At 36.3% G+C, this 113,415-nt stretch carries 130 protein-coding genes, 4 pseudogenes, 1 riboswitch and 1 other annotated feature (1 of these 136 only partly in view); of the genes and pseudogenes, 44 read left to right on the forward strand and 90 right to left on the reverse strand.

The annotated features are described in order from the left end of the window. Positions 1–254: 254 nt before the first annotated feature. Positions 255–935 (forward strand): MgtC/SapB family protein, encoded by a 681-nt coding sequence (locus ACYVEC_RS00005; protein ID WP_000386685.1) that lies wholly within the window; start codon positions 255–257, stop codon positions 933–935. A 95-nt stretch (positions 936–1,030) separates the two neighbouring features. Next, on the forward strand, positions 1,031–2,026 hold the full coding sequence (locus ACYVEC_RS00010) for a potassium channel family protein (RefSeq protein WP_063222080.1): 996 nt from the start codon (positions 1,031–1,033) through the stop codon (positions 2,024–2,026). On the opposite strand, the gene ACYVEC_RS00015 is transcribed toward ACYVEC_RS00010, so the two are convergent. Both ACYVEC_RS00015 and ACYVEC_RS00020 read right to left on the reverse strand, forming a co-directional pair. Further along, entirely contained in the window at positions 2,013–2,426 is a 414-nt protein-coding gene (locus tag ACYVEC_RS00015; RefSeq protein ID WP_063222081.1) for a YugN-like family protein, read from the reverse strand. The genes ACYVEC_RS00010 and ACYVEC_RS00015 overlap by 14 nt on opposite strands. Positions 2,427–2,533: 107 nt before the next feature. Further along, positions 2,534–3,886 (reverse strand): glucose-6-phosphate isomerase, encoded by a 1,353-nt coding sequence (locus ACYVEC_RS00020; RefSeq protein WP_063222082.1) that lies wholly within the window; start codon positions 3,884–3,886, stop codon positions 2,534–2,536. Between the two features lie 275 nt (positions 3,887–4,161). On the opposite strand from ACYVEC_RS00020, the gene ACYVEC_RS00025 reads away from it, so the two are divergent. Beyond that, complete coding sequence (locus tag ACYVEC_RS00025) at positions 4,162–4,395, forward strand: DUF378 domain-containing protein (RefSeq protein ID WP_063222083.1); 234 nt, start codon at positions 4,162–4,164, stop codon at positions 4,393–4,395. 112 nt (positions 4,396–4,507) lie between these two features. Here the strand turns inward: ACYVEC_RS00025 and yugI are convergent, their stop codons facing one another. The 3 genes from yugI to ACYVEC_RS00040 form a co-directional block, all read right to left on the reverse strand. Further along, positions 4,508–4,852, reverse strand: coding sequence for a S1 domain-containing post-transcriptional regulator GSP13 (gene yugI / locus ACYVEC_RS00030; protein ID WP_000003765.1), 345 nt, complete (start codon positions 4,850–4,852; stop codon positions 4,508–4,510). Positions 4,853–5,105: 253 nt separating this feature from the next. Then, positions 5,106–6,296: an aminotransferase gene (locus ACYVEC_RS00035; protein WP_063222084.1), complete on the reverse strand. Its 1,191-nt coding sequence runs from the start codon at positions 6,294–6,296 to the stop codon at positions 5,106–5,108. Next, complete coding sequence (locus ACYVEC_RS00040; RefSeq protein WP_060632717.1) at positions 6,293–6,790, reverse strand: Lrp/AsnC family transcriptional regulator; 498 nt, start codon at positions 6,788–6,790, stop codon at positions 6,293–6,295. The genes ACYVEC_RS00035 and ACYVEC_RS00040 overlap by 4 nt, the downstream gene beginning before the upstream one ends. 266 nt (positions 6,791–7,056) lie before the next feature. Here ACYVEC_RS00040 and ACYVEC_RS00045 point away from each other — a divergent pair, with 266 nt between their 5' ends. Both ACYVEC_RS00045 and ACYVEC_RS00050 read left to right on the forward strand, forming a co-directional pair. After that, positions 7,057–8,049, forward strand: a complete 993-nt coding sequence (locus tag ACYVEC_RS00045; protein WP_063222086.1) for a 2-hydroxyacid dehydrogenase — start codon at positions 7,057–7,059, stop codon at positions 8,047–8,049. 109 nt (positions 8,050–8,158) lie between these two features. Then, positions 8,159–8,998 (forward strand): alpha/beta fold hydrolase, encoded by an 840-nt coding sequence (locus ACYVEC_RS00050; protein WP_063222087.1) that lies wholly within the window; start codon positions 8,159–8,161, stop codon positions 8,996–8,998. A gap of 31 nt (positions 8,999–9,029) precedes the next feature. On the opposite strand, the gene ACYVEC_RS00055 is transcribed toward ACYVEC_RS00050, so the two are convergent. Beyond that, entirely contained in the window at positions 9,030–9,281 is a 252-nt protein-coding gene (locus ACYVEC_RS00055; RefSeq protein ID WP_242256530.1) for a YugE family protein, read from the reverse strand. Positions 9,282–9,398: 117 nt separating this feature from the next. Between ACYVEC_RS00055 and ACYVEC_RS00060 the strand changes: the two genes are divergently transcribed. Then, a complete protein-coding gene (locus ACYVEC_RS00060; RefSeq protein ID WP_275719416.1) occupies positions 9,399–10,550 on the forward strand; it encodes a MalY/PatB family protein in 1,152 nt (383 codons plus the stop codon). Positions 10,551–10,756: 206 nt separating this feature from the next. Here the strand turns inward: ACYVEC_RS00060 and sodC are convergent, their stop codons facing one another. Together sodC and ACYVEC_RS00070 are read right to left on the reverse strand one after the other, a co-directional pair. After that, positions 10,757–11,296 (reverse strand): superoxide dismutase [Cu-Zn], encoded by a 540-nt coding sequence (gene sodC / locus ACYVEC_RS00065; RefSeq protein WP_088027852.1) that lies wholly within the window; start codon positions 11,294–11,296, stop codon positions 10,757–10,759. Between the two features lie 68 nt (positions 11,297–11,364). Further along, the gene (locus tag ACYVEC_RS00070) at positions 11,365–11,541 is read right to left on the reverse strand and encodes a hypothetical protein (protein WP_000982762.1); all 177 of its coding nucleotides are present in this window, start codon (positions 11,539–11,541) and stop codon (positions 11,365–11,367) included. A gap of 164 nt (positions 11,542–11,705) precedes the next feature. On the opposite strand from ACYVEC_RS00070, the gene kapB reads away from it, so the two are divergent. Next, positions 11,706–12,089 carry a kinase-associated lipoprotein KapB gene (kapB, locus tag ACYVEC_RS00075; protein WP_001209341.1) on the forward strand — a complete coding sequence of 128 codons (384 nt, stop codon included), beginning with the start codon at positions 11,706–11,708 and terminating at the stop codon, positions 12,087–12,089. A gap of 41 nt (positions 12,090–12,130) precedes the next feature. On the opposite strand, the gene kapD is transcribed toward kapB, so the two are convergent. After that, positions 12,131–12,754, reverse strand: coding sequence for a 3'-5' exonuclease KapD (gene kapD, locus ACYVEC_RS00080; RefSeq protein WP_048553468.1), 624 nt, complete (start codon positions 12,752–12,754; stop codon positions 12,131–12,133). A 289-nt stretch (positions 12,755–13,043) separates the two neighbouring features. On the opposite strand from kapD, the gene ACYVEC_RS00085 reads away from it, so the two are divergent. Next, positions 13,044–14,369, forward strand: a complete 1,326-nt coding sequence (locus ACYVEC_RS00085; protein ID WP_063222090.1) for an ArsB/NhaD family transporter — start codon at positions 13,044–13,046, stop codon at positions 14,367–14,369. A gap of 84 nt (positions 14,370–14,453) precedes the next feature. Here the strand turns inward: ACYVEC_RS00085 and ACYVEC_RS00090 are convergent, their stop codons facing one another. Beyond that, complete coding sequence (locus ACYVEC_RS00090; protein WP_063222091.1) at positions 14,454–14,921, reverse strand: hypothetical protein; 468 nt, start codon at positions 14,919–14,921, stop codon at positions 14,454–14,456. 117 nt (positions 14,922–15,038) lie between these two features. Here ACYVEC_RS00090 and ACYVEC_RS00095 point away from each other — a divergent pair, with 117 nt between their 5' ends. Together ACYVEC_RS00095 and ACYVEC_RS00100 are read left to right on the forward strand one after the other, a co-directional pair. After that, positions 15,039–15,752, forward strand: a complete 714-nt coding sequence (locus ACYVEC_RS00095; RefSeq protein WP_275719415.1) for a DNA alkylation repair protein — start codon at positions 15,039–15,041, stop codon at positions 15,750–15,752. Positions 15,753–16,099: 347 nt separating this feature from the next. Then, positions 16,100–17,476 (forward strand): glycine--tRNA ligase, encoded by a 1,377-nt coding sequence (locus ACYVEC_RS00100; RefSeq protein WP_000287155.1) that lies wholly within the window; start codon positions 16,100–16,102, stop codon positions 17,474–17,476. 39 nt (positions 17,477–17,515) lie between these two features. On the opposite strand, the gene ACYVEC_RS00105 is transcribed toward ACYVEC_RS00100, so the two are convergent. Next, positions 17,516–17,899: a hotdog fold thioesterase gene (locus ACYVEC_RS00105; RefSeq protein WP_001140606.1), complete on the reverse strand. Its 384-nt coding sequence runs from the start codon at positions 17,897–17,899 to the stop codon at positions 17,516–17,518. A 95-nt stretch (positions 17,900–17,994) separates the two neighbouring features. Here ACYVEC_RS00105 and ACYVEC_RS00110 point away from each other — a divergent pair, with 95 nt between their 5' ends. Further along, a complete protein-coding gene (locus ACYVEC_RS00110; RefSeq protein ID WP_063222093.1) occupies positions 17,995–18,738 on the forward strand; it encodes a DUF3298 and DUF4163 domain-containing protein in 744 nt (247 codons plus the stop codon). A gap of 50 nt (positions 18,739–18,788) precedes the next feature. After that, positions 18,789–19,382, forward strand: a complete 594-nt coding sequence (locus ACYVEC_RS00115) for a biotin transporter BioY (RefSeq protein ID WP_063222094.1) — start codon at positions 18,789–18,791, stop codon at positions 19,380–19,382. A gap of 42 nt (positions 19,383–19,424) precedes the next feature. Here the strand turns inward: ACYVEC_RS00115 and galU are convergent, their stop codons facing one another. Together galU and ACYVEC_RS00125 are read right to left on the reverse strand one after the other, a co-directional pair. Next, on the reverse strand, positions 19,425–20,312 hold the full coding sequence (galU, locus tag ACYVEC_RS00120; RefSeq protein WP_063222095.1) for a UTP--glucose-1-phosphate uridylyltransferase GalU: 888 nt from the start codon (positions 20,310–20,312) through the stop codon (positions 19,425–19,427). Positions 20,313–20,420: 108 nt separating this feature from the next. Continuing rightward, on the reverse strand, positions 20,421–22,145 hold the full coding sequence (locus ACYVEC_RS00125; RefSeq protein WP_063222096.1) for a phospho-sugar mutase: 1,725 nt from the start codon (positions 22,143–22,145) through the stop codon (positions 20,421–20,423). Between the two features lie 143 nt (positions 22,146–22,288). Here ACYVEC_RS00125 and cdaS point away from each other — a divergent pair, with 143 nt between their 5' ends. After that, the gene (cdaS, locus tag ACYVEC_RS00130) at positions 22,289–22,894 is read left to right on the forward strand and encodes a sporulation-specific diadenylate cyclase CdaS (RefSeq protein WP_001158741.1); all 606 of its coding nucleotides are present in this window, start codon (positions 22,289–22,291) and stop codon (positions 22,892–22,894) included. 104 nt (positions 22,895–22,998) lie between these two features. Here cdaS and pepA read toward each other — a convergent pair whose 3' ends face one another. The 5 genes from pepA to ACYVEC_RS00155 form a co-directional block, all read right to left on the reverse strand. Continuing rightward, entirely contained in the window at positions 22,999–24,483 is a 1,485-nt protein-coding gene (gene pepA / locus ACYVEC_RS00135) for a cytosol aminopeptidase (RefSeq protein ID WP_063222097.1), read from the reverse strand. A gap of 145 nt (positions 24,484–24,628) precedes the next feature. Beyond that, the gene (locus ACYVEC_RS00140) at positions 24,629–25,255 is read right to left on the reverse strand and encodes a 3D domain-containing protein (RefSeq protein ID WP_063222098.1); all 627 of its coding nucleotides are present in this window, start codon (positions 25,253–25,255) and stop codon (positions 24,629–24,631) included. A gap of 86 nt (positions 25,256–25,341) precedes the next feature. After that, a complete protein-coding gene (locus ACYVEC_RS00145) occupies positions 25,342–25,659 on the reverse strand; it encodes a YuiB family protein (protein ID WP_000027007.1) in 318 nt (105 codons plus the stop codon). Continuing rightward, on the reverse strand, positions 25,656–26,162 hold the full coding sequence (locus tag ACYVEC_RS00150; RefSeq protein WP_063222099.1) for an NUDIX hydrolase: 507 nt from the start codon (positions 26,160–26,162) through the stop codon (positions 25,656–25,658). The genes ACYVEC_RS00145 and ACYVEC_RS00150 overlap by 4 nt, the downstream gene beginning before the upstream one ends. Positions 26,163–26,289: 127 nt before the next feature. Then, positions 26,290–27,498: an NAD(P)/FAD-dependent oxidoreductase gene (locus ACYVEC_RS00155; RefSeq protein WP_063222100.1), complete on the reverse strand. Its 1,209-nt coding sequence runs from the start codon at positions 27,496–27,498 to the stop codon at positions 26,290–26,292. Between the two features lie 462 nt (positions 27,499–27,960). Between ACYVEC_RS00155 and ACYVEC_RS00160 the strand changes: the two genes are divergently transcribed. The 3 genes from ACYVEC_RS00160 (at position 27,961) to ACYVEC_RS00170 (ending at position 30,975) form a co-directional block, all read left to right on the forward strand. After that, on the forward strand, positions 27,961–28,950 hold the full coding sequence (locus ACYVEC_RS00160) for an NAD(P)/FAD-dependent oxidoreductase (protein ID WP_460505288.1): 990 nt from the start codon (positions 27,961–27,963) through the stop codon (positions 28,948–28,950). 125 nt (positions 28,951–29,075) lie between these two features. Beyond that, on the forward strand, positions 29,076–29,552 hold the full coding sequence (locus ACYVEC_RS00165; RefSeq protein ID WP_063222102.1) for a GyrI-like domain-containing protein: 477 nt from the start codon (positions 29,076–29,078) through the stop codon (positions 29,550–29,552). Between the two features lie 175 nt (positions 29,553–29,727). Then, positions 29,728–30,975, forward strand: coding sequence for an MFS transporter (locus tag ACYVEC_RS00170; RefSeq protein ID WP_063222103.1), 1,248 nt, complete (start codon positions 29,728–29,730; stop codon positions 30,973–30,975). A gap of 585 nt (positions 30,976–31,560) precedes the next feature. On the opposite strand, the gene ACYVEC_RS00175 is transcribed toward ACYVEC_RS00170, so the two are convergent. Next, the gene (locus ACYVEC_RS00175) at positions 31,561–32,430 is read right to left on the reverse strand and encodes a LysR family transcriptional regulator (RefSeq protein WP_000158035.1); all 870 of its coding nucleotides are present in this window, start codon (positions 32,428–32,430) and stop codon (positions 31,561–31,563) included. Between the two features lie 91 nt (positions 32,431–32,521). On the opposite strand from ACYVEC_RS00175, the gene ACYVEC_RS00180 reads away from it, so the two are divergent. Continuing rightward, the gene (locus ACYVEC_RS00180; protein WP_003193623.1) at positions 32,522–33,709 is read left to right on the forward strand and encodes an MFS transporter; all 1,188 of its coding nucleotides are present in this window, start codon (positions 32,522–32,524) and stop codon (positions 33,707–33,709) included. Positions 33,710–34,143: 434 nt separating this feature from the next. On the opposite strand, the gene ACYVEC_RS00185 is transcribed toward ACYVEC_RS00180, so the two are convergent. Continuing rightward, entirely contained in the window at positions 34,144–35,025 is an 882-nt protein-coding gene (locus ACYVEC_RS00185) for a helix-turn-helix domain-containing protein (RefSeq protein WP_063222105.1), read from the reverse strand. A 79-nt stretch (positions 35,026–35,104) separates the two neighbouring features. Here ACYVEC_RS00185 and ACYVEC_RS00190 point away from each other — a divergent pair, with 79 nt between their 5' ends. Then, positions 35,105–35,566: a 2-thiouracil desulfurase family protein gene (locus ACYVEC_RS00190; RefSeq protein ID WP_063222106.1), complete on the forward strand. Its 462-nt coding sequence runs from the start codon at positions 35,105–35,107 to the stop codon at positions 35,564–35,566. Between the two features lie 29 nt (positions 35,567–35,595). Here the strand turns inward: ACYVEC_RS00190 and ACYVEC_RS00195 are convergent, their stop codons facing one another. Together ACYVEC_RS00195 and ACYVEC_RS00200 are read right to left on the reverse strand one after the other, a co-directional pair. Further along, positions 35,596–35,955, reverse strand: coding sequence for a YxeA family protein (locus ACYVEC_RS00195; protein WP_063222107.1), 360 nt, complete (start codon positions 35,953–35,955; stop codon positions 35,596–35,598). A gap of 105 nt (positions 35,956–36,060) precedes the next feature. Further along, on the reverse strand, positions 36,061–36,165 hold the full coding sequence (locus tag ACYVEC_RS00200) for a hypothetical protein (RefSeq protein ID WP_063222108.1): 105 nt from the start codon (positions 36,163–36,165) through the stop codon (positions 36,061–36,063). 207 nt (positions 36,166–36,372) lie between these two features. Here ACYVEC_RS00200 and ACYVEC_RS00205 point away from each other — a divergent pair, with 207 nt between their 5' ends. Further along, on the forward strand, positions 36,373–36,936 hold the full coding sequence (locus tag ACYVEC_RS00205; protein WP_063222109.1) for a GNAT family N-acetyltransferase: 564 nt from the start codon (positions 36,373–36,375) through the stop codon (positions 36,934–36,936). A gap of 106 nt (positions 36,937–37,042) precedes the next feature. Here ACYVEC_RS00205 and ACYVEC_RS00210 read toward each other — a convergent pair whose 3' ends face one another. From ACYVEC_RS00210 to ACYVEC_RS00220, 3 genes are all read right to left on the reverse strand, one after another. Next, a complete protein-coding gene (locus tag ACYVEC_RS00210) occupies positions 37,043–37,396 on the reverse strand; it encodes a HesB/IscA family protein (protein WP_000573823.1) in 354 nt (117 codons plus the stop codon). 41 nt (positions 37,397–37,437) lie between these two features. After that, a complete protein-coding gene (gene dapF / locus ACYVEC_RS00215; protein WP_063222110.1) occupies positions 37,438–38,304 on the reverse strand; it encodes a diaminopimelate epimerase in 867 nt (288 codons plus the stop codon). Positions 38,305–38,548: 244 nt separating this feature from the next. Next, positions 38,549–38,788, reverse strand: a complete 240-nt coding sequence (locus tag ACYVEC_RS00220) for a YuzB family protein (protein ID WP_000595026.1) — start codon at positions 38,786–38,788, stop codon at positions 38,549–38,551. 352 nt (positions 38,789–39,140) lie between these two features. Between ACYVEC_RS00220 and ACYVEC_RS00225 the strand changes: the two genes are divergently transcribed. The 4 genes from ACYVEC_RS00225 to ACYVEC_RS00240 all read left to right on the forward strand — a co-directional run bounded on the left by ACYVEC_RS00225 (position 39,141) and on the right by ACYVEC_RS00240 (position 42,111). Next, positions 39,141–40,211 (forward strand): NAD(P)/FAD-dependent oxidoreductase, encoded by a 1,071-nt coding sequence (locus ACYVEC_RS00225; RefSeq protein WP_000682065.1) that lies wholly within the window; start codon positions 39,141–39,143, stop codon positions 40,209–40,211. 231 nt (positions 40,212–40,442) lie between these two features. Continuing rightward, complete coding sequence (locus ACYVEC_RS00230) at positions 40,443–40,616, forward strand: aspartyl-phosphate phosphatase Spo0E family protein (RefSeq protein WP_063222111.1); 174 nt, start codon at positions 40,443–40,445, stop codon at positions 40,614–40,616. Positions 40,617–40,670: 54 nt separating this feature from the next. Beyond that, positions 40,671–41,330 (forward strand): ABC transporter ATP-binding protein, encoded by a 660-nt coding sequence (locus tag ACYVEC_RS00235; RefSeq protein ID WP_063222112.1) that lies wholly within the window; start codon positions 40,671–40,673, stop codon positions 41,328–41,330. Further along, positions 41,314–42,111 (forward strand): ABC transporter permease, encoded by a 798-nt coding sequence (locus ACYVEC_RS00240; RefSeq protein WP_063222113.1) that lies wholly within the window; start codon positions 41,314–41,316, stop codon positions 42,109–42,111. Before ACYVEC_RS00235 ends, ACYVEC_RS00240 begins: the two co-directional genes overlap by 17 nt. 196 nt (positions 42,112–42,307) lie before the next feature. Here ACYVEC_RS00240 and phnA read toward each other — a convergent pair whose 3' ends face one another. The 5 genes and pseudogenes from phnA to ACYVEC_RS00265 all read right to left on the reverse strand — a co-directional run bounded on the left by phnA (position 42,308) and on the right by ACYVEC_RS00265 (position 45,371). Next, positions 42,308–42,649, reverse strand: coding sequence for an alkylphosphonate utilization operon protein PhnA (gene phnA / locus ACYVEC_RS00245; protein ID WP_000212737.1), 342 nt, complete (start codon positions 42,647–42,649; stop codon positions 42,308–42,310). Between the two features lie 235 nt (positions 42,650–42,884). Beyond that, positions 42,885–43,678 (reverse strand): annotated as a pseudogene (locus tag ACYVEC_RS00250) (DUF2628 domain-containing protein). Positions 43,679–44,010: 332 nt separating this feature from the next. Then, positions 44,011–44,103, reverse strand: a pseudogene (locus ACYVEC_RS00255) (CPBP family intramembrane glutamate endopeptidase); the annotation flags it as partial. A gap of 112 nt (positions 44,104–44,215) precedes the next feature. Further along, positions 44,216–45,094, reverse strand: a complete 879-nt coding sequence (locus ACYVEC_RS00260) for a nucleotidyltransferase domain-containing protein (protein ID WP_080468384.1) — start codon at positions 45,092–45,094, stop codon at positions 44,216–44,218. Continuing rightward, on the reverse strand, positions 45,063–45,371 hold the full coding sequence (locus tag ACYVEC_RS00265) for a YuzD family protein (RefSeq protein WP_044740522.1): 309 nt from the start codon (positions 45,369–45,371) through the stop codon (positions 45,063–45,065). The genes ACYVEC_RS00260 and ACYVEC_RS00265 overlap by 32 nt, the downstream gene beginning before the upstream one ends. A gap of 206 nt (positions 45,372–45,577) precedes the next feature. On the opposite strand from ACYVEC_RS00265, the gene ACYVEC_RS00270 reads away from it, so the two are divergent. The 3 genes from ACYVEC_RS00270 (at position 45,578) to ACYVEC_RS00280 (ending at position 46,461) form a co-directional block, all read left to right on the forward strand. Beyond that, entirely contained in the window at positions 45,578–45,814 is a 237-nt protein-coding gene (locus ACYVEC_RS00270; protein ID WP_000431159.1) for a NifU family protein, read from the forward strand. A gap of 130 nt (positions 45,815–45,944) precedes the next feature. Then, entirely contained in the window at positions 45,945–46,142 is a 198-nt protein-coding gene (locus ACYVEC_RS00275; protein ID WP_063222114.1) for a hypothetical protein, read from the forward strand. Between the two features lie 103 nt (positions 46,143–46,245). Beyond that, entirely contained in the window at positions 46,246–46,461 is a 216-nt protein-coding gene (locus ACYVEC_RS00280; protein ID WP_016136920.1) for a hypothetical protein, read from the forward strand. A gap of 57 nt (positions 46,462–46,518) precedes the next feature. Here the strand turns inward: ACYVEC_RS00280 and yutH are convergent, their stop codons facing one another. Next, complete coding sequence (yutH, locus tag ACYVEC_RS00285; RefSeq protein WP_063222115.1) at positions 46,519–47,520, reverse strand: spore coat putative kinase YutH; 1,002 nt, start codon at positions 47,518–47,520, stop codon at positions 46,519–46,521. 120 nt (positions 47,521–47,640) lie between these two features. On the opposite strand from yutH, the gene ACYVEC_RS00290 reads away from it, so the two are divergent. Then, positions 47,641–48,132 (forward strand): phosphatidylglycerophosphatase A family protein, encoded by a 492-nt coding sequence (locus ACYVEC_RS00290; protein ID WP_000665104.1) that lies wholly within the window; start codon positions 47,641–47,643, stop codon positions 48,130–48,132. A gap of 20 nt (positions 48,133–48,152) precedes the next feature. Here the strand turns inward: ACYVEC_RS00290 and ACYVEC_RS00295 are convergent, their stop codons facing one another. The 3 genes from ACYVEC_RS00295 to ACYVEC_RS00305 form a co-directional block, all read right to left on the reverse strand. Continuing rightward, positions 48,153–48,632, reverse strand: a complete 480-nt coding sequence (locus ACYVEC_RS00295; protein ID WP_063222116.1) for a GNAT family N-acetyltransferase — start codon at positions 48,630–48,632, stop codon at positions 48,153–48,155. A gap of 502 nt (positions 48,633–49,134) precedes the next feature. Continuing rightward, complete coding sequence (locus ACYVEC_RS00300; RefSeq protein ID WP_460505299.1) at positions 49,135–51,708, reverse strand: FtsX-like permease family protein; 2,574 nt, start codon at positions 51,706–51,708, stop codon at positions 49,135–49,137. Further along, complete coding sequence (locus tag ACYVEC_RS00305; protein WP_063222118.1) at positions 51,692–52,480, reverse strand: ABC transporter ATP-binding protein; 789 nt, start codon at positions 52,478–52,480, stop codon at positions 51,692–51,694. The genes ACYVEC_RS00300 and ACYVEC_RS00305 overlap by 17 nt, the downstream gene beginning before the upstream one ends. A 197-nt stretch (positions 52,481–52,677) precedes the next feature. On the opposite strand from ACYVEC_RS00305, the gene ACYVEC_RS00310 reads away from it, so the two are divergent. After that, complete coding sequence (locus ACYVEC_RS00310; RefSeq protein ID WP_063222119.1) at positions 52,678–53,259, forward strand: NAD(P)H-dependent oxidoreductase; 582 nt, start codon at positions 52,678–52,680, stop codon at positions 53,257–53,259. Between the two features lie 33 nt (positions 53,260–53,292). On the opposite strand, the gene ACYVEC_RS00315 is transcribed toward ACYVEC_RS00310, so the two are convergent. The 4 genes from ACYVEC_RS00315 to ACYVEC_RS00330 all read right to left on the reverse strand — a co-directional run bounded on the left by ACYVEC_RS00315 (position 53,293) and on the right by ACYVEC_RS00330 (position 55,967). Beyond that, complete coding sequence (locus ACYVEC_RS00315; RefSeq protein WP_063222120.1) at positions 53,293–53,823, reverse strand: hypothetical protein; 531 nt, start codon at positions 53,821–53,823, stop codon at positions 53,293–53,295. Positions 53,824–53,940: 117 nt separating this feature from the next. Continuing rightward, a complete protein-coding gene (locus tag ACYVEC_RS00320) occupies positions 53,941–54,705 on the reverse strand; it encodes a TIGR01457 family HAD-type hydrolase (RefSeq protein WP_000276467.1) in 765 nt (254 codons plus the stop codon). A gap of 109 nt (positions 54,706–54,814) precedes the next feature. Further along, a complete protein-coding gene (locus ACYVEC_RS00325; protein ID WP_063222121.1) occupies positions 54,815–55,447 on the reverse strand; it encodes a helix-turn-helix transcriptional regulator in 633 nt (210 codons plus the stop codon). 79 nt (positions 55,448–55,526) lie between these two features. Then, the gene (locus ACYVEC_RS00330) at positions 55,527–55,967 is read right to left on the reverse strand and encodes a DUF86 domain-containing protein (protein ID WP_063222122.1); all 441 of its coding nucleotides are present in this window, start codon (positions 55,965–55,967) and stop codon (positions 55,527–55,529) included. A gap of 147 nt (positions 55,968–56,114) precedes the next feature. On the opposite strand from ACYVEC_RS00330, the gene glpX reads away from it, so the two are divergent. From glpX to ACYVEC_RS00345, 3 genes are all read left to right on the forward strand, one after another. Further along, on the forward strand, positions 56,115–57,086 hold the full coding sequence (gene glpX / locus ACYVEC_RS00335) for a class II fructose-bisphosphatase (protein WP_000439090.1): 972 nt from the start codon (positions 56,115–56,117) through the stop codon (positions 57,084–57,086). 16 nt (positions 57,087–57,102) lie between these two features. Continuing rightward, complete coding sequence (locus tag ACYVEC_RS00340) at positions 57,103–57,369, forward strand: DUF3055 domain-containing protein (protein WP_000392613.1); 267 nt, start codon at positions 57,103–57,105, stop codon at positions 57,367–57,369. A 369-nt stretch (positions 57,370–57,738) separates the two neighbouring features. After that, positions 57,739–58,236 (forward strand): cytoplasmic protein, encoded by a 498-nt coding sequence (locus tag ACYVEC_RS00345; RefSeq protein ID WP_460505303.1) that lies wholly within the window; start codon positions 57,739–57,741, stop codon positions 58,234–58,236. Between the two features lie 45 nt (positions 58,237–58,281). Here ACYVEC_RS00345 and ACYVEC_RS00350 read toward each other — a convergent pair whose 3' ends face one another. Continuing rightward, entirely contained in the window at positions 58,282–58,593 is a 312-nt protein-coding gene (locus tag ACYVEC_RS00350; protein WP_002003766.1) for a YutD family protein, read from the reverse strand. 115 nt (positions 58,594–58,708) lie between these two features. Here ACYVEC_RS00350 and ACYVEC_RS00355 point away from each other — a divergent pair, with 115 nt between their 5' ends. After that, a complete protein-coding gene (locus tag ACYVEC_RS00355; protein ID WP_063222124.1) occupies positions 58,709–59,284 on the forward strand; it encodes a YhcN/YlaJ family sporulation lipoprotein in 576 nt (191 codons plus the stop codon). A 38-nt stretch (positions 59,285–59,322) separates the two neighbouring features. On the opposite strand, the gene ACYVEC_RS00360 is transcribed toward ACYVEC_RS00355, so the two are convergent. After that, a complete protein-coding gene (locus tag ACYVEC_RS00360; RefSeq protein ID WP_063222125.1) occupies positions 59,323–60,054 on the reverse strand; it encodes a MerR family transcriptional regulator in 732 nt (243 codons plus the stop codon). An 85-nt stretch (positions 60,055–60,139) separates the two neighbouring features. On the opposite strand from ACYVEC_RS00360, the gene ACYVEC_RS00365 reads away from it, so the two are divergent. Next, the gene (locus tag ACYVEC_RS00365) at positions 60,140–60,955 is read left to right on the forward strand and encodes a YhfC family intramembrane metalloprotease (protein WP_063222126.1); all 816 of its coding nucleotides are present in this window, start codon (positions 60,140–60,142) and stop codon (positions 60,953–60,955) included. 22 nt (positions 60,956–60,977) lie between these two features. Here ACYVEC_RS00365 and ACYVEC_RS00370 read toward each other — a convergent pair whose 3' ends face one another. Then, positions 60,978–61,424, reverse strand: a complete 447-nt coding sequence (locus ACYVEC_RS00370) for a hypothetical protein (protein ID WP_307828234.1) — start codon at positions 61,422–61,424, stop codon at positions 60,978–60,980. Between the two features lie 129 nt (positions 61,425–61,553). Between ACYVEC_RS00370 and ACYVEC_RS00375 the strand changes: the two genes are divergently transcribed. Both ACYVEC_RS00375 and ACYVEC_RS00380 read left to right on the forward strand, forming a co-directional pair. Further along, a complete protein-coding gene (locus ACYVEC_RS00375) occupies positions 61,554–62,108 on the forward strand; it encodes a histidine phosphatase family protein (RefSeq protein WP_199677989.1) in 555 nt (184 codons plus the stop codon). 74 nt (positions 62,109–62,182) lie between these two features. After that, entirely contained in the window at positions 62,183–62,662 is a 480-nt protein-coding gene (locus ACYVEC_RS00380) for a YbaK/EbsC family protein (protein WP_063222129.1), read from the forward strand. Between the two features lie 20 nt (positions 62,663–62,682). Here the strand turns inward: ACYVEC_RS00380 and lipA are convergent, their stop codons facing one another. Then, the gene (lipA, locus tag ACYVEC_RS00385; RefSeq protein ID WP_000166375.1) at positions 62,683–63,579 is read right to left on the reverse strand and encodes a lipoyl synthase; all 897 of its coding nucleotides are present in this window, start codon (positions 63,577–63,579) and stop codon (positions 62,683–62,685) included. Between the two features lie 189 nt (positions 63,580–63,768). On the opposite strand from lipA, the gene ACYVEC_RS00390 reads away from it, so the two are divergent. Further along, positions 63,769–64,752 (forward strand): M23 family metallopeptidase, encoded by a 984-nt coding sequence (locus tag ACYVEC_RS00390; protein WP_063222130.1) that lies wholly within the window; start codon positions 63,769–63,771, stop codon positions 64,750–64,752. 42 nt (positions 64,753–64,794) lie between these two features. Here the strand turns inward: ACYVEC_RS00390 and yunB are convergent, their stop codons facing one another. The 3 genes from yunB to ACYVEC_RS00405 form a co-directional block, all read right to left on the reverse strand. Next, entirely contained in the window at positions 64,795–65,526 is a 732-nt protein-coding gene (gene yunB, locus ACYVEC_RS00395; protein WP_063222131.1) for a sporulation protein YunB, read from the reverse strand. A gap of 54 nt (positions 65,527–65,580) precedes the next feature. Continuing rightward, positions 65,581–65,883, reverse strand: coding sequence for a YunC family protein (locus ACYVEC_RS00400; protein WP_088098274.1), 303 nt, complete (start codon positions 65,881–65,883; stop codon positions 65,581–65,583). A gap of 65 nt (positions 65,884–65,948) precedes the next feature. Further along, positions 65,949–67,364: a bifunctional metallophosphatase/5'-nucleotidase gene (locus ACYVEC_RS00405; protein ID WP_206772726.1), complete on the reverse strand. Its 1,416-nt coding sequence runs from the start codon at positions 67,362–67,364 to the stop codon at positions 65,949–65,951. Positions 67,365–67,997: 633 nt separating this feature from the next. Between ACYVEC_RS00405 and ACYVEC_RS00410 the strand changes: the two genes are divergently transcribed. Together ACYVEC_RS00410 and ACYVEC_RS00415 are read left to right on the forward strand one after the other, a co-directional pair. Then, the gene (locus ACYVEC_RS00410) at positions 67,998–68,327 is read left to right on the forward strand and encodes a PadR family transcriptional regulator (protein ID WP_063222134.1); all 330 of its coding nucleotides are present in this window, start codon (positions 67,998–68,000) and stop codon (positions 68,325–68,327) included. Then, positions 68,327–69,073: a VanZ family protein gene (locus tag ACYVEC_RS00415; protein ID WP_063222135.1), complete on the forward strand. Its 747-nt coding sequence runs from the start codon at positions 68,327–68,329 to the stop codon at positions 69,071–69,073. The genes ACYVEC_RS00410 and ACYVEC_RS00415 overlap by 1 nt, the downstream gene beginning before the upstream one ends. A gap of 225 nt (positions 69,074–69,298) precedes the next feature. On the opposite strand, the gene sufB is transcribed toward ACYVEC_RS00415, so the two are convergent. From sufB to ACYVEC_RS00525, 22 genes and pseudogenes are all read right to left on the reverse strand, one after another. Further along, on the reverse strand, positions 69,299–70,696 hold the full coding sequence (gene sufB / locus ACYVEC_RS00420) for a Fe-S cluster assembly protein SufB (protein ID WP_001118824.1): 1,398 nt from the start codon (positions 70,694–70,696) through the stop codon (positions 69,299–69,301). 48 nt (positions 70,697–70,744) lie between these two features. Next, positions 70,745–71,176 carry a Fe-S cluster assembly sulfur transfer protein SufU gene (gene sufU, locus ACYVEC_RS00425; RefSeq protein ID WP_000009523.1) on the reverse strand — a complete coding sequence of 144 codons (432 nt, stop codon included), beginning with the start codon at positions 71,174–71,176 and terminating at the stop codon, positions 70,745–70,747. Beyond that, positions 71,166–72,386, reverse strand: a complete 1,221-nt coding sequence (gene sufS / locus ACYVEC_RS00430) for a cysteine desulfurase SufS (RefSeq protein WP_199677987.1) — start codon at positions 72,384–72,386, stop codon at positions 71,166–71,168. Before sufS ends, sufU begins: the two co-directional genes overlap by 11 nt. Beyond that, positions 72,386–73,678: a Fe-S cluster assembly protein SufD gene (sufD, locus tag ACYVEC_RS00435; protein ID WP_000152177.1), complete on the reverse strand. Its 1,293-nt coding sequence runs from the start codon at positions 73,676–73,678 to the stop codon at positions 72,386–72,388. The genes sufS and sufD overlap by 1 nt, the downstream gene beginning before the upstream one ends. Before the next feature lie 15 nt (positions 73,679–73,693). Further along, positions 73,694–74,479, reverse strand: a complete 786-nt coding sequence (gene sufC, locus ACYVEC_RS00440) for a Fe-S cluster assembly ATPase SufC (RefSeq protein WP_000929163.1) — start codon at positions 74,477–74,479, stop codon at positions 73,694–73,696. Positions 74,480–74,718: 239 nt separating this feature from the next. Then, positions 74,719–75,525, reverse strand: a complete 807-nt coding sequence (gene metQ, locus ACYVEC_RS00445; RefSeq protein WP_199677986.1) for a methionine ABC transporter substrate-binding lipoprotein MetQ — start codon at positions 75,523–75,525, stop codon at positions 74,719–74,721. Between the two features lie 72 nt (positions 75,526–75,597). Then, positions 75,598–76,410: a methionine ABC transporter substrate-binding lipoprotein MetQ gene (gene metQ / locus ACYVEC_RS00450; RefSeq protein WP_063222139.1), complete on the reverse strand. Its 813-nt coding sequence runs from the start codon at positions 76,408–76,410 to the stop codon at positions 75,598–75,600. 23 nt (positions 76,411–76,433) lie between these two features. Then, positions 76,434–77,099 carry a methionine ABC transporter permease gene (locus tag ACYVEC_RS00455; protein ID WP_000359556.1) on the reverse strand — a complete coding sequence of 222 codons (666 nt, stop codon included), beginning with the start codon at positions 77,097–77,099 and terminating at the stop codon, positions 76,434–76,436. After that, positions 77,092–78,117: a methionine ABC transporter ATP-binding protein gene (locus ACYVEC_RS00460; protein ID WP_199677985.1), complete on the reverse strand. Its 1,026-nt coding sequence runs from the start codon at positions 78,115–78,117 to the stop codon at positions 77,092–77,094. The genes ACYVEC_RS00455 and ACYVEC_RS00460 overlap by 8 nt, the downstream gene beginning before the upstream one ends. A gap of 177 nt (positions 78,118–78,294) precedes the next feature. Next, positions 78,295–78,402: riboswitch (SAM riboswitch) on the reverse strand. Positions 78,403–78,527: 125 nt separating this feature from the next. Then, a complete protein-coding gene (locus ACYVEC_RS00465) occupies positions 78,528–78,872 on the reverse strand; it encodes a hypothetical protein (protein WP_060632769.1) in 345 nt (114 codons plus the stop codon). A gap of 154 nt (positions 78,873–79,026) precedes the next feature. Continuing rightward, positions 79,027–79,335, reverse strand: coding sequence for a thioredoxin family protein (locus tag ACYVEC_RS00470; RefSeq protein WP_002008881.1), 309 nt, complete (start codon positions 79,333–79,335; stop codon positions 79,027–79,029). A 3-nt stretch (positions 79,336–79,338) separates the two neighbouring features. Further along, entirely contained in the window at positions 79,339–79,683 is a 345-nt protein-coding gene (locus tag ACYVEC_RS00475) for a toprim domain-containing protein (protein ID WP_000640869.1), read from the reverse strand. 361 nt (positions 79,684–80,044) lie between these two features. Next, entirely contained in the window at positions 80,045–80,428 is a 384-nt protein-coding gene (gcvH, locus tag ACYVEC_RS00480; RefSeq protein WP_000026896.1) for a glycine cleavage system protein GcvH, read from the reverse strand. A gap of 41 nt (positions 80,429–80,469) precedes the next feature. Then, positions 80,470–80,835, reverse strand: a complete 366-nt coding sequence (locus ACYVEC_RS00485) for an arsenate reductase family protein (RefSeq protein WP_000218969.1) — start codon at positions 80,833–80,835, stop codon at positions 80,470–80,472. 745 nt (positions 80,836–81,580) lie between these two features. Then, entirely contained in the window at positions 81,581–81,952 is a 372-nt protein-coding gene (locus tag ACYVEC_RS00490) for a hypothetical protein (RefSeq protein WP_080468389.1), read from the reverse strand. Between the two features lie 118 nt (positions 81,953–82,070). Next, positions 82,071–82,310, reverse strand: coding sequence for a DUF3937 family protein (locus ACYVEC_RS00495; RefSeq protein ID WP_063222142.1), 240 nt, complete (start codon positions 82,308–82,310; stop codon positions 82,071–82,073). Between the two features lie 120 nt (positions 82,311–82,430). Then, positions 82,431–82,640 (reverse strand): annotated as a pseudogene (locus ACYVEC_RS00500) (hypothetical protein); the annotation flags it as partial. 221 nt (positions 82,641–82,861) lie between these two features. Next, positions 82,862–83,263 carry a hypothetical protein gene (locus tag ACYVEC_RS00505; RefSeq protein WP_063222143.1) on the reverse strand — a complete coding sequence of 134 codons (402 nt, stop codon included), beginning with the start codon at positions 83,261–83,263 and terminating at the stop codon, positions 82,862–82,864. 81 nt (positions 83,264–83,344) lie between these two features. Then, positions 83,345–83,573, reverse strand: a pseudogene (locus tag ACYVEC_RS00510) (DUF4176 domain-containing protein). Positions 83,574–83,587: 14 nt separating this feature from the next. After that, the gene (locus ACYVEC_RS00515; protein WP_000171581.1) at positions 83,588–83,779 is read right to left on the reverse strand and encodes a hypothetical protein; all 192 of its coding nucleotides are present in this window, start codon (positions 83,777–83,779) and stop codon (positions 83,588–83,590) included. Between the two features lie 104 nt (positions 83,780–83,883). Beyond that, the gene (locus tag ACYVEC_RS00520) at positions 83,884–84,033 is read right to left on the reverse strand and encodes a hypothetical protein (protein WP_231428549.1); all 150 of its coding nucleotides are present in this window, start codon (positions 84,031–84,033) and stop codon (positions 83,884–83,886) included. A 55-nt stretch (positions 84,034–84,088) separates the two neighbouring features. Next, positions 84,089–84,616, reverse strand: a complete 528-nt coding sequence (locus tag ACYVEC_RS00525; RefSeq protein WP_460505320.1) for a hypothetical protein — start codon at positions 84,614–84,616, stop codon at positions 84,089–84,091. A gap of 143 nt (positions 84,617–84,759) precedes the next feature. Here ACYVEC_RS00525 and ACYVEC_RS00530 point away from each other — a divergent pair, with 143 nt between their 5' ends. After that, a complete protein-coding gene (locus tag ACYVEC_RS00530) occupies positions 84,760–85,407 on the forward strand; it encodes a phosphatase PAP2 family protein (RefSeq protein WP_063222145.1) in 648 nt (215 codons plus the stop codon). A 56-nt stretch (positions 85,408–85,463) separates the two neighbouring features. Here the strand turns inward: ACYVEC_RS00530 and ACYVEC_RS00535 are convergent, their stop codons facing one another. The 10 genes from ACYVEC_RS00535 to ACYVEC_RS00580 form a co-directional block, all read right to left on the reverse strand. Further along, positions 85,464–86,477, reverse strand: a complete 1,014-nt coding sequence (locus ACYVEC_RS00535) for a PTS transporter subunit IIC (protein WP_063222146.1) — start codon at positions 86,475–86,477, stop codon at positions 85,464–85,466. A gap of 22 nt (positions 86,478–86,499) precedes the next feature. Then, positions 86,500–87,450 (reverse strand): L-lactate dehydrogenase, encoded by a 951-nt coding sequence (locus ACYVEC_RS00540; protein WP_063222147.1) that lies wholly within the window; start codon positions 87,448–87,450, stop codon positions 86,500–86,502. Positions 87,451–87,696: 246 nt separating this feature from the next. Beyond that, positions 87,697–87,945 carry a spore coat protein gene (locus ACYVEC_RS00545; protein ID WP_001002981.1) on the reverse strand — a complete coding sequence of 83 codons (249 nt, stop codon included), beginning with the start codon at positions 87,943–87,945 and terminating at the stop codon, positions 87,697–87,699. Between the two features lie 13 nt (positions 87,946–87,958). Beyond that, positions 87,959–88,144: a hypothetical protein gene (locus ACYVEC_RS00550; RefSeq protein ID WP_001180555.1), complete on the reverse strand. Its 186-nt coding sequence runs from the start codon at positions 88,142–88,144 to the stop codon at positions 87,959–87,961. 146 nt (positions 88,145–88,290) lie between these two features. Beyond that, positions 88,291–89,004 (reverse strand): CPBP family intramembrane glutamic endopeptidase, encoded by a 714-nt coding sequence (locus tag ACYVEC_RS00555; protein ID WP_063222148.1) that lies wholly within the window; start codon positions 89,002–89,004, stop codon positions 88,291–88,293. Between the two features lie 466 nt (positions 89,005–89,470). Then, a complete protein-coding gene (locus ACYVEC_RS00560) occupies positions 89,471–90,028 on the reverse strand; it encodes a TetR/AcrR family transcriptional regulator (protein ID WP_063222149.1) in 558 nt (185 codons plus the stop codon). A 3-nt stretch (positions 90,029–90,031) separates the two neighbouring features. Beyond that, positions 90,032–90,754, reverse strand: coding sequence for an MBL fold metallo-hydrolase (locus ACYVEC_RS00565; protein ID WP_063222150.1), 723 nt, complete (start codon positions 90,752–90,754; stop codon positions 90,032–90,034). Between the two features lie 142 nt (positions 90,755–90,896). Next, on the reverse strand, positions 90,897–92,681 hold the full coding sequence (locus ACYVEC_RS00570; RefSeq protein WP_063222151.1) for an acyl-CoA dehydrogenase family protein: 1,785 nt from the start codon (positions 92,679–92,681) through the stop codon (positions 90,897–90,899). A gap of 264 nt (positions 92,682–92,945) precedes the next feature. Further along, positions 92,946–94,118: an acetyl-CoA C-acetyltransferase gene (locus ACYVEC_RS00575; RefSeq protein ID WP_063222152.1), complete on the reverse strand. Its 1,173-nt coding sequence runs from the start codon at positions 94,116–94,118 to the stop codon at positions 92,946–92,948. Between the two features lie 21 nt (positions 94,119–94,139). Continuing rightward, entirely contained in the window at positions 94,140–96,521 is a 2,382-nt protein-coding gene (locus ACYVEC_RS00580) for a 3-hydroxyacyl-CoA dehydrogenase/enoyl-CoA hydratase family protein (RefSeq protein WP_460505325.1), read from the reverse strand. Positions 96,522–96,756: 235 nt separating this feature from the next. On the opposite strand from ACYVEC_RS00580, the gene ACYVEC_RS00585 reads away from it, so the two are divergent. Further along, positions 96,757–96,903 (forward strand): YuzL family protein, encoded by a 147-nt coding sequence (locus tag ACYVEC_RS00585; RefSeq protein ID WP_460505327.1) that lies wholly within the window; start codon positions 96,757–96,759, stop codon positions 96,901–96,903. Between the two features lie 87 nt (positions 96,904–96,990). After that, positions 96,991–97,830, forward strand: a complete 840-nt coding sequence (locus ACYVEC_RS00590) for a D-alanyl-D-alanine carboxypeptidase family protein (RefSeq protein WP_063222155.1) — start codon at positions 96,991–96,993, stop codon at positions 97,828–97,830. 22 nt (positions 97,831–97,852) lie between these two features. Here the strand turns inward: ACYVEC_RS00590 and ACYVEC_RS00595 are convergent, their stop codons facing one another. The 3 genes from ACYVEC_RS00595 to ACYVEC_RS00605 all read right to left on the reverse strand — a co-directional run bounded on the left by ACYVEC_RS00595 (position 97,853) and on the right by ACYVEC_RS00605 (position 100,608). Continuing rightward, positions 97,853–98,770, reverse strand: a complete 918-nt coding sequence (locus ACYVEC_RS00595) for a proline dehydrogenase family protein (RefSeq protein ID WP_098555391.1) — start codon at positions 98,768–98,770, stop codon at positions 97,853–97,855. Positions 98,771–99,210: 440 nt separating this feature from the next. Further along, the gene (locus tag ACYVEC_RS00600) at positions 99,211–99,510 is read right to left on the reverse strand and encodes a hypothetical protein (RefSeq protein WP_098555392.1); all 300 of its coding nucleotides are present in this window, start codon (positions 99,508–99,510) and stop codon (positions 99,211–99,213) included. 15 nt (positions 99,511–99,525) lie between these two features. Continuing rightward, a complete protein-coding gene (locus tag ACYVEC_RS00605; protein ID WP_098555393.1) occupies positions 99,526–100,608 on the reverse strand; it encodes a cytoplasmic protein in 1,083 nt (360 codons plus the stop codon). A gap of 58 nt (positions 100,609–100,666) precedes the next feature. On the opposite strand from ACYVEC_RS00605, the gene ACYVEC_RS00610 reads away from it, so the two are divergent. Next, positions 100,667–101,038, forward strand: a complete 372-nt coding sequence (locus tag ACYVEC_RS00610; RefSeq protein ID WP_098555394.1) for a DUF1433 domain-containing protein — start codon at positions 100,667–100,669, stop codon at positions 101,036–101,038. Between the two features lie 152 nt (positions 101,039–101,190). Here the strand turns inward: ACYVEC_RS00610 and ACYVEC_RS00615 are convergent, their stop codons facing one another. The 3 genes from ACYVEC_RS00615 to ACYVEC_RS00625 all read right to left on the reverse strand — a co-directional run bounded on the left by ACYVEC_RS00615 (position 101,191) and on the right by ACYVEC_RS00625 (position 103,865). After that, positions 101,191–101,436, reverse strand: coding sequence for a YusU family protein (locus ACYVEC_RS00615; protein WP_001290593.1), 246 nt, complete (start codon positions 101,434–101,436; stop codon positions 101,191–101,193). A 48-nt stretch (positions 101,437–101,484) separates the two neighbouring features. After that, positions 101,485–101,787: an MTH1187 family thiamine-binding protein gene (locus tag ACYVEC_RS00620; RefSeq protein ID WP_001018860.1), complete on the reverse strand. Its 303-nt coding sequence runs from the start codon at positions 101,785–101,787 to the stop codon at positions 101,485–101,487. Between the two features lie 77 nt (positions 101,788–101,864). Beyond that, positions 101,865–103,865: a methyl-accepting chemotaxis protein gene (locus ACYVEC_RS00625; RefSeq protein WP_098555411.1), complete on the reverse strand. Its 2,001-nt coding sequence runs from the start codon at positions 103,863–103,865 to the stop codon at positions 101,865–101,867. Between the two features lie 188 nt (positions 103,866–104,053). Here ACYVEC_RS00625 and ACYVEC_RS00630 point away from each other — a divergent pair, with 188 nt between their 5' ends. Beyond that, on the forward strand, positions 104,054–104,812 hold the full coding sequence (locus ACYVEC_RS00630; RefSeq protein WP_460505332.1) for a TrmB family transcriptional regulator: 759 nt from the start codon (positions 104,054–104,056) through the stop codon (positions 104,810–104,812). 30 nt (positions 104,813–104,842) lie between these two features. Here the strand turns inward: ACYVEC_RS00630 and ACYVEC_RS00635 are convergent, their stop codons facing one another. From ACYVEC_RS00635 to ACYVEC_RS00665, 7 genes are all read right to left on the reverse strand, one after another. Continuing rightward, positions 104,843–106,999: a SpaA isopeptide-forming pilin-related protein gene (locus ACYVEC_RS00635; RefSeq protein WP_460505334.1), complete on the reverse strand. Its 2,157-nt coding sequence runs from the start codon at positions 106,997–106,999 to the stop codon at positions 104,843–104,845. A 254-nt stretch (positions 107,000–107,253) separates the two neighbouring features. Next, positions 107,254–107,439 (reverse strand): hypothetical protein, encoded by a 186-nt coding sequence (locus ACYVEC_RS00640; RefSeq protein ID WP_275718895.1) that lies wholly within the window; start codon positions 107,437–107,439, stop codon positions 107,254–107,256. Between the two features lie 77 nt (positions 107,440–107,516). Next, positions 107,517–108,701: an MFS transporter gene (locus ACYVEC_RS00645; RefSeq protein ID WP_142332706.1), complete on the reverse strand. Its 1,185-nt coding sequence runs from the start codon at positions 108,699–108,701 to the stop codon at positions 107,517–107,519. A gap of 107 nt (positions 108,702–108,808) precedes the next feature. After that, a complete protein-coding gene (locus ACYVEC_RS00650) occupies positions 108,809–110,125 on the reverse strand; it encodes an APC family permease (RefSeq protein ID WP_063222162.1) in 1,317 nt (438 codons plus the stop codon). A gap of 65 nt (positions 110,126–110,190) precedes the next feature. Next, positions 110,191–110,427: a binding site (T-box leader), on the reverse strand. Positions 110,428–110,717: 290 nt separating this feature from the next. After that, the gene (locus tag ACYVEC_RS00655; RefSeq protein WP_063222163.1) at positions 110,718–111,533 is read right to left on the reverse strand and encodes a hypothetical protein; all 816 of its coding nucleotides are present in this window, start codon (positions 111,531–111,533) and stop codon (positions 110,718–110,720) included. 129 nt (positions 111,534–111,662) lie between these two features. Beyond that, positions 111,663–112,445: a membrane protein insertase YidC gene (gene yidC / locus ACYVEC_RS00660; protein ID WP_063222164.1), complete on the reverse strand. Its 783-nt coding sequence runs from the start codon at positions 112,443–112,445 to the stop codon at positions 111,663–111,665. Between the two features lie 28 nt (positions 112,446–112,473). Next, positions 112,474–112,758 (reverse strand): hypothetical protein, encoded by a 285-nt coding sequence (locus ACYVEC_RS00665; protein WP_000394930.1) that lies wholly within the window; start codon positions 112,756–112,758, stop codon positions 112,474–112,476. 277 nt (positions 112,759–113,035) lie between these two features. Between ACYVEC_RS00665 and ACYVEC_RS00670 the strand changes: the two genes are divergently transcribed. Continuing rightward, positions 113,036–113,415: the 5' portion of a YitT family protein gene (locus tag ACYVEC_RS00670; protein ID WP_000530035.1), read on the forward strand. Its footprint extends 514 nt past the window's final position; the window shows 380 of its 894 coding nt (coding positions 1–380); its start codon is at positions 113,036–113,038; its stop codon lies off the right edge, out of view.

A 113,415-nucleotide genomic window follows, 5' to 3' on the forward strand; every position in this document is an offset into this window, starting at 1 on the left:
TTTTGTCGTTTTCTGCGTTTCCGCATCAGCGACGGTTATTAATATATCATGCAGAAAAATGAAATGCAACACCTTTTGAAAACTTTTTTAAATTAACTACATTTCTTTTTTAATATCATATACTTAAACGAAATATCTCTTTCATGTATGAGCAATTCCTACATATATTCTATATAAAGTTACTCTATCAAAAAGCGTTTCTTTCTATAATAAACGTTTTATTCATATACCATATCATACAAGGAGGAATACATATGGACTATACCGATTTATTAATCAAACTAGGTCTCTCGGCAATTTTAGGATTTGCCATCGGTTTAGAGCGCGAATTAAAACGGAAACCACTTGGTTTAAAAACTTGTTTAGTTATTTCTATTATTAGTTGCCTCCTGACGATTGTTTCTATTAAAGCAGCTTACAATTTACCACATACCGACCATATGAATATGGATCCTCTTCGACTTGCCGCTCAAATTGTATCTGGAATTGGTTTTTTAGGTGCCGGTGTTATTTTACGTAGAGGAAACGATAGTATTGCAGGATTAACAACTGCTGCTATGATTTGGGGTGCTTCCGGTATCGGTATTGCCGTTGGGGCCGGATTCTATATCGAAGCCATTTTCGGGATGTGTTTCCTTATGATTAGTGTAGAACTTATACCATTAACAATGAAATTTGTAGGACCTAGATCATTTCGCCAACGTGATATCGTAGTGAAACTTGTTGTGCGAAATATGGACAATATCCCGGTTGTAATTGAAGAAATAAAAGAAATGGATATAAAAGTGAAGAATATGAAGCTTAAAACGTTAGAAAATGGCTCTCACTATTTACATCTTAAATTATGTATCGATCAAAAAAGACATACTGCCGATGTTTACTACGCTCTCCAACATCTTGAAAGTGTCCAACAAACTGAAGTGGAAAGTATGTAACAGAAAACAAACTCTCTTTATAAATTAGAGAGTTTTTCTTTTTTCTATAATGGTAACAATGAATGTAGTCCTGCAAAGTAAGGAGGAATGGGCAATTGAAATCCCGTCCAAATTTAGTAGATACATTTCGTGATTCCATTATTTTTCGTTTAATTTGCTTTATTGTTGTACTTACTGCTTTTTCCGGCTTTCTTATACATAGATTAGAACCATCGCACTTCACCACATGGTTTGATGGAATTTGGTGGTCAATCGTTACAATTTTCACTGTTGGCTATGGTGACTTTGCCCCACATACACTAATAGGCAAACTTATCGGTATGGGTATTATTTTATTTGGAACCGGTTTTTGTTCTTATTATATGGTTCTATTCGCCACTGATATGATTAATAAACAATATATGAAAGTTAAAGGAGAAGAAGCTGCGACTTCTAACGGTCATATGATTATTGTCGGCTGGAACGAACGGGCAAAACATGTTGTAAAACAAATGCACATCTTACAACCGAACCTTGATATCGTTTTAATTGATGAAACACTTTCTTTACTTCCAAAACCATTTCATCATTTAGAATTTATAAAGGGATGCGCCCATCACGATCAAACGTTATTAAAAGCTAATATTACAACGGCTCACACTATATTAATAACAGCTGATAAAGAAAAAAACGAAAGCTTAGCTGATACACAGTCCATTTTAAATATTTTAACTGCAAAAGGTCTCAATCCAAACATTCACTGCATCGCAGAACTTCTTACTTCTGAACAAATACAAAATGCAACGAGAGCTGGTGTATCAGAAATTATAGAAGGAAATAAATTAACGAGCTATGTTTTTACCGCTTCTCTTTTATTCCCTTCTATTTCAGGTGTACTATTTTCACTTTACGATGAAATCTCTGATAACAAATTACAACTGATGGAGCTTCCCCCATCCTGCACCGGACAAACTTTTGCAAATTGCAGCTATACTCTTTTAAAGCAAAACATTCTCTTATTAGGTATAAAGCGCGACGAACAATATATGATTAATCCAGTCCATTCCTTTGTTCTCATTGAAAGCGACATACTCATTGTTATTCACCATTAATAAAATGACGCTCTAGTTCTTGTACAAGCACTTTCCCAATATTGATATATTTTCTTTTCACATCTCCATCTGGATCTTTCGGCTCAGCAAATTGATCCATCCCACTCGTTCCAGCTGTTAAAGTATTCACATGCTCATCTAGTTCGTCTTGATATACGTGCGAAAGAATATACGGCGTTTCAAGGCGGACTACTACACCAGGTACATCTAATTCTCCATCAATGGCTGTAAATGGCACTCGCAGAAATTGATAGCCATCTTCTTCATCGATTTTATAATCAAAGCATCCTTTATCATAATCCCAATTGCCACCAATGCTATATCCAAGTGGCTTCATTATTTCTTCTAACTTATATAACGCATATGTACGTCCTTCTAAATTTGATTGAATCGGAATCAAGCCCATCCCTCCTAGACTTTTTCTTTAGCATACCCACTCTAGTTTGAATATATTGATGGACTTTTCGATGAAATAATAAAAAGCGGCCGGATTCCGGCCGCTTTTTATTATTTTAAACGCTCTTCTAATTCTGCTTTTAATTCTTCAAATCCTGGTTTACCAAGTAAAGCAAACATGTTTTTCTTGTATGCTTCTACTCCTGGTTGGTCAAATGGATTTACGCCTAATAAGTAGCCGCTCATCGCACACGCTTTTTCGAAGAAGTATACAAGGTAACCGAATGTGTACTCATTTAATTCAGGAATATTTACGATTAAGTTTGGTACTCCGCCATCGCTATGTGCAAGTAATGTACCTTCGTATGCTTTTGTGTTTACGAAGTCTACAGTTTCACCAGCAAGGTAGTTTAATCCATCTAAATCGTTTTCTTCTGCTTCAATTGTCAGTTCATGTGTAGATTTACCTACTTTAAGAACTGTTTCAAATAAGTCACGACGACCTTCTTGAACGTATTGACCTAATGAGTGTAAGTCAGTTGAGAAGTTTGCTGAAGATGGGAAAATACCTTTTTGATCTTTTCCTTCACTTTCACCAAATAACTGTTTCCACCACTCAGCGAAGTATTGAAGTGCTGGCTCATAGTTAACAAGCATTTCAATTGTTTTTCCTTTATTGTATAGAGCGTTACGAACTACCGCGTATTGGTAAGCTGGGTTTTCTTCTAGTTCTGATGTTCCGAAGTCATCATGACCAGCAGCTGCACCTTTCATCATCTCTTCAATATTTAAGCCGCTTACTGCGATTGGTAATAAACCAACTGGCGTTAATACAGAGAAACGTCCTCCAACATCATCCGGAATAACAAATGTTTCGTAACCTTCGTTATCAGCTAATGTTTTTAATGCACCACGCGCTTTATCTGTAGTTGCATAAATACGTTTGCGAGCTTCTTCTTTTCCATACTTTTCTTCTAATAACTTACGGAAAATACGGAATGCTAGTGCTGGCTCTGTTGTTGTACCTGATTTGGAAATAACGTTAATAGAGAAGTCTTTACCTTCTAATACGTCCATTAAATCTTTCATGTAAGTGGAGCTAATGTTTTGTCCAACAAATAGCACTTGTGGAGTTTTACGTTGTTCTTTAGAAAGCGTGTTGTAGAAAGAATGGTTTAACATTTCGATTGCTGCACGTGCTCCTAGGTAAGAACCACCGATACCGACAACAAGTAAAATGTCAGAGTCATTTTTAATTTTTTCTGCGCATTTTTGAATGCGAGTAAATTCTTCTTTGTCATATTGAAGCGGAAGGTCTACCCACCCAAGGAAATCGTTCCCAGCTCCAGTTTTTTCGTGGATTGCGTGATGTGTTACTTTCACTGCATCACGTAAATAAGTGATTTCATGTTCACCGATGAAGGATAACGCTTTAGAATAGTCGAACGTTACATGTGTACTCATCTTTTTCCCTCCAATTATGGATATGTATTTCTGTATTCACTTTAGCGAAACTGAAGTTGTAAATCAAGCGATTCACCCATTGTAAACGTAACCAATATATATTTTTTAGAAAAAGTTCATTTTTTGCATAAAAATTCGCATTTTTCGGTATAGATGTATATACATCCTATTTCAAACATTTTTTATGTATAAAAACAACATAACTACCCCATTCTATAAAAGAGTTAATTAACTCATCGCTTGCTCATGCTTCACAACTAAGGGGGGGCTTTTTCATGAGTACTCTGCAACGTATCGCATTAGTTTTCACTGTAATTGGCGCTGTGAACTGGGGACTAATCGGGTTCTTCCAGTTTGACTTAGTGGCAGCCATTTTCGGTGGACAAAACTCAGCTCTTTCACGTATTATTTACGGCATCGTTGGTCTTTCTGGGCTTATCAATCTTGGTTTACTCTTTAAACCATCAGAAAATCTTGGCACTCACCCAGAAACGAACGAAATTCGCTAGTCAGTATGTCTTTACTTCACCTCCGACATACGAATATGATTGCATGCAATCATATTTGCAAATATATATCATAAGATAAAGTAAAAGAGGAACGCTCATATGCGCTCCTCTTTTACTTTGTTAACTCGGACTCTTCAATCCATTCTGTTAGCTTTTCTCGCAGCGTATTAAATCCGTTCTCAGATGGATTCGGTATAAGAATCCGTCCTTGTTTTCTTTTCGCCGCTTTTAACGATAAACTCATTTTTCTGTGTTCTTCATCAATTGAAAGTACTTTTACTTCTACTGTATCGCCGACTTTTAAAAAGTCATGAATATCCTTTACATATCCATTTGTAATTTCAGATATATGCACAAGTCCTTGCGTTTCTGCATCTAACGCTACAAATGCACCGTAATCTTGAATCCCAGTCACTTTCCCTGTTACAACCACTCCTGTTGTATATTGTTCTGACATATGAAACACTCCCATACGTTTACCATTTTCTCTACAATTGTAGATAGCAAAGCAGATGATTTATTGTTAAATATCCGATTAGTTAGTACGTACCCTAAGTAAAGCTACTCAGGATACGTATACCTTATATTAGTAAATTATACCACTATGACAGAACGCATTCAAAATTCATGAAAAAATTTCCTTAAGTAAGTATAATTCTCCAATATTAGGATAGAATACTAACACATGGCTTTCTAGTATTCCCCCCCTTTTATGGACAAAACGTATTGTGTTTTGTCCTTTTTTTATTCTCTACGAACCGTTCCATTCTCTTCATTGCTTCCATTAGTTGTTCAAGCGATGTTGCATACGAGCAACGAATAAATCCTTCACCACTTTCGCCAAATACACTTCCAGGTACAACAGCCACTTTTTCTTCTAATAATAACTGTTCTGCAAATTCCGCCGAAGATAGTCCAGTTGAAGAAATAGAAGGAAAGACATAAAATGCTCCGCCAGGCACATGACATGTTAATCCCATTTCATTGAAAGATGTCGTCATAAAATTACGGCGTTTCTTATAACTATCTCTCATCCGAATTACTTCATCATTCCCCGCGCGTAACGCTTCAAGTGCTGCGAACTGAGACATCGTCGGTGCACACATCATGGAATATTGGTGAATTTTGAGCATTAATTCTGAAAAATGAACAGGAGCTGCAATCATACCAAGGCGCCATCCTGTCATCGCAAATCCTTTTGAAAATCCTGAAATTAAAATCGTATGGTCACGCATATTTTTAATACTCGCGAAACTTGTATATACTTCGTCGTATACGAGCTCTGCGTAAATTTCATCAGATAATACGATTAAATTGTACTTCTCAACAATCACTGCTATTTCTTCAAGCTCGGACTTATTTAACATTGCACCTGTTGGGTTATTTGGTGAACAAAGTAAAATTGCTTTTGTTTTCGCTGTAATAGCTGCTTCGATCTGCTGTGGTTGTACTTTAAACTCATTTTCTAAAGTAGTCGCCACAGGAACCGGAACTCCTCCAGCTAATGTCACAAGCGGGGCATAAGAAACGAAACTTGGTTCAATAATGAGTACTTCATCATCAGGATTTATAATCGTGCGCATCGCTACATCTAACGCCTGACTCGCTCCAACTGTAACAATGATTTCATCGTTTGGATCATAAGATACTTCAAATTGTTTTTTTAGATACTTTGCTATTTCTTGACGGAGCTCCAATAATCCTGCATTTGCTGTATATGATGTATATCCTTGTTCTAAAGAACGAATACATGCTTGCCTTACATTCCACGGCGTAACGAAATCTGGTTCTCCTACTCCAAGTGAAATAACACCTTTCATATTTGCTGCTAAATCGAAAAACTTCCGAATACCAGATGGTTGTAAAGATTCTGCTGCTCTAGATAGTTCAAATTGCTTCATGGCGTCACCACAATTCGCTTATCATCATCGTTTTTATCATAAATAATTCCCTCATGTTTATACTTCTTCAAAATGAAATGCGTTGTTGTAGAAACGACAGATTCAATTGTTGCTAATTTCTCAGAAACAAACATCGCTACTTCTCCCATTGTCTTTCCTTCTAATGTAATAGACAGATCATATGTCCCAGACATTAAATACACAGATTTCACTTCTGAATAACGATAAATTTGTTCAGCAACCGCATCGAATCCAACGCCGTGCTTTGGCGTAACTTTCACATCGATCATTGCCGTTAAACCTGTATGTTCTTTCACCTTCGTCCAATCGATATGTGTTACATAATCCACAATAATCTTTTCTGCTTCTAATTTCTCAACCATTTTCTTTACTTCTTCTACTTCTATATTTAACAGCTTTGCTAATGTATCTACAGATAATCGACTACTTTTTTCAAGACAAGCTAATAATTCTAATTCTTTTTCTGTCACCATATAAATCATCCTTCCTTTTCGTTTGTGTCTAAATTATACAAATACACTTTCCAGTTTGAAAAGAAGATTTTTTTAGTGAATTATGTCAAAATAAAGTGAAACTTTAATCCATGGAAAGGTTCACTCCATGGATTATTAGCCCACACCAATCGGGCTTTTACGAGCAGTTAATCTCCCACCTCACTTCTTTGCCTCAACCGTCTTTTTAGGTGGGAGTCTTACTGCTCGTTAAAGCGGGGTAAAGTGAAACTTTAATCAGTGGAAAAATGCGTGATAAAGCGAAAGGGGATGGAACCGTGAAACCAAAAGTTTATATTGCTGAACCAGTTCCAACATTTGTAGAAAACTATTTATCAGAACACTGTGATTATGAAAAATGGGAGCAAAATGAGAAGGTACCTCGTGATGTTCTATTGGAGAAAATACAAGATAAAGATGGTTTATTAAATTTTGGATCTGCTATTAATGAAGAATTATTGGAGGCGGCTCCTAACTTAAAAGTAGTGAGCAACATTTCTGTCGGTTACGATAATTTTGATTTACAAGCGATGGCAAATCGAAATGTAATCGGAACAAATACACCATACGTACTAGATGATACAGTAGCTGACCTCGTTTTCGCTCTTATGCTATCTGCTGGTCGCCGTGTTTGTGAACTCGACTCTTACGTAAAAAATGGTGAATGGAATGCCGAAATTGGAAAAGAGCACTTCGGACTGGATGTACACCATAGTACGATCGGTATTATCGGTATGGGCCGAATTGGAGAAGCCGTTGCAAAACGAGCGAGATTCGGATTTGATATGAATGTTCTTTATTACAACCGTCGCCGTAAAGAAGAAGCTGAACAAAAATTCGATGCTACCTATTGTGATTTACAGACGATACTAAAACAGTCTGACTTTATCGTTCTTCTTACTCCATTAACAGATGAAACGTATCATCTTATCGGAGAAAAGGAATTTTCATTAATGAAAGAAACAGCTATCTTCATTAATGCTTCTCGCGGGAAAACAGTAGATGAAGAAGCATTAATCCATGCATTAGCAGAAAAGAAAATCTTTACAGCAGGCATCGATACTTTTACACAAGAGCCAATTCAAAAAGATAATCCGCTCTTATCATTACAAAATGTTGTGACTTTACCGCACATCGGATCTGCAACGTTAAAAACTAGGCAGCAAATGGCTATGACAGCCGCTGAAAATTTAGTTGCAGGCTTACAAGGAAAAACACCGCCTAATGTTGTTCGCGGGTAATGATAAATAAACGAAAGGCAAGATGACATCGTCATCTTGCCTTTTTTTGTTAACATATTTTCTTTTCTCTTGGAGATGATATGAACAAAAATCAATGGAGTGACAAAAAATGAATCACGAATATACTTGTCCTTATTTCACTTTTTCCACTCGCGGCACTACTATTCATTACGAATTGTATGAACATGATAATAAAACGGAACGTCCTACTTTTGTGCTCGTTCACGGATTTTTATCTTCCTCATTCAGTTACCGCCGTCTCATTCCTTTACTATCGAAAGAAGGAACAGTCATTGCTCTTGATTTACCACCGTTCGGAAAAAGTGATAAGTCTCATCTGTTTAAGTATTCTTATCACAATTTAGCAACGATTATTATTGATTTAATCGAACACTTATCTCTCTCAAACATTGTGTTAGTTGGGCATTCTATGGGTGGGCAAATTTCTCTTTATGTAAACCGTATACGTCCTGAATTAATTTCAAAGACGATTTTATTATGCAGCTCGAGTTATTTAGCACGCGCAAACTTACCTTTAATGTATTCTTCTTATTTGCCGTTCTTTCATTTATACGTAAAGAACTGGATTATACGCCGCGGCATTGTTCATAACTTAATGAATGTCGTTCATGATCATTCATTAATTGACGATGAAATGAAGGAAGGTTACTCCGCTCCTTTTTATGACAACCGTATATTCCCCGCTTTAACTCGTATGATACGAGATCGTGAAGGTGACTTATCTTCAATTGAATTAAAAAAAATCGAAACACCTATACTGCTCATTTGGGGTGAAAAAGATCGCGTCGTCCCTGTACATGTAGGTCATCGTCTACACAAAGATTTACCGAATTCGAAATTTATTTCTTACGAAAATACAGGGCATTTACTACCTGAGGAAAAACCTGAACATGTTTATGAAGAAATTATCGCGTTTTCCGCGCAATAATATAAAAAAGGCTGTCGGAATTTCCGACAGCCTACAATGAACAACTTCCGCCTTCTTTTATTACAAGTAATTCCACAGCTAACTTCTCACATTTTTCAAGCGCAGGTACTTCCTCAAAAGACATAAAGTATATATGTTGAATCTTCTTTGCGATGTATTTTGGATCATCAAACACACTTGCGACGTTCACAGCATCGCTCGCTTCTGTTTCATAAAACTCCGGTCCCATTTGAAACGGATCCCAATTCTTCACAACCTCTATCATCTTTTCATATGTACCCATTCGCTTCCCGCCTTTTCACTTTTTAATACTTTTCTTTATCCTATCACATCAGCTATTCTATAAGAAGAGAGAGAACTTTCATAACTTAACGGTTTTACAGAAGAAGGGGGCAAACTTATGCAACTATTTCATAAAACAGTCAATCGACGTGGAACTCATAGTATAAAATGGGATACATATAAAAACGAAGAACTTATCCACGCTTGGATTGCTGATATGGATTTTGAAGTACCACAACCAATTCAAACTGCTTTAAAGAAACGTATCGAGCATCCTATTTTCGGCTATACACTTCCTCCCGAAAATATTGGCGATATTATTTGTAACTGGACAAAAAAACAGTACAACTGGGATATTCAAAAAGAATGGATTGTCTTTAGCGCTGGGATTGTTCCAGCTCTTAGTACGAGCATACAGGCCTTCACAAAAGAATACGAATCCGTTCTCGTACAACCACCTATTTATCCCCCATTTTTCGAAATGGTCACAACAAACAACAGACAATTATGCGTAAGTCCATTACAGAAACAAAATGATACATATACGATAGACTTCGAGCATTTAGAAAAACAATTTCAACAAGGCGTCAAACTCATGCTTCTTTGTAGTCCTCACAATCCGATCGGACGTGTTTGGTCAAAAGAGGAACTTACACAACTTGGCGCGTTATGTACAAAATATAATGTAATCGTTGTAGCAGACGAAATTCATTCTGATATTATTTATGCAGATCATACACATACACCGTTCGCTTCCTTATCCGAAGAATTAGCAGCGCGCACGATTACTTGTATGGCTCCGAGTAAAACATTTAATATTGCTGGATTACAATCATCGATTATTATCATTCCAAATGAAAAACTCCGTCAAGCCTTTACATCTATCCAATATAGACAAGGCTTCCACGGATTAAATATATTCGCCTATACAGCGATGCAAAGTGCCTATACAGAATGTAACGATTGGCTAAATGAAATTCGATTATATATAGAAGATAACGCTCAATTCGCTTGTAAATATATTAAAGATCACATACCTACTCTTTCCGTAACGAAGCCAGAAGGTAGCTTTTTATTATGGATTGATTGCTCCCGCCTACAACTTTCTCAAAGTGAGCGCACCACATTGCTTGAGGAAAAAGGGAAAATTATCGTTGAACCTGGTGAGAAATACGGATTAGGCGGCGAAGAACATATTCGAATTAACATCGGCTGTCCAAGATCTGTTTTAGAAGAAATTTTAAATAGACTGCGCCATACGTTTTCATAATAAGAAAGGAGGCTATTTAGGACAGCCTCCTTTGTCATATTTTGTCGGTAAGTCGATATATTTTAAAAATCGCTGATATATTTCGAGTTGCGGTCGATATATTCCAATAATCGCTGATATAATTTGAGTTACAGTCGATATATTCCAATAATCGCTGATATATTTTCACTTACACTACACAAAAAAGCTACCATGCACGGTAGCTTTTACTTTTTCTTCATATCCGATGCTTTTTTTACAATGACGCCACAAGCAATTCGATCACCGGATTTACCTGTCGGTTGTGTCATGCCATCATCAGCGTTTTCTGTAATAATAATAGACGCTCCATCTTTTCTATGAATCGTCGTTTTTCCTTCTTCAAGTGTTATATGCGGCGCATCGATTTCTGCTTTAATTTTTCCAGAACCGTCTGCGATTACGTTCGGTAAATCACCGTTTTCTGCACCCTTCGGATTAAGAAGTCCATGTTTTTTATTATCAGGATTAAAATGATTCCCAGATGACTCAAAACGTGGTGCTTTACACTCGCCAATTTCGTGTACATGTATACCGTGCGGGCCAGGTGCAAAACCTTCTCCTTTAATCGTAATTTTCACTCCGCTTGTTTGCTGTACTACTTTCGCAGTCCCTACTTCATCACCTGAAGCATTATGTAATTTTACGTCAATTTCTTTCGGCTTTCCTTGGTCACAACCCGCCATCAGAAATAATAAACAACAACTGAAAAAAAGCCGTTTTTTCATTCAATTCCCTCCAAAATGTATTCTGCCCTTAGATTGTCCGAGCATAGAGGGAAACATACAAAAATGAATTACTGTTTCTTTTCTGCTAACAATTTTTCTTCAACCTTCTGCAATCGGTCTGCTTCTCGTTTTGATACACGAATGAACATACGCCACGTGGCAACAGCACCAATGATAAATAGAACGCAAACAATCCCTGGAATAATATATTCTGTTTTATCTTCCGGAAAATATAAAGGCATCATATGAAACACTCCTTATTATAGGATTTGCAAACCATCAGAATTTTCTGTTATATTATTTTAAATTATAGTTGAACCGATTCATATTCTCAAGGGGTGTTCCGAAAGCGAATGATTTCTTTGACTCCTTCTCCTACTTTCCTTACTATAAACTTGAGGTGAAAAATATGAGAGAAACATTTGAAATTGGTGAAATCGTTACTGGTATTTATAAAACGGGAAAATACATCGGCGAAGTTACAAATAGCCGTCCTGGCAGTTACGTCGTAAAAGTATTAGCTGTTTTAAAACATCCGGTGCAAGGTGACTTACATAACGTAAAACAAGCTGACGTACCATTTTTCCATGAAAGACGCGCTTTAGCTTTCCGTGAACAGACGAACATTCCAGAGCAAATGGTGAAGAAATATGAAGGAGAAATTCCAGATTATACAGATTCACTCAAATTAGCATTAGAAACTCAAATGAATTCATTTTCTGAAGATGATTCACCTTTTGCGGTTCGTAGTCTAGAAACATTAGAGCAATTAAAAAAAGACTACAAACTTTAAAAAAACAAAACGACCAAATTACATACTGTGCAATTTGGTCGTTACTGTGTACTCACTTTCTTTAACACTTTTGAAAAATCAACAAGTTCTCCCAACGTTGGAGGTGCCGGTTTCACTAAATACTCTTTATCTTTTTCTACTAACTTAAAAATATTATACGTCGTCATCGCATCATCTAGCGCACAATGATGCTTACCCGTCCCTACTTTTCCATACGCCTCAATTGCTTTCCACAATCCTGTTTGATTTCTCTCCCCAAAAAACTTCTTATACTCAAGCGATAAATCACGGCACTGTCCTAAGAATGGAAAGTCGACTCCCGCCATTTCACAATTATGCTTCAACACTTTCATATCCATATTTCCCCACGTAACAATGGTCGGTTTACATCTCTTTTCATATTCTGCAAGTTTTTCAACGAGTTCTGGAAACGAAATTCCTTTATCTACGGCTTCTTGTTTAATCCCTAAAAATTTCTTACATCGATCTGTTAAAGAAGGAAAAGTTTTCGGCCTAACATGAGCTGAATACGTGTCTTCTACCTTACAGCCAACAACCGAAACGAGTCCTACCTCAATAATCTCCGGGAAAAATCCTTTTGGTTTTTTTCTGTGCTGGGGCATCGTAAACTCAAAATCCAAAAATAAAAATCGTTGTTCATCCATACGATCCCTTCCTTATCATCTTTGTCATTCCTTTCTATTTGACACTCCTACACGAACAAGCTCGAATGCTAATTCCATTTTAAATATTCAGATTGGATGTATCTTATATATATGTCAAATGCCCACAAATATTTTTAAAAATAAGAAAAAGTAACCGTTGCAGAAAATATAACAAAATACGCCCTTTCATTTACATCCTCCATTTTTCTACTTTATAATGACTTTATGTGTGTTTCTTTGAGAACATTTTTGACACACTAAGAAAAGTGAATGAAAGGAGATGAGAGTTTTGCACGAAACAACGCAAGAGCTCGCAAACTGGCAGTATTATTTTGCTATCGCAGTCTTTTTAATTACATATGCCATTATTATTTCTGAAAAAATTAATCGTGCTGTCATCGCACTTCTTGGTGCAGCACTCATGGTAATTATGGGGGTCGTTGATTTACACAACGCCTTTACGAAACATATTGAATGGGGGACGATTACGCTACTCATCGGTATGATGATTCTGGTGAATATTACGAGTAAATCGGGTGTCTTCCAATACGTTGCCATTAAAGCAGCAAAAGGGGCACAAGGAAATCCAATTAAAATTTTAATTTCACTTTCCTTACTTACTGCGCTTGGTTCCGCATTTTTAGATAACGTTACAACTGTACTTCTTGTTGTTCCAGTTACTTTATCTATTACGCGCATACTGCAAGTAAATCCTGTTCCTTATTTACTTTCTGAAATTATTTTTTCAAACATTGGAGGAACAGCAACATTAATTGGTGATCCACCAAATATTATGATTGGTTCTGCAAACAAGCATTTAGACTTCAATGCATTCTTGCTAAACTTAGCACCAATCGTAATTATTATTATTGCAGTTACAGCAGTAATACTTTACTTCATGTACCGTAAACAATTAATTGCTGATCCTGTACAAGTTAAGAAATTAATGAGCCTTGATGAAAAACAATACATTAAAGATCCAGTATTAATGAAAAAATCTTTAACAGTACTTGGACTTACAATCGTAGGTTTCATGACTCATTCAATCTTCCACGTTGATGCAGCTATCATTGCTTTAACTGGTGCTACTGTTCTTATGCTAATTGGTGTGAAAGAGCATGAAATTGAAGAGGTATTCGCAAGTGTAGAGTGGGTAACAATCTTCTTCTTCGCAGGACTATTCGTACTCGTTGGAGGACTTATCGATATCGGTCTTATCAAAATGTTAGCTCAAAAAGTAATTGGAATAACGGGCGGAGATATTTCTCAAGCATCTATCCTTATTTTATGGGTATCTGGTATCGCCTCGGCAACAATTGATAACATTCCATTCGTTGCAACAATGATCCCACTTATTAACGATATGGCAGTTGGGCTAGGTTTATCACCTTCTGACGCACAAATCGACGTATTATGGTGGGCATTAGCATTAGGTGCTTGTCTAGGTGGAAACGGAACATTAATCGGAGCTTCTGCTAACGTAATCGTTGCAGGTATCGCAAGCCGCGAAGGACATAAATTTAGCTACATGGACTTCCTAAAAGTCGGTTTCCCAATTATGATCGTTTCATTAATCATTTCTCATATTTATATTTATTTACGCTACCTAATGTAGTAGAAAAAGCGCCCAAATAAACAGGGCGCTTTTTTCATTACACATATTTAAAATACATCAATTTATTAACAAAAAATAACAAATCTACTCGTTATACCTCACCGGCTCATTTCGAATAATGAACAAGTGAATCGGCAAGAAAACTGAAAATGTAATGGTATGAATAATCGTAAATAATATAGAGTTCGTTCCGTATCTATCTAAAATTGCGTAGATAAGATAAATAGACAGCACAATCGATACAGCTGTTGCTATTAAATATAGAATTGGTACGAAATTAAAAATGAAACATGCGACATATATACCGAATACTTTCCATCCCGCTTCTTCTTTCAAGAAATCTGGTAATTTGTCTTTCGCTAAATCACCCCATATCTTACTATTTAAAAAAGGAATAAATGCAAGAGCACCATCGGTTGCACCATCATTTTTCGCCATCGTATACAGTGCAAAAGCCGTTAACAAATATGCAATAACTGCCCAAATCAATATAACAAGAATAAACGCAAAACTAAGAGCAAAGAAACCTGCTAGTAAACCCTGATCTTCCATCTTATCCTCTCCTCTCTACTCTCAACATATTTCATTCCATTGCAAGTTATGTTTTAAAATTTATCCAAACTCTCTGTATAATAATAAGAGCAAGATAATAAGAGAGGAGAACAACTGATGCATCCATTTGTAAAAGCATTACAAGAGCATTTCATAGCTCACAAAAATCCGGAAAAAGCAGAACCGATGGCACGTTATATGAAAAATCACTTCCCGTTTCTCGGCATTCAAACTCCCGAGAGAAGACAGTTATTAAAAGACGTCATCCAAATACATACTCTCCCAGATCAAAAAGACTTCCAAATCATCGTGCGTGAGCTTTGGGACTTACCAGAACGTGAATTTCAAGCAGCTGCTCTTGATATTATGCAAAAATATAAAAAGCATATAAACGAAACACATATCCCCTTCTTCGAAGAACTAATTGTCACGAAATCTTGGTGGGATTCTGTTGATAGCATCGTTCCTACTTTTTTAGGTAATATCTTTTTAAAACATCCGGAATTGATTTCTGCCTATATTCCAAAATGGATTGCATCAGATAACATATGGTTACAACGCGCAGCTATTTTATTCCAGCTGAAATATAAACAAAAGATGGATGAAGAACTTCTTTTCTGGATTATTGGACAGCTACATTCTTCAAAAGAATTTTTCATTCAAAAAGCGATTGGATGGGTCCTTCGCGAGTATGCAAAAACAAAGCCCGATGTCGTTTGGGATTACGTGCAAAATAACGAGCTTGCCCCGCTCAGTAAACGTGAAGCAATTAAGCACATTAAACAAAATTACGGAATAAATAACGAAAAAATAGGCGAGACTCTATCATAGATAGACGCGTTCCTCTATTGAGATTTAAAAAAGAACGTGTTAGAATATGTTCATTATTATTAATATAAGTAGCGATGACGGACTTATAAGTACTTGCACAAAAAGCGATTCAGGGATAGTGAAAGCCTGAAGCCGCAAGGAAACGGCAGTCTCGAGCAATACGTGATAAAGTGGATGCACCTTTTGTGTATCAACTAGGGTGGAACCGCGGGCAAACGCTCGTCCCTAGGCAATTAAGCCTTGGGATGAGCGTTTTTTTATGTTTTTCAAAGCATATACTGCTCGTTTCACAAGTTACCTGAGCACGTCATCGCCAATACGTTAACTTTCAAAAGGAGGATTTTATTATGTATTCAATGGAACAAGTAGTAAACTTAGCGAAACATCGCGGTTTCGTTTTCCCTGGTTCTGAAATTTACGGTGGTCTTGCAAACACTTGGGATTACGGTCCACTTGGAATCGAATTAAAAAATAACGTTAAAAAAGCTTGGTGGAAAAAATTCATTCAAGAATCTCCATACAACGTTGGTTTAGACGCAGCTATTTTAATGAATCCAAAAACTTGGATCGCTTCTGGTCACGTTGGTAACTTCAACGATCCAATGATCGACTGTAAAAAATGTAAAGCGCGTCACCGTGCTGACAAATTAATTGAAGATGCATTAGATGCAAAAGGCATCGAAATGGTTGTTGACGGTCTTACTTTCGACCAAATGGCTGACCTAATGAAAGAACATGAAGTAAAATGTCCTGATTGCGGTAGTGAAGAATTCACTGAAATCCGTCAGTTCAACTTAATGTTCAAAACATTCCAAGGTGTTACAGAGTCTAGCACAAACGAAATCTTCCTTCGTCCTGAAACAGCACAAGGTATTTTCGTAAACTTCAAAAACGTACAACGCTCTATGCGTAAAAAGCTTCCATTTGGTATTGGCCAAATCGGTAAGAGCTTCCGTAACGAAATCACGCCTGGTAACTTCACATTCCGTACACGTGAATTCGAACAAATGGAACTTGAATTCTTCTGTAAGCCTGGTGAAGATTTAGAGTGGTTCGCATTCTGGCGTGAAACTTGTAAGAACTGGTTACTTTCACTTGGTATGACTGAAGAAAGCATGCGTCTTCGTGACCACGGTGAAGAAGAGTTATCTCACTACAGTAACGCAACAACTGATATTGAATTCAGATTCCCATTCGGTTGGGGCGAACTATGGGGCGTAGCATCTCGTACAGACTTCGACTTAAAACGTCACATGGAACACTCTAACGAAGACTTTAACTATATCGATCCACAAACGAATGAGCGTTACGTACCGTACTGCATCGAGCCATCTTTAGGTGCTGACCGCGTAACATTAGCATTCTTATGTGATGCATATGAAGAAGAACAATTAGAAAACGATTCTCGTACAGTTCTTCGTTTCCACCCTGCTTTAGCACCATACAAAGCAGCTATCTTACCATTATCTAAAAAGCTATCTGAAGGTGCTACTGAAGTATTCGCAGAACTAGCTAAAGACTTTATGGTAGACTTTGACGAAACTGGTTCTATCGGTAAACGTTACCGTCGTCAAGACGAAATCGGTACACCATTCTGTATCACTTACGACTTCGACTCAGTTGAAGACAAAGCTGTTACAGTACGTGACCGTGACACAATGGAACAAGTTCGTATGCCAATTAGCGAACTAAAAGGTTTCTTAGAGAAGAAAATCCAGTTCTAATTATAAGAAAAAGAGGTTGCTCTAATGAGCAGCCTCTTTTTACTTTTCACGTTTTTCTTTAATTGCTACTGTACATCTTGATATACATAGTAAGTCATCATTCTCATCAATGATACGCACATCCCAAACCATCGTTGAATGTCCTCTATGTATCGGTGTTCCGATCGCTGTTACAATCCCATCTTTCTTTGAGCGAATGTGATTTGCATTAATTTCTAGACCGAAACAAATACATTTCTCTTGATCAATTAAATTGTATGAACCGACGCTTGCTACTGTTTCCGCTAATGCAAGAGATGCACCACCGTGTAAAAAACCAAACGGCTGATGTGTACGCTCATCAACAGGCATCGTAGCAACCACCTTATCTTCTGTCATCTCTAACAACTCAATTCCAAGTGAATCCATTAAAGTTTTTGCCATATCGTTTCCCCCTTCTCTTACTTTAATTAAATGTATAATTTTACCTATTTATTTTCAAACTACTTATAACACTTAAATAAGGAGGTTTCACCTAAATGAAACAGAAATTTTGTATATTACTGCTTATGTTCTCCTTGCTGACTATTGTACCAAATTGTGTACTAGCAGCCAAAGCATCCAACCTGACAATCGATGTTCAGACTGTAACACAAAAAGGTAAGAAACCTTATATAGAATATCAAATTAACAGACCTTCGTTTCACAATTTTTCCGATTCTAAATTTCAAAATAAGCTCAATTTCTATTACAAAAAGTCTACTGACAAATTTAAAACCAAATTAGAAAAAGACGCAAAAAAATATTATAAAGAAACAGAAGGATCCAGTACACCATTTCATCCGTACGTGGCGAATGTTGATTATAAAGTTTCCTTAAATAAACCACCTTTCCTCAGCCTATATTTGAATTACTATCAATATACAGGCGGAGCACACGGTCTTTATACGTGGAAGGCAAATACATTTGATTTAAAAGAAAAAAAGTTACTACACTTAGACGATTTATTTCAAGAAGAAGATAAATATAAAGAGGTAATCCGTGCTGAAATTGTAAGACAAATTAAACAAAATGAAAGCATTTATTTTCCCGATGCAACCGAAAAGGTCATGAGCACAAAAAAGTTCCACTTCTTTTTAGAACCGGACAATCTCGTCATTTATTTCCCATTATATGAAATTGCGCCTTATTCAAGCGGAATTCCACAATTTCGTATTCCGTATACGTTGCTAAGAGAGTATTTGAAGCCTTCTTATCAAAATATTTTGATTGACAACAAGTAAATATTTTCGCTACGATAATGTTAACCTAAAAACAACAGGAGGTTAACATTATGAGAAGATTTCATGTTTTAGATTTAGCATTAGCTGCCATGTTCGTCGCTCTTATGGCTATTGGTGCAAATATTGTATCTTGGGCACCATTCCTGCAAGTAGCAGGTATCCCCTTATCTATGCAACCATTTTTCGCAATTTTAGCAGGGCTTCTTCTTGGAAGTAGACTTGGTGCATTATCAATGACTGTTTACATGCTCGTTGGAGTAGCAGGTGCACCAATCTTCGCTAACTTCAAAGCTGGATTTGGAGCACTTTTAGATCCTACTGGTGGTTTTATTATCGCATTTATTATCGTTGCTTACGTATCAGGAAAACTAGTAGAACAAAAGGAAAAACCAACATTTAGTACATTTGCAATCGCTTCGTTCACAGGAATCATTTTAACTTATATTATCGGTACTACTTACATGTACGGGGCAGTCAATCTCTTCATGGGTGGTAATATGAGCTATAAAACAGCTTGGATGATTATGATGTGGTTTGCAGTAAAAGATATTGTATTTACAATTATCGGTGCCATTATCGCACCTCGTATATATTATGCTGTACGTCGTTCCGCTTATCAGCATTCTCATTCGACGATTTCCTAATAAAAAAGAGTTATTTCAGCGTACTGAAATAACTCTTTTTTATTAAGACTCTTGATTTGTATGTTCTTCTAAAATTCTCTTCATCATTGTAACCATGTCACCACTTAATTCTGGGTGTTGCAGGGCCATTTCGATTGTCGTTTGAACGAATCCTAACTTTTCACCTACGTCGTAGCGCTTTCCTTCGAAATCGTAAGCGAATACACGTTGAATTTCGTTTAAGCTTTGGATAGCATCTGTTAACTGAATTTCACCACCAGCACCAACATGTTGCTGTTCTAAGAACATGAAGATTTCAGGTGTTAAAACGTAACGTCCCATAATTGCTAAGTTTGAAGGTGCTGTACCTGCTGCTGGTTTCTCAACGAAATTGCGAACTTGGTAACGACGTCCTTCCTGCTCTAACGGATCAATAATTCCGTAGCGATGTGTTTCATCTTCTGGAACCGTTTGTACACCAATAACAGAAGAAAGCGTTTTATCATATTCTTCAATTAATTGACGTAAACATGGTTTTTCAGCTTGAACGATATCATCACCTAATAAAACAGCGAATGGCTCATCACCGATGAACTTACGTGCACACCAAACAGCGTGACCTAATCCTTTTGGTTCTTTTTGACGGATATAATGAATATCTACCATTTTTGAAGAAGCCTGTACTTTTTCAAGTAACTCATACTTTTTCTTTTCTAATAAGTTTTGCTCTAACTCAAATGCATTATCAAAATGATCTTCAATAGAGCGCTTTGTTTTACCAGTAACGATAATAATATCTTCGATTCCTGATTTTATTGCTTCTTCTACAATGTATTGGATAGTTGGTTTATCTACTATCGGTAACATTTCTTTTGGCATTGCTTTTGTAGCTGGTAAAAAACGTGTTCCTAATCCAGCTGCTGGGATTATCGCTTTTCTTACTCTTTTCATCACAAAATACCCTCTCTTCTGTCAGAATAAATAACGATTATTTCCTTACATAGAATAAAAGGGAGGTTTCACTCCCTTTTATTCCCTACTACTTAAAATTACTTTATATTATAAACGATTCATAATATCTTCTTTAATAGTAAGTAACTTTTGTTCACTATTTTGTAAAGAATTATCTTGAACACCGAAGTAGAACTTAATCTTCGGTTCAGTTCCAGATGGACGTAGGCAGAACCAAGAACCATCTTCTAATTGATATTTTAACACATTTGATTTCGGTAAGTGAATCTCTTCTTTATGTCCATCTTGTAAAGATGTAACGATGCTCGCTTTATAGTCTTCAACTGCTACAACTGTTAAGCCCGCTACTTCTTTCGGAGGATTTTTACGGAATGTTGCCATCATTTCTTGGATTTGTTCCGCTCCATCTTTTCCTTTTAGTGTTAACGATACAAGATCTTCACGGAAGAAACCGTACTTCTCAAATACTTCTAATAGACCATCGTATAACGTTTTACCTTGTGATTTGTAGTATGCAGCTACTTCACATGCAAATAGAACAGATTGTACTGCATCTTTATCACGGCAGAATGGACGAATTAAATAACCATAGCTTTCCTCATAACCGAATTGGAATTCGTATTGTCCACTTTCTTCATACTGTTTAATTTTCTCACCAATAAATTTAAATCCAGTTAACGTATCAACTGTATCTAAACCGTATGCTTTCGCGATTGTACGGCCAATTTCAGACGTTACGATTGTTTTTAATACAACACCGTTCTCTGGAAGCGTTCCGTTTTCTTTCTTTTGAGATAATAAGTAATCAAGCATTAATGCACCTGTTTGGTTACCAGTTAATACTTGGAACTCACCATCGTGATTACGAACTGCTACGCCAAGGCGGTCTGCGTCAGGATCTGTTGCGATTAACACATCTGCGCCTACCTTCTCACCGTCACGAATTGCATACTCAAACGCTGCATGCTCTTCTGGGTTTGGTGATTTCACTGTAGAGAAGTTCGGATCTGGTAACTCTTGCTCTTTTACAACTGTTACATCTGTAAATCCAACTTCTTCTAAACCACGGCGTACAGAAATATTTGATGTTCCGTGTAGTGGTGTAAAGACGATCTTTAAGTCTTTCCCAACCTTTTGTACCATTTCTTTATTAATAATGACATTGTTCAATTCTGCTGCATACGCATCATCTACTTCTTGTCCAATAATATGTAATAAACCGTCAGCTTTTAATTGCTCCACATCAGCAACCTCAACTGTTAATTCATCTTCTACTTCGTTTACGTAGCTAATTAATTCATCAGCTTCTTTTGGAGGCAACTGCCCACCATCTTCACCGTATACTTTATAACCGTTATACTCAGGCGGATTATGGCTTGCCGTAAGAACGATTCCACTCACTGTATGTAAATGACGAACTGCGAAAGAAAGCACTGGCGTTGGACGTAAGCTTTCAAACACATATGTTGTAATACCATGCGCACCAAGTGTAGCAGCTACTTCCATTGCGAACTCAGGTGATTTATGACGAGAATCATACGCTACAACAACACCACGCTTCTTCGCTTCTTCACCTAATTTTTCAATAAACTTCGCTAATCCTTGCGTTGCTTTACGAACTGTATATACGTTTAAACGGTTCGTACCAGCACCAAGTTCACCACGCATACCACCTGTACCGAATTCTAGATTTTTATAAAAACTGTCCTCGATTTTCTTCTCATCTTGCTTCATGTTTTCTAACTGTTCTTTTAGTTCTGCGTCTAACTCTGCATATGAAAGCCAGCGACTAAATTCTTGTTTCCAGTTCATCCTTCTATCTCCCCTCGCTTGTCATACCTTTATTATATGAAAAAAACAACCTGTATCTCAATATTTTTTACAATCTAACAGGATTTTACTAGGAATATTTGTATACACTATGGTTAAATACTCCACTAAAGGGAATGAGGGTTATGCAGGAATGGGGCTTGTCAGAAGAACTTAAAATACAAACAAAGCAAATGATTGAAATTGCCGAAAAAGAATTATCAATTATGAGGCAAGCAATTGATAAAGAAGATGAATGTATTTTGTGTAAGATGGAAGATATTCATCATATGTTAGCAAATGTACAAACACTGGCAGCTACATACTATATTCAAGCGTATTTATCACCTTATACGGAAAGCTCACAGTTCATTACAACAGCTGTCCAACATTTAAGCGCCAGAAAACACGGTGCTCTTATTGTTGTGGAACGAAACGAGACACTTGAATCTTGTATTCAAACTGGAACAACGTTAAACGCTCATTTAACCGCACCACTGCTCGAATCAATTTTTTATCCAGGTAACCCTCTTCATGACGGAGCCGTTCTCGTTAAAAATAATCATATTGTTTCAGCTGCTAATATTCTTCCACTAACAAAAAGTACAGAAGTTGATCCAGAGCTAGGAACACGTCACAGAGCTGCAATTGGGTTATCAGAAAAAAGCGATGCACTTATTTTAGTTGTCTCTGAAGAAACGGGTCGCACTTCATTTGCTTTAAACGGTACTTTATATACAATTTCTTTATAAAGTGAAACTATAGTTTACGGGCAGTTCATGTGGGATAAGACATCCATAGTCATACCAATAAAAAAGGCTGTTCCAAAATGTAGGAACAGCCTTCTCTTATTATCTTATTCTTCTCCGAAACGTTCAACAAGTGTTGCAAGTGTACGTACCATTGCACCTGTTGCTCCAGCTGGTCCTAAATCATGCGCTCCTGATGTTTCAGATGTTCCAGCGATGTCTAGGTGTACCCAAGGTGTGTCTTCAGCGAATTCACCTAGGAATGTACCTGCCATAACCGCATGTCCTTCACGGCCTGGTGAGTTATTTAAATCAGCAAACTTACTGTTTCTCACGCGTTCTTTATCACGATCAAAAATTGGTAATTGCCAAATTGATTCATCTGTTTCCATAGATGCCTCTAGCACTTGCTCAAACAACTCTTCATTGTTTGTCATTGCGCCTGTCGTATGATTTCCAAGTGCAACAATTACACCGCCTGTTAATGTCGCAACATCAACAAGGTAGTTTGCACCTAATTTTTTCGCATACGTAATACCGTCAGCTAATGCTAAGCGACCTTCTGCATCTGTATTTAATACTTCAATTGTTTTTCCGCTCATAGATGTGATTACATCGTCTGGCTTAAATGCTGTACCACTTACAACGTTATCCGTTGATGGAATAACAGCGATCACATTTTGCTCAGGGCGAAGTTCACCGATAATTTCCATCGCACCTAATACAGCAGCTGCACCGCCCATATCACCTTTCATACCGACCATGCCTTCACGTGGTTTTAAAGAATACCCGCCTGTATCGTATGTGATTCCTTTTCCAACGAATCCAATAACATCTGTCCACTCTTCTTTTCCTTTATAAATAAGAGCGATCATTTTTGGTGGCTCTACACTACCTTGGTTTACTGCAAGCAATGCACCCATACCAAGCTCTTCCATCTCTTCTTTCTCAAGAACTTTATAATCCATATCATACTTCTCCGCTAACTCAACAGCATACTCAGCAAGCTTTGTCGCTGTTAATACGTTTGGCGGCATATTTACAAGTGTACGAGCTGAATTTGTTGCACGTCCATGTACGTAGCCAACTGTTAATGCAGCTTCAATTTCCTGTGCATCTTCCGCTGTAATAGCCGTAAACTTCTCTAACTCTACACGATCCTTTTTATCTGATTTATACGTTTGTAATTCATATGTACCAAGGCCTTGTACTTCTGCTGCAATATGAGCTACATCAATCGCATCTAACTTCTCTGTTACGAAAGAATCAAGTAAGATTGCTGCATCTTGTACTTTTGCTACTTGTAACGTTTTAAACGCCTTACCAAGGGCCACACGTAATGTTTCTGTTGTATAAGATTCCTTCTTACCTAAACCAACGAAATAATAACGTTTCACATTTGTTTTTCCTAAACTATGTACTTTTGAAATAGCTTTCTTCTTAGTAGAAAGTTCTTTCTCTTCTAATAAAACTTGTAATTGTCCTTCAAACGCTTTGTCCAATTCTTGTACAAAACTACTCGTTTTCTCTTCTTCAAATAAGGCAACAATCACCGCTTCATGGCTTGCTAATTCTTTTTGTACTTGAAACATGTTCAGACCCCCTAAATTTCTCTATTCTTCCTTTATTATAACTTTATTTTCGATAAAATGCGACAATTCTAACTTCTGTCATATCCTATATACTCCATATTTCTTCTAATATAAAATAAAAAAGTCTAGCGTAATTACCACTAGACTATCTTTGTTTTAAATATTGGCCGCGAAACACTTGCATCGTTTCGTCTTGATTTAACATCGTTAACTCTTCTTCTGTAAACTTACCATTACCTACCTTAACTACATACACATTTACTTTTTTCTTACCCCATTGGCTATAAACATCTTTCACCGTATCATAATACAGATCAAGACGGTTTCCTTTTATTGCACCGCCCTTATCAGCCACTACACCATACCCATAACCTGGTACGAATAGAATTGTTCCAATTGGGAATACGCGTAAGTCCGCAGCAATCGTGGAATATAAATCCCTTTTCACCTTAACACCTGAATATGTAATACCATACTCCGGATGTCCCGGCCTCTTACCCGTCGACTCAATCCCCGACGTATAACCTGTTGCAGTCATTTCAATTGAACGATATTTAGACCAGTCGTTTGCCTGCTCTAAAGCATTTATCACTTCTTTACTCGGAGCAACATTTCTCTTAACTTCTGCTGCATGTACTTCTTTTGCACTCGTTCCCTCATATTTCTTTACAATCTCTACTAAAGAAACTCCTGTGAAAGCATTCCATGTTATGCATAATGCGGATACAAGTAAACAAGTCATCATAATGCGAATACAATATCGTTTTAACATTTTTATATTCCACACTCCTTCATCGTTAATCATTCCCTATACAATGAAGGAATATGCAAAAAAATAATCTCCAAATGAATTGGAGATTAAAACATTTGATATCCGCTTTTTCGAAGTTTCTTAATTACGATTCCTGCCAAAGCAGCACCTACTAACCCAGTAGATAAAATAAACACATCTGCTTGTCCTAAATGCGATACACTTGTCCCAAATGAAGAGAATGTTTCTTTTGGCTTTGAAAAGTAATCCCACACACTCGCCTTATTAATAATAAGTATACAAACAATCGGATACACAATAACCATTACCCATGTCGCTCGCAATATCATGTTGAGTAAAAATCCAATTCCAAAAAACAAAATAAAAAATAACATCATTGAAATAAGTAGTACCGGTATACTCACTCTTTCTCCCTCTCCTTCTCATGCGCCGTAAATACGTGATAGGCCGTATAACCAAATTGCTCTCCAGGATTTAATGTTTTGTCCATTTCAAGATGGAATTCTGATTTTCTTTCTAACAAATATGTAATAAGTACAGACGTATTTGGATCGTCTGCAATCGTATCTGGATGTAGAAACGCTACGTCAGACAATTCCTTCTCCTGTACAATAATATTTTCTCCTTCAGGTTCCAAAAGGAAAATAATCATATTATCACTAATTTCATTGCGAATCACGCCCGATCGAACGCCAATGATTCCCTTCACATGAGCGACAATGCCTGTCTCTTCTAACACTTCACGTTTCACAGCTTCATCAACCGTCTCACCTTCATTTACAAAACCAGCCGGTAAAGACCATTTCCCCTTTAAACCACTGTATTTCTTCTTAACAAATAGCCACCTGCCATCTTTTGTAGCTACTAGGCCACTAACAGCTAACCATACTTTCCCTCGCTTCTCCATGATGTAATACCCTCCTCTACTAGAACGGACAGAATATTCTTTCTTTTTTTATATATATTATACTATATTTTTAAAATGAAAAAAGCAGAAACAGCTCTTAGCCGTTTCTGCTTTTCTCTACTATATATTAAAAGAACTTTAATTTACCTTTTTTAAGAACTAATAAAGGTCCACCTAATAAGAATAGGTAACGGTTATCGATAACTTTCTTCATGAAAGAAGCTTTCCAACCTGTTAACTTTTTGCCCATAACAACGCCCATTGCATCGTCATGACCTAAAGAACATACAGATCCTTTATTATCGAATGCGAATGTTTTCATTTCGCCTTTGCCACGAACTAACACAGTTAAGTTGTGTGCAATATTGTAACCTTGTTGAATTGCGATTTGTGCTGTTGGTGGGTATGGACGGTTAATTTCTTCGTTAATGATTAACGCTGCGTCACCAACCATGAATACATCTTCGTATCCTGGAGCGTGCATGTACTCATCAACTTTTACACGTCCGCGCATTGCTTCAAAGCCAGACTCTTCCACAATACCGTTACCACGAACACCTGCAGCCCAAACTACTGTTTCAGACTTAATTAATTCAGTATCATCGCCATTTGCAACGATAATACCTTCTTCAGTTGCTTCTTTAATTGCTGTACCGATGCGGAATTCTACGCCTTTTTTCTCAAGTTGTTTTACAGCGTATTCTACTAATGCTGGATCGAAACCTGGAAGTGCTGTTGGAGCAGCTTCTACACAGATGATACGTGCTTTTTCACGTGGTACATTGTACTGTTTGCAAAGTTCAGGAACACGGTTTGCAAGCTCACCTACGTATTCGATACCAGTAAATCCAGCACCACCAACAACGATTGTTATTAACTCATCGCGTTGTTCAGTTGCATATTTAGCGAAACTAGCTTCCATATGCTCACGAATTTGACGAGTTGCATTAATGTTAGCGATTGAGAATGCGTGCTCTTTTAATCCTGTAATACCGAATGTTTCTGATTCGAAACCAAGACCGATTACTAAGTAGTCATACTCTAACTCGCCGTCTTTTAAGATAATGCGTTTTTCAGCAGCTTTAATTTCTACTACTGTATCTTGTACAAAGTTCACTTTATTTGTATCGATAACGTCTTGAATATCTAGACAGATTTTTTCATCTTGTAATGTACCAGCTGCGCTCTCATGTAACCAAGTCGCTTGGTAGTGATAGCTGTTGTTGTTTACTAACGTAATTTCAGCTTCATTTACAGATAATGCTTTTTGCAGACGAACAGTCGTAATCATCCCGCCATAACCTGCACCTAAAACTACGATTTTTGGAGTCTTCACCAAATCACAACCCTTTTCTTTATATAATAGTAATGAAAAATAATACCAAGTACTAAAAACTCTATTTGTCAAGAATGTGGAATTTATCACATTCTATATCATAACAAAACGCAGTCAAAAAATCGTACGAATTTTGTCATAGAAATTTAACATAATACTTCCCTATATTAGTCGGTTTTATTCCAGAATTCAAGCGTCTGGAGAATTATCAATATTTTAAAATAACATAGCGTTTTCAAGGGTTTTTCAGCCTTTTTTTCATGTATTTTCCTTTCTCCATATTTTATACAATTTAAAAAGCATCTATGCGAAAACTTACACACAATTCAGTCGTTTTCAGAAGTATTCTGAACTCAAATATGCTATCATTTATTTGAAAGTGGCATCATTTGCAGGATTTTCATGTACATATGAACAATATATGAAATCAATATCAAAATTCCATCTATAGGGGGAATGAAAGTGGCAGAAAATCAAAAAGTTTATGACATAACAATTATTGGTGGTGGTCCAACAGGGCTGTTCACAGCATTTTATGGCGGTATGAGACAAGCTAGTGTAAAAATCATTGAAAGCTTACCTCAGCTTGGAGGACAATTATCCGCACTCTACCCTGAAAAATACATTTATGATGTAGCTGGATTTCCAAAAGTGCGCGCACAAGAATTAGTTGATAACTTAAAAGAGCAAATGAAGAAATTCGACCCAACCGTTTGTTTAGAAGAAGCTGTTGATACGCTTGAGAAACAAGCTGACGGTATATTTAAACTTGTTACGAATAAGCAAACTCACTATTCTAAATCAGTTATTATTACTGCTGGCAATGGTGCTTTCCAACCACGTCGCTTAGAATTAGAATGTACAGCTAAGTATGAAAAGAAAAACTTACATTATTTCGTTGATGATATGAATAAATTTGCTGGTAAGCGCGTCGTAGTATTTGGCGGCGGCGACTCAGCGGTTGATTGGACAATGATGTTAGAGCCAATCGCTGACAAAGTTACCATCGTTCATCGCCGTGATAAATTCCGTGCGCATGAACATAGCGTAGAAAGCTTAATGAATTCTCGTGCAGAAGTAAGCACACCGTACGTTCCAGTAGAACTCATTGGTGATGACAAAATTGAACAAGTCGTTCTTCAGCATGTAAAAACAGAAGAAAAAATTATCATCGATGTTGATGACGTAATTGTAAACTACGGCTTCGTTTCCTCTCTTGGTCCAATTAAAAACTGGGGCTTAGATATACAAAAAAACAGCATTCTCGTGAACTCGAAAATGGAAACAAATATTCCCGGCATTTACGCTGCTGGTGACATTTGTACATATGAAGGAAAAGTAAAACTCATTGCTTGCGGCTTCGGTGAAGCACCGACAGCAGTAAACAATGCAAAAGCTTACTTCGATCCAAACGCAAAACTTCAACCGATGCATAGCTCTAGTATGTTTTAATATAGAAATGAAAAGAACTCCTTTTACGTAAAAGGAGTTCTTTTTTATTGTGATACCGTTTTCTTCCAAAATATGTTACAATAAACAAGAACAAACGTTCTATTTAATAAGGGGGATATTTTAAAATGAAAGAACCTATTATCGTAAAAAAAGAAGCTTTCCAAGCAATCGGCGTTTCGATTACGACGACAAATGAAATAGAGGCATCTATTGAAGGAAAAATTCCACAACTTTGGAACCGCTACTTCCAAGAACAAATCATGCACCACATTCCAAATCAACAAACGAAAGAAACATTCGCTTTCTACTCAAACTACGAATCAGATGAAACGGGTACATATACCTTTACGATTGGCATGCCTGTTTCCTCATTAGAAGACGTTCCTGAAAATATGACAACTTTAACCATACCTGCTGCTACGTATGCGGTATTTACAACGAGAAAGGGACCAGTTGCTGAAGTTGTTTGCGAAGCTTGGGAATATATTTGGAAATGGTCAAAGGAAAACAAACGTGCTTTTACAACAGACTTTGAGCTTTATGATGAAAGAGCTTTAGATCCAACCAACGTACAATTGGATATTTATATTGCATTAGCCTGAACGACAAAAAAGAAGATACCCTTTGGTATCTTCTTTTTTGTCGTTAAATAGCCACTGTGCAAATTCATTATTATTGTCTACAATGAGAAAGTGCAGTATAGAAATATTAGAAACTGTATAAAACGATTGTTAACAGGTTTTTTAGTTTAAATTTGTCACATAGAAAGGAAGCAATATGGAGGAACTACAACAAAATAAATCTGCTTTAGAAGGAAGCGGAAAACCGTTATTAAAAAATACGAATTTCCTTTTTCTTTGGGCAGCTACTCTTTTTTCAAGTTTTGCTTTAGCCTTTTTTACTTTTTCACAAACGTGGTACATAGCAAAAACATTAAACCTTGAAGCTTCACTCGGTGTTGTTTTCGTAGCTCTTAGTGTTCCAAGGCTTATTTTTATGATTATCGGCGGCGCTGTAGCTGATAAATTCCCGAAAAAAAATATTATGTTTTATTCTAATATTATTCGCGCTATTCTCGTTGCAACCATTCTCACATGGTTCATCGTAGGTGATGTAACACTATATACATTTGCTTTATTCGCCTTATTCTTTGGACTTGCTGATGCTTTTTTCTGGTCAGCTGACGGATCTATCTTACCTGAACTTGTAGAAAAAAACCGTTTAACACAAGCAAACTCACTTACACAAATGACAAACCAAGCATCGGTCATCTTAGGCCCTGTACTTGGCGGCATTCTTATCAAATTTACGAACTATGAAACGATCTTTTCGATCACAATTTTATTACTAATCATCGCAGCCATACTCGTTCAAAAAATACAATTTACGATGCCAGAGCAGCAAAATACAGACAAAGGCATGTTTACTTCTATTAAAGAAGGAATTTTATACGTAAAGGAATCACCATTCCTTTCAACTTTCCTTCTTTGTAGCGCCTTTTTAAATTTATTTTTAATCGGTCCGATGCAAGTCGGTTTCCCGCTTTTCGTTAAAAATGTTCTGCACGGTGATTCGCTTCAGTTTAGTTACTTAGAAGCATCTGTCGGCGGCGGAATGGCAATAGGCGCTGTCATTGTCGGTTTAAAAAATATTAATCGTAGACGCGGTCTATTTTGCATTATTATGATGCTGTTGTCTGGTGTATTCTTCTTATCCATCAACTTTAGCACCGTACTTTGGCAAGCATTATTAGCTGGCATGTTTTACGGTATTACAATTGCAATGGCTATCGTTCCGCTTATGGCAATGATTCAATCGACAGTAAAAGAAGAGATGATGGGACGCGTAATGAGTCTACTTATGCTATCATCAATGGGCTTTATCCCGCTTTCTTATGCATTCACATCTATCGCACTTGCAATAGGAATTCCAATCGTAACCGTTATGAAAAGCGGTGCAATCGCCGTTATCGTCTTCGTACTATTTGTAGCGATTCGTGTTCCAGTTGTAAGAAAGTTTGATTAACTACTTGGTGTAGCTTTTGAAAAAAGTCTGATTATTTATAATAAAGATCGATAATTTATAATAAAGTTTGATTAAAAATCCTGTGTTGATATGCAGGATTTTTTCTTGTTCCACAAACGAGCCATTTTCTTGAGTAACACTTTAATGAAAATAATTATGGAGCAAAAAAATTGTGAAGATTTTCCCTTAAACTAAAGGGTTGTAAAGGGGGAAATCTAAATGGTTGAAAATGCTCAAACAAACAGTAATTCGGTAATTTCTTTAAACCTTGGTATTATTTAGATCCTAATACCATTTATCGGTTTTTTTTGGTGGTTTAGGAGTTGTAGTTGCTAGAAAAGCGACAAAAGAAATTTTAGAAAAAAACCAAAGTGGTAGTGGATTAGCTACTTCCGGTTTAATTTGTAGTGTGGTGGGAATTATCATTCAAATCTTTTTAGTACTCAGTATTCTCGTTTTCTATTCTTTAAGAATTGTAGGATATCTTATTAAACTAAAGGGCCAGTCCTGCCATGGTTTGGGCGTTCAAAGCGTCGCAAACCATGAATAGGATTTGCTTACTATGGGGAGTAGTTTAATGTTTTATTAATAATTCCTATTTTTTGCCACATGAAGAAATTCCTTAACCGCAGGAGAAGCATTTGCAATTGATTGACAGGCAAGTGCTACTTCACGGCTGTTTTCAATATTTAGTTTGCTGATTTTTATGTTTTGCTGTGTCTTTAAAAATAATTCTGGACCTATCGTAACGCCAAGTCCTTCCTGTACCATATTAGCGATGGTTGTACAGTCGTGTACTTCAAAAAGAATAGATGGTTTAATTTGCGCTTCTGCAAATAATTCCTCAACATGTGATTGGTACATCCCTGTTGGCATAATAAAGGATTCATACATTAAATCATTCATTTCTACTATTTCTTTAGAATGAAATTGATGATCAGGGTGATAAGCGACTACCATCTTGTCTTTAATCAAAGGAACCAAATCGAAATTTGGGTTTGATTTTCCTTTTACTACAAATCCAATGTCAATAATGCCTGAACCTAACCATTCCGTAATCTCTTCATAGGTTCCTTCGTAAAATTTAAATTCTATTTTAGGATGCTTTTTCCGGAATTTTGCAAGTAATTTAGGCAATAAGCAGGAAGAAGCACTTGCAAAAGTGCCGATACGAATAATACCTGTTTCCAAGCTTGTCATAAGCGCAATTTCTTGATTAATGACTTCCACTCTTTTCAATATTTCTCTAATATGCGGCAGAATTTTTTGTCCTATATCTGTAAGTGTTATTCCTTTTTTTCGATCACGAATTAATAAAGAAACTCCCCATTCAGATTCTAAACTCGCAACTGCATGACTCACGGCAGATTGGGTCATATTTAATGTTTCAGCAGTTTCTGTAAAGCTTCCTAGCTCAACCACTTTTGCAATGATTTCGTAGCGCACAATAGTCATGAGTAATTACTCATCTCCTTTATTAAAAACATCAATTTTACTTATGTTAACATGGAACATAAAATAAAAACAGTAGTTCAAATATAAGGAGATGTACAAATTGAAAAATAATATGAATCAACTAATCATCATACTTTTAGCTTTAGGGGCTTTTGTAACAGGAACAGCAGAGTTTGTTGTTTCTGGAATTTTAGAACTGATTTCTTTTGAATTAGATATTTCAATTTCAATGGCTGGTCAGTTGATTACGATTTATTCTTTATCTTATGCTATTGGAGCTTTGATCTTGGTCATGCTAACGTCTAAATTGGATCGTAAAAAAGTACTTTTATATGCTATCTCTATATTTATTCTAGGGAATCTAGTTGCATTTTTTAGCTATAATTTTGTCTTTCTTATGTTATCTAGAGTCATTATGGCGATGAGTGGAGGGTTATACATTGTTGTTGCCACCAATTATGCTGCGCAAATTGCAGTTCCAGAAAAAAGAGGTAGTGCTATGGCAACAGTCATTACAGGTTTCACTGTTTCATTAGTACTTGGAGTACCTATCGGAACATTTTTAGCTGGACATTTTGATTGGCACTATATTTTCTTAATTATTGCGCTTGGCACAGTTTTTTTAATAATAGGACTTTACAAATTATTACCATCAATAAAAGGAAACCAACCGCTGCCATTTACACAACAGCTACAAATTATGAAAGATAAACGAGTCCTTACTGGTTTAATGACAACGATCTTTTGGATTTTAGGATATACGATGGTGTTCGCCTACATTGCTCCATTATTAAGTCATACTGCTGGTTTTTCTATAGAAATGACAAGTATCGCTTTATTTGTTTTAGGCACTTTTGCTTTTATTGGCTCACGCTTTGGAGGATATGCGGTAGACAGATGGGGACCTAATCGAACGATTTCATTAAGTTTATGTGTTCATATCATCTCTTTATTTGTACTAACATTTACACAGTATAGGGCAGTCGGTGTATTTGTCACACTAGCTTGTTGGGGAGTAGCAACTTGGACAACGACACCAGCAAAGCAGTTTTATCTGATTTCACTAAAACCACAATCCTCTGAAACCGTACTCAGTTTTAATACCGCCTTAATGAATGTTGGAATGATGCTAGGTTCTGCATTAGGAGGAATCATTATTCAGTATACAAATATAGTGAATTTAAGCTGGATTGGAGGATTATTCGGTATACTTGCACTTATTTTTATCAGATATTCTTTCTATTTAAATAGAAATTTTATGAAGAATCACCAATTTTAAGGATAAAAATACTTTCCAATACCAGCATTTCAAAAACTTGTTGAAGGTTTTGAAAGTGGAAATCATCACCCACCTTTGCAGTTGTGAAGGGAGAGGAAATGTATATTAGAACGAACGTACCGAATATCAAGTTCGCTGTGCATTTAACGGCTTTTGTATTGAAGAAGAGAACAAGGAAACTTTCATTAGAGTATGACTAATGAGTATAGGATTTGATAAATATTTTAGTTATTCCATTAAAGTGCGCGATTGTGGAAGATCACAGGCATAAAATAATCAAACTTTTTTATAAAAGATCTATACTAATTCACAAGAGAAGAATCCGTTTTGATCAATCTTTTTTCAAAACGGATTCCTTTTATTTAACGTAAAATACGAGTTTGAAAGGTAATTTTGATCAAACACTATTTTAAAGCCACACTCGGAGTCATGTGTTATACGCATGGCTCCTTTTTAAACGGATCAAATAACGATATCCCCTTACTTCTTCTCACAGCTGCTCCCCATTCTAATCCAACCTCTAAAAATAAATCTCGCACTGTACTATATAAAAGTGCCTTAACATTTTTACGGATTTCCCCGTATTTATACGCTCTCATGACACTCTTCACTCGCCAGATGAAATTTCCATACACTTCTTCATCAGCTAATATTTGCTCCAGTAAAACACCTTGTTCTAATAATCCGCTCTTTTTATACGCAAGTTCCACCTTACTCCAAAATATATTAATCTTCTTCGGATTACTCGTCATCGGCAGAAGTGCGTATATAAAAGGCTTCGGTATATCATGGCGACAATACGTCTCATCAAGCTCGTACGTTACTTTTCTATTCTCTTTTATTTGTGGAATGTTTTTAGAAAGAATTGTTTCCCCCTCATATTTTTGCTCATTTTTACTACAGCCAACTGCACAGTCCCCACTTTCACATGCGGACATTTTCATACGGTCATCCATGCGGTCAATTGCAGATATAAGAAAAACATATAAGTTCGCACTATATCCCCCGCGCTTATGTCTTTCTTTCGTCGCAACACGTTTTATAATTCCTAGTTCCTCTAACTTTGCAATGGAACGGCGTACTGTACGAATACTTTTTCCAATATTCGTCGCAATCGTCTCCATTAACGGACAAGCAACTCCTACTGTTTTCTGTTTCTCATTCACTGCATACTTTCCTAAAAAATGAATAATGGTAGCATCCGTTTTATTTAATTGAAAACGATAATATTTCAAAACTTGCTTTTGATATGTATTAAACTCTTCTTTACTTCGAAATTCACTGTATGGTTTCATTAAGTTATATAAACTTCCCATTTTTATCACCTCACTTATAAATAAGAGGCAGGAAGAGAAATTGGCGTGACATTAAATATTTTTTATTGGAGATGAAAATATGATCGTAATTAGCGCTTGTTTAGGTGGGATCGCTTGCCGGTATGATGGAAATAACAATCTCGTTTCAAAAATAGAGGAGCTTCTGCAACAAGAAGATACAGTCCTCATTTGTCCTGAAGTATTAGGGGGATTACCAACGCCTCGTCCCTCTGCCGAAATTATTGGCGGGAATGGCGATGACGTTTTAGACGGAAAAGCAAAGGTAATGACAAAAGATGGTAAGGATGTCACAGAAGCTTTCGTAAACGGTGCTTATAAAGCATTAGAACAAATCAAAAATTTACACCCAGAATATATTATTTTAAAGGAACGTAGCCCATCTTGTGGTAGTTCTACAATTTACACCGGAGAATTTAACGGCAATAAACAAACTGGTTATGGGGTAACAACTGCTTTATTTAAAAGACATGGCTTTAAAGTCATTTCAGAAGAGGATTTTGAGAATCAAAAAAGGAATTGACCCTGTTCGTCAATTCCTTTTTAACTGTCTTATTTCACACTTAACTTTTCTTTCACTTTCGCAGGAAGCTCGTCTTTCTTCACTTCTTCCCAAGCTGTTACACCTTTTTTATCTGAATTGTATATACGTAAGAATGCATCTTTACGAAGATTTTTTTGAGCTGTGAATTCTAATTCTTTTTCTTTTTCTTTTCCGTCTTTATCGAATCCTTTTAATTTATACTCGAAATATTTATGTGGCTCTCCGTTATCAAACTTCTCATTTTTTTCAATTCCATCAGCTGTAACTTGAACGTAATACTCATCTTTTCCTAAACGATTAATATCACAACCAACTAAAAGGCTTGCGAATACAACTAAAATACTAAACAGTGCAATATATCTTTTCATTTCCTTCACCTCATGTTTTTTTCTTATATTGTTATCTTAATGCCCAGAGCTTAAAGAAGAAATTCAAAAACATGACATGAACATTACACTTTTGTAAGATAATAATTATTTCTTCACTTTAGAAATCGTCATCCCGTCACCAATTAGAATAAGTACAGATTCTAAATTTGGATGAGTTGCTACTACTCCGGCAAACTTCTTCATACACATAAACCAACTTCTAATTATGTAAAAGACAGAAATTAGAAGAAAAATAATAATTCCTTATTCAACTAACGGTTTCATTTTCAATATGTAAAAAGGGATTTCTAAATGATGAAGTGAATATGTATTTATTATTTTCTAACTTTTGAGCGAAAGTGTTTTTACATAAGTTTCGCTATGTCCTAATTTAAAGTTTTCGAGGGGAGAAATAATATGAATCCTATTTTATTAGATGTTCCGTTACAAATAGAAACAGATAGACTCATTCTTCGAGCGCCACTTGAAGCTGGTGAAGGGAATGTAGTACATGAAGCTATTAAAGATTCAATTCGTGAATTAAAGCAGTGGTTGTCTTTATTCCAGTCCATTCCTACTGTTGAAGAAACAGAAATTCTCTTGAGAAATGCGCATATAGATTTTTTGAAAAGAGAAAGCTTTCGCTACCTTATCTACCATAAGGAGACGAATGATTTTATTGGGACTGCAAGCCTTCACCGAATTGATTGGAATATTTCTAAATGTGAAATTGGATACTGGATTAACACGCAATTCAGTGGCAGTGGATATATGACAGAAACAGTAAGTGCATTAACAAACCTTGGATTTCAGTTATTTAAATTTAGAAGGATTGAAATACGATGTGAATGTAATAACACGAAAAGTCGTGCGATCCCTGAAAAATTAGGTTTTGAGCTTGAAGGGGTATTACGTAATGAAGATTTTTCAGCTGACGGCAAACAACTAACTGATACTTGCATCTATGCAAAGATAAAGTAAAACTTTAATCAACCCTTACTAATTGGACTTTTATGGAAAAAGAAAAGACCTCCCTAACGATTATATTCCATCGCTAAAAAGGTCTTTTTCTATTTCGGCTAAAAACTTAGCACTCTTCTGGCTTACCAGCATTCGATGCTGTACGGAAAGATGATCCACATCCGCATGATGCGATTGCGTTTGGATTATCAATTGTGAATCCGCCGCCAAGCATAGATTGTTTATAGTCAACTTTTACTCCTTTAACAATCGGAGCACTTTCTTTATCGATAACAAATTCAACACCGAAAAATTCAAGAACTGTGTCGTCTTCTTTTGGTTCTACTTCAAATCCTAAGCCGTAAGAAAGACCACTACATCCGCCGCCGTGTACAGCAAGGCGCACGTACTTCTCTCCATCTTCAGCATCTTTTAACATATCTTTAATTTGAAAAGCTGCTTGTTCTGTTACTTCAATCATGAAATACACCATCCTTTCTGTTCTCATTCTATTATACATCTTTACGCTTCTATCTTGTACTCATACACTCCGCGGCAAATTACTTCTGCTGGTCCTTTCATTAACACATTGCCTTCTTCTGTCCATGCAATCATTAAATCGCCGCCAGCTAAATGAACTGTAATTTCCTTACCACGTTCCATCTTTCCATTTAAAATAGAGGCTACAACCGCAGCACACGCTCCTGTTCCACAAGCTTGTGTTACACCAGATCCTCGTTCCCAAACGCGGAAGTTCATCTCTTCTTCATTCAAAATCTCGATGAATTCAACATTTACTCGTTCTGGGAACATTTCATGTGTCTCAAGAACTGGTCCAAGTGTTGTAAGAGGTGCTTGTTCTACATCATCAACAAAAATAACTGCATGCGGATTCCCCATTGAAACGGCTGTAAATGCATAACGATGATTATTGTATAAGAAGTTTTCACGAATAAATGGCGTTTCACTTTCGCCAAGCATCGGTATTTCTGCACGTGTTAAACGCGGTGCTCCCATATCGATTTTCGCTAACGTAACTTTCCCTTCTTCTACCGTTACTTCCGCCGTTACAATGCCAGCTAACGTTTCAATTGTGAAAACTGTATCTTCTACTAGTTTATGCTCATACGCATATTTCGCTACGCAGCGTAAACCGTTACCACAGCTCTTTCCTTCTGACCCATCATTATTAAACATGCGCATTTTCACCGGCGCTACGTCAGATGGACCAATTAAAATCATTCCATCTGCCCCAATACCAGTATTAATATTTGAAACCTTTTCCGCCACAAGAGCTAAATCTTCTTCAGGAATTTGTTCTTCAAACATATTTACATATATATAACTATTGCCAAGACCATGCATTTTTGTAAAAGAAAATTGGCTCATTTGCATTCACTCCAAAAATAATTTGTTATTTTAAGTATAAAATGCACGCTTTTAGAACACAATATGAATGTCCCCCGTTTCTCATATTTGACAACATTTGGCGATGAGCCATTCTTGCGCAAATTGTGTAAGAAACAAGCCCTTCTAAAAGGGCCTTTTTTTATTTATATACAATTTTATCTTCCCCTGCGGAATAAAATTTTATCTAATGGAAAAAGAAAAAGGTGCTGCTGATTGCAACACCTTAAAACATTGGATTTTCATCCAAATACTCATATACATTATTAACAAGTTCTTCTACTGTAGCACCTTGTACGACTTCACCATTTACAAGAGCAAATGGTCCTTCAAAACAAATACCACAATATCCTAAACAACCATACTCCATTACATCTAAATTCGGATCTTTTTCTAATTTCTCTAAAGCTGCTTGTGAACCACTCGCAAGGTTACCTACACAAAATTCAATTAATGGTTTAATCAAAATTCTCCCCCCTGTACTACAAAACAAATTACTTTCTGACTTTATCTATAAGAAGAAAACTAAGTTTTCTCTTGTTGTTTTCGTTATACATTCTAAACTATTTAGTTACTTCACTATTTCACTTCAAAGTAGATGGTTTTATTTTATATAACATGCTATTCATAATGAAATAGTAACTAAAAAATGAAAACAGTTTACTTTACTTTTCTTCTTATTGTACAACAGAGTATTCATTCATGCATTGTTATTTGTTCACAAATTCGATATAATTTGATTGAGTAAAGTCGAAATATTTTATTAATATAAAATTGTGTGATTAGGGGATATTTCAACAGAAAAGGGGTAATCCATCATGAAACACCTCGTAATACTAGGTGGCGGCTACGGTGGAATGAGAATTCTGCAAAGGCTACTTCCAAGCAACCAACTTCCGGATGATGTACAAGTGACATTAATCGACAAAGTACCATACCATTGTTTCAAAACTGAATATTATGCATTAGTAGCGGGTACAATTTCAGAAACGCATATTCGCATACCGTTTCCTGAGCATCCACGCCTTAATATTCAATACGGCACAATAACAAATATTGATCTCGAAGAAAAAGCTGTTCATCTTGATGGCGGCGAAGCAATCCAATATGATGATTTAATTATCGGACTTGGCTGTGAAGATAAATATCATAATGTTCCTGGAGCAAAGGAATATACACATAGCCTACAATCGATTGAACAAACACGTAAGACATATGAACAATTAAATAGCCTAGAACCAAATGCAACAGTTGCTGTTGTTGGTGCTGGCTTAAGTGGCGTTGAAGTAGCAAGCGAACTTCGTGAAAGCCGTTCTGATTTAAAAATCTATTTATTTGATCGAAAAGATAGAATTTTATTCCCATATCCAGAGAAATTAAGTAGATATGTAGAAGAATGGTTTGTAAAGCATAAAGTTAATATTATACGAAACTCTAACATTACAAAAGTAGAACCAAATATTGTGTACAACCACGATGAGCCACTTGAATGTGATGCAATCGTCTGGACAGCTGGTATTCAAGCAAATGAAGTTGTTCGAAACCTTCCAGTTGAACAAGATGGTAGCGGACGGGTTGTTTTAACAAAATATCACAATATTCCAAATAACGAGCACGTTTACGTTGTAGGAGATTGCGCAGCACTTCCACATGCACCATCTGCACAACTTGCTGAAGGCCAAGGAGAACAAATTGTCCAAATATTATTAAAACGTTGGAATAATGAACCACTTCCTGACGAACTACCTGTAATTAAATTAAAAGGTGTTCTCGGTTCTCTTGGTAAGAAGCATGGCTTTGGTTTACTCGCAAACCAACCATTAATGGGACGTGTACCGAGATTATTAAAATCTGGTCTTCTTTGGATGTACAAATATCATAAGGGTTAATACTTAAAAGGCTGTCTACTAATTAGACAGCTTCTTTTATTAGTTAAAATATAATTATCAGACACATCTTTCTCAATATGGATCATGATTTATTTTTCATTTTTATATTAAAAACTATTGATGAACAGTGTATGCTATTTATAAGTTGCTTTATTTCCTTTAAGACCGAAGTCATTCGGTCTTATTTTTTTATGTTGTAAATACTTTTACAGGAGGTATTCCATTTCACTTATGAACTTAACGAAACTAAACAATCGAATAGAAGTAAAGAAGAAAGAATTGATCTATCTCGTTGAAAAGTACGGATTCACTCATGATAAAGTGATTTCTTTCAGCCAAGAATTAGATCGTTTACTTAACTTGTTAATAAAACTCAAGACGAAGAAAAAACGTTGCTCTTTATAACCGTTTTGCAATCTTTTTTGATACGATATAACTAGAATCAGAAAGGAGCCATCTATGTTTATATTAAAAGACGTTACATATAAAGATATACTACACATCCCTTATTTACAGATTCAAAAAGAAAAAATCACATGTATTATTGGTGAGAGTGGGAGCGGAAAAAGTACATTGCTTCGCATGCTAAATGATTTACAATCTCCAACATCCGGTACAATTGAATACAACGGAAAGCTGATTTCTGATTATCCTCCTATTCAATTACGACGTGACGTAGTCATGCTTGGGCAAACCCCACCTATTTTTGATGGAACGATTAAAGACAATCTATTAATGGGACTTCGTCTTTCTGAAAAACCATTTCCAAATGATGATGCCTTGCGAAGCGCATTAACGACTGTTAGCTTAGAAAAAAATTTAGAAGACAACGCTGATTCATTATCAGGCGGGGAAAAACAACGACTTGCTTTTGCACGTATCGTACTTATGGATCCACCTGTTTATTTATTAGATGAACCAACCTCGGCACTAGATAGCGATACAGAACGCCGCGTTATGAAACAATTTACTATACTAGCAAAAGAAAAGAAAAAAACAGTTATCTTCATCACACACTCACAACAACTTCCAGAAGAAATTGCGGACGATATTATTGAGATTAGTAAAGCAAACGGTGCAACTAGAAAGGAAGTGCTCTCAGTTGAAGGGCGTTATTGAACTCCAAATTTGGCAACTTGCCGCTGCATATATTTTTATTCTTATATTAATCGGGCTTGTGAAATTAAAAGGAATACCTCGCGAAAAACAAATCGCGCTCGCAACATTCCGTATGACCATTCAGCTCGTACTTGTTGCATATGTCCTTACATACGTATTTGAAAACAGTAATCCATTTTATACAATTGCTCTCATTACTTCTATTACTACCTTTGCAATTTTTAATATTTATAAACGAGTTAACATCCCTATGTCCAAAGAATTAAAACGAGTAGCCGCCCTTTCCATGGTTGCCGGATCAATTGGGCCACTTCTACTATTTATCTTTGTTATTATCGGACATAATCCTTGGTATGCGCCGCAATATATCGTTCCGATTACAGGAATGTTAGTTGGGAATGCCATGACTGGTGTTTCTCTCGGTGCAAATACGTTCTTAAACAATATGAAATCACAAAGAGGTCAAATTGAAGGGGCACTTATGCTTGGTGCAACACCGAAAGAAGCAACTGCTCCGCTCATACGCGACGCTTTTGACTCTGCCATTTTACCAACGATCAATTCTATGGTCGGAATGGGGATTATAAGCTTACCGGGCATGATGACCGGTCAAATCTTAGCTGGTGTATCACCATTTACAGCCATTCAATATCAAATCGCAATTATACTCGGTATTTCAGGAAGTACCGCTTTCGCTGTCATTCTCTTCTTACAGCTTGGATATAAGACCTTCTTTAATAAGCGGTGTCAGTTGAAAGAGGTTGACTATAGTGCGAAGTGAATCGTAACTCTCGCTTGGTAAATGATGCACCTTTCTCGGTGAGTGAAATTATATCGACGATTTTTCGAATATATCTATCATAACTCAAAATATATCAACGATTTTTGAAATATATCGACGATTCGAAAAGGAATATCGACTTACCGACAAAAAATGACATAATAAAAAGAGGAGGCCTATTCGCCTCCTCTTTTACTTACGCCTTCTTAACGAATTGTGATTTTAACTTCATAGCTCCGAAACCGTCGATTTTGCAATCAATATCGTGATCGCCATCAACTAGACGGATACTCTTTACTTTCGTACCGATCTTCACAACTGAAGAAGTTCCTTTTACTTTTAAATCTTTAATGACAGTAACAGCATCGCCGTCTTGAAGAACGTTTCCGTTCGCATCTTTTACAACTTTTGCACCATCATTATTTTCAGCTTCTGCTTCTTGGCCCCACTCATGAGCACATTCTGGACATACGAAAAGAACGCCATCCTCATACGTATATTCTGAATTACATTTTGGACAATTTGGTAAAGTAGCCATAAATTCATTTCCTCCGTTCATTATTTATACGTAAAAATCAAAATTGATGTTTACATCTCGATAAATAAAATTTGTATAGCATTTCTTTATACTGCCATAGTCTCACGTTATTGACAAGCCTACCTGGAATTCTCATTTTTTATTTTATTTTACAAAATTTCAATTCGTATGGTGTTTCTAAGTAAAAAAGAAGAACCTTCACAAGGTTCTCCTTTTCAAAATGAACGAGTTCTGACTAGAATCCCCAACCATTTTCTTCAATGTAAAATTGATACTCTTCTAACTCATCTTCGCTTAACTTCTTATTATTCTCATATACTTCTTGCCATTCAAAATAGTCTTCACTGAAATAAACAGCAAATTTAATTTTCACGTTTTTCTTCTCTGTATAATCATAACCAGTAAACTCTACTACATCATAATCTTGTTCTTTCTTCACAAACTTCCAAGTTGGATTATCCGTCATAATCTCTAAAGTAATACCTTCACTACTTGAACGAACGACATTTTTAATATTCGGCTCAGTTGGTAAAAGTGAGAGTCCGAACATAGCTCCACCAAATACTATCATCACTATAACCTGTAAACCAATCATGCCAGCAAAACTAGCGTTGCCCTTTGATTGTAAGTAATATGCCTTCTCATGATCAGGCGTACTTCTCCCTTATGTAGAACATGAACAGCATGCTTATAATATAAACGGTTTCCTTGCCATCCAGTAAATATCATCGTTCCTAACTGAAGAACTAAACTACATGTTAAATAAATCCCATCTGGAATATCTATAAAAGGAGTTACAACGATACTAGGTACCGCCAATAACGTAAGTATAATAAACAACTTATACATTTTACGATAAGCTAACCAAAAAGTTGGGAAGAAAAATGCCACCCAATTCCACGTATTCCCTTGCGCTGGATTTTCTACTTTGCCCCATTTAAAGTCATAATAAGCTGTATTCTTTTGAACAACTTTATGTAACTCTTGCGGGGAATTTGTTTCTTGTAAAACAGTTTCCTTCACGTACATCATCCTTTTCTTCTTTCTACATACATGTATTTTATAGAAAGAAAAAGAAGTAATCTAACAAAAAGTACATATATTTCATAAAAATGAACAGAAATCGAATATATTCCTACAATTTCCCGTTTATTATTCCATTTATAAGTATTTCAATATATTAAAATACTTATAAATGATAGGTTTAATACACTAAGTTAAACATTTTGTATATTTGATAATAAAAATGTTTCACATGAAACTATTTATATTTTGTATTACCTTGCCTCTACACAATGCGTGTAAAGCCCTTTCTACTTACTACAAAATAGGAAAGACGCCCTTTTCAAAAAGGCGTCTTTTTACAGTTGAAAATTCAATAATGAATAGAATGAATTGTTTAATACATGAATCCCAATTGGAACGAGTAAATTATTTGTTTTCTTATATGTAACTAATTCCGTGTCCATCATACCCCTCCAGTATAATTAAACCTTTTTAACCATTATATCCCAAATTAAATATAAAAAAAGACAATACAACCAATTGTATTGTCCGTTTTCTTCCCTACCATTTCCCTCTACACGTCTCAATTAAGTGCAGCAAATACCTCTTCGTCATATCTGCCCTTCTCCACCTTGAGAGCATTCGCTTTTCTTTTGGGTTCTGCCGTATTCTCACTACTTCTTTTAATAAAAGCTCCCATTCTTCCGCTGAACGTTCTAACAAATATTGCAATCCTCTATCTTTTGAAACGATTATTTTATGATCTAGTGTATATAAAATACGCCCCATCGTAACGACCGCTGATTCTACCCACTCTTCTATAAAGAATAAATATGGCTGCTTCGCCTTCCCACTCCAGTACTGTTCTACGTTGTATTTCATCGTATTTACTACATCATCCCACCTTATTTGAAACGAAAGGTCTTCTGCTTCTTTCCCGGTAACTGTAATACCTTGATTTTTCAATGTCCACCATGTGACTGCATTAATATCCCAATGTCCTATATTCGCCTTACCATCTGCACAATACACGTACTCATTCATTTCATCGTTGTATTTTCCTAAATCAGCAAGCGGAATATACATACCATCCATTCTTTTACCTAACGTACTACCACTAAGTTTCTTATGTAATTCTACAAGTTGTTGTTTTTCAGCCTCATTCACGGAATCACTTATTACCGTAACAAAATCAACATCGCTCGTTTCTACATGAAATGCACCAAGTGCGATAGACCCGTAAATATATACCCCGACTATTTTTTCATCCAAAAAAATTTCTTTTAATTCTACTGTGTACCGCTCCATTAACTGTTGTACTTCTGTTGGTAACGCATGCTTCACTCCATTTTTCACATCTATCCCTCCAATAAAAAAAGCCTTTGCAAATTCGCAAAGACTTCCTGCTTTATAAATATTTCTCGATTTCTTCGTAAACATCCTTCAAACGAGGATTTCCTTCTCCAACAATTTCTCCATTTACAAGAACGACTGGATAAAATAAATCTTCTTCCACTACTCGCTCTGCGAATGCTTTCTTATCTTCATCTTCTTGTTCTTCTTGAAAATCAATATACTCGAAATTAAATTTATTTTCTTTTCCTTCATATTTACGACCAATCGCCGCTTGTAACCACTCAAACGTTTCTGTTGAAGATGGCATTCCAACGCAGCTCGCACAAATTACTTTCGTCCCATACACTTGCACATTAACCATTTCTTCTCCCCCACTTCTTGTTTCAACAGCATATTCAGATGTCTTAGTACATAAGCACATCATTTTACAAACTTATTCCATACCCCTATACTGAAAAAACACGTTGTAAACATGATAAAAAATTTCGACAATAAAACAAGAACAGAAAAAATAGATTTTCCCCTCTATCTTGATTATAATAAAACTGATGAAAGGAGTCGATAAAAATGGAAAACCCACATATGCAAGAACAAGTACTAGAAGTATTAGATAAATTACGTCCATTCTTACTTCGCGATGGCGGAGACGTTGAGTTAGTAGACATTGAAGAAGGTATCGTAAAATTACGCCTTATGGGTGCATGCGGAAGCTGCCCAAGTTCTACAATCACACTAAAAGCTGGTATCGAGCGCGCGTTACTTGAAGAAGTACCAGGCGTTATCGAAGTAGAACAAGTATTTTAATTTAAAGCGGAAGCGGCTCGTTCAGAACAGGAGGTCATTGGAGCTCCTGACGAAGAGGCGCTTTTTGCCTCACAGGAAGGCGCGAAATGGCCGACTGTTCTAGCCGCTGGAGCTGGATATTAATCTAAAAGTGGAAGCGGCTCGTTCAAAATGTGAGGGGGATGGAGCTTCTGACATAGAGGCGCTTTTTGCCTCGGCGGAAGAAGCGAAGCCACCGAACATTTTAGCCGCTGGAGCTGGATATTATCTAGCGGCTCGTTCAAAGTCACTTGCTAAAGGAGACCAAATTTGGTCTCCTTTTTTTATTCAAATATCACTTATGCGTTAACATCATAAAACAAAATTGGAAATCCTTCTCAAAAAATGCGATAATTGATACTATATAGTGAATCGTTCACACATATAAAGTAAAAAACATAGGGGGACGACACATGCCAAAAATGGGGAACACTTTTTTAACAATTCAAGAACTAGAAAAGAAAAAAGAGTATTTATTAGACCTTTCATCCGTTATACCAACATGGAATGCGAGCTATCAATTTTTATTTAAAGAAATCCAGCAAGAATTATTGAGTAAAGTAAATGAAAAACTCGAAAAGCATCAATTCGTTTTAAATATATGTGCAGATCAACAGGTAGGGGCATAATGTATTACATACAATTGTAGTATAAAAAAAGAGACCTCAATCGGTCTCTTTTTTATTTTAAGACAGCCAATCTAATTTCCTAATCCCGAGCTTATCGACTGGTAAACGAAGTGAGCCATAAAAATGCTTCATAAATTGCTCAGAGCGGTTCACATCGTGTAAAATGGCTTCTAAGCGATCTCTATATATGCTTTTTTGTTCTTCATTTCCAGTTTGGTAATATCGTTCGACTGTTTCAAAATAGTGAAGCGGGAACAAGAGTCTTGCAAATAATAGGCGCCAACCAAATGAGGATAGTGAATAATTTCGTTCATAATCTGTAACAAATTGAACGATTGTTTGCTCCCAGTCTTTCTTTTTTTCTATCATCATATAGCGGATCAATTCTGCCATATCTCGAGTTGGGTGATCATACACCCAGTCAAAAGGAAGTTTGAGACGCTTCGTTTGATGCCATAATAAAGGTGTGAATCGTTCTTGGCAAATTGTTGCTGCATCAGTTAGTTGCGGCGTATCATCCATTTCTGTATCAACAACATATTGAATTGCATTTTCTGCAACTCCTAAGTAATACGGGAAGGATTCAATAAACAATTGATCGAATACGTCTGTAGGGTGGTTCATCACTTGTGATTGCCAAAACTTTTCTAATTGATCGAGCCTTTTTTCCCATAACGCTTTCCATTCACCAATACGGCTTAATTGCTCAACTTCTTCTGGAAAGAATGCACCTCGTTTATGGAATATAGAAAGCTCACTTCCTAATGACGTAGCATGTCGTTCTAACGCACGCATACCTTTTAATAAGCAGTAATTTTGTTCTTCTATCTCGCTTACATAGTAGCCGTGTATAGTCGGAACGAAAGTCGCTACAGTTAAATCCCCTTGCTGGTTCATATAGTCACTGAGCTTTTTCATCTCTACAAGTACTTCTTCCTCCATTTCTCCAATTGGAACAAGTACATAAATTTTGTTGCGAATCCAAAAGCTTTTATAGGGGCCAAGGGGGATTAATTCTTTAACATGCATGTGATAATGCTCATAAATATGATGAATCATCGCAGTCGCCACCTATGGTTTTTCTTTATATATATGAGCTTGTGCTCGCCTTTCATTCCTATGCACATGATAAAGCAACGAAACGTATACAAATACTAAAAAGAAAAAAAGGTGATAAACATGAAAGAATCAAATCAACTACAAGAAAGAGCATTACAACTATTACAAGAACGCGGTGTAACAATTGACGATATTGCTGAGCTTGTTCATTTTCTTCAAAAAAAATATCATCCAAATTTAGAGATGTCAGAATGCCGTTATAACGTTGAGCGTGTATTATCAAAACGTGAAGTACAAAATGCACTGATTACAGGTATCGAACTCGATGTCCTTACTGAAAAAGGAATGTTAAGTCAGCCGTTACAAGATATCGTAAAACGTGATGAAGGCTTATACGGAATTGATGAAGTGATCGCACTTTCTATCGTTAATGTGTACGGTTCTATCGGTTTCACGAACTTTGGATATATCGATAAATTAAAACCTGGTATTTTAGAATACTTAAATGATAAATCATCTGGAAAGGTGCATACATTCCTTGATGATATCGTTGGCGGAATCGCTGCCGCTGCTTCAAGCCGCTTAGCGCACAGAGCTGAGCATTCGGAATAAAATACAAAAGACCGTCAGTGTCATACTGACGGTCTTTTGTATTCCATGAGCATAAATTCTCTCCCGCGGCTTACAAAAATAGGGCCTTGTTGAAAACCTATGTGTTTATAAAGCGTAATCGCTCTTGTATTAAATGTCGCTACACTAAGTCGAAACGTTTTCGGCTTATATTCTTTAACAGCAAAGGCTATCCCAGCTTGAAAAAACATTTTCCCCAGCCCTTTCCCTGTTAACGCTGGCTTCATGCCAAGTCCGATATCAATTACATCTTCTCCACCATATAAATTTGCATCTCTTCCACCGGGCACTTGTGCATTTTCTCCAAAACAAAAATAGCCGATAAACTCCCCATTATCGTTACAACAGCCATAATACGTTCCATCTAATAATTCTTCTATTACTTCTTTCTCACCTGAAAAATCATACAAATTATAAGGTTCTTCGTACGTCCACGTATTTATCTCATTTGCTTCTTCTACCGTTAACTTATGTATATCCATCCTTCTCTCCCCTTATCAAATATTCTATATATACTCATTCATTTTTCGTGCCTCATTTCCCTCTAATTGCAATATGCAGAATTACATACGCACAGCCATTAAACAAGTGGTACAATTTATTTGAATCGCTGTTGCTACACTTCTTGATTAGAGAAAAGGCGTTAACACGGAAATTAGCGTCTTATCAACCTCAAGCAATTGGCACATTTTGTCATCTTAAAAGACACTCGAAAGAGTGTCTTTTTTTCTATATCCAACAAGGACTTACTCATTTCAAAGTATAAATACATAAAATAATGTAAATCATTACACGCATGAATCACTTTCTAAAAGTTATAAAGTAGATTCAAAATAAAAAAGCACTCTTAACTAGAGTGCTTTTTACTTTCAAACAAGGAGGCTACATATATGGATAGTACTCTCGTATTTAACTTCGGCATTGGTATTGTTATCATTTTATTCGTCTTCTTTGTTCTTTGTATGAGCGGGGTATAGCAATCTTTTATGCTGATAACTCCTTTAAAGTATCACTTAATTTAAACTTTCTTAATTGTAATGACGCAATCAATGCTGCCCCTGCTCCAAGCACCACGCTAGCTAGAGCCAGTATGACAACTTGATTATACGGAATGATAATAACCGTTAACTCTAAGCTTGATAACACAATATAGCTAAACAAAATCCCACCAAAAATGCCAATACAACCAGCTATCGCTCCAAGTAAAGTTCCCTCTAATAAAACGATCCGTCTCATTTGCTTCGGGATAGCCCCTACTGCACGAATCATACTAATTTCAGCACGTCTTTCATGTAAACTTGCGACTATCGCATTCATTAATCCTATACCAGAAATAATGAAAACAATTACAACTAACAAGCGAATTAACATCATCATTTGTGATAATAACTGCTCTTGTTCTTTCAATAAATCATAACTGTTTATAACTTCTACATTCTCTTTATTATTTGTAATTTCTTTTACTTGCTTCTTAATCGCTTCAAATGATTGATTAGAATTTGTCATAACTTGAATTGCTTCATATCCTTGCACGTGAAACTTATCGCGAGCCCATTGTTCATTTACAAAAACATCTGATCCTCTTAACCTTAATCCTTGCTCAATAATCGAAACGACTTTAATTGCTTGTTTTTCTTTTCCCTTCCCTTGTACTTCAAATGTATCATTCAACTGAAGTCCTAAATTTTTAGCTACTTCCTTTGTAATGACTCCCTCACCATCTTGTAATGGCTTATTTAAAATTTTTCCTGAAATCACTTTCGCCTTTGTTACTTTCTGGTACGCTACAATATCGTTTCCTACAACTTCCATTGAATCGTAGTTCAAATTGTTTTTTTTCATAAATTCATACCATTCTTGATTCGCTTCTTTAAAGTCATAATTCACAAGCTTCGCTGTAAAGTCAGTAGCATTCCCAACACTCGATTCCACACCATCAACTTTTCTAACCTTCTCCATCCAACTAAACGGTAATGTTTCTATCCCTTGCGACTCTACCGGAATTCTTACTACTAAGTCCGCTGGTAAATGTTTTTGTAATCCTTTTTTCATACCTTCATACATAGAATTTACATACATCGTTCCGACAAGCGCTAACATAAAACCAAATGCTAATATAGCAACTGACACAGCTGCCTTATTCCGATAACGAATTACATTCCGGCTACTAATCGTCGTTTCAATTCGTAATATCATTTGAAGTGGTTTTGCAATTACTGGTGCTATCATACGAATAAATAACGGAATCGCAAATAACAAACCGACCGCAAATAACAGCGCACCTATCGCACTTGGATTAAAACCGATATACTGCTCTAATATGTTACCCGTGAGTCCAATAACAGTACCAATGATTAGAATGCTAAGGCTAAAAGCGCTCCATCTCTTTTCTTTTTTCTCATTACTAGGAAGACCTGGCCGAAGTGCTTGAACTGACGGAATCTTTCTAACCATGAAAGCAGGTATAATGGCCCCTATGATAGACATAACTATCCCTAATAAAAACGTAATGAGTAAAATCTCGCCTGAAATCGAGAATGATGCTTTCCCTGCTTCCTCAATATTCACCCATTTGTTAATGAATGATGCTGCAATTGTTTGCGTACCTGCTCCAAGAATAACTCCTGCTAGCGACCCAATCGCTCCGATGCATAAAGCCTCTAATAAAACGACTAATATAATTTGATTCGGGTTACTACCAAGTGCACGTAATAATGCCCATTGCTTAAATCGACTTCTGACAGATAAGAAGAAACTTCCCATTATTAAAAGGGCTACAACAAATAAGGCAATACCACCTAAACTGAAAATTAACGGCTTCATTACATTTAGTCGTTCAAATGCCTTATCAACATAAGTACGTTGATCCACCTTTATATTTTCTATCTTCTTATTTACATCAAGAGCAATCGCTCTCTTCACATTTACATCGGCTGTTTTCACTTGAACGAGATTGAATTGATTTGGTAGATTTAATTCTTTTTGAATCCACTGGATTGGAAAATAAGCCCCATGCCCCATTGCCGCCATTAACGGCGGATTTAAAATGCCGACGACTTTCACACTCTTTTCTCCATGTTGCGGGAATGGCAACTTAATCGTATCTCCTACCCGTATATTTTCACGATCTGTATATCCTTTTGTCAGTGCTACTTCAGCACCTTCTTTCGGATATCGACCTTCTAATATTTTATAAGAATGCATTTCTGGAGAATCTTGCTCAACACCCCAATAGGAAGGCTTTCCTGATAGTTCTTTATAATTTGGAAAAGGATAAGGTATGAGTACTTTTGATATTTTTTCAGCATTTTCTAAGCCATCTATTCCTTTTAAACTTTCATTATTTAAATACATATCATTTTTTATATAGCCAAATTGTAAATTATAATCTCCATACCGACTTACTACTTGTTCCTTCACACTTTGTTCTACTGATTGATTACCAAGTAATAACATCGTTGCTAACATAACACCTAAAGCTGCACCGAGAGCAATCAACATATTTCGCAGCCAATTTTGTTTCATTGATTTTACCGCGTATTTAATTACCCATCGCATCACCTTTACCTCCTACTTTAAAGTGACGATTCATAATCTCTTGAATGTGAATAACTTGTTGCGGGATATTTCGAAATTTCCATCCTTTACTTTCAGCATGTTCATGAATCACTTCACCATCTAATAAGAAAACAACTTTATCCGCATGGGCCGCTACGAATGGGTCGTGCGTTACAATGACAGCTGTTTGTCCTAGCTCATCACACGCATTGCGAAGTGCTGCGATTATATTTTTGCTATTTTCTGAATCTAATGCCCCTGTTGGCTCATCCGCTAATATAATAGCCGGCTCATTTGCAAAAGCTCTTGCGATCGCAACCCTTTGCTGTTGCCCACCAGATAACTGTGCTGGTAAATGCTTTTCTTTTCCCTTCAATCCAACAAGTTCTAATAAACGAGTTGCTGTCACCGTTGCCTTCTTTTGCGAGACATTATCTAACAGTAACGGCAACCCCACATTCTCCTCTGCACTAAATACTGGAATTAAATTAAACTGCTGAAAAATAAAACCGATTTTATGCCTTCTAAATAAAGCGAGCTCTTTTTCTTTTAATGTTGAAATCTCTGTACCGTCAACTCGAATACTACCTACCGACGGAATATCTAATCCACCTAACAACTGAAGTAAGGTCGTTTTACCCGATCCACTTGCCCCCATAATACAAACGAAATCTCCTTTTTGAATTTGAAGATTAATACCTTTTAATATCTTTACTTTACTATCCCCAATATCAAATGATTTTTCTAACCTTTCAATTTCAATAATATTCATCCCCATATCCCCTTCTCTCTCTATTTACCAATCTATATATTCTATTCGGAAATGCAAAATCCCTACTATTTTGTATTTTTTTGTCACATACTAATATTTCTCATGTCAGAAAAGTTGACTCTCATAATAAAAGTAACCATAATAGTTACACGAATACATAAAAGCTATTCACATATCCACAAATAGGAGGAAGAACAATGAAACATGCAATCGTTTATGCACACCCAAATACAGAAAGCTTCAACCATGCAATTTTAGAAACAGTAAAAAGTGAATTAGAAGAAAAAGGTCATGAAGTACGTGTTCGCGATCTATACGAATTAAACTTCAATCCAGTATTAGGCGCTTCCGATTTCATCTCATTTTCTCAAGGAAACACACCAGAAGATATTAAAGAAGAGCAAGAGCATATCTCTTGGGCTGATAGCATTACATTCATTTACCCAGTTTGGTGGGCGGGACTTCCTGCTATTTTAAAAGGATACGTTGACCGTGTATTTAGCCACGGCTTCGCTTATGCTTACGGTGAGAATGGTATTGAAAAGTTATTAAGCGGTAAAAAAGGCTTATTATTATCGACAATGGGAAATACGAAAGAAGCATACACAGCAGGCGGTATGTTTGACGCAATGAAGAAAACAGCTGATGTTGGTATTTTTGAATTTACAGGAATTGAAACAATTGAGCATACATTCTATACAAGTGTCCCTTCTGTGGATGACAGTGTGCGTAAACAATATCTTGAAGAGGTTAAAGATGTTGTGAATCGTGCTTTTTAATAAAAAAACTCCGGCTTTAACAACCGGAGTTTTTCATTTCATCATTAATTTCGGAATATACCTTTGAAGAATGCTTTCTAATTCATTCATATCTTCCTGTCTAATAAGTAAATTCACATTGTCATTCATTTTTTCTCGCCCGCGATATAAAAATATATTTTCTTTTGGATTTTCCCATGTTGATGTTTTATAGCCCTTCAATTCTTCGTATGAATAAAAGTTTAATCCATCTACTACACCTTTTTCATATATTTGTACACTTTTAATAAGATGGATGGCTATTAAAGTCATAAAACAACTTGCTACAGCATGAATACCTAGCTGAATGAGAAACTGTTCAACTGTATCAATATCGCCACTTACGTATCGAGCATATATATACATACATTGTCCAATGAAATATGCTGGTCCAAGTAATGCAACCCAACGTCTTTTCACCCGAGGATACATTGCAATGAGTTTTCCTGCGCTTTTTTTCATTTCATTTATTATATATATCTTCCATAGAATAAAAAACAAAACACATAATGTAAAAACAAACATAATACATGACATCCAGTACATTCTTATTCTCTCCCCCTTACATCACTACATTTAAATTTTACATTTTATATACTTATAGTACATATGCAATTATGCATAAAAAAAAACAGGTAACCTCTTCCGGTTACCTGCATTTCATTACATCTTCTCAATCCACTCCGTCAAGTTATGCACAACTTGCGTTGGTTGAACTTCATATTCTGTTAACTTCTCCACAGTTGTGACTCCAGTGTGGACAAGAAGCGTATGCATACCAGCATTGATTCCTGCTAAAATATCTGTATCGTAGTTATCCCCAACCATTAAGGCTTCATTCTTTTCTATGCCAAGCACTTTCAAAGCTTGTTCCATAATGATTGATTCTGGTTTTCCGATAAAGATTGGATCCACACCTGTTGATACTGCTACAACTGATGTTAATGAACCGTTACCTGGTAATAATCCGCGCTCAGTCGGAATGGCAATGTCTCCATTTGTGGAAATAAACGTTGCGCCGTTACGCACAGCAAGACAAGCTTTTGCTAACTTTTCATATGTGATGTCACGATCTAAACCGACAACAACGAAATCAGGATTTTCATCCACAAGTTCAAATCCTTTTTCCACAAGTGCATCATGTAAGCCTTCTTCACCAATCATATATACAGTTGCGTCTTGTTTACGTTCGTAAATGAAGTTTGCTGTTGCCATACTCGTTGTGAATACTTGCTCTGCTTTCGCTGGAATATCGAAACGAACAAGCTTTTCTGCCACTTGTTCTGGTTTGCGAGTTGAATTATTCGTAACGAATAAATATGGAATGCCGCGCTCTCCTAATGCTTTTACGAAGTCGCTCGCTTCTTCAATTTGTTCTTCTCCGCGATACATCGTACCGTCTAAGTCAATTAAGTAACCTTTATACATCGATTATGTCTCTCCTTCTATGCTAACGTTCTCACCTTATCATACCACTCTTATATTACCCGCTTTTTGCAAAGAAAAAAACGCTTTACCTTAAAGCGCCCCATAACGTTCATTTTTTCTCTTTTACTTGGTAAGAACAACTACAATCGCCCTCGCACATGTTTGCTAGCGTCTTTACATCTGCTCCTGCAAATAAACGCTTATACATTTCTTTTTCATCTGCACATACTTGCGGGAATCTCTCGGCAATTTCCTTTAACGGACAGTTTTGTTTTTCAATTACAAAAGAGTTCTCTCCGTCTCTCTTAATTTGAACCATATAACCATTTTTCTCTTGCATAGCTGCTATCTCTTGCACTTTATATGCTAAATTCTTTTGATTACTCACTCGCTTTTGCAACTGTTCTTCCATTCGCTTCGTTCTCTCTTTTAAAACGTAACGAAGTATTTTTTCATCACCCATTCGAGCTAAATCTTCTAGCATATCAATCGCAAATTGCTTATACTCCTTCGGGAATGTATCTTCTCCCTTTTCGCTTAATCCATACAAATAAGTTGGTCTTCCGACATGTTGCCTTACCATCTTAGAATAGATTAAACCATCTTTCTCGAGATTACTTAAATGTCTTCGGATTGCCATTTCTGTAATCTCTAAAACGTCAGCTAGTTCCGCTACCGTGTGCTCTCCCTTTACTTTCAACAATTGCACAATTTCATCTTTCGTCGTACGTGCTTCCCCCATGCTTCAACCTTCTCCCTTTTCTTTCTCACATACAATATAAGATCCCCAAAAAGGTACCTTGGGGATCTTATAAGCATAATTATTCTGGTACAAATGCAGATACAGGCCCTAATTCCTTTTCTAAATAACTGCGAATATTTGCTGGGTATTTATCTACCACTGCAATATGTTTTTGAATCGTCTTATATAATTCATCATGATTCATTTGAATATAATCTTGCATAAGCATTTTTCGAAGAAGGATAATTTCTTTCATTCCTTGTCCATCTTCTGCACTTATCACTCGCTCGTCCATTAAAATATCAATAATATCTTCATAGCTTCCTGGATCGCGCATAATAAATCCATCAATCATCGCATTCCCTACATCTAATACACAATCAATAATTAGATGAGCTATACGTTCTAATGCGTAAAATTCAAACTCGGTTTCATATATCTTTTTCTCTTGAAATGTACTTGTTGCTCGTTCTAAACATACTAGCATTTGTTCTATTTTCTTTCTGTCTACAAAATACATGAATGTCACCTACCTGGAAATTAAAGCATTTACATTTTAATTGTAACGCTTTCTTCTGAAAAAATCGACAATTTTTCGAATTCACCTTTTCTCCGTTATTTGTTATAGTTATATTTGTATGATTTTTGAAATTGGAGGAATGGAATCTTGGAACGTGAACTCGCACTAGAAATTGTCCGTGTAACAGAAGCAGCAGCATTAGCATCCGCACAGTGGATGGGCCGCGGAAAGAAGAATGAAGCAGATGATGCAGCAACTACAGCAATGCGTGATATGTTCGATTCAGTAAACATGGCAGGTACAGTTGTAATTGGTGAAGGAGAACTTGATGAAGCACCGATGTTATATATTGGTGAAGAACTAGGAACAGGTAACGGTCCAGAAGTAGATATCGCCGTTGATCCATTAGAAGGTACAAACATCGTTGCAAAAGGTCTTGCAAATGCAATGGCAGTTATCGCAATCGCAGATAAAGGAAACCTTCTTCATGCTCCTGATATGTACATGGAAAAAATCGCGGTTGGTCCAAAAGCAGCTGGTAAAATTAGCTTAGATGATCCAATTGAAAAAACAATTGAAATTGTAGCAGAAGCTAACAATAAAAAGATTCGTGACCTAACGGTTATCGTTCAAGAACGTGAACGTCATCAAGATATTATTGATCGTGTTCGTGCTAAAGGTGCACGCGTAAAATTATTTGGTGATGGTGATGTTGGTGCTTCAATCGCAACAGCACTACCTGGAACGGGTATCGACTTATTCGTAGGTATTGGCGGAGCTCCAGAAGGCGTTATTTCTGCAGCAGCATTAAAATGCCTTGAAGGTGAAATGCAAGCTCGCTTAGTTCCAATGAACGAAGAAGAAGAAGCTCGTTGTCGTGAAATGGGATTAGAAGACCCTCGTCAACTTCTTATGTTAGACGATTTAGTATCTGGTGATGATGCAATCTTCTCAGCAACTGGTGTATCTGCTGGTGAGTTATTAGATGGCGTGAAATTCCTAGGCGGAGATTTAGCTGAAACATACTCTATCGTAATGCGTTACAAAACAAGAACAGTACGATTCATTAAAACGCATCACCATTTAGATCATAAGCCACACTTAAACTTAGATATTTAATAAAGGAGCCATGTGTATGGAAGAACGTTTCTTTCTGTACGACGATACTGTCGCTACAAAAACGCGTTTCGTTAGCTTTATGGGAGAAAATGAGCGTCATGATTTAGCGCTTTTATACTCTGATCGTCATTACGGTAAAACAATTGTCCTTGATATGCAAAGTAATAAATTTGCAATCATCGGTCCTGACGATTTAAACGAACCAGGCTACTTAGAGCACGCATTTTCTATGACTGAAGAAATTGCAGAAGAACTACGCTCATTTTTATTTGAACTTATATAATTTATCTCAAACACCAGCTATTTTAGCTGGTGTTTTTTCATCGTAAGTATTTTTAATTTTCAATCTTCTATGTTATAATTAAGAATAAATCTATTTGGATAGAAAGGACGTTATCTACGTATGCCAACAACTACTTTGTAATGGACCAGCAATTGGATAGCATTACTCTCAAAAAAGCTCCGTGCTTTTTCAAGGGAGTAGTCTGCCCATTCCCATTACAAAGGAACGTAACGCATCTGTAGTATGATGTTTACGGAGGTTCCTAAGGGGACCTCCTTTTATTTTTGTCTTTTTCTCATGTCTTCATACTACAAGACATCCAAATAGCTGTATTACGTTCCTTTACCACTACTATAAGAGGTGAAGGAAATGCAGAAAGTACAACTTTCTTGGAGTTTATATGAAAACGAGCAAAACGCAATCGAAAAGTATTGTAAAAATTGCAGACACACTACCCTATTTACTGACACGAATATTCGTAGGCATAACGCCAATGGAAAAAATATATACCGCTTTGCCATTTATAAATGTCCGAAAGATCATACGTGGAATCAAAAACTTCGTATTTATAAAGCTTTTACGGATCATGTAGAAACAGTCGATATGACGCAGGAAAATCAAATAGAAAAAACTACTACCATTTCCATTACGCAACATAAAGAAAACGGCATAGCCGAAATCACAATCGTATTAGACCTCATTTTCGGTTCCCACCGAATCGATAAAGCCTTATCCACATATATTTCCGACTGGAGCCGTACACTCATTGTGGATAAAATTAAAAGTGGGGATATTCAATTGAACGGACAACAAATGAAACCAAATACACTCCTTTCTGAAGGAGATTCTATTTCGATTTGTTTGTGAATGAGAATATGCAAAAAATCCTCTTACAATCGTAAGAGGATTTTTTTATTTCTTCACTTTTCGTAATACGAAGTGTGCACAACCGAAGTTACAGTACTCGTATAAATACTCTGATAAAGTACTAATTTTCGTATCATATGTCGAACGTTGATTACTATCATCAAAGAAACCGCGCAATCTAAGTTGCTCATAACCCCAGTCCCCAACGATGTAATCATATTTATTTAAAATTTCTGCATAACGCTCTTTAAATGCTTCTTCACTAAAACCATCACGAAAGTTTTTAATTACTTCGTACTGAACATTATTAATGCTCACCGTAGCATGCATCTCTTGCTCTTGCTTTTGCTCCATCATTAACTTCCTCTCTAAGCATTCTTCTTTTTATCGTATCACAAAGCATACCAACCAACAATTTCAAATACAAAAAATTGAAAATTAGTGCATGCTATGGAGAAGGAGGTGATACATCGTGAAAAAACAAATTATACTTTCTCTCCTCACTCTTTCCTTATTTGCAGGCTGCCAAACAAACAAAGCCGAAATGGAACGTGAAGAAGGAAGTCGTGTTCTTGTTTCTAATAAAAACGACATGTATCATACGGAAAATACAAATACACGGCTTACAAGGGTCGGCTATTCATCTAAACAAAAACATGAAGTATCTAACAAACAAGTAGGAGCCATTAACCGCGAGAAAGTCGCTGAAATGATTACAAGCATGACAGTCAAACTTCCCGACGTTGCAAATGCTGCTACGCTCGTTACCGATGATGAAGTATTTGTTGTATACCGTGCAAACACAACAGATCCAAAACTCGTAGCAGATCAAGTATATAAAACTGCTTTGTCCATCGTCCCTCGCTATTATAAAGCATATGTATCAACAAACCAAAAGTTGATCTCTCAAATTCAAGGCCTTCAATCTGGTGCATTAAATGATACAGAATATACGCAAAGCCTCGATATGTTAAAGCGTGAAATGAGTAAAAATCCTCATTTGAACAATACAGAGAATCAAACTTTAAATAATATGATAAAAAAATAAAGAAGGTGGAGAAAACCTCCACCTTCTTTATTTTTTTACTATTTCTTACGATCTGCATAAACCTCCATCGCATCACACATAAACTGCGCTAACCCTTCGCCAAACTTATCGATATTTTTCGTAAAGCGCTCATCAGCGACGTACATTTGGCCGAGGCCCTTAAAAGCATCTAATGAGTATTCACCGAAGTTTTGCAAGTAATCGTACCATACTCCAATTGCTTCCTGCGCCTCTTTAGAATCAGGTGCGCCGTGTCTAAGCGCCGCTAAATTTCTGTAAATAGTATTAAACTCTTCTTGATTATCTTTTGACATACCTTTCGCATATTCATTGGCTTTATCTACAGCTGCGTCTCCCCATCTTTCACGCGCTTCTTCTTCGTACGGATTATGGCTGAAATCGAAGCCTTCAAATTTCTCTTTATTCGTCATTTCAATCTCTCCTTTTGTATGCTGAATTGTTTTATCAATCGTCGCAATCACTTTATCTAATCTAGCACGCTTTTCAAGAAGCATTTTCTTATGAAGCTGTAGCGCTTCTTCACGATCAAATGATGGACTCATGATAATTTCTTTAATTTTTTTCAAAGGGAAGCCTAGCTCTTTAAAAAATAAAATTTGCTGCAATGTCTCTAAATTTTCATTGGAATACAGACGATATCCAGACTCTGACGTCTCATCTGGGGTTAACAACCCAATTTCATCATAATGATGCAGTGTGCGCACACTAATTCCAACCAAATTAGCTACTTCTTTTACCTTCATTGTCATGTGTATCTCCCCCTTAGTACATACGATAAAGTATGACGCAACGTTAGAGTCAATAAGTAAATTCATTTTCTTTATAAAATATTTCATGCATAATAGATATGTACATATATTAGAAAGCGGTGAAAGTATGGTTTCAAATACTGTAATTACCAGCATCATCTTTCAACTCATTGTCTCGATTCTGGTCCCCATTATTGTACTCGTTTATTTCCGTAAAAAATATAATATTAATTGGAAAGTGGTTGGCGTTGGTGTTCTTATCTTTATCGGATTTACCCAAATTCTCGAAACACCATTCCACCTATTTATGCGTGGTAATCCAGCAATCGCTCCAATTTTAGAAAATCCATTTGTCTTCGCACTTTATGGCGGACTAACTGCTGGTATTTTTGAAGAATTAGGACGCTTCGTTGCCTTTTTCTTCTTACTAAAAAAATATCAAGAATATAAAGATGGCTTTGCTTACGGAATTGGTCACGGCGGGATAGAATCTATTTTAGTTGGCGGATTCTCTGCATTCCAAGCACTTATATTTGCGAATTCAATTAACAGCGGTAGCTTCGCTCAAATGGTTGAAAAAATGCCAGAACTAAGCCGCCTACAGGACTTGTTAATTCAGCAACCTGCCTACTTATACTTCCTTGGTAGCTTCGAAAGAATTATGGCACTCGTGCTGCAAATTGCCTTTACAATGCTTGTCTTATACGCAGTAAAACAGAAGAAATATATCTTCCTTGTGTACGCTGTATTATTCCACGCATTTGTAGACTTTTTCGCGGCACTTTACCAAACAAAAACAATCAACATTTTTGTTGCAGAAGGAATTACCCTTCTCTTCACAATTGGTGCTGTCATTCTTATTCGTAAAATGAAAGAGAAATTAATGAGTGTGCCGGAGTAAAAATAACCCACCAATTGGTGGGTTATTTTTTGTATGGATTACCACAATGATGATAACTTTTACCTGCTCGCAGCTCCCTTTTTGTTTCTGCATCTATAACAATGTACTTATGTAACTCTTCTACTTCATTTTGAGAAAAGGAAGCGAAAAAATAAACTTGGCGATCAGGGTGAACAAAAAAATCTTGAAGCACCACTTCACTCCGACAACCCACGGCTGTTTTTTGTCGGAAAGAAGATTCTTCATCGGGCACTTCTTTAAATAAGACTTTTTTTCGAACACTATATGTTGCATTGTTGTATTCTTTATAAATTTTCTTATCTAATTGTTCGTAAAACACACGCTCACTCACAAATGACTTATTTCGATTGCTTGGATAATCTAACTTTTGATTGGATTGTGCATATGTTGTGGACAATTGCGTAAGAAAACAAATCATGAATACGATACATATCATTTTTTTCATCATTGCACCTCAATTTTTTATTATCCACATTACTTTTCCACATGCTTAGATCACTATGCCGTTTCCAATAAAAAGGAATTTTTTCACATTTGTCGAAGTATATAGCGTCAACTTGAAAGATGGGGATGAATTATGAAGAAAATTATTGTAATACGACATTGTTCAGCCACTGGACAAAAACGTGATGCTGAATTAACAATTGACGGAAAGAATCAAGCAAACATCCTTGCTACATTCCTCTTAGAAAACCAACCACAAATAGATCATATTATTTCAAGCCCATTTGTGCGAGCTATCGATTCTATTCGCCCCTATGCGCTCCAAGCTAACTTGTCTATCCAAGAAGATGAACGACTAACGGAACGCATATTAAGCGACGTTCCAATGGACGATTGGATGCAAAAACTAGAATCTACTTTTACAAATATAGATATTGCCTTTTCAGGCGGAGAGTCAACAAAACAAGCAACGGACCGTGCTATATCGCTTATCCAAGACGTTTTAAAATTAACCCATACTACAACGCTACTCGTTACACATGGAAACTTACTTACGCTCATTTTAAAGCACTTTGATCATACGATTGGCTTTAATGAATGGAGAGCTTTAACGAATCCTGATATTTACGAAATTACAATCGATGAACAATGTGCCCTAAAACGATTATGGAAAGCACCGTCCAAGTAATATCTCTTTCGAACACATTCAGTTGACGCCACGAGAAGAAACTGTACTAACAATAGGAAGGGGTATCACTCCATATGTACGAAGATGTACTTGCTTTACTACATAAAACAAATGCTTCTTATGAAAAGTTTGAACACGAACCAGTACTCGATTATGAAACAGATCGTATCGTACGTGAAAGGCTTGGCTTACAAGGTACTCCAAGTAAAAGCTTATTTTTAAAATCAAAGTCTGGAGATTATTACGTATTTTTCACGCTAGAGGGCACAAGGCTCAACCGAGGAGAGATGAAAGAAATAACAGGAGAACGCTTATCTCTTTGTTCTCCTATTGAACTAAGGGAAGAGACCGGCTGTACGCCAGGATGTGTAGCTCCTTTCGGGTATTCACAAAATGTAACAATTATTGTGGATAGCGCTATCTATACTTACAATAAAGTTTTAATTACACCTGGTGTACCTGAATTTACAATTGAATTATCCACAGAGGAATTAAAAAAGATTTTATTAACATGTTCAAATACTGTTTTGGAGTACAAACAAAAAGAGAGCTAATCGTTAGCTCCCTTTTTTCATTATTTTGCTTCTGCTGTTTTTTCTTTCGCAGAACGAACTTGCTCGTCCGCATGGTAAGAAGAACGCACAAGTGGGCCAGCTTCACAGTGGCTAAAGCCTTTGCTAAGTGCAATTTCTTTAAGCTCTGCAAATTCTGCTGGTGGGTAATATTTAAGAACTGGTAAATGCTTCTTAGATGGTTGTAGGTATTGTCCAAGAGTTAAAATATCCACATTGTTTGCACGTAAGTCATCCATTGCTTCAATTAAATCTTCTCTTGTTTCACCTAAGCCCACCATAATGCTCGATTTAGTTGGAATATCAGGCTGCATTTCTTTCGCTCGGCGTAAAAACTCTAATGAACGGTCATATTTTGCTCTAGCGCGAACTCGGTTAGATAATCGACGTACTGTTTCAATGTTATGGTTTAAAATATCTGGTTTTGCATCCATTAACATTTTTAAGTTTTCTTCTACTCCACCCATATCAGATGGTAATACTTCGATTGACGTAAATGGATTTTTACGACGAACAGCGCGTACTGTTTCAGCAAAAACAGCTGCTCCGCCGTCTTTTAAATCATCACGTGCAACCGCTGTTATAACAACGTGCTTTAAGCCCATTTGTACTACAGAATCTGCTACGCGTTCTGGCTCTTGTAAATCAAGCTCCGTTGGTAAGCCTGTTTTAACCGCACAGAAACGACAAGCGCGTGTACAAACCGCACCTAGAATCATAAATGTTGCTGTTTTTCTTACAGCCCAGCATTCATGAATATTCGGACATTTCGCTTCTTCACAAACTGTATGAAGATTCTTAGAACGCATCATTTTCTTTAAGCCTGTATAGTTTTCATTCGTGTTTAACTTAATTTTCAACCATTCGGGCTTGCGCTTATATTCTGTTTGTTTTGTCATGGTTATCAACTCCGCACAATATGAAATAGTTTACCGTGTTCGCTTCTTTCAATGTAACATATCTATTCTAACGTATGAAAGCGATTTGCTCAAATGAAGATTCTAAGATTTTTTCCAATCGTTCCCTATAATGAAATACTCCGTATATCCCACACTAAAAAGAGTGATGTTGTGAAAGGAGTCTATTTCATGCTTCGAAAAATTTCTCTTTTGCTTTCGATTTGCTTTCTTCTCCACCAAAACATCGCTTACGGTGAAGATAATCAGCAAAGCATATACGAAAAGCGCATGGCACTATATAAAGAAACCGAGCAATCTTCAGGCATTCCGTGGTATTACTTAGCTGCAATGGATCAATATGAAAGAAATATACGGAGCGTAAGAAAAGATATTCCGAAAAAACCAGATGCCATCATTTCCCTTTATTTCAAACCAGAAATATGGGCTGGACCTGTTAATGGTAACGATACCCTTCCCCATACAATTTCTCTATTTGGCGGAATCGGTTTAGATGGGGACAAAGATGGATTTGCAAATGCAAATAACGACCGTGACCTTCTGCATACAGCAGCAACGGTTTTAAAGAAACAAGGAACGTCAGAAGAACGTATTAACATTATGCTTTGGGAATATTATAGACGTGCGAAAACAGTTGATTTAATTACCGAGTACGCCCAAATTTATAAACATTATGGACGTATTAATTTAGAAGGAAATGCTTTTCCCCTTCCGATTCGTAGTGACCATAGCTACCGTAGTACTTTCGGCGCTGGAAGAAGTTTTGGGGGAAGAAGAGTTCATGAAGGAACCGATATTTTTGCAGGCTATGGCGTACCAGTAAGATCCACTTGCTATGGCATTATTGAAACAAAGGGCTGGAACCGCCTTGGGGGATGGCGCATCGGCATTCGTGACCTTCATAATAATTACCATTATTACGCTCATTTAGGCGGGTTCTCAAAAGAAATACAGCTTGGACAAATTGTCGAGCCCGGGAAAGTAATCGGATTTGTTGGTAGCACCGGTTACGGCCCTCCCGGCACAGCTGGAAAATTCCCGCCCCACCTACATTTCGGCATGTATAAAGACAATGGTTATACAGAATGGGCTTTCGATCCATACATGCATTTAAGTCTGTGGGAACGAAAAGAACGCGCGAATACAAAACGATAACCGTAGCACATTGCTACGGTTATTTTTTATGTACTGATGCTGCTAACTATCCTTTTTCTTTTTATCAGGTACAGCAATACTCCCGCTTCCATAGTAAGTAGGCACTTCCCCTTGAACAATGCGCGTTGCAATCGGAACATCTTGTTTTACTTTTATTTCTTTCGTATGAAATGGAATAATGACTTGCAACGTTACTTCCATCTCCATAATAATTTGAATCGCTGTCGTATTGATCCCGTGCGGTTCAATTTTTTGTTTAATATCCGTATTCACATGACCAATCGTCGTGAAATCAATTGGAATATCGGGTCCTATATTTCCAAGAAGCGCATTATCCGTTACACGACCAAAAGGCACTGACATCGTTGCCCCATTTTTTTCAGAAATACCTAGCTCCTTCAAATTTCCTTGTTCTACTTGCTGTAAATATTTTTCTATGTATGTGGTCGTTGACGTTACGATTTCATTTACTTGCTTTGTATTTAAATTAATTGTGGATACTTTCCCGTTTTTATCATTTTGTACTTTCATTAATGAATCGACATCGAACCCTTCATTAATTCTATCTTTTACTGCCTTCGTCATAACCGCTGTCGCCATTTTATGCGTCTCTACTTCCCCATATTTAATTAATGTCGGCTGAATGCTACTATTCACAATCCATAATCCTTGCACGAGTAATATGGCAAAAAGAATAAACGACATAAGCAGTATGTGGCGAAAGGAAATAGGTCCCCTTCGAAACCGCGAATTTTTCGAACGAAATATACTCATAAAAAAACCTCCTTCTTATATCATTTCTATGCAAGAAGGAGGGACGATATATGCTTATCTCATTTTTAATAACGCTTCTTTTCCGATTGTGCCAGCCGTAATACCTAAAACTTCGGCTTCAATCGTTACTGATTCTAGCGGTGCTTCAAGAAGTTGTTCAATCGTTCTTACACCAACCGCACGGCCAGCAATAATACCTCGATCCCCTAACTTCTCATTTAAAAGACCTACATCTAATGCACCGCACATAATATATCCTTTATCGCTCATTACAGCTAGCAAATTTGTCTTTGGAAGTTTGACGCTAACCGCAATAAACGTATAATTATCGATTATAATTGGCTCCACATTAACCATAGTTCACACTCCTCTCTTTCTTATCTGTATGACAAGAGAAAAATGAGTGTTACAAGTTAACTAGCCTATAGTTTGACAGAAGATGTATGAGTTATTAACATGTCTGTTAACACATCTCTAAGTAGTTCTGGCATATAATATTGTTTGTCAGAAAGTGTGGATAGCTCTGGGTATAAGTAGCCAAATGTAAACATATCAATCGTTCCTACTGTATATATACGATCTAATTCCAGCGATTCCCCGTTAATTAATACATCTTCGAGTAAAATTTTATTCCCAGGAATCTTATCTGGAATGACTTCTACACCAGCGTAAATCATTTTCCCCATCACTTTTCCGCGAAATCCAAATCCTTTTACCTCAAGGTTCTCCATATTCGGGCGACGTGCTTTCAAAATAACTTCCCTTAACGTTTTCCCGGGCACTTTTAATAAACATGGATTAATTGGATGTGGACAAATTCTGTGAATATCTCCGCGCGTTACAACACCTTCTTCTAACCCTTCAAGAAGTACACCAGCGTTCACCATTCCAATCTCTGCACCGCACCACGTTTTCAGCGCATTTGCTAACATGTGCGAAAATGATGTCTCATGAAACCAATCAACCGGTAATGATTCCTTTAAATGAACGACAGGCTCTTCCATAATATGTTTACTTTCTTCCTGCAGCATTTCAATTGTGGATAACGGCTTACTATAAGCTCCTAAACGTTCTGTCTTAATCGCTCTACCGTCTTTTTTCAACAGCTTCTTCGTCTGTTTATCCACAGTAAGCTGAACGTGCCCAACGTAACGTCCCCACTTTTCACAACAACAAAGTAACGTATTATTCATAAGAACACCACGCTCAAATAAATGATGCGTATGTGCCCCTAAAATCACATCTATATCATAATGCTCTGCCATATACTCATCCATACTTTTTCCAAGGTGAGACAGGACAACCGTAATATGAGCCTCATCTCGCACTTCTTCTAAAATAGACTCTAAATGCTTAATTGGATCTTCAATATGCCAATCTAACATTTGATAAAACTCTGGATACGCAACCGTTAACCCGATCAAGGCAATCGTAATCCCATCTGTCGTTGTATGTAATTTATAAGGCTTTGCCCACTCTGGACGTACACCTTCTTTTTCAAATAAATTCGCAACGAGCACCTCAAATCCAGCATCATCATATAGACGATTCAAATGCTCCTTCGCTAACGTAATTCCTTCATTATTTCCGATCGTTACATAATCATATAACGCCTCATTTAAAAGCTTCGTATTGCCAAGTCCATTCGTCGCTTCCGAAATACTATGAAAACGATCCACATGATCGCCGATATCAACAGTTAAAACAGTCTCTCCCGCTTCCTGTCTACGCTTTTTCTCTCCTTGTACAAACCGAGAAATTTGCGGCCAATTTTCAAAATGACTATGTATATCGTTTGTATGATAAAGGTGGATGATTGTTTCTTTATTTATATTCAGAGAAAAAACCTCCTCTCAGTTCCTTACTGCCATTTACGCTACACGTACGCAATAATCCTGTAAATACTTTTCGTCTTTTCTTGCTATTTTACATTGTACTCGCATTGTGAGAAAAAGCAAAAGATTGCCCTTTTTAATATGAAAAACTTTTGCTTTTTCTAATTGGTGTGAAAGGATTTTAGATGGTGTTGTGTGGGATTCAGGTAGTGTGGGATTTGGGCAGTGTTGGATTTGTCAAAAAGTTTAACAAAAGGCTCGTAGGTCGTTTTTTAATTGGATTCACCAGTGGATTTGTCAAAAGTTTAACAAAAGGTTCGTAGGGCGTTTTTCAATTGGATTCACCAGTGGATTTGTCAGTATCTTTGCCTTACTTCCAGTCGGTCTCTTTTCATATAAAATGGTGAGGGGTATATGAAGAATTTCTTTTGTCGTAATTTGTTGATAAGTCGATATCCCTTGTCAAATCGTCGATATATTGAAATAATCGTTGATATATTCCGAGTTGTGATCGATATATTTGAAAAATCGCTGATATATTTCAATGTATACTAGCTAGGGTATACCCATGCACATATACCTTGTAATACGACATATGTCGTGTTACAATTTCATCATAAGGTGGTGAACCATAAAATGGATAAAGAGGTATTAAAAGGAAGTATCGATATTTTACTTCTCTCCATCATTAAACAGCACGATACGTACGGATATGAAATTATTCAAAAGCTAAAAGAAAACAGCAATGATTTATACACAATGAGCCAAGGTACACTCTATCCAGCACTCAAACGTCTGGAACAAAAGGATTTAATCAATTCCTACTGGGGTGAATCTGAAACTGGTATGAAACGAAAATTTTATCGCATTACCATAAACGGAAAAAAGATATTAGAAGAAAAATTAACAGCATGGGATTCAGTTACAGCTCTTATTAAAACTTGTCAGAAAGGAGCTTTAAATTAATGACGATTGAAGAATACATAAAGAGTATTGTTCAAAAAACAAACCTATCGCAATCTGATAGAGACGAACTATACTTCGAAATTTACGATCATCTTACAAGTTTAAAACAAGAATTTCTCGATCAAGGAAAATCTGAAGAAGAAGCTACTACATTAGCCATTCAAAATTTTGGAGAAGCCTCTACTTTAGGAACTGAAATTGAAAAAGCGATGCAATCCTCTACGCAAAAATATGTACAGTGGATTGGCTGGGGATTATTTTTACCGTATTCGTTTGTTTTATTATTTAAACTATTGCTCGGGAGACCAGCCTTTTACTTTGGTAATCTGAAGTATTACTTTGAAACAGGCGACTGGCACTTTATACATGGTGGATTAATAAACTTAGTTCCGCTTAAAAGTACAATCAAATATTTAAGCGGCTTTGACCCTACTCATTTACTAGATCCTTATAATATAGACATCGTACTTATGAATACATTAGGAAACGTCATCATATTCATTCCATTCGGCTTCCTGCTACCTTTATTATTTAAACAAATAAACAATGTAAAAATGGCATCAAAAATTTTCATTAAATTTATTTTATTAATTGAATCGTTACAACTCCTTACTTTTACTGGTGTTTTCGATATTGATGACATCATACTGAATATGCTAGGTGCTTTAATTGGGTATGGTTCTTTTGTTGGGATAAAGTATATTTGGGAACGTGTTAAATCTGTGGATAAGGTGGATACGATTTAGGTTCAGGGTATACAGTCTGTTCTCCCTGTCGTAATTTGTTGATAATTCGATATTCCTTGTCGAATCGTCGATATATTGAAATAATCGCTGATATATTCTGATTTGTGGTCGATATATTTGAAAAATCGCTGATATATTCAGTTGGAAACCCCCTTGGGTATCCTGACTCCCCCCAACACAACATAAAAAAGCGCCCTGCACAGCAGGGCGCTTCCACTTTAAATATTAACCGATAGAACCTTCCATCTCAAACTTGATTAGGCGGTTCATTTCAACTGCGTATTCCATTGGAAGTTCGCGAGTGAATGGCTCGATGAAGCCCATTACGATCATTTCTGTAGCTTCTTGCTCAGAAATACCGCGGCTCATTAGGTAGAATAATTGTTCTTCTGATACTTTCGATACTTTCGCTTCATGCTCAAGTGAAACGTAATCGTTTTTGATTTCGTTGTAAGGAATTGTATCAGATGTAGATTGGTTATCCATGATTAACGTGTCACACTCGATGTTAGAGCGAGAGTTTTTCGCTTTTGGTCCGAAGTGTACGATACCACGGTAAGTTACTTTACCACCATGCTTCGCAATCGATTTAGAAACGATTGTTGAAGATGTGTTTGGTGCTAAGTGAATCATTTTCGCACCAGCATCTTGGTGTTGGCCTTTACCAGCAATCGCGATAGATAATGTTAAACCACGAGCGCCTTCGCCTTTTAAAATAACTGCTGGGTATTTCATCGTTAATTTAGATCCGATGTTACCGTCAATCCATTCCATCGTTGCGTTTTCTTCACAAACCGCACGTTTTGTAACTAGGTTGTATACGTTGTTTGCCCAGTTTTGGATTGTTGTATAACGGCAATATGCATCTTTCTTAATGATGATTTCTACTACCGCACTGTGAAGTGAGTTAGTCGTGTAAACAGGTGCTGTACAACCTTCTACGTAGTGTACATGTGCGCCTTCGTCTACGATGATAAGCGTACGCTCGAATTGTCCCATATTTTCAGAGTTAATACGGAAATACGCTTGAAGTGGTGTATCAACTTTAATACCTTTTGGAACGTAGATGAATGATCCACCAGACCAAACTGCAGAGTTTAATGCAGAGAATTTGTTGTCTGTTGGTGGGATTACTTTTCCGAAATGCTCACGGAAAATATCTTCGTTCTCTTTTAATGCGCTATCTGTATCTTTGAAGACGATTCCTAGAGCTTCTAGGTCTTCTTTCATGTTGTGGTATACAACTTCAGATTCGTACTGTGCAGATACACCAGCTAAATATTTTTGCTCAGCTTCTGGAATACCTAATTTATCAAATGTTGCTTTAATTTCATCAGGTACTTCATCCCAAGACTTCTCAGATTTCTCAGATGGTTTTACGTAGTACGTAATTTCATCGAAATCTAAGTCGTTTAAGTCGCCGCCCCATTGTGGCATTGGCATTTCATAGAACTTATCCAGTGATTTTAAACGGAAGTCTAACATCCACTGTGGTTCTTCTTTCATACGTGAAATCTCTTCAACGATCTCTTTTGTTAAACCGCGTCCAGCACGGAAAATCGAAACGTCTTTGTCTTTGAAACCATATTTATAATCGCCGATATCTGGCAGTTGCTTCGCCATGTTGGTGTGTCCCTCCTTAGATAACCTCGTTTTTAGGAACCTTTAACATTACTTATCTTCGTTTAAGCCCTTTTCTAACGCTTTCCACGCTAATGTTGCACATTTAATACGTGCAGGGAACTTGCATACGCCTTGTAATGCTTCAATATCTCCTAAATCGATGCTGTCATCGTACTCTTTTCCTAGCATCATGTCAGAGAAAATTTTAGAAAGCTGAAGTGCCTCTTCAATTTTCTTACCTTTTACTGCTTGTGTCATCATTGAAGCTGAAGACATTGAGATAGAACATCCTTCTCCTTCAAACTTCGCCTCTTGTACAATACCTTCTTCTACTTTCATCGTAAGTTGAATACGATCGCCGCAAGTTGGATTGTTCAAGTTAACGGTAACACTATCTTCTAACACGCCATGGTTACGAGGATTTTTGTAATGATCCATAATAACTTGACGATATAACGTATCTAAATTATTAAATGACATTTGTGAAATACTCCTTTGTCTTGATTAGCGATTCAACAAATGTATCAATTTCTTCTTTTGTATTATATAAATAGAAGCTCGCACGTGCTGTTGAAGAAGCTTTCAGCCACTTCATAAGCGGTTGTGCACAGTGGTGTCCTGCGCGAACCGCAATACCTTCTACATCTAATACAGTCGCTACATCATGAGGATGTACGTCTTCAATATTAAATGTAACAAGACCAGCGCGATGCTTTGGACCATAAATTGTAACGCCTTCTACTTCTGATAGTCTTTCTAAAGCGTATTGCGCTAATTCATGCTCATGCTTTTCAATATTATCAAGACCGATTTCTTCTAGGAAATCAATTGCCGCACCAAGTCCGATTGCATTACCGATAATCGGTGTACCTGCTTCAAACTTCCACGGAAGCTCTTTCCAAGTAGATTCTTGTAAATCTACGAAATCAATCATTTCACCGCCAAATTCAATTGGCTCCATATTGTTCAGCAATTCTTTCTTACCATATAATACGCCGATACCTGTAGGTCCGCACATCTTATGAGCAGATAATGCGTAGAAATCACAGTTTAAATCTTGTACATCTACTTTCATATGAGGTGTACTTTGTGCACCATCAACGACCATAATTGCACCGTTTTCGTGTGCGATTGCTCCGATTTCTTTTACAGGGTTAATCGTTCCAAGTACGTTTGATACTTGCATAATAGAAACGATTTTTGTATTCGGTGTAACTGTTTGACGAACATCTTCTAAAGAAATTGTACCGTCTGGTTGAAGCGGAAGGTATTTTAACGTTGCACCAGTTTTCTTCGCAACTTGTTGCCACGGAATGATGTTACTATGATGCTCCATGTAAGAAATAACGATTTCATCGCCTTCTTTTACATTTTCAAGACCATAGCTAGCCGCTACTGTATTTAATGCAGTTGTCGTTCCGCGCGTGAAAATAATCTCTTCCATTGATTTCGCGTTAATAAACTTGCGAACTTTCTCGCGTGCACCTTCATACGCGTCGGTAGCTTTCGTACCGAGCGTATGAACACCGCGATGCACGTTAGAGTTATATTCTTTATAGTAACGTTCTAACGTTTCAATGACTTGAATTGGTTTTTGAGAAGTTGCTGCACTATCGAAATAAACAAGTTGTTTGCCGTTCACTTTTTGATCAAGAATTGGAAACTGTTTGCGTATTTCATGAATATTCATTAGCGAACTTTCCTTTCAATTACCTCAACAAGCTGTGCCTTTACTCCTTCAATTGGAAGCTCATTAACTACAGGTGCTAAGAATCCATGGATGACTAAACGTTCTGCTTCGCGTTTTGGAATACCACGGCTCATCAAGTAGTATAGTTGGTATGGATCTACGCGGCCTACTGAAGCTGCGTGACCTGCCATTACATCATCTTCGTCGATTAAAAGAATTGGGTTTGCATCACCGCGAGCTTTTTCATCTAACATAAGAACGCGAGAAGATTGTTGTGCATTTGATTTAGATGCACCGTGTTCAATCTTACCAATTCCGTTAAAGATAGATGTTGCACTATCTTTTTGTACACCGTGTTTTAAAATCCAACCTTCAGAGTGTTTACCGAAGTGAACAACTTTAGTTGTAAAGTTTTGTGTTTGGTTACCACGGCCAATTGTTACTGTTTTCGTATCAGCATATGAACCGTCGCCCATTAAGTTCGTAACGTTCTCTGAAATTGTGTTTCCGTCATTCATAAGGCCTAGAGCCCAATCAATACGGCCGTCGCGTCCTACAACGCCGCGGCGGTTAACGTAAGTTGTTACGTCTTTTGCTAATAGATCCACCGCACCGAATTTCACTTGTGCGCCTTGTTCCACGATTACTTCTGCTACGATATTTGCAATACCTTTAGCATTTTCATTTGCAACGTAGTTTTCTACATAAGTTGCAGTACTGTTCGCATCAGCTACGAATAATACGTGGTTATATACGTTAGCTTCTTCGCCGTCTACTAAGAATACAGCTTGAAGTGGAGTTTCAAGAACAACGTTTTTCGGAACATATACGAATGCACCGCCGTTGATTAATGCAGCATGAAGTGCAGTTAGACGATGCTCGTCTACTTTCACGCCATCTTTCATTAAATACTTTTGTAATAGTTCAGCATGCTCAGTTGCAGCTGTTACGATATCTGTGAAAATAACACCTTTTTCTTTTGCTTCGTCTGCTAAAGAAACGAACGCAGTTGTACCAGTACGTTGCACTAATACGCTGTTATTTTCATCGATTAAGTTTTTCACTGCTTCTGGAAGCTCTGTTAAAGAACTTACAGGCTCTTGCTTAGCAGCGTCGCCTTTTCCGATAAAGTCCCATTTTTCAATTTTCGTTTTATCAGGCGTTGGCATTGGAAGTTCAGTTGCTTGTGCAAGAGCTTGTAAGCGGAACTCAGTCAACCAAGCAGCTTCGTTTACTTCGCTTGCGCGTTGACGGATTGTTTCTTGATCGAAAGGTAATGTACCGATTGTCATGTTTATGCTCCTCTCTTACGCTTCTTGCTCTGTTGTTTCGTCTTCAATACCTAATTCTTTTTTAATCCAGTCATAACCTTCAGCTTCTAGACGTTGTGCAAGCTCAGGGCCACCAGATTTAACGATACGACCGTTCATCATAACGTGAACGAAGTCTGGAGTGATGTAGTTTAATAAACGTTGGTAATGCGTAATCATTAGGCAACCGAACTCTTCACCGCGCATTTGGTTAATACCTTTAGATACAACTTTTAATGCATCGATATCAAGACCAGAGTCGATTTCATCTAAGATTGCGATTTTTGGCTCAATCATCATTAATTGAAGAATTTCGTTACGTTTTTTCTCTCCACCAGAGAAACCTTCGTTTAAGTAACGTTGTGCCATTTCTGGATCCATTTCTAGGAATTCCATGTTTTTATCTAATGTACGGATAAATTTCATAAGAGAAATTTCATCGCCTTCTTCACGACGTGCATTAATTGCAGAACGTAAGAAGTCAGCGTTTGTAACTCCGCTAATTTCACTTGGATATTGCATTGCTAAGAATAGACCTGCTTGTGCGCGCTCGTCTACTTCCATTTCTAATACATCTTCACCGTCAATGATGATGCTACCTTCTGTTACTTCATACTTTGGGTGACCCATAATTGCAGAAGATAAAGTTGATTTACCTGTTCCGTTAGGTCCCATAATTGCGTGGATTTCTCCACCTTTTACTTCAAGGTTTACACCTTTTAAAATTTCTTTGCCGTCAATTGATACGTGTAAGTCTTTAACCGTTAATGTAGAACCAGCCATCTCAATACCTCCATTAATCCTATATATACATTTTAAAAATTCCTAAAACGTTCATATTCTCATTTTATTCTCATTCTAATTTTATATCAAATAAAATGATATCGCAAACGACGAAAAAAAGTAACAATTTTTTCACAAATGTATATAAGTATTTCCTTTTCACCTTTCTATGATACACCTTTCTTCTTATTTATATAAAGAAAAAAGGACTGGAAAATTACCAGTCCTTTCCTTCATATTTATTCACTTACTGGCAGTACAGCACCTTTATATTCTTTATTAATAAAATCTTGAATTTCTTTTGAGTGCAGTACTTCTACTAGCTCTTTAATTTCTTTTTTCTTCTCGTCACCTTTACGAACTGCAATAATATTTGCGTATGGAGAGTCTGATCCTTCAATCGCAATTGCATCCTTTGTTGGATTTAATTTTGCATCAATTGCGTAGTTTGAATTAATGAATAAAGCATCACCTTCATTATTTTCATATAACTTTGGTGAAAGTCCAGGTTCTACATCTGTTTTAAATTTTAAGTTTTTCGGATTTTCTACAACATCTTTTACTGTCGCCTTAACAACATCTACACCGTCTTTTAATTTAATAACGCCGCCTTTTTGTAATAACGCTAACATACGGCCACGCTCCGCTACGTTATTACTCATAATCACGGTTCCGCCATCTGGTAAGTCTTTTAAGCTTTTATATTTCATAGAATAAATGCCCATTGGCTCTAAATGAATTTTTCCTGCGTTTACAATTTTATATCCTTTTTCTTGAATTTCTTTATCTAAATACGGAATGTGCTGGAAATAGTTTGCATCAATTTCTTTATCCGCCAACGCTTTATTCGGTAACACATAGTCTTGGAATTTTTTAATTTCTAATTTAATACCTTTTTTCTCTAATATTGGCTGTGCTTTTTCTAAAATAACAGCGTGCGGCACGTTAGAAGCTCCAACGACAAGCTTATTTTCCTCTTTCCCTCCGCAAGCAGCTAATGTAAATACAGACAGCGCTGTAACAACTGACAATAGAATCTTTTTCATATGATGTCCCCTTCTCCTGTATAATTATGTAGTTATAAAAAGGGCCGGCATACACCAACCCTTCCACAGCAATTATTCTTTTACAGGAACAACTGCCCCTTTATATTCTTTATTAATAAAGTCTTCAATTTCTTTAGAGTGTAATACTTCTACAAGAGCTTTAATCTCTTTCTTATCTTTATCGCCTTTACGAACAGCTACTACGTTTGCGTACGGTGAATCATTTCCTTCAATGGCAATTGCATCTTTTTCTGGATTTAACTTCGCATCAATTGCATAGTTCGAGTTAATTAAAACAGCGTCGCCTTCTTTATTGTTATACACTTGTGGTAATAAACCAGGCTCGATATCCGTTTTGAATTTTAAGTTTTTCGGATTATCTGCAATATCTTTTGGAGTTGCTTTAACTGGATCTACTCCGTCTTTAATTTTTAAAATACCCTCTTTTTGTAAAATTGCTAAACCACGTCCATGGTCAGCAACAGAATTACTCATAATAATTGTTGCACCGTCTGGAAGCTCTTTTAAGCTCTTATATTTTTGAGAATATACACCAATCGGTTCTAAATGAATTTTTCCTGCTACTTCAAAATCATATTTTTTATCTTTAATTTCTTTTTCTAAATACGGAATGTGCTGGAAGTAGTTTGCATCTAAATCCTTATCCGCTAACGATTTATTTGGCAATACGTAATCTTGGAATTTTTTCACCTCTAATTCAATTCCTTTTTTCTCAAGTAACGGTTTTGCCTTTTCTAAAATTTCAGCGTGCGGTACGTTAGACGCCCCCACAACTAGTTTTTTTTCATCTTTATCTTTCCCGCCACAAGCAGCTAACCCCAAAATAGAAGTTGAAATAAGTGCTGTAAGTAATAATTTTTTCATTTGAAACATCCTCCCGTTTTTTATTATCTTTTATCTATTCGAGTCGTTACACGATCACCAATCCACTGAATGAAAAATACAACTAGTAATACACAAATTGTCGCAACGATTGTTACGTCGTTATTTCCTCGTTGGAACCCCTCTAAATAAGCAAGTGTTCCAAGGCCACCAGCACCAACAACTCCCGCCATTGCTGTATAGCCTACTAAAGCAATTGTCGTAACTGTAATACCAGACACTAATGCTGGTAACGATTCTGGAATTAGCACTTTCAAAATAATTGTGCTTGTTTTTGCTCCCATTGCTTTTGAAGCTTCAATTACACCTTTATCAATTTCACGAAGGGCAATTTCAACCATTCTCGCGTAAAACGGTGCCGCTCCAATAATTAAAGCTGGAAGTGCAGCACTCGCTCCAAGAATTGTTCCAAGTAGAATCTTTGTGAATGGGATTAATAAAATGATTAAAATAATGAACGGTATCGAGCGAAAAATGTTTACGAACGCTCCAATCGCCGTGTTAACCGCTTTGTTTTCCCATAAATTATCTTTCGCTGTCATAAAGAGTAACAATCCTAAAATGAGTCCTAAAACAAATGTGGCAAGAGCTGCGATTGCCGTCATATATAACGTTTCACCAGTTGCTTCTAACATTTGATTCCAATCAACGTTTGTGAGTAACTTATCCATGTGCAATCACCTCTAGCTCTACTTGATCTTGATGTATTCCCTCTATTGCTTGCTGAATCGCTGTTTCCTCACCATTTAAATGAACAACTAAACTACCGTAAGAGCCGTTATTCGTTTGTGCGATATTTCCTTGCAAAATGCTAACTTCTATATCACTGCGCTGCATTAATCTTTGAAGCACTGGTCTTTCTACAGCCTCACCGATAAACTGCAAACGAATTACTTTTCCATCTGGATACTTTTCAATTAAACTTTCAATCGTTTCATTTGTATCTTCAGAATCCGTTAACTGCTGTACAAATCGTTTCGTAATGTCTTTCTGCGGATTACGGAACACATCAAGTACTGGACCTGTTTCTACAATCTTTCCTTTCTCCATTACCGCAACACGATTACAAATCTTTCGAATTACGTGCATCTCGTGTGTAATGAGTACAATTGTTAAACCGAGACGCTTATTAATATCTAATAATAAATCTAGAATTTGATCTGTCGTTTCTGGATCAAGAGCTGACGTTGCTTCATCACATAAAAGTACTTTTGGATTGTTAGCTAATGCTCTTGCAATCCCAACGCGTTGCTTTTGTCCTCCGCTTAGCTGGGATGGATACGCGTCTCCTCTTCCTTCTAAACCAACAAGATGAATTAATTCATCAACACGTTTTCTTCTCGCCGCCTTATCGACACCTGCAATTTCAAGTGGGAACTCGATATTTTCACGTACAGTTCGTGACCAAAGTAAGTTGAAGTGCTGAAAAATCATTCCGATTTCTTGCCTTGCCTTACGAAGTTCGCTTCCTGTAATTGCTGAAATGACACGATTTGCAATTGTAATTTGGCCAGAAGTTGGTTTCTCTAGCTGATTGAATAATCTAATTAAAGAACTTTTTCCAGCACCACTATATCCGATAACACCAAATATTTCACCTTTATCTATTTTTAAATTGGCATTATCTACAGCAGTGACATCACCGCTTTTTGCTTTATATATTTTCTTTACATTTTCTAATAAAATCATGATGTTCACCCCTTTTTGTTTGGACATACTCCGCAATTTTTTATTTTTGATGCGTGTAATCCACCATTATCATTACTTTTATTATTTGAATGTCCTCCACATTCAAACAACAAAAAAACCTTTCCGCTTTAGAGAAGCAGAAAGGTTTATATGCGTATATAACAACATTATCCCTCTCTCTCATCTCTCAAAGCATTTGCTTTGCAGGAATTGGCACCATTTCAACATAAGTTGACGGTTGCCGGGCTTCACAGGGCACAGTCCCTCCACCTCTCTTGATAAGAGAAATCAGATTACATTTTTGTCTGATTTGTAATTTATGAAATTGTCTATATTTTATGAATTGAATTGTATCAATATCCACACACCATGTCAACAGAAATTTTCGCAAAAAATGAAACTTCAGAATTTTAAGCACCTACTGACATTGGTTTACATATATGAAACATCGATTCAACTAATAGCATCGTTCGATACGTTCCCGAATATTGCACACGTCCATCATTCATTAGCATTTGCAATCGTACATTGCCGTTCACCAATTGTTTTATATCTTCCTCATCTACACAAACGATCTGCTCCGTTCCTCTTTCCTCATGTAGCAGCTCTATATAATCTCTTGAAATTTGTAACGAACAACTTTCATCTCCAAAGCGGAAATTAACAGTTTTCTCTCCTTGTCTTAAAAGCGGCTCTAAATGATATTGACCATTAGCGTAATTTACAAATGATTGCAGCAAAGAATATAATTTCACCCTAAATCACATCCTTCATATCACTTTCTATTACACATATCATTCCCTCTCACTAAAGAGCAATCCTGTTACTTTCGCTCGACAAATACTGTAATCACCCTGCATCTCGACATATTTCCCAAGAAATATGTCGAGGCGGCAAAAACTTTGCCGCCTACTTTAATTCTGTATATAAATATTCAACCGAATGAAATGCATATATCTTCTTCATGAGTGTCCCATTTTCAAAAACAAGTAAACACGGTACACTTTCGATTCCATACTCTTTCGCTAAATGCGGAGCATAATTTAAATCTAACATCCCAATTTTCAGATCCTCAATTGTCATCTCAACAACCGTTAACATCTTTTTTGCTAATTGGCATGTTCCACACATTGGAGTATATACATATAGCACTGTTTTTTCTTCGTTCTCTATTAAGGCTGTAGCTTCGGCTCCTGTCCAGTCAATCACTTCTATCATTCCTTACCGTAAATATTCTGTATAAACGTCAATGTCAGCTCCCCATAATACATTTGCTAAGTGTGAAGATGGCGCAGTTGCCACTTCTCGGTACGAGCGATCAATATAAATATGCTCTGCTTGCGGAAATTCTTTTCGAAATTGTTTCCTTAACTTTTCTCCAGCATCATCAGCATCCACTAGCACATACACTTCCTTATCAAAAAACTGATCAACGAGCTCATCCATTTTCGACAAACCAATTGTACCATTTGTACAAACAATTTCCACCGGTTCACGAATAATAGATTCAATCTTTCTTCTATCTGATGTACCTTCTACAATAATGACTTTTTCTACATAAATCATATGTCATCACCCGATCACCATATACTATACAACCTTTAACTTAGTATATAGTATATTCGTTATTTTCATGTTGTTTCCTGTTTATTTTTGCAAAAGAAAAGCGGAACCGACTGTTTAGCCCTGTTGGCTAAGGTTCTTTCGCACAGAAGACGCTTTTTGCCTTGGCGAAACCACCAAACAATCTAGCCGCTGGAGCTGGACAATAAAGAAAAGCGCAAGCAGCTAGAACTGCATAAAACTTAAACGAAAAGTTTTTCCAAAAACGTTCTCCTACACGATAATTAGTATATGATTTTACGTTCATTATTTTACATAAAATAAAAAAAGGACAGCACAAAGGCTGTCCTTTAGTCGACTATAATTAGTCTTGGTTTGTCATTTCTGCATATTTTTCAGCAGTTAATAACTTTTCAACTTGGCTTGCATCAGAAAGTTCAACTTTAACCATCCATGCACCCTCGTATGGAGATTCGTTAACAAGTTCTGGTTGGTCACTTAATTCTTCGTTTACTGCTACAACTTTACCGCTTACAGGTGCGTATAACTCAGAAACTGTTTTAACAGATTCTACGCTTCCGAATGGCTCGTCAGCTTCAATTGTTGCACCTACTTCAGGAAGTTCAACGAATACGATATCGCCTAGCTCACCTTGTGCAAAGTGAGTAATACCGATAACAACTTCATTACCTTCAGTTTTTACCCATTCGTGTTCTTCAGAGTAACGTAAATTATTTGGAATGCTCATGACTGTACCTCCAGTGAATGTATTAATTATGTAAAAATACCTTATTGGTACTTTTTCCACACACTTTCAAACTGCTCTTCGTTAAAACCAAGTGTTACATTCGTTCCATTTGTTACAATTGGACGTTTAATCAACATGCCATCAGATGCTAAAAGCTCGTACATTTCGTCTTCGCTTGCATCTTTCAACTTATCTTTCAGACCAAGTTCACGGTAACGCATTCCACTTGTATTAAAGAATTTTTTTAATGGTAATTCACTTTTTTCATGTAAATTACGTAAATCTTCTTTTGATGGTGGATTTTCAACAATATGAATCATCTCATATGCTACATCATTTGCCTCAAACCATTTCTTTGCTTTTTGACATGTGCCACACTTTGGATATGAATAAAATGTTACTGTCATAAATTCACCTACTTTTTTACTAACCTTTACCTTTATCATATAGAAAACGTTTTATTATTTCAAACGATTATTCGCTAAACTTTTACTTATTTCGTGATAAATTTTAATAATCCTGCGAATTTTCCTTATTTTCCCGCCATTTGTTAAGAAAAAAATAAATATATAATTTTTTTGGATTCTTTCCCAATTCCCCGCCGAACATATATCTTAAACAAACGTTTGATTAAATTCCTATTTTTCTTTGTTCCCCTTGAGCTGCATCAATTTCTTCCTACCGAACATATATCCTAAACAAACGTTTGATTAAATTCCTATTTTCCCTTGTTCACCCTTGAGCTTCATCAATTTCTTCCTACCGAACATACATCTTAAACAAACGTTTATTTAACCGTTTCAGCCTATAGCCACAAAACCTGGAAACACTTTAAATGACAAAATCTTACAGATAAAAGGAACTAACGATTTTGACCGTAGTAGTGAGCCCGCAAGAAAGTTATTAAACCTATCATCAATAAAGCCAAAGTAACTGCTCCTGAGAATATGAAATTCAAATTACTGACTGAAATAAAAAAAGAAGTACCCTTGATTAGAGACAGAGGTACTTCTTTTTTTATCATAAATCTAAAGGTAAACGTATCCTTTATTAAAGTAGAAATGTATACTTTTCTACTTTTTCGTAGTTTATTCAAAATCTTTGCGGAACCGCCACTAGCTCATTTACATAATTATCGTTAGGTGAAGTTACTTATATTTTTCTACGTACTAAATAAAAAGCTAAGGAACCCATAATAATAGGTGCAACTAAACTAGAAGAATATGCACTAGTAATAGTAAAAAGAGAGAGTATAAATATATAGATAAGAGCTAGTCCAATAAATACAGGAATTCCAAATCGAAACTTCCTACATTGTTTTATGTTCCTGTATAACATTTCTCCAATTAGGCAAGCTACAAGATCTAATATGCTACCAAATATAATGAGAATTACAACGAATCCTAATATGTTAGGTAAATCATTCTCGTAAGAATAACTAGGATCAGAAATATACGGTATTAAGAACCATATGATAATAAAAGTAAGCAGGCTTGCAGCATAACTAATTAAAAATTTCCCCAACGTAATCATCCTCATAATTTTCTAATATTATCTTCATTATATGACATAATGTTCTATTATTAATAGCAAGACTACCATCCACGAAATTGCTAATTGAATGAAATAAAAAAAGACGCATTTAAATGGATGCGTCTTTTGGCGATGTTTCTTTTGTGAAATCATATAAAGCAATCGCGCCTAAAATAACCAATATACTTTCAGGGGCATCTAACAAAATAGTTCTCCAAGTTTCTGATATTACCCATTTAATACCTGCTGATTCAAGATATGCTTGAAAATAACCGATTGTAAAATCAATTACAAATAAACATACAAGTAATGTTAGACCAAACCGAATTAATTTCTTGTTTTTAAACATGTAACACCTCTCAAAATTCATTGGATATTTCTGTTTTCAGTTCTTTATATACAAAAATCCCTATATTTAATTTTAACATACAAAATATCCCAATAAATACAATATGCATATTTGCATATTTCATAAATATTGAGGAATTACTTTTAATAAAAAATCCCTACAAGTGTAGAATAAACTAGCTTTAGCAATGCAAACAATTAATCGCATAAATAACGAAATCATTTGAACCACTATATAGACAATCCCAGCCCTTGAAATAAGGGGAAATCCACGTTCCTGGCTACCTACCATAATGAATAACCCGCCGCATAACGCTACAACGGATGCGATAGCACCGACAGGTAAGAAATTACTGCAAAGAAAAAGCCATGTATACACATGACTTTCATAGCATAAGTAATAATCAAAATCCCTTTTTCTTCATCAGCAATTTTTGCTTGCTGACACTTTTCTGAAGCTTTCCTTTTCCCCATCTCTTTAGAAGGTATTCGAATCCTAAGAACATAATATTCGTCCTCTACTTTTTCAAACAGGCATTATAATTTTAAAAACTATCTTTCTTTTTCCCATGATATTCGAAATTCTCCACCATGATCTTCCGTTTTAATTTTAACCTTATATGTATCATCCTTAGATACTTTAATGCTTTTTTTACCTTCGCCACTATTAAATTCTAGTATAGTATTATCATTTGAATCTACAACATAAGCAATTATAGTTCCTTGTTTAGTTTTATCAGTAAAAGAAAAGATCCAATTCTCCCCTTTTTTAACTTTCCTATCTTGAGTTGCAGATCCAGTAAATTTCCTATAGTCCCCCGATATACTACCAGATACGCTATCTGAAGAACCATGAACCTTACCACCAACAATCGTTCCCTCTCTTGTAAAACAACCACTAAGAACCACCAAACATAGAACAAATAATAATGTATTTTTAATAGTTTTCAACATCATTCCCCCCTTATTCTCACAATAAATACCCCCTATTTACATTCAAAAAAACTATAGCATCTATAATATTATTTTAACTCTTCACGCAACTTCATTTACATATCCAGTAAAAATCACCTCTGATATATGTTCATGATTAAAAAACATATTATATTCAGTTGAAATATTTCCGATAGGATAATAACAAGCTATATACTCCCAAGTTTCCTTAGTTTTTGAATCTTCTTCTTTTCATTAATGGCTGTTCCCATGTTTTAAACCTCACAACTGAATAAATCGGAAGTAATGTATCTTTCACTACCTTTTCCATTTTAATTCACCACTTTATTTAATGAAAAATTTACCTATTTTATATAAAATAAAAAAACTAATAGGAACTGTAATTAAATATATTAATGAAAAGATTATTTTTTCTTTTAAATTATATGTAGCATCAAACATTGTAAAAATAATAGTACCAAAAAAACAAATCACAAAAAGAACTTTTAAATTTTTTTTCAAACTTTCTAAAGTCATAAAAGATACTCCTTTTTACTTTATCTCTACTTCAACACCTGTATCCACAAGACTAGCTCTAGGTTCCCAAGGGAAATTCATTTTAAATCCACTTAAACTTATCTTTAGTGAACTACCGGCTTGTCCAAGTGAAGCTGAACCACCAAGATGTAAATCATGATATCTATACCCACTTCATATTTTGGTAAAGAGGCCTCCTCCCCAAGTTCAAAACCATTTTTATCTATTTTATCAGCAACTTCTGCATTCCCCATACTTAAACTAGCTTCTACATAAAAAAATAAGAAGCCTCGTTTACAGGCTCCTTCATCATCTATTCAAATAATCTGCGATGGTTTGAAATACGACGATGTACATATTATGAATACTTTCTTCTGTATTTCCGCCATTAGATAAACCAACTGCCCATTGTTGCCCTTCACCACTTCCGATATTTGCAAACCCTTGCGTATACATGGCATTTACATCTTTTCGGGCACTGTTATACTCTATCCCTTTTGTAATAAAAATCGAATATGATTTATCTTGTAAACCGATAAAAAACACTGGTTTCTTTAGCGATGAAAATACATTTTTATACTGATCTGTTGAGGCTTCTTGAAAGTGAGCTTTCATTATTAGAAAACCATCCACTTCCTTAGATTTCTTTTCCAGTTCCTCTAACTTCATTTCCTCAAACTTTACATTCCTAAACGTATCTTTCGGTTTTTCTCCAATAACTCCAATTACGAGTGCTCTTCCGTTATATTCTAATTTCTCTCCTTCTTTATCCTTTGCACACCCAGCACTGACTAGGCATATCAATATAAAAACTAAGAAATACGATAAACGCTTCATTTAGCACCCTCCCCTTCTTTTCAGTCAAGTGACAAAAACGTAAGGTGAATTCAAGAAAATGTAAGTAAAATCGATAGCCCAAATTACGTTTCTATATTATAATCAATTGAATTTACTTACATTACTAAACATAGGAGATTATTATGAAGAAATTTAAACTTTCATCTTTTCTTCCGTTAAGTTATATACTTCTACTCGTACTCGTAAGTCCCCTTTACGATGTATTAAATAAATCTACTGTACACGCAGTAGATGTCACAACTGTAGTAGATGATTGGATTCCATTTGTGAAAGCATTTATTATTCCTTATTTACTTTGGTTTCCTTACTTATACGGCGCACTTATTTATTACTGCTTTGCCGATCGAAAACAATATTATGTCACTTTAAGTAGTATCATTCTTGGAAAACTTGCTTGTTTTTCTATTTATTATTTTTGGCAGACAACTGTACCACGTCCAACAGTCGTTGGGACAGACGTATTTTCCGAACTAGTCCGCTATATTTATAGTATCGATCAACCAGTCAACTGTTTCCCTAGCATTCACGTTCTTACTACATTTGTTATTATGTTAGCTGCCTTTAGACGTAGAGAACAACATGCTTTTGAATATTACATTCTTACCTTCTTCGGTACGCTTATTATTTTATCAACGCTATTTACGAAGCAACATGCATTTGTAGACGCCATTTCTGGAATGACGCTTGCAAGCATACTTTACTTCGGCGTTCAGCTGTTATTAGCAAAAGAAACAGTACGTGTTCCAGTAAAACAAAATCATAAAATGTAAAAAGCAGACTGTGGCTTCTCAGTCTGCTTTTCTCTATATAAAAGGAGATTTTCAATTTAAGATTGCGGTACAGTCATATCACCAGAGTGAATACGACCTGCTTTTTTAAGAGCAATGTAAAGTATATAAGAAACAGCTACTGGAATGACGATATAAGTGATTACCATCGCTGGGACAACTTCCCATCCTTCGCTGGAAATTAAATTAATTGGTGCGATAAGAGAACTTAATCCAAGACCTGCAATTTCTTTTCCTGCTTCCAGTTGGAAAATTAATGCTGATACTGGACCAACTATCGCACTGGCGACAACAGTTGGGACGAGAATCATTGGATTTTTAGTGATATTTGGCAGCTGTACTTTCGGAGTACAAAGAGCTTGAGCTAATATACCACCTAAATTGTTTTCTTTCGCAGAGATGACAGAGAATCCGATAAACTGAGCAACGCAGCCTGCAAGAGCAGCACCACCTGCAACACCGTCTAAGCTAAGTGCAATCGCTAACGCAGCTGATGAAGCTGGAGAGATAAGTAATAGTCCCCAAACGACTGCAATGACGATAGAAGCGATAAACGGGCTACCAGCTGAACTATCTTTAATGAAAGCTCCAACTGCATTTAAAACAGGAGTAATATTATGAGATAACCAAATACCTATTAAACCAGAACCTAATATTGCCGCAAATGGAACGAGCATCATATCTAACGCAGTTTTTCCACTTAAACGTTTACCAATATATACAGCTAAAGTTGCTGTTAATAATGCACCAATTGGTTCACCTGTTTTAATAATTAGACCTGCTTCAGTAATTGAAATGGATCCGGCACCAATCGCTCCAGCTACCATAGCCGAGAAGATTACAAGTCCATTTGCACCGAGCATAAAAGCAATTCCGGCACCAATGGCTGGTGCCATAAGTGATTTTGCAACAACTCCGATTGTAATAAGCAACGGAATATCAACAATTCTTCCTATATTTTCGATTAGTAAACCAATTCCAAGGGATACGAAAATACCTTGTGCGATTCCAGCTGATGCTTTAAATACACGAGACATTATATATTCCTTCATTTGTTTCACCTTCTCCTATAAGTTAGTAACCAATTGTTTTCATATAGTCACGTAAAATATCGTTTGATTTTGCGAATCGAGATTCTTCATCCTCTGTTAAATTTAGTTCTACAATTTCTCTTATACCATCTCTAGTAATAATAGCTGGTACTCCTGTACAAATATCATATTCACCGTACTCACCATCTAAAATAGCTGATACAGCAATTACACGGTGATCATCGTTAAAGATTGAGCTCGCAATATATGCTAAAGAATTTCCGATTCCGTAATAAGTAGTACCTTTTCGTTTATAAATTTCCCATCCAGCTTTTGCAGTCTTCTCAACAATTTCATCTAAATCTATTTCACCAAATCGGTCTTTTTTCTCTTCTAAAATTTGCAGAATTGGTTTTCCACCAACAGTTACGTGTGACCAAGCAACCATTTGAGAATCACCATGTTCTCCTAATGAATACCCATGAATACTACGAGGATCTACATGTAACATTTCAGATAAAATTGTTCGTAAGCGAGAAGAATCTAGTGATGTACCAGTACCGATCACACGATTTCTAGGTAATCCAGATAATTTCCACACTTCATATGTAATAATATCAACTGGGTTCGATGCAAGTAAGAAAATACCATCAAATCCACTTTCCATTACGCCTCCAACAACACTTTCCATAATCTTCGCACTCGCTCCTAAAGTATCTAAGCGACTTTGTCCTGGTTTTGGTGCTGGTCCTGCTGTAATAATAACGATGTCCATATCTTTGCAGTCTTCATAACTTCCTGCATATACTTTTGTTCTTGTATTTGTAAAGTTAATGCAGTGTGATAAATCCATTGCTTCCCCAACTGCACGTTCATGATTTATATCAATTAATAATAGCTCTTCGCAAATGCCTTGATTGACAATGGAATATGCACAACTTGATCCAACTAATCCAGTACCGATAATTGCAATTTTTCTTGTATTTCTTTTCATAGCAATCTCTCCTAATTGATCATATAATCTATTTCTTTTGTTCTTTACACTCCTAATTATAGAGGTTCCCACGATAGAAACCATGGATACTTTGTGAAATATCGAACAAACTTTTTGTCCTTTTTGTGAATTGTTATATTCCATTTTCGTCATATTTGTTACAACTGGAAAAATATTTATTATGTATTTATTGACATATACAAAAAGAAAACGAGCGAATCCATTTTCGCTCGTTTTTTCATCCTATTATTCTGCACTTAATTGACTTTTTAATTGCTGTACAATCATCGGATTAGCTGGTGCTGCTGGCTTATAATAACTCTTTTGCTTTGCGTACTCATACATATTACGTTGGCGCGCCTCATCTTGATTACGAATTTGGATTAACGTTTGATGTAACTGTTCATTATCAGACTGAGCAATATAATTTGCATAACTTGTTAAACTTGCATTTAATCCTGCTAAATAATCATTTACCATATCTTTTTCATTCATTTTCCGCTTCCTCCTATCCTAGGAAAGTCATTAATTGCTGTTTCGTATTTCGTGCATCTTGCGCATCTTTTTGTAGCATTTGTTTCAGTTGTGGATCTGTACACGTCTGTGCATACTGCTCCAACTTGTTAATAATTGTTGCGTGTCCACCAATTAAATGACGTAAGTTTTCTACTTCAAGCTCTGTTAAGTTTTGCATAGAATACTCCTACCTTTCTTTATTTGTTCACTGTTAGTATTTAGCTCTTTTTTGATTGTATACATAAATTAACTTTTTCACGTGCATACAAAATAAAAGATGAATAGCTAAGCCATTCATCTTTTATACTGGTTATGTATTTATTTTTATAGAGATACAATCATACTTATGCTCACAAGTAAGTTCCATACAATGTGTAAAATAATACTAGGTATAATAGATTGCGTCTTTTCGTATAACATTGCAAATACTATGCCCATAATCGTTGCCGTAATTAGAAGACCTCCATGAAGAATTCCAAAAATGAAGGAAGAAATAATGATACCAACTAAAAAATTATATTTCTTTTCTAAAAATCGATATAAAATACCTCGAAATAGAATTTCTTCTTTAATCGGTGTAATGATAGCAACACTTAACACATATATAATACTTTGTATGCTATTTTGAAGCCCTAAACTCCCTAATTGTTTCTTTTGTTCTGCTACACTTTCAAAACTAAACACATGTAACATTAAATATTGTGATAACGCAATGACAATAAAACCAATTAATAGATATAAATATGTCTTTCCATTCTCCAAAACGGATACATCCCAAATATATTTAATAAAATGAAGAACTGGTTTATAAGCTAATAAAACGATGGCAACAACAGCTGCATCTATTAAAAGGAAATAGTACCCCTCTAAATTATCACGCAACGCTTCCTCACCATAAATTCCAAAAGCTAAACCGAGGAATAACCCTCCTAGAAGTAAGAACCCTAAAATGGTTGCTATCATTACAAATAGATTTTTATATGTTATATTTTCTATATTTCTTTCCACACTATACGCTTCTACCACTGTTTCCCTCATACTATTCCTCCATTTGTTTTCATTTTCCTTAATAAAAATCCTTTAATGTAAATATAAAGATAATATAACGAAACTTTCAAAAAGAATAATATGCAATTTTACATATTATGAAAAATTTATATTCTATAGTTTTAGGAATCAGATTGCTATATAATAATTATTATATGAAGTTTCAAAAAATTTCTATCCACCATAACCCTCGCATCATATAAAACTTATTAGCTAAAGGAGCAATGAACATGAAAACACATGACTTCCTTACAGAAATCCAGAAGGGCTCTGAACCTAATCCCTATCAAGATCCTATCGTATTCAGTTTCGTTTGCCTTTCCTTAGCCATATACACATTTTTCAAACCTGCAAAATAATATCATTTAATGAGAAAAAGCCTACCATTCTTTTGGAATCATATGTACTAAAAAACCTTAGAATCACTTCTAAGGTTTTTAGTTGCCTCGCTTCTTATTCACTCTTTCATTCCATATAATCCTTTAATAAACGTTTCCAATAATACATGTAAACTTGTATCTAAATCTAATGGCAGACCAAATCCGCCCTGCTGTTCAATCGACGCAAATCCATGACAAATACTTCTAAATCCGCGTGTCGCATGAAGTGCATTCTCTCCTTCTAAATCGTACTGTTGTAAAACCTGAAGACAAAGCTTTACAATTCCGTCACCTTCTTTTCTTACTTCTTCATCTCGTAAAAAGGTTGCTTCATATAGTCCAGGATGTTTTCGAACAAACGCTACATACGCTTCTCCTAATGCATGAATTGCTTCATCCATACGTTTATCCTCGGCCGCTTCTTCCAGCTTGTTATGCAGCTGTTGTATTCCGTAAATACCAAGATGTTTCCGTACATCTTGTAACCCTTTTACATGATTATATAGTGAGGGAGAACGTATCCCTAACCTTTGCGCTAATGAAGCTAATGTTACTTCTTGTATTCCATTTACATCTGCAATTTCTGCTGCTGTTTCTACAATTTTCGGTAATGTAAGTCCGATTCTCGGTGTCATAAATTAACCCTCTTTCATGCTTTCTATATTCCGCCTAGCTTCCTTAATAGCAAGCTCTATAATAGCGCCTGGATCATTTATCATTTTTCCATGCCCTGCCGCAAGCAAGGACGGCTCATATTCTCTTAGCTTCTCTGCACTTTGTAATGCGACTTCTTTACTCCATGTTGCCATCGCAGGAAACGGAAACCAAAATTTCATTTGTCCCGAAACAGCCATCCCCCCTCTTGTTTGAAATGCATCCCCAACAATAAGAGCTTTATTTCGTATATCAAGAAACGACATGGATCCTGGCGTATGTCCCGGTGTCATAATCGCAAGAAGCGATCCAACTCGGTCGCCATCTTCTAATAAAACATCAGGTACCGTTTTCACCTTTTTAGGTACACCGCCTTTTATTGGCGTATTTGGTTCATCCTTTTGTAACGTCGTATCGCCTTCTAACAGCTTTGCGTCCCGCTTAGAAATATAGACTGGAACATGAGGAAGTACTTCCTTTAATGCGTCTAATGCACCGATGTGATCATCATGCGCATGTGTTAATACAATATTCGTAATTGGTTTTCCTATTTTCTCAGCCGCCTGTAAAATTCCTTTTGCGCTATATGGCAAAGCAGCATCAATTAAAGTTAAACCATCTTCTTCCTCCACAAAGTAACAATTCACTGGAAACACTCTTGGCAAAAATGACAATTGATATACCGTTTGCTCATGTATCATTCTCATATTTCCATCTCCCTTTTCACGAAAACTAATACTATTAGTTTTATTATACTAATGTCGTTAGTTTTATGTCACTAAAAATTTTATTTTTTCAGAAAAAAAAAGAACAGTAGTCGTATAAACGACTACTGTTCTTTACAAAGTATTAAACTGTATAACGCTCATCTTCTAAAATTTTCGCAGCGATTTCACGTTTCTTCGGAATTACGTTAAGTGGTGTGTGACGAGTTAATTTACGTAATGATGATAACATCATGCGTAGCATGTCGCCATTTTCAACTGCAATAAGTGTTTCTTTCGCATGTGCTTCGATTTCGTTGAACGCTTCTTGGCAGAATACTTCAGTGTATAACACTTTTTGTTTATTCTTTTCAAGACCAGTTGTTTTAATTGCTTTTTCTGTACGAAGAACAGCTGATTCCATTGCGTATAGGTTACTTACGATGTCAGCGATATTCACAAGAATTTCTTGTTCTTTATCTAATGCTTTACCGTATTTTTGAGCAGCTAATCCAGCTACCATTAAGCCGATTTTCTTCGCGTTACTTACTAAATATTTTTGAAGTGCTAATGGCTCATCGCCTACTTCTTCTGGCATCATCATCATTAACTCTTCTTGTAATTTTTGTGCTTTTTGAAGAAGTGGTAATTCACCTTTCATCGCTTTACGTAAGAACGTACCTGGTACGATTAGGCGGTTAATTTCATTCGTTCCTTCGAAAATACGGTTAATACGAGAATCACGGTACATTCTTTCAATCTCGTACTCTGCCATAAATCCGTAACCACCGTGAATTTGAACACCTTCATCTACTGTATAATCTAGTACTTCAGAACCGAATACTTTATTTAAAGAGCACTCGATTGCATATTCAGCGATAGAAGCTGCTACTGCTTTACCGTCTTTTACTTCTTCTTCAGATAATGTGCTCATGCGGCTTTCGAATAACCCTACTGTACGATATACAGAGCTTTCAGCTGCATATGTTTTTGCTGCCATATTCGCAAGTTTCTCTTGAATTAATGGGAAGCGAGCGATTGGTTGTTTGAACTGTTGACGTTGGTTTGCATATTGTGCTGAAATTTCTACTGCACGTTTCGCAGATCCAACTGTACCAACACCTAATTTATAACGGCCGATATTTAAAATGTTGAACGCGATAATATGACCTTTACCGATTTCACCAAGTAAATTTTCTTTCGGTACTAATGCATCTTCTAAAATTAACGTACGAGTTGAAGAACATTTAATACCCATTTTCTTTTCCTCTGGGCTTGTAGATACACCAGCGTAGTCTTTCTCTACGATAAATGCTGAGAAGTGCTCTCCATCAATTTTTGCGTATACGATAAATACGTCAGCGAATGCAGAGTTTGTAATCCACTGTTTTTCACCATTTAATACGTAATGTGTACCTTCTGCATTTAAACGTGCCGTTGTTTTTGCACCTAATGCGTCAGATCCTGAACCTGGCTCAGTTAATGCGTATGCAGCTAATTTTTCACCAGTTGCAAGTAATGGTAAATACTTTTTCTTTTGCTCTTCGTTACCGAATAATACGATTGGTAACGATCCGATACCTACGTGAGCACCGTGAGTAATTGCAAAACCACCAGCGCGAGAGAATTTCTCTGCGATTAACGCTGAGCTTACTTTATCAAGTCCAATTCCGCCGTACTCTTCTGGTACGTCAGCGCCTAATAAACCAAGTTCCCCAGCTTCTTTTAAAAGACGAACAGAACGATCAAACTCATGTTGCTCTAAATATTCAAGCTCTGGAAGAACTTCATTTACGATAAAGTCCTCTGTCGTTTTTGCAATCATTTTATGCTCAGATGAAAAATCTTCTGGCGTAAACACTTGATCAATCGTAATCTCATCTACTAAAAAGCTACCGCCTTTAACCGCATTTCCTACTGTTTTTTCCATGAAAATTTCCTCCTTCATATTTTCATAAGCCACTTCTCTCATTTTGAAAGAAGCTGGCTCTCCCGTTTATTTTTTATAAACCTTTGTTGCTTCCATTCTTTGCATTGGCAGCGTCTCGTTCTGAGCAAGCCACCTGCACTTTTTATAATCCAGTTCCAGCGGCTAGAATGTTCGGTGGCTTCGCTTCTTCCTGCGAGGCAAAGAGCGCCTCTACGTCTGAAGCTCCATCCTCCTCACATTCTGAGCGAGCCGCTTCCACTTTTTTTATAGTAATTCAAACACTCCCGCTGCTCCCATTCCGCCGCCGATACACATTGTTACGATACCGAATTGTTCGTTGCGGCGTTTCATTTCGTGAATAAGAGATAGTGTTAGTTTTGCTCCTGTACAGCCAAGTGGGTGTCCAAGTGCGATTGCACCGCCGTTTACGTTTACTTTTTCTTCATCTAAACCAAGTTCACGAATAACTTGGATTGATTGTGAAGCGAATGCTTCATTTAGTTCGAACAAGCCAATATCAGATAGCTCTAAGCCAGCTAGTTTTAACGCTTTTGGAATGGCAGCGATTGGACCAATTCCCATCACTTCTGGTGGTACGCCAGCTACTGCAAATGAACGGAATTTCGCAAGTGGCTTCATACCATCGCTCACTGCTTTTTCACGGTCCATTAATAGTACAGATGCTGCACCGTCACTCATTTGTGAAGAGTTACCAGCTGTTACAGAACCGCGAACGTTAAATGCTGGACGTAATTTACCTAAAATATCTATTGTCGTCTCTGCTCTTACACCTTCGTCTTGTGCGAAAATGATTGTTTCTTCTTGCAGTTTGTTGTTTGATCCAACAGTACGTAACGTTACATCTACAGATACTGTTTCATCAGCAAAGTTCCCTGCAGCTAACGCTTTCGCAGCACGTTGATGACTTCTTACTGCAAAGGCATCTTGCTCTTCACGAGAAATTCCATATTTCACAGCAACTTGCTCTGCTGTATGTCCCATACCCATATAATATTCTGGAGCTGCTTCTACAAGGCGACTATTTGGACGAACAACGTGTCCCATCATTGGAACTAAACTCATTGATTCCGCTCCGCCTGATAATACCGCTTCCGAGTGACCAAGCATAATGCGCTCTGCTCCGTAAGCGATACTTTGTAAACCTGAAGAACAGTAACGGTTAATTGTAATAGCTGGAACATCGTAAGAAAGTCCTGCTAATCCGCCGATATTACGAGCCATATTTAAACCTTGCTCTGCTTCTGGCATCGCACAACCGAAAATCAAATCATCGATTGGTCCTTCATAATTCGCACGCTTTAACGTTTCTTTTACTACTAACGCCCCTAGATCGTCAGGACGAACTGTTTTTAATGAACCCCTCTTTGCTTTTCCAATTGGTGTTCTTGCTCCCGCAACAATGACAGCTTCTCTCATGAACGATATCTCCCCTCGTTATTAGTTACGTAATGGCTTTCCTTTTACAAGCATGTGCTGCATTCTTGCTTGTGATTTCATCTCACTTACTAAGCTAATAAATGCTTCACGTTCTACATCTAATAAATACTGCTCATCAACTTCTGTTCCGTACGGTACTTTTCCGCCCGCAATGACATATGCAAGTTTCTTCGCAATGTGAAGATCGTACTCTGAAATGTAACCAGATAAATGCATTGCTTCTGCACCAAGTGCAAGAGTTGCATATCCTGTTTCACCAACAACCGGTATCTTTTTACGGATCGGCGCTTTATAACCAGCTTCATATAAAGCAAGTGCTTTCTGTTTCGCATCGTATAGTAAGTGATCACCATTCACACTAATACCGTCTTTATCACCTAAGAAGTTATGAGAAACTGCTTCTTGTCCTGAAGTTGAAACTTTCGCCATTGCGACTGTTTCGAACACTTTATTTGCAACTTTTTGCAGATCAAACTCTACGCCGTTTGCCATTTTATTTAAGTGTTTAATGTATAGCTCTTTATTACCGCCTCCGCCAGGGATTAAGCCAACACCAACTTCTACTAAGCCCATATACGTTTCACTAGAAGCTTGAATGCTCGCTGCTGGTAAACATACTTCTGTACCTCCGCCAAGCGTCATACCGTATGGTGCTGCTACAACTGGCTTAGAAGAGTACTTAATTTTCGTCATTGCATCTTGGAAGTTTTTCACAACCCACTCAATTTCAAAGTAGTTGTCATCTTGTGCTTCCATTAAGATCATTGCTAGGTTCGCACCAACGCAGAAGTTCTTCGATTGGTTACCGATAACAAGACCTTTATAATTCTTTTCTACTTCATCAACAGCGTAGTTAATCATTTGCGTAATATCCATACCGATTGCATTGCTCTTCGAATGGAATTCTAAACAAAGGATGCCGTCGCCTAAATCAATTAAGCTCGCTCCGCTATTTTTCTTTAATACGCCATTTTTCGCTTTTAATTGCTTAAGAGAAATCGCCTTTTTATTACGTTCGATTAGCTTATATTCGCCATTATCGTAATAGTAGCTATCGCCGTTATCATGTTTATAGAAAGTAGTGAAACCTTTCTCTAACATTTCTTTCACCCAAGCCGGAACAACTGCGCCGTTTTCTTCCATCTTTTGAACAGACTTTTCAACGCCAATTGCATCCCAAACTTCAAATGGTCCTTGTTCCCAGCCAAAGCCCCACTTCATCGCTTGGTCAATTGCAACGATATCGTCAGCAATTTCTTTATGAAGTTTTGCAGAGTATAAAAGAGTTGGTGTAATGATGTTCCATAACAACTCTCCTGCGCGGTCTTTCGCATATACAAGCGCTTTCAATTTATTCGATAAACCTTTTTCTTGTTTACTTAACTCGATAGAAGCAGCTTTTAATTTTTTGCGAGCTTCGTACTCCATCGTTTCAGGATTTAATTCTAAAATTTCTTTTCCTTGCTTTAAGAAGAAGCCTTGACCTGTTTTGCTTCCCAGCCATTTTTTATCAAGCATGTCATGCATGAAAGCTGGTACTTTAAATACATCACGCTCTTCTTCTTGTACGTTTTCATATACGTTATTTGCAACGTGTACGAATGTATCTAAACCGACAACATCTAATGTACGGAACGTTGCGCTCTTCGGACGACCAATAAGTGGGCCTGTTACAGAATCAACTTCCCCAATGCTATAGCCGCGTTTTACCATCTCTTGAAGAGTTACTAATAAACCGTACGTACCGATGCGGTTTCCAATAAAGTTTGGTGTGTCTTTTGCGATAACAACGCCTTTTCCAAGAACGTCTTCGCCAAATAGTTTCATGAAGCTTAATACTTGTGAATCAGTTTCTTTCGTCGGTATTACCTCTAGAAGTTTTAAATATCGTGGTGGGTTAAAAAAGTGTGTGCCTAAGAAGTGTTTCTGGAAGTCGTCTGAACGACCTTCTGCCATTTTTTCAACTGAAATGCCTGACGTATTCGAGCTTACAATAGAACCTGGTTTACGAACAGCATCTACTTTTTCAAATAGTGTCTTTTTAACATCTAAGTTCTCAACTACTACTTCAATAATCCAATCTACATCGGCAAGACGCTCAAGATCATCTTCTAAGTTACCTGCTTCAATCAGTGCTAGATTTCCTTTCACTGTCAGAGGAGCTGGTTTTTGCTTTAATAGTTTTTGCAATGCTGTATTACTAAAACGATTTCTCACACTTTTATGTTCTAATGTAAGTCCCTTCGCTTCCTCTTCTTTCGTAAGCGCAGGTGGTACAATATCAAGCAATAATGTCGGAATACCAATATTAGCTAAGTGTGCTGCAATCCCCGAACCCATTACGCCTGAACCTAGAACAGCAGCCTTTTTAATTTGGAACATCCAATTCTCCCCCTATTCTTGAATGAATGCTCATTCAATTTTTCGACATAAGTCGCAATCAATGAGTGAGCCTCTACTAATAAATATATGATACAGTTTGAATTTTCGCAATATATTTATTGATAAAATTTTCTGAAATAAATATATTTCTTTCATTTGGCTATGCTATATATGTATTTTCTTCACTCAAATACACTTTCCCTTTTTATAATCTGACGAAACTGGAGGAATATATATGGCAAAACTTAAGAAGAACCCTTCAAAGGCTGGAATTAGTGCAGCAAGTGTGACAGGAAACGCTGGTCCAACTGATCGAGGCATAGAAAAAGGACGTCAAGGTAATAACCAGCAATATAAGAAGCATAATATGAGCGAAAAATAACGCTATATTTTTGGGCAGAGAACGTGGCATAATGGGTAATGGCTGCTTTTTCTGCCCAATTTATTTGTAACAAATGAGGGAATTATATTGAAAAGAACATTAATTATGATTGTAATGATTGCAACATTATTTACAGGGATGATTTTCTTCTCTTATGCACAAAGACAACAAACTGTAAGAGCCGATCAACCTAGTATTACTGGGCAATACGGAATTACAATCGATGCAGACACAGGTGAAATTTTGTATGGAAAACGGGAAGATGAACGCTCTTATCCGGCTAGTATAGCCAAAATGATGACAACCCTTCTCCTACTAGAGAATGTAAAAGAAGATGAAGAAATTACAGTTACAGAAAACGCGATTAAAACAGAAAGTCAAAGTAAGAAAATTAAGCTTCGTGCTGGGGAAAAATTAAAGCGGGATGAGGCATTAAAACTTATGCTTATCATTAGTGCAGACCCAATAGCCGAGTCAATTGCAGAACATATCGCAGGATCAAAAAATGAATTTGTGAAAATGATGAATGCTAGAGCGAAGGAACTTGGTACAAAACATGCGACTTTCAAAAACGCAAGTGGTGCTGATGCACTAGGAAACAAAGTATCACCATATGACATTGCTATGATTACGAAAGAAGCATTAAAGTATCCAGTTGTTTTAGAACATATGAATTCAACACGTACAACTCTACATACTTCAGAACGCTCTCCCAAAATCGCAAACTATGGACGAGAAGAACTATATGACGATCCATATGCAATTGGAAGTAAAAGCGGTCTATCAGCACTCGGAAAATATACGGTCGTAACAGTGGATGAAAAAGACGGTAAACGCGTCATTAATGTTGTATTATCTTCTACTCGCACGCAGCTATATCCTGATACGAAGAAAATGGCACATTACGCATTTCAGCAATTAAAATAACCAAGGAGTATTTTCTCCTTGGTTATTTTTTAACCATACCTTTTAATACGAACGCAACGTTTGCTGGGCGCTCTGCTAGACGACGCATAAAGTAGCCATACCAGTCGTTTCCATAAGGTACATAAACACGCATTTTGTAACCTTCTTTTACTAGCTCAAGTTGACGCTCATTACGAATACCATATAACATCTGGAATTCAAATTGGTCTCTTGGGATGTTGTGTTCTTCGGCAAGTTTTTTCGTATATTCAATAATCGCTTCGTCATGTGAAGCAATTGCAGTATAATTTCCATTTAATAAGTGCATTTTAATAATTTTTTTATAGTTATCATCTACATCTTTCTTATCCGGGAACGCTACCTCTTCAGGTTCTTTATAAGCTCCTTTTACAAGACGTAAATTAGGACTATAAGCATTTAATTCTTCCATATCTTTTTCTGTACGATACAGGTAAGCTTGAATAACAGTACCAATATTATCGTATTCAGACTTTAACTGCTTAAAGATATCAATCGTCTTCCCGCAGCGTGTATAATCTTCCATATCAATTGTAACAAACACACCATTTTCTTGTGCAGCTTCCAAAATACGGCGCATATTGTTCATTACGATTTCATCAGAGATATCTAATCCCATAGAAGTCATCTTTAAAGAAAGCTGCGAATCCAAACCTTCTCTTCCAATTGCACGGATCGCTTCAATCGATTGGTTAGCCATTTCATTTGCTTCCGCTTCATTATCAACGAATTCCCCTAAATAATCGATTGTTACACAAAGACCTTGCTTGTTCAATTGTTTAATAGCTGCTGTCGCTAATTCAATCGTCTCCCCTGCGACAAAGCGACCTGCTCCAAAACGTAAACCGTACTTTTTAGCCAGTTTTGTTAGCGCTTTATTTTTAGATAAGAAAAGAAACGAATTTCGCATTAATTGTTCCATGTAATTCACCCCTATGACTTAATTTATCTGTTTTTTACCCCTCTTCAAAATTATATCATTGTTTAAAATTATTGGATACAAATAATTATTTAGATAATTTATAAAATACTATAAAAACATTTAAAACCCTATATTCTCGCTTCTTAATATGAAGGGAATATTTTTCGACATTTAGAAAAATAGAGTTTAATAGGCACAAAATAAGCATGTCGAAAATATTCGACATGCTTATAAAACCCTTTATATTCCATGTAAATTATATAAGGATATTAATGTGAAAAACAATATACGCTTCACATTCACCAATCATCGTGACTTTGAATATCTCCTTAAAAATTGTGTAATGACTAGCTCTTACAATTAAATATACCCTTTACATTAAAACCAAACTTCTATGTAGATTAAGATTCATTTTATATTTTGCATATAGAGGATATTGATTAGTATTTTGGTCCCATCATCATAAACTGATTGGCAAAACTGTCTACACTTCTTTTATATCTTTCTAAATCCCCTTCTATATTTTGAAATTGATTAAGTACATACATTAATTTATCTTCAGTTTCATTTAATCTTCTTTCAATTTCATTTGCTGTATTCCCTTTCCAATTATGAGCTAATAATGTTTTGATAGAGTATAGTTTAACTTTATGATTTTCTAAATCTGATAAACACCTAGCTAATTGATTAGTTGCCCCTTGTACATCTAAAGAATGTTGAATAACATCATAGTTTTTCATATTAATTCCCCCTATTTACCTTTCATTATCCACTCGTTCAAATTCATTTGCCTTTTGATAAATAAAATCTGATGTGGAACGTAGAGATTCCATATAGTTTCTTTGAAATTGATTTACAGCATACGTAATTGTAGGAATTAAATTTCCATCTACACTAGCTGGTGATTGCTGTAATACTTGTATAATCTTTGAACTGGCTTCTACAATTTGTTCGTTAATATGATCTATTTCACGTTTTAAATCTGTTGTAATTGCTTGAATATCCTCAACTTTCAGATGAATTTCTGTATTTTTCGCTTGACGAATAACGCCATGAGGTTCGGATACTAACATCGGGCTTCCATCGGAATGGAACATCCCTTGAAACGTATCCATAGGATGTTCTGCCATAAGTAAAAGACCTAATACACCATGAGAAGTTCCATTACTTTTTACGATATATTGTTTACCAATCGGATTTGCACCAAATTGTTCAAAATTCCCTACAGCATCTTTTTCATGTGTATAATCAACAGCCTTATGATCCATTACACCTTCATCTACACGTTTTTTTGCTTCATCACTTAACAAGCGGTAAATATTAGGGGCAGCATACGTTGTCGCATAAAAGTTTCGTTCAGCAGCAACAAAATCAGCTTCTGCAGCTCCTTTGCTATGTCCAGTCGTGTGAACAGAGATTGGTTTATAGGTTTTGTTAACCCTGTCTACAAATTCTAACGAACTATCAAAAGAAGTCGGGAGTTTTTGAATATCTCCGCCAACAGCTCCCCAGTTATCTTTCATTCCCATTGTGACTTGGAAAGTATCCGTAGATAAATCGCCATCAAACTTTCCAAATTCCGTTCCACGAAAAGAATAAATAACATTATCATATTGCGTTTTATCTGGGTCATAATCCTTGGCAGGTACAACAGCAATAGCTTGCAGGCCATTTTTTGCTTCGGATTGATTGGTATCGATGGATTCAATTACTACCCATTTTTTCCCTTCACTACCTTTTATTTCAGTACCCTTTTGCAAAACGTCACCATAAACTTGATCTGCTAATTCAAAATAATCTTGATCTGTCGCAATAGGATTTTTTTGAAATTCAGTCATCTTTCACCACTCGTTCCATGATATATTTTAATTATATTTTAATGCAAGGAGATTCCAAATGAAAAAGAAATTGGTAATCACATTAACCATTATTTGTATTATAGCAGGAGGATATATTGCGATGAAATATGTAGAGAAGAAAAAACAAGAAGAGCTGTTTTGGAAGAAACAAGAAGCACGAGTGGAAAAGTACATTCGTTATAATGTAAAGGATGTGAAATCTATTACATTTACAAAAAGGGAAATAACCCCTATGGGCATTCCACATATAAATGGATATATAAACCAAGATGACAAATTATGGTTTATAGCTAGCGTCAGTACTACAAAAGATTTTGAGGAACAGCTTACACGTTCTGGAGAATTGGGAAAACTTATAAAAGATCCTGAAAAATCTGTATCCGAAATAGAAAAAGAAGAAAAAAAATAGAGCATGAATTCAAATCAGCATTCTTCCAAGAACATACGAAATAGCGGATTACGCAATTGAAGAATGCATTTAATTTTATAATGAGAAAACAATTAAAAAATGCACACTTTTTCTCAATATTGTATTGAGAAAAGTTGTGCATTTTATTCTTTTTATCCTTCATTTCTCTTTTCTTCATTCAGCCTTTTAATATCAGTAATTAACTGCACCATCTCTTCTTTCGCATCGGGATACGTCTCATTCCAATGCTTCACTAAAGCCGGCATCGTCTTCGCTATGTAAGAATACAGTGCCCACTTCTGTACCTGTTCTTTTCTCTCTTCATTGCTCTCTCCAAGTAATAGTTCCGTGTATTTCTCTAACAACCCGTCAAATTGTTCGTTAAACTTTTCACTCATCTTATCTACCTCCTATATGAAAAAAGCAGCGAAGATCGCTGCTTTTCCTTATAATTTTGATCGAACAGAGTTTAATTTCTTCTCCATTGTGCTTACTTTATCACGGCGATCATCGATACGAATTGTTGTTGCAACGCGCTGTGCACCTTTCGTATATGGAACTTCATGCATTTGTTGAATTACTTCTAGAATGACAGGAAGATCTCCTTCAATAATTGTATTCATTGGTGTTAATTGATACTTCACACGATCTGCATTTTTCTCAAGCACCTTTTGTACTTCTGCTACATATTCACTAACACTTGGATTACCTGTTCCTACTGGAATAATCGATACGTCAACAATTGCCATAGTAGTTTTCCTCCTATAATTGCTTCTTATATATCCATTGTCTATTTTACCGAAATACGCAGCATTTTACTAATTTGTTATTCCTCTATTTTAAATTGCTCAACCAATCTTTCTAAGTCTCTCATATGCTCCGTCAAGCTTTCCATCGTATGAGCTACCTTTTCTAGATGATTCACTTGTGATTCAGTTGCAGCATTTACCTCTTCAGAAACAGCTGCACTTTCTTGACTCGTACCAGCAATCGTATGCATTACCGCTGTAATTTCTCCTTGCTCGTGACCAATGTTATTTACCTCTTCTACGATTTGTTCCACTGAAGTACTAATCGTATTAACAACTGACATAATTGTACGGAATTCCGCCTCTGCTTCTGTCGTAACGTTATTTTGTACATCCGCAATATCTTTTAATTTACTTACAACTTCTACAACTCGTTTTACCTCTAATTGTACATCACCAATCATCGTTGCAATTTCTCCTGTTGCCTCTTTCGATTGTTCCGCTAACTTTCGGACTTCTTCAGCAACAACAGCAAAGCCTTTACCTTGTTCACCTGCACGCGCCGCCTCAATCGAAGCATTTAAAGCAAGTAAATTGGTTTGATCCGAAATACCTTTTATAAGCTCTACTACATTTTGAATCGATCCAACTCTTTGCTCTAACTTACCAGATGCTTCTTCTGTGTGAACAACAATCGAAGATGATTGGCCCCTTGTACGAACTAAATTACGCATCGTATTTAAGCCTTGCTTAGATGCCTCTTCAGCTTTGCCAGCCACGTCTTTTATGTCACCGACTGAATTATTCATTTGTTCCACTGACTGCGCCATATTCTCGAGCTGCTCTGAAACTTCATCTACACTATTAGCAAGCGTAGAAGCTCCTCCGCTCACATCATCCATTGCACCTGACACTTCTCTACTAGCGGCTACAGTTTCATTCGTTAAATAATGTAGATTGCTCGTTGATTGTTGCACTGTTGATACACTATTTTTAATTTTACTTACCATTTCATTCATTTGCTCAACCATATGATTAAAATGGTTCGTCAGTTCTCCAACTTCATCCTTACTTGTCACTTTCATTTGCAATGTCAAATCACCTTCTGCTACTTTTTGAACGTGATTCGTTAATAGTTGCAGCGGTCTTGCTAATCTTCTTGAGAACAAGTATGAAGCTGCGATTCCAACTAATAAGCTAATACATGCCATTATAATGACTGTATTTCTCGTACTATTTAATAGCCCATCAATCGTTTCTTTCGGGTAAAAAATTCCTATCTTCCATTTCATCAAATCAAATGACTGACTATATGCAACTACATCTTCACCTTTTAATGTAGTGACAGCATATTTTGTTACATCTTTATTTAAACTCTTCACAAGTGGCTCTTTCGAAACATCTTTCCCGACTTTCTCTGGGTAAACAAGAGCCATATTTTTATCATTTATAATAAACATTTCTCCGCCATTATTGTATTGAATATTATGAAGTAACTTCTGAATTGTTCCGAGCGATACATCCATTGCAACAACACCTATTACAGATCCATCTTGAGCTGTAATTGCCTTAGAAACCCCCACACTTAGCTTACCTGTAGCAATTTCATACATAGGTTGTCCCCAGTGAACCTTCTTCACATCAGCTTCTGAGTCTTTATACCAAGGTCTTGTCGTTGGATCATAACCTTCTGGCACTTGTCCACCTTCAGCAAGATTGGCACTTAATGTTTTTTTATCTTTCGTACCAATATATAAGTCTAAAATGCCAGGATGATTCTTTTTATACTCCGAAAACTCTTTCGTCAAAAAAGCTTCCTCTTCTGGAGTAACTCCGTCTTGAAGCATATTACGAACCATCTCACTGTTCGCATAATACCCCATATCTTCATCCGTTCTTTGAACAAATGTTGTAAGTTGCTCTGTCACAAGATCCATCGTATTTTGAGAATACTGGTCTAAGGAGCGCACTTCCTTCTCTTTCTGTAATTCATACATAGCTGTACCCAATATTACGAACATCATAGAAATAAGTACCGAAAATACTACCGCAATTTTTAAACGTAAACTTCTTAACATATCCCCCAAAGCATCCCCTTCGCATTGAATTTAAATCTTATTAATCATTATATTAAGTATAATAGATAAAATTAAAAAATTGAAACTAATTCTCACCTCAATCTGAGTAGAAAACCTACTACTACTTGTGCAAAAACAAATAGTTCATTATCCTTAAACTATATAATCTCATTCGTTCGGAGGGAACTATGTTACAAAAATTCGGTTTCTCACAATATGAAAGCCAAGCTTACGAAGTTGTCGTATCAAGCAACGAGCCATTAGATGCTACAACGATTGTGAAGCATTCTGGTGTTCCAAAAGCAAAAATATATGAAGTGCTAGCACGCCTGATCGATAAAGGAATGGTAATGGATTCTGTTTCAGAAAAGAAAAAGATGTATACAGCGTTACCACTCAAGCTAGCAATTGAAAAGTTAACGACAGAATTCCAATCAAATATTAAAGAACTAGAAACGAATATATCAAAAAAATCATTTACAGATGACCGTGTGTGGAGCTTAAAAATGCAATCTTCTATTCGAGTTCAAGGTAAAGAACTCATCGAAAGTGCAAAAGAATCAATTCGCATTTCAGCTTGGAATGATACTCTTTTAGAATATCTTCCGTTATTAGAAGAAAAGGCAAAACAAGGGGTCAAAACCGAGTCCCTTATCGTTGGAAACGTAGAAACAGACTTAGAAAACATGCATTTTCTAATTCCAGCTGAAGAGCCTAACGCGCTAGAGCGCTACTTACTACTCATCGTTGACGACCGTGAAATTTTATTTGCTGGTGTAGAGCAAGAGTCATGGCAAGCAATGAAAACAATGTCACAACCTTTCGTGAAGTTCTTTACAGAATTTTTCTATCATGACGTTGCACTTGCGAAGATTACCCAGAAACACCATGATCTCTTTATGGAAGATGAGGAAATTAAGAGTTTGTTGATGAAGTTGAGATACTAAAAAAACGCCTCTATTACAAGGCGTTTTTTTCTACATTTCTTTTCTATTTTTCATCCTTAACACATAAGCACCCGCAATAATAAAACCAATTCCTAAAACGAATAAAGCGGTAAATTCATTGCCGACGCCGCCAGTAGCTGGTAAACGCACTTCATTATGAGTATTTGGTTGTTGCATTGGCTTCACATCAGTGGCAGGTTTCACTTCTTCATTCGGTGTTGGCTTATTTGGCTTAGAAGGAAGCGATGCCTTTTCTTCTTTCTTATTTTTCACAATATGTTTAATAATTTCTCCATCCTTTTTTATTTCAAATGCGAATGTCTCTTCATTTATTACATATCCATTCGGCGCTATTGTTTCTTTATACGTGTACTTTCCGTATGGTAATTTGAATTTCGCTATACCTTTTTCATCCGTTTTCCCTTTTACTACTTCTTTTCCTTGTTCGTTGTAGATTGTAAATTCTGCATTTGGCAGTTTCGTATTCCCATCTGCTACATCTACTTTCGTTATTTCTAACTCACCTTCTACCTTCTTATCTTGAACGATATGTTTAATAATTTCTCCATTCTCTTTTATTTCAAATGCGAACGTCTCTTCATTTATTACATATCCATTCGGCGCTATTGTTTCTTTATACGTGTATTTTCCGTATGGTAGTTTAAATTTCGCTACACCTTTTTCATCCGTTTTTCCTTTTACTACTTCTTTTCCCTGTTCGTTGTAGATTGTAAATTCTGCATTTGGCAGTTTCGTATTCCCATCTGCTACATCTACTTTCGTTATTTCTAACTCACCTTCCACCTTCTTATCTTGAACGATATGTTTAATAATTTCTCCATTCTCTTTTATTTCAAATGCGAACGTCTCTTCATTTATTACATATCCATTCGGTGCTATCGTTTCTTTATACGTGTACTTTCCGTATGGTAGTTTAAATTTCGCTACACCTTTTTCATCCGTTTTCCCTTTTACTACTTCTTTCCCTTGTTCGTTGTAGATTGTAAATTCTGTGTTCGGCAGTTTCGTATTCCCATCCGCTACATCTACTTTCGTTATTTCTAATTCACCTTTTATATTTTCATTTTTCAACTCTAATACAGCAGTTTCACCAGTTTTCACTTCAATTTTTTTAACACTTCCGTCTAACACATATCCAGCTGGCGCTTGAATTTCTTTGACGCTATATATACCGATTGGAAGATTACCTAACTCCGCAACCCCCTTATCATTAGTCGTAACATTTTGTTTAAAGTTTTCATTAGAAACTTCAAACACCGCTCCTTTTAATAATTCCTTTTTTTCTCCTAATTTCATAATCTTTAAAGAGCCTACTGATTCCCAATTTACAACTAAATCTGTACTGATTTTCTCACTATTTCTTTGTAACAATACCGTTGTATTTTGAACCTTTTCTGATCCTTTAAAAGCTATTGCTTGTAAATTTGTTAAAGTAGACTTCACTTTCATTTTAAAATTACCACTACTCGTATCTTTAGGGATTAAAATTTTGAATTTTTCGTTAATTGATAATGTAGTTTTCTCTTCCCCTTGTTCATTTACAATTCGAATCCCTTTAGGAGCACCTTCAGGAAGAATTGTATAAGAGCCAGAAACTGAATTCGTTTGAATCGCATAAAATCCTGTTTCTAAATACTCTCCTTTGTGTGTAGCAGTTTGTGTGTCTACAGGATTAACTTTAAAGAATACATCTTGTGATCCAGTTTCTTTTTTTGAAGCCTCTACTAAACGCTTCATAAGATTATGTACTCGTTCATTTTTTGCAACTAAATCTTCTTCCGTTAATTCATTCGCTGCAATCCATACTGCTAATTGTGTAGCATAATGCGCTTCTTCCGTTGTCGCTACACCTAATTCAGATGGACTTTTTTGAGGATATCCATTTAATAAAATACGATATACGGCATCAGATGTTTTCCCCATCTCAGGCAAATCATCCCCATTGGGTGAACGTAAATCAGGCGTTAAACAATACCCAATACTACCCGAAGCCGTTTTAATTATTTCGGTCTTTATGTCACGCTGTTTCGAATTACTATAGCTCCAATCCATCTTATATGTTTCTCTGTTCATTACTTCTGCCTTTACTTGTGGCATTGCAATTCCTAATAAAATAATAAGAGCACTTAAAAAACTAAACCATTTTCCTACCATCTTTCGTTTCATTCTCTCCACCACCATATATAAATTTCTACATGAAGCAATCTTACTGTTTCATTGTACTTATAGTGAAAAAAAGAGAATAGGTGGTTTTTTTGTAGTATCTTGTCGAATTGTTGAGAAAGTTCCAAAGTAATAAGCAACTTTAAAATTATTTGTTCTCATGCTGCTATTGACAAATGAATATCACATGTTTTACATTTTCAAAAATAATAAGAAGGCACTTTATAAGTGCCTTCTTAACTTACGAGAAACAAATTTCAAACGAATACATATTGCTTATCTTTTTCCTTTATCTCCATCAAAAGTTCAATGATTTTCTCATTCTGCTCCACTTGTTTCTCTGAATTTTGATAGATGAAACGAACCCATCTAAGTGCAAGAATAATAAGAAACAACGGAAGCATTGAAATTAGAAGACCAATAATTGAAAAATTCGTATACATACACATCACCTCGCTACATACAAATTCTCCACCTTTCCACTAAAACCTTCCATTTTTTACAAATAAAAAAGAACCTATCAAACGATAGATTCTTCCTTCGCAAACTGAGTAGAACGTCCTCTCGTAATCGAAAAAATTGCGCAAAGCAGCGCTAATATAATAAAGCCGCCACCTACCCAAGCATTGTATATAACAGATGATTTTTCAATAACAACTCCACCTACTGTTGAACCGAGCGCGATCCCTAAGTGAAGAGCAGAGTTATTTAAACTTTGCTGAATACCAGCTGATTCTGGTGCAATTTCAATTAAATAATTTTGTTGTGCTGGCGAAATAGCCCAGCTCAGCATACTCCAAAGTCCCATCATAATAATGAAAAGCGGGAATGAGAATGTCATTAATGGCAATAGGAAGATCGCACATGCAAATACGATAATGATGGAAATAATACTTTTCTTCGATCCCCATTTATCAGCAAGAAAGCCCCCTAGGCCACCTCCAAGTACCGCCGCAATTCCGAAAATGAAGTAAAATACACTAATCCAATTCGCTTCCACATGCATCACATCTTTTAAAAATGGTGTTAAATATGCATATAGCGTTAAATGACCCGATAAAAATAAAAATGATGTTAACTGTGCACTGACAATTTTTTTATCTTTTAACGTAGCAATTTGCTCTCTTATCGATAACACTGATGTCGGTGGTACTTTCGTTAAGAATAATGAAATACAAGCAATTGCCATAACTGTTAAGATCGAAATGAGTACAAATGGTGCACGCCATCCATATGCGTTTCCAAGTACAAGACCAAGCGGTACTCCAAGTACGAGCGATCCACTGATCCCCATAAAAATGATTCCAATTGCTCGCGCACGAAAATGCGGTTCTACAACGCTAGAAGCAAGTGTTACTGACAGCGCAATAATAAGCGAACCACTCGCTGCACAAACAACCCTTGAGAACATTAACATTCCATAATTCACACTAAATGCTGAAATGATATTTCCGATTAAGAAAATTGATAATGCCCCAACATATAATCTTTTTCTCTCAAACTTCCCTGTTAACGCTAATAAAACCGGACCTGATAAAGCAAATACTACTGAAAATATTGTTATAAGCTGACCAGCTGCACTAATAGATACTCCTAAATCATTGGCAACTAAATCAAGCGTTCCTCCTATAATTAGCTCAACCGTTCCGACTACGAAAGCCGCGATAGCTAAAATGTACACACGAAAATTCAAGTCTTTCCCCACGCTTTCTATTTTGGTTACTACGACTATAGTAACCAAAATAGAAATTGAATACAAGTACAATTTTTTTACAGTAAAAAAGGTAGGCGTATTATACGCCTACCCTTCAATCATGACACTTCATTTTTATTCTTCTTATTTAAATACCAATATACCGGAAGTCCAGTAAATACCATTCCAATGGATAAGAAACAACTTACCGGATCATTAATAATCGCACTACCAATTACAAAGAACGAACCTAAAATCGCGACGATTGGTACGATTGGGAATAACGGTACACTGTATGCACGCTCTTTATTCTTATTACGTTTTCTTAAAATGAAGACACCAATAAACGTCATTACATAGAAAATATAAATAATGAATACGGAAATCTCAGATAGCTTATTCGGATCACTAATAATCATTAAAATAATTCCTAAAATGATTTCAACAGTAATCGCATTTGCTGGTGTTTTAAATCTTGGACTTTCCTTTGCAATAAACTTAGCAAATGGAAGTTGTCCACGTTCTGCCATCGACATCGGGATACGTGGGAACGTTAAAATCTTTCCATTTAAACAACCGAAAATAGAAACGATAATACCAATACTAATAATTTTCCCGCCATATTCTCCAAGTAGCATGCCCGCAGCTGTCGCTGTTGCATTTTCTCCAAGTTCTACAATTTGCGTTGCTGGTAATACATTTAATAAAGCTAAGTTAATTAACACGTAAGCAGCCGTTACAATTAAAATCCCAACTGTCATTGCTTTCGGTAATAACTTTGTTGGATTCTTCATTTCTCCGCCAATCGAAGCGAGTAAAATCCAGCCGTCATAAGCAAATAACGTTGCTAAAATTGCCATCCCGATACTTTGATTTTCTGATATCGGTACAACTACGTTAAAGATATCGCTATTTCCTTTCCAAAAACCTAACACAACAATTAATACGATTGGAATCATCTTCCCAATTGTCGTAACCGTTTGGACGATACCTCCGTATTTTGTTCCCATACTATTTACAACGCCAAGGAACACAACTGTTCCAATTGCGATTGGTAAATTCCATACTTTATCTAAATAGAAAAAATTAATCATTAAAGAACTAAAGTACAACCCTAATGTTCCAATAATAGCTGGTCCATACACAATCGTTTGCATCCAGCCTGATAAATATCCCCAAAAACTTCCGTAAATCTCCTCTAAATACGTATACAACCCACCATTTTTCGGGATTTGCGCTCCAATTTCAGCTACTGTTAAACCACTCGCTAACGTCAACAGACCACCAATTACCCAAGCAAGAATGGCCATATTAGAACTCCCTGAGTAATCTAATACGCTTCCTGGTTTCATAAACACACCAGATCCAATAATCGTTCCTACTACGATAGAAAGTGCTACCGTTAAACCAATTTTGTTTTTCTCATCATGATGCATGCTGCGTATCCTCCTTCCAATCCTAGTGTGATGCAAAAATGAAATAAAAAAACACTCCTCCCTAAAAAAGGGACGAGTGCTGTATTCGTGGTTCCACCCTTGTTTCAATTCGTAAAGTAACACACTTCACCAATTTCTCAAGTCCAAATAACGGTTTTTGCCGGCAAGCAATTACTAGATGTTCGTTCACTGCTGCAGTTCAGAGGTGGTAATCCATTTTTCCGTATTAGGAAGCTCACAGCCAAAGGCTTCCCTCTCTGAGAATCGTAAAAAATTGATCGTGTCCTCATCATCACTTCTTGATGTCGAATTTTGTAGTTATTGTTCATTATATTGAATTGTTAGAAAAAATCAATATATTTTTTTATATAACATAAGAAATATTTCTCTTCTTATATTATAACAGAAGCTGTAATATTTCTCTAACTCCCCCGTATCTTTGGAGCAGTGTAGCTGTAAAAATTATATCAGCGATTTTTCAAATATATCGATTTACCAACAAAAAACGCCAACAGTAAAAGGAGGTCTTTCAAAAGAAAGCCCCCTCACGCCTGTACCTTCCGGTTGCCCACACGAAAGCTACGTAATTCAATTATTTTTCATCTTTTTTCATAAAAAACTTATGGTGCGGTAAATCAACATTCAATGCCTCTAATTGTTTCTTTTCATTGTCTAAAATCGCTTTTGCTTTTGTTTTTGTTGCCTCATCTAATCCTGCAAATATATCTTCATGCTTCTTTTTCTCTGGGAGTTTCACGCCTAACTTCGTTAATTCTTCTTCTGCTTGATCATGCGTTAATTTTCCGGATTTTTCTTGTTCAAAAATTGACTTCACTTTTTCTTTCGCCTGTTCATCTAAATTAGCAAGCATATCTTTACGCTTACCTTTCTCTGGGAATTTCACACCTAGTTTCGTTAATTCCGCTTGCGCTTGTTCACGTGTTAATTTCCCAGACTTCTCTTGCTCTAAAATTGATTTTGCTTTTTCTTTCGCCTGTTCATCTAAGTTAGCAAACATGTCTCCATGCTTACCCTTCTCCGGCATTTTCACGCCTAACTTTGTTAATTCCTCTTGCGCTTGCTCACGCGTTAATTTCCCGGACTTCTCTTGCTTTAAAATTGATTTTGCTTTTTCTTTCGCCTGTTCATCTAATCCTGCGAACATGTCTTTACGTTTCTCTTTCTCAGGAAGCTTTACACCAAGTTCCTCTAACTGTTTCTTTGTATCGTTCATAATTGTTTTTACTTTTTGTTTTGTAGCGTCATCTAAATCTTTTTTCACCGTTTTTGTAGCTTGTTCAGTTGCTGGAGTATCCGTTGCCGCGAATGCCGGAATACCGACTCCTCCAATGATTCCGAATGATAAAGCACCTGCAATCGCTAAATATCCAACTGTTTTCTTCTTCATAGGAAATTTCCTCCTTCATTGTTCTAAAGCATGTACACTTTCGTATACAATGCCTATCGTAATGTTGGTTTCTTAAAATTTCCTTAACACCTTAACAAAAAAACACCGCTCATCACGAGCGGTGTTTCTCTATGCATCTTGTAATTGTAGCTCTTCACGTTCCATTACTTTTCTTAATACAATTGTTTGCATCATTGTAAATAAGTTACCTGTTATCCAGTACAACACAAGTCCGGATGGCGCCGCAAATCCCATAAATAGAATCATTGCCGGCATCATAATTTGCTGTATTTTTAGCATTTGTACTTGTTCTCCAGGCGTACTATTTGATTGGAAAACTTTCATTTGAATAAATGTCGTTAACGCTGCAATAATCGGTAATATATGATAAGGATCTGCATGTCCTAAGTTCACCCATAAAAATGAAGATGTGCGAATCTCTTCTGTTCGGCTAATCGCATAATACAAAGCAGAGAAAATCGGCATTTGTATTAATAGTGGCCAGCAACCGGCAAGTGGATTCCAACCGCCTGATTTCATTAGTTCTGACATTTCTTTTTGATACTGCTTTTGTTTTTCAAGGTCTTTGCTTACATCACCGTGTTTTTTCTTTAGCTTCTGTAATTCAGGTTGCATTTTTTTCATTTTCGCTTGGCCACGATATTGCGAAACAGCTAATGGAATCATTGCTGAACGAATAACGAGCGTCATAATAATGATGGCAATCCCGAAGCTTCCACTCGGTATATGATGAGCAACAAATTGAATCATATACGAGATTGGATATACGAAATAATGATCCCAAATCCCAGTACTATGTGCATCAATTGGGGCCGCATTACTGCAACCAGATAAAACAAAAACAAGTAATAATGATAAACTAACGAGCACAGCTCGGTATGATTTTAACATGTTCATTCCTCCAATGTTTCGTAATTATTTAGCGAAACATTGGTGTATACGGACCGACCTCGTCATTCTCTTCACTTGATTCTTGTCTGCGTACAGAACGAATCATTCCATATTTATAAAAAATTGAAAATAGCGGTACATTCCCTGCACTATCTTCACATGTATCAACTAACGCAAAAGCTCTTTGTCTACCGCTCGATGCTTGCTGACGCACAAAGCGAGAAACATTAGCGAGAAAGAAAACTTCTAATAAACAAAGTGCTGTCGTTACAAACGATATATATAGAATTGCATCCTGCAATAAAAATTCCATCGCTTCACATCCTTAATAAGGTCATTTTAGCACATTCGGCAAACATTCTCTATTTCCTTTTATCGTCAAAAAAAGCATTTTGCATATTTTCTCAAGAAAACAATAATTAAGAAACATTGTATTCGCTTTCTTTAGTATATTCACACACATCAATGAACAGGCTTGATTTATTAGAAATTTATAAAATTTTTGTATTATAATAAAACTATTGCCAGTTTTTAAAAAAACCTTTATTCTCTTCATGTAATCAAAAATGAATATGGAGATGAAACATACTATGGGTCAACTAGGAGACGCCGATTACGTTCCCGACACCGCCTTTTTATCCTTCCCAGCAGCTAAAACATTTCACTTAGAATTTATCATACAGTTGGTTGTTATTTTCGTAGCTTCTATTTTGTATGCAATTTCTATGAATATGTTCTTTATCCCGCATAATATGATTAGCGGTGGATTCGCTGGTGTAGGGATGATTATCGGTTATTTAATGCACTACAATATCGGTGCACTTATCTTTTTACTAAACATTCCTCTTCTTATTTTAAGTCACTTTTACTTAGGAAAGAAGACAACCTTTTTAACAGCGTACTTTGTAGCTGTATCATCTTTAGCGATGAACATTATCCCGGTACACCAAGTTTCAGACGATATTTTACT

The sequence above is a fragment of the Bacillus sp. MN7755 genome, from assembly GCF_054771475.1.

Excerpts from the sequence above, each read along its gene's own strand:
- ACYVEC_RS00005 (WP_000386685.1), top strand. The coding sequence starts at position 255 with ATGGACTATACCGATTTATTAATCAAACTAGGTCTCTCGGCAATTTTA.
- ACYVEC_RS00020 (WP_063222082.1), bottom strand. The coding sequence starts at position 3,886 with ATGAGTACACATGTAACGTTCGACTATTCTAAAGCGTTATCCTTCATC.
- ACYVEC_RS00025 (WP_063222083.1), top strand. The coding sequence starts at position 4,162 with ATGAGTACTCTGCAACGTATCGCATTAGTTTTCACTGTAATTGGCGCT.
- yugI (WP_000003765.1), bottom strand. The coding sequence starts at position 4,852 with ATGTCAGAACAATATACAACAGGAGTGGTTGTAACAGGGAAAGTGACT.
- ACYVEC_RS00035 (WP_063222084.1), bottom strand. The coding sequence starts at position 6,296 with ATGAAGCAATTTGAACTATCTAGAGCAGCAGAATCTTTACAACCATCT.
- ACYVEC_RS00040 (WP_060632717.1), bottom strand. The coding sequence starts at position 6,790 with ATGGTGACAGAAAAAGAATTAGAATTATTAGCTTGTCTTGAAAAAAGT.
- ACYVEC_RS00045 (WP_063222086.1), top strand. The coding sequence starts at position 7,057 with ATGCGTGATAAAGCGAAAGGGGATGGAACCGTGAAACCAAAAGTTTAT.
- ACYVEC_RS00050 (WP_063222087.1), top strand. The coding sequence starts at position 8,159 with ATGAATCACGAATATACTTGTCCTTATTTCACTTTTTCCACTCGCGGC.
- ACYVEC_RS00055 (WP_242256530.1), bottom strand. The coding sequence starts at position 9,281 with ATGGGTACATATGAAAAGATGATAGAGGTTGTGAAGAATTGGGATCCG.
- ACYVEC_RS00060 (WP_275719416.1), top strand. The coding sequence starts at position 9,399 with ATGCAACTATTTCATAAAACAGTCAATCGACGTGGAACTCATAGTATA.
- sodC (WP_088027852.1), bottom strand. The coding sequence starts at position 11,296 with ATGAAAAAACGGCTTTTTTTCAGTTGTTGTTTATTATTTCTGATGGCG.
- ACYVEC_RS00070 (WP_000982762.1), bottom strand. The coding sequence starts at position 11,541 with ATGATGCCTTTATATTTTCCGGAAGATAAAACAGAATATATTATTCCA.
- kapB (WP_001209341.1), top strand. The coding sequence starts at position 11,706 with ATGAGAGAAACATTTGAAATTGGTGAAATCGTTACTGGTATTTATAAA.
- kapD (WP_048553468.1), bottom strand. The coding sequence starts at position 12,754 with ATGGATGAACAACGATTTTTATTTTTGGATTTTGAGTTTACGATGCCC.
- ACYVEC_RS00090 (WP_063222091.1), bottom strand. The coding sequence starts at position 14,921 with ATGGAAGATCAGGGTTTACTAGCAGGTTTCTTTGCTCTTAGTTTTGCG.
- ACYVEC_RS00095 (WP_275719415.1), top strand. The coding sequence starts at position 15,039 with ATGCATCCATTTGTAAAAGCATTACAAGAGCATTTCATAGCTCACAAA.
- ACYVEC_RS00100 (WP_000287155.1), top strand. The coding sequence starts at position 16,100 with ATGTATTCAATGGAACAAGTAGTAAACTTAGCGAAACATCGCGGTTTC.
- ACYVEC_RS00105 (WP_001140606.1), bottom strand. The coding sequence starts at position 17,899 with ATGGCAAAAACTTTAATGGATTCACTTGGAATTGAGTTGTTAGAGATG.
- ACYVEC_RS00110 (WP_063222093.1), top strand. The coding sequence starts at position 17,995 with ATGAAACAGAAATTTTGTATATTACTGCTTATGTTCTCCTTGCTGACT.
- ACYVEC_RS00115 (WP_063222094.1), top strand. The coding sequence starts at position 18,789 with ATGAGAAGATTTCATGTTTTAGATTTAGCATTAGCTGCCATGTTCGTC.
- galU (WP_063222095.1), bottom strand. The coding sequence starts at position 20,312 with ATGAAAAGAGTAAGAAAAGCGATAATCCCAGCAGCTGGATTAGGAACA.
- ACYVEC_RS00125 (WP_063222096.1), bottom strand. The coding sequence starts at position 22,145 with ATGAACTGGAAACAAGAATTTAGTCGCTGGCTTTCATATGCAGAGTTA.
- cdaS (WP_001158741.1), top strand. The coding sequence starts at position 22,289 with ATGCAGGAATGGGGCTTGTCAGAAGAACTTAAAATACAAACAAAGCAA.
- pepA (WP_063222097.1), bottom strand. The coding sequence starts at position 24,483 with ATGTTTCAAGTACAAAAAGAATTAGCAAGCCATGAAGCGGTGATTGTT.
- ACYVEC_RS00140 (WP_063222098.1), bottom strand. The coding sequence starts at position 25,255 with ATGTTAAAACGATATTGTATTCGCATTATGATGACTTGTTTACTTGTA.
- ACYVEC_RS00150 (WP_063222099.1), bottom strand. The coding sequence starts at position 26,162 with ATGGAGAAGCGAGGGAAAGTATGGTTAGCTGTTAGTGGCCTAGTAGCT.
- ACYVEC_RS00165 (WP_063222102.1), top strand. The coding sequence starts at position 29,076 with ATGAAAGAACCTATTATCGTAAAAAAAGAAGCTTTCCAAGCAATCGGC.
- ACYVEC_RS00170 (WP_063222103.1), top strand. The coding sequence starts at position 29,728 with ATGGAGGAACTACAACAAAATAAATCTGCTTTAGAAGGAAGCGGAAAA.
- ACYVEC_RS00175 (WP_000158035.1), bottom strand. The coding sequence starts at position 32,430 with ATGACTATTGTGCGCTACGAAATCATTGCAAAAGTGGTTGAGCTAGGA.
- ACYVEC_RS00180 (WP_003193623.1), top strand. The coding sequence starts at position 32,522 with ATGTACAAATTGAAAAATAATATGAATCAACTAATCATCATACTTTTA.
- ACYVEC_RS00185 (WP_063222105.1), bottom strand. The coding sequence starts at position 35,025 with ATGGGAAGTTTATATAACTTAATGAAACCATACAGTGAATTTCGAAGT.
- ACYVEC_RS00190 (WP_063222106.1), top strand. The coding sequence starts at position 35,105 with ATGATCGTAATTAGCGCTTGTTTAGGTGGGATCGCTTGCCGGTATGAT.
- ACYVEC_RS00195 (WP_063222107.1), bottom strand. The coding sequence starts at position 35,955 with ATGAAAAGATATATTGCACTGTTTAGTATTTTAGTTGTATTCGCAAGC.
- ACYVEC_RS00200 (WP_063222108.1), bottom strand. The coding sequence starts at position 36,165 with ATGTGTATGAAGAAGTTTGCCGGAGTAGTAGCAACTCATCCAAATTTA.
- ACYVEC_RS00205 (WP_063222109.1), top strand. The coding sequence starts at position 36,373 with ATGAATCCTATTTTATTAGATGTTCCGTTACAAATAGAAACAGATAGA.
- ACYVEC_RS00210 (WP_000573823.1), bottom strand. The coding sequence starts at position 37,396 with ATGATTGAAGTAACAGAACAAGCAGCTTTTCAAATTAAAGATATGTTA.
- dapF (WP_063222110.1), bottom strand. The coding sequence starts at position 38,304 with ATGAGCCAATTTTCTTTTACAAAAATGCATGGTCTTGGCAATAGTTAT.
- ACYVEC_RS00225 (WP_000682065.1), top strand. The coding sequence starts at position 39,141 with ATGAAACACCTCGTAATACTAGGTGGCGGCTACGGTGGAATGAGAATT.
- ACYVEC_RS00230 (WP_063222111.1), top strand. The coding sequence starts at position 40,443 with ATGAACTTAACGAAACTAAACAATCGAATAGAAGTAAAGAAGAAAGAA.
- ACYVEC_RS00235 (WP_063222112.1), top strand. The coding sequence starts at position 40,671 with ATGTTTATATTAAAAGACGTTACATATAAAGATATACTACACATCCCT.
- phnA (WP_000212737.1), bottom strand. The coding sequence starts at position 42,649 with ATGGCTACTTTACCAAATTGTCCAAAATGTAATTCAGAATATACGTAT.
- ACYVEC_RS00260 (WP_080468384.1), bottom strand. The coding sequence starts at position 45,094 with ATGTTTACGAAGAAATCGAGAAATATTTATAAAGCAGGAAGTCTTTGC.
- ACYVEC_RS00265 (WP_044740522.1), bottom strand. The coding sequence starts at position 45,371 with ATGGTTAATGTGCAAGTGTATGGGACGAAAGTAATTTGTGCGAGCTGC.
- ACYVEC_RS00270 (WP_000431159.1), top strand. The coding sequence starts at position 45,578 with ATGGAAAACCCACATATGCAAGAACAAGTACTAGAAGTATTAGATAAA.
- ACYVEC_RS00280 (WP_016136920.1), top strand. The coding sequence starts at position 46,246 with ATGCCAAAAATGGGGAACACTTTTTTAACAATTCAAGAACTAGAAAAG.
- yutH (WP_063222115.1), bottom strand. The coding sequence starts at position 47,520 with ATGATTCATCATATTTATGAGCATTATCACATGCATGTTAAAGAATTA.
- ACYVEC_RS00290 (WP_000665104.1), top strand. The coding sequence starts at position 47,641 with ATGAAAGAATCAAATCAACTACAAGAAAGAGCATTACAACTATTACAA.
- ACYVEC_RS00295 (WP_063222116.1), bottom strand. The coding sequence starts at position 48,632 with ATGGATATACATAAGTTAACGGTAGAAGAAGCAAATGAGATAAATACG.
- ACYVEC_RS00300 (WP_460505299.1), bottom strand. The coding sequence starts at position 51,708 with ATGCGATGGGTAATTAAATACGCGGTAAAATCAATGAAACAAAATTGG.
- ACYVEC_RS00305 (WP_063222118.1), bottom strand. The coding sequence starts at position 52,480 with ATGAATATTATTGAAATTGAAAGGTTAGAAAAATCATTTGATATTGGG.
- ACYVEC_RS00310 (WP_063222119.1), top strand. The coding sequence starts at position 52,678 with ATGAAACATGCAATCGTTTATGCACACCCAAATACAGAAAGCTTCAAC.
- ACYVEC_RS00315 (WP_063222120.1), bottom strand. The coding sequence starts at position 53,823 with ATGTACTGGATGTCATGTATTATGTTTGTTTTTACATTATGTGTTTTG.
- ACYVEC_RS00320 (WP_000276467.1), bottom strand. The coding sequence starts at position 54,705 with ATGTATAAAGGTTACTTAATTGACTTAGACGGTACGATGTATCGCGGA.
- ACYVEC_RS00325 (WP_063222121.1), bottom strand. The coding sequence starts at position 55,447 with ATGGGGGAAGCACGTACGACGAAAGATGAAATTGTGCAATTGTTGAAA.
- ACYVEC_RS00330 (WP_063222122.1), bottom strand. The coding sequence starts at position 55,967 with ATGTATTTTGTAGACAGAAAGAAAATAGAACAAATGCTAGTATGTTTA.
- ACYVEC_RS00340 (WP_000392613.1), top strand. The coding sequence starts at position 57,103 with ATGGAAGAACGTTTCTTTCTGTACGACGATACTGTCGCTACAAAAACG.
- ACYVEC_RS00345 (WP_460505303.1), top strand. The coding sequence starts at position 57,739 with ATGCAGAAAGTACAACTTTCTTGGAGTTTATATGAAAACGAGCAAAAC.
- ACYVEC_RS00350 (WP_002003766.1), bottom strand. The coding sequence starts at position 58,593 with ATGATGGAGCAAAAGCAAGAGCAAGAGATGCATGCTACGGTGAGCATT.
- ACYVEC_RS00360 (WP_063222125.1), bottom strand. The coding sequence starts at position 60,054 with ATGACAATGAAGGTAAAAGAAGTAGCTAATTTGGTTGGAATTAGTGTG.
- ACYVEC_RS00365 (WP_063222126.1), top strand. The coding sequence starts at position 60,140 with ATGCATAATAGATATGTACATATATTAGAAAGCGGTGAAAGTATGGTT.
- ACYVEC_RS00370 (WP_307828234.1), bottom strand. The coding sequence starts at position 61,424 with ATGATGAAAAAAATGATATGTATCGTATTCATGATTTGTTTTCTTACG.
- ACYVEC_RS00375 (WP_199677989.1), top strand. The coding sequence starts at position 61,554 with ATGAAGAAAATTATTGTAATACGACATTGTTCAGCCACTGGACAAAAA.
- ACYVEC_RS00380 (WP_063222129.1), top strand. The coding sequence starts at position 62,183 with ATGTACGAAGATGTACTTGCTTTACTACATAAAACAAATGCTTCTTAT.
- lipA (WP_000166375.1), bottom strand. The coding sequence starts at position 63,579 with ATGACAAAACAAACAGAATATAAGCGCAAGCCCGAATGGTTGAAAATT.
- ACYVEC_RS00390 (WP_063222130.1), top strand. The coding sequence starts at position 63,769 with ATGCTTCGAAAAATTTCTCTTTTGCTTTCGATTTGCTTTCTTCTCCAC.
- yunB (WP_063222131.1), bottom strand. The coding sequence starts at position 65,526 with ATGAGTATATTTCGTTCGAAAAATTCGCGGTTTCGAAGGGGACCTATT.
- ACYVEC_RS00400 (WP_088098274.1), bottom strand. The coding sequence starts at position 65,883 with ATGGTTAATGTGGAGCCAATTATAATCGATAATTATACGTTTATTGCG.
- ACYVEC_RS00410 (WP_063222134.1), top strand. The coding sequence starts at position 67,998 with ATGGATAAAGAGGTATTAAAAGGAAGTATCGATATTTTACTTCTCTCC.
- ACYVEC_RS00415 (WP_063222135.1), top strand. The coding sequence starts at position 68,327 with ATGACGATTGAAGAATACATAAAGAGTATTGTTCAAAAAACAAACCTA.
- sufB (WP_001118824.1), bottom strand. The coding sequence starts at position 70,696 with ATGGCGAAGCAACTGCCAGATATCGGCGATTATAAATATGGTTTCAAA.
- sufU (WP_000009523.1), bottom strand. The coding sequence starts at position 71,176 with ATGTCATTTAATAATTTAGATACGTTATATCGTCAAGTTATTATGGAT.
- sufS (WP_199677987.1), bottom strand. The coding sequence starts at position 72,386 with ATGAATATTCATGAAATACGCAAACAGTTTCCAATTCTTGATCAAAAA.
- sufD (WP_000152177.1), bottom strand. The coding sequence starts at position 73,678 with ATGACAATCGGTACATTACCTTTCGATCAAGAAACAATCCGTCAACGC.
- sufC (WP_000929163.1), bottom strand. The coding sequence starts at position 74,479 with ATGGCTGGTTCTACATTAACGGTTAAAGACTTACACGTATCAATTGAC.
- metQ (WP_199677986.1), bottom strand. The coding sequence starts at position 75,525 with ATGAAAAAGATTCTATTGTCAGTTGTTACAGCGCTGTCTGTATTTACA.
- metQ (WP_063222139.1), bottom strand. The coding sequence starts at position 76,410 with ATGAAAAAATTATTACTTACAGCACTTATTTCAACTTCTATTTTGGGG.
- ACYVEC_RS00455 (WP_000359556.1), bottom strand. The coding sequence starts at position 77,099 with ATGGATAAGTTACTCACAAACGTTGATTGGAATCAAATGTTAGAAGCA.
- ACYVEC_RS00460 (WP_199677985.1), bottom strand. The coding sequence starts at position 78,117 with ATGATTTTATTAGAAAATGTAAAGAAAATATATAAAGCAAAAAGCGGT.
- ACYVEC_RS00470 (WP_002008881.1), bottom strand. The coding sequence starts at position 79,335 with ATGATAGAAGTGATTGACTGGACAGGAGCCGAAGCTACAGCCTTAATA.
- ACYVEC_RS00475 (WP_000640869.1), bottom strand. The coding sequence starts at position 79,683 with ATGATTTATGTAGAAAAAGTCATTATTGTAGAAGGTACATCAGATAGA.
- gcvH (WP_000026896.1), bottom strand. The coding sequence starts at position 80,428 with ATGAGCATTCCAAATAATTTACGTTACTCTGAAGAACACGAATGGGTA.
- ACYVEC_RS00485 (WP_000218969.1), bottom strand. The coding sequence starts at position 80,835 with ATGACAGTAACATTTTATTCATATCCAAAGTGTGGCACATGTCAAAAA.
- ACYVEC_RS00495 (WP_063222142.1), bottom strand. The coding sequence starts at position 82,310 with ATGTTTAAAAACAAGAAATTAATTCGGTTTGGTCTAACATTACTTGTA.
- ACYVEC_RS00505 (WP_063222143.1), bottom strand. The coding sequence starts at position 83,263 with ATGTTGAAAACTATTAAAAATACATTATTATTTGTTCTATGTTTGGTG.
- ACYVEC_RS00515 (WP_000171581.1), bottom strand. The coding sequence starts at position 83,779 with ATGACTTTAGAAAGTTTGAAAAAAAATTTAAAAGTTCTTTTTGTGATT.
- ACYVEC_RS00520 (WP_231428549.1), bottom strand. The coding sequence starts at position 84,033 with ATGGGGAATGCAGAAGTTGCTGATAAAATAGATAAAAATGGTTTTGAA.
- ACYVEC_RS00525 (WP_460505320.1), bottom strand. The coding sequence starts at position 84,616 with ATGAAGCGTTTATCGTATTTCTTAGTTTTTATATTGATATGCCTAGTC.
- ACYVEC_RS00530 (WP_063222145.1), top strand. The coding sequence starts at position 84,760 with ATGAAGAAATTTAAACTTTCATCTTTTCTTCCGTTAAGTTATATACTT.
- ACYVEC_RS00535 (WP_063222146.1), bottom strand. The coding sequence starts at position 86,477 with ATGAAGGAATATATAATGTCTCGTGTATTTAAAGCATCAGCTGGAATC.
- ACYVEC_RS00540 (WP_063222147.1), bottom strand. The coding sequence starts at position 87,450 with ATGAAAAGAAATACAAGAAAAATTGCAATTATCGGTACTGGATTAGTT.
- ACYVEC_RS00545 (WP_001002981.1), bottom strand. The coding sequence starts at position 87,945 with ATGAATGAAAAAGATATGGTAAATGATTATTTAGCAGGATTAAATGCA.
- ACYVEC_RS00550 (WP_001180555.1), bottom strand. The coding sequence starts at position 88,144 with ATGCAAAACTTAACAGAGCTTGAAGTAGAAAACTTACGTCATTTAATT.
- ACYVEC_RS00555 (WP_063222148.1), bottom strand. The coding sequence starts at position 89,004 with ATGAGGGAAACAGTGGTAGAAGCGTATAGTGTGGAAAGAAATATAGAA.
- ACYVEC_RS00560 (WP_063222149.1), bottom strand. The coding sequence starts at position 90,028 with ATGACACCGAGAATCGGACTTACATTACCGAAAATTGTAGAAACAGCA.
- ACYVEC_RS00565 (WP_063222150.1), bottom strand. The coding sequence starts at position 90,754 with ATGAGAATGATACATGAGCAAACGGTATATCAATTGTCATTTTTGCCA.
- ACYVEC_RS00570 (WP_063222151.1), bottom strand. The coding sequence starts at position 92,681 with ATGGAAAAAACAGTAGGAAATGCGGTTAAAGGCGGTAGCTTTTTAGTA.
- ACYVEC_RS00575 (WP_063222152.1), bottom strand. The coding sequence starts at position 94,118 with ATGAGAGAAGCTGTCATTGTTGCGGGAGCAAGAACACCAATTGGAAAA.
- ACYVEC_RS00580 (WP_460505325.1), bottom strand. The coding sequence starts at position 96,521 with ATGTTCCAAATTAAAAAGGCTGCTGTTCTAGGTTCAGGCGTAATGGGT.
- ACYVEC_RS00585 (WP_460505327.1), top strand. The coding sequence starts at position 96,757 with ATGGCAAAACTTAAGAAGAACCCTTCAAAGGCTGGAATTAGTGCAGCA.
- ACYVEC_RS00595 (WP_098555391.1), bottom strand. The coding sequence starts at position 98,770 with ATGGAACAATTAATGCGAAATTCGTTTCTTTTCTTATCTAAAAATAAA.
- ACYVEC_RS00600 (WP_098555392.1), bottom strand. The coding sequence starts at position 99,510 with ATGAAAAACTATGATGTTATTCAACATTCTTTAGATGTACAAGGGGCA.
- ACYVEC_RS00605 (WP_098555393.1), bottom strand. The coding sequence starts at position 100,608 with ATGACTGAATTTCAAAAAAATCCTATTGCGACAGATCAAGATTATTTT.
- ACYVEC_RS00610 (WP_098555394.1), top strand. The coding sequence starts at position 100,667 with ATGAAAAAGAAATTGGTAATCACATTAACCATTATTTGTATTATAGCA.
- ACYVEC_RS00615 (WP_001290593.1), bottom strand. The coding sequence starts at position 101,436 with ATGAGTGAAAAGTTTAACGAACAATTTGACGGGTTGTTAGAGAAATAC.
- ACYVEC_RS00620 (WP_001018860.1), bottom strand. The coding sequence starts at position 101,787 with ATGGCAATTGTTGACGTATCGATTATTCCAGTAGGAACAGGTAATCCA.
- ACYVEC_RS00625 (WP_098555411.1), bottom strand. The coding sequence starts at position 103,865 with ATGTTAAGAAGTTTACGTTTAAAAATTGCGGTAGTATTTTCGGTACTT.
- ACYVEC_RS00630 (WP_460505332.1), top strand. The coding sequence starts at position 104,054 with ATGTTACAAAAATTCGGTTTCTCACAATATGAAAGCCAAGCTTACGAA.
- ACYVEC_RS00635 (WP_460505334.1), bottom strand. The coding sequence starts at position 106,999 with ATGAAACGAAAGATGGTAGGAAAATGGTTTAGTTTTTTAAGTGCTCTT.
- ACYVEC_RS00640 (WP_275718895.1), bottom strand. The coding sequence starts at position 107,439 with ATGTATACGAATTTTTCAATTATTGGTCTTCTAATTTCAATGCTTCCG.
- ACYVEC_RS00650 (WP_063222162.1), bottom strand. The coding sequence starts at position 110,125 with ATGCATCATGATGAGAAAAACAAAATTGGTTTAACGGTAGCACTTTCT.
- ACYVEC_RS00655 (WP_063222163.1), bottom strand. The coding sequence starts at position 111,533 with ATGAAGAAGAAAACAGTTGGATATTTAGCGATTGCAGGTGCTTTATCA.
- yidC (WP_063222164.1), bottom strand. The coding sequence starts at position 112,445 with ATGTTAAAATCATACCGAGCTGTGCTCGTTAGTTTATCATTATTACTT.
- ACYVEC_RS00665 (WP_000394930.1), bottom strand. The coding sequence starts at position 112,758 with ATGGAATTTTTATTGCAGGATGCAATTCTATATATATCGTTTGTAACG.